Origin of the sequence: Geomonas subterranea (assembly GCF_019063845.1) — a bacterium.
In the GTDB taxonomy this organism is placed as follows: Bacteria; Desulfobacterota; Desulfuromonadia; order Geobacterales; family Geobacteraceae; genus Geomonas; species Geomonas subterranea.
Window position 1 is genome coordinate 286,973 of sequence record NZ_CP077683.1, and the last position, 115,343, is coordinate 402,315.

At 60.3% G+C, this 115,343-nt stretch carries 96 protein-coding genes and 2 pseudogenes (2 of these 98 running past the window's edge); 61 read left to right on the forward strand and 37 right to left on the reverse strand.

Going from position 1 to position 115,343, the window contains the following annotated elements:
• Positions 1-433 carry the 5' end (the start) of a hydrogenase small subunit gene (locus KP001_RS01250; RefSeq protein WP_217287782.1) on the reverse strand. Its footprint begins 755 nt before the window's first position, so the window shows 433 of its 1,188 coding nt (coding positions 1-433); its start codon is at positions 431-433; its stop codon lies off the left edge, out of view.
• 295 nt (positions 434-728) lie between these two features.
• Between KP001_RS01250 and KP001_RS01255 the strand changes: the two genes are divergently transcribed.
• The 5 genes from KP001_RS01255 (at position 729) to KP001_RS01270 (ending at position 12,115) form a co-directional block, all read left to right on the forward strand.
• On the forward strand, positions 729-5,387 hold the full coding sequence (locus KP001_RS01255; protein WP_217287783.1) for a pilus assembly protein: 4,659 nt from the start codon (positions 729-731) through the stop codon (positions 5,385-5,387).
• Positions 5,388-5,391: 4 nt separating this feature from the next.
• Positions 5,392-5,523 (forward strand): hypothetical protein, encoded by a 132-nt coding sequence (locus KP001_RS22160; RefSeq protein WP_275423341.1) that lies wholly within the window; start codon positions 5,392-5,394, stop codon positions 5,521-5,523.
• Complete coding sequence (locus KP001_RS01260; protein ID WP_217287784.1) at positions 5,496-6,437, forward strand: delta-60 repeat domain-containing protein; 942 nt, start codon at positions 5,496-5,498, stop codon at positions 6,435-6,437. Before KP001_RS22160 ends, KP001_RS01260 begins: the two co-directional genes overlap by 28 nt.
• Complete coding sequence (locus KP001_RS01265; protein ID WP_367620609.1) at positions 6,395-10,555, forward strand: MBG domain-containing protein; 4,161 nt, start codon at positions 6,395-6,397, stop codon at positions 10,553-10,555. The genes KP001_RS01260 and KP001_RS01265 overlap by 43 nt, the downstream gene beginning before the upstream one ends.
• Positions 10,556-10,624: 69 nt before the next feature.
• Positions 10,625-12,115 carry a M15 family metallopeptidase gene (locus KP001_RS01270; RefSeq protein ID WP_217287786.1) on the forward strand — a complete coding sequence of 497 codons (1,491 nt, stop codon included), beginning with the start codon at positions 10,625-10,627 and terminating at the stop codon, positions 12,113-12,115.
• A gap of 297 nt (positions 12,116-12,412) precedes the next feature.
• Here KP001_RS01270 and flgM read toward each other — a convergent pair whose 3' ends face one another.
• A complete protein-coding gene (gene flgM, locus KP001_RS01275) occupies positions 12,413-12,697 on the reverse strand; it encodes a flagellar biosynthesis anti-sigma factor FlgM (protein ID WP_217287787.1) in 285 nt (94 codons plus the stop codon).
• A gap of 396 nt (positions 12,698-13,093) precedes the next feature.
• On the opposite strand from flgM, the gene KP001_RS01280 reads away from it, so the two are divergent.
• From KP001_RS01280 to KP001_RS01305, 6 genes and pseudogenes are all read left to right on the forward strand, one after another.
• Positions 13,094-13,291: a hypothetical protein gene (locus KP001_RS01280; RefSeq protein ID WP_217287788.1), complete on the forward strand. Its 198-nt coding sequence runs from the start codon at positions 13,094-13,096 to the stop codon at positions 13,289-13,291.
• 14 nt (positions 13,292-13,305) lie between these two features.
• Positions 13,306-13,677: a rhodanese-like domain-containing protein gene (locus tag KP001_RS01285; protein ID WP_217287789.1), complete on the forward strand. Its 372-nt coding sequence runs from the start codon at positions 13,306-13,308 to the stop codon at positions 13,675-13,677.
• Between the two features lie 259 nt (positions 13,678-13,936).
• Positions 13,937-15,358, forward strand: a complete 1,422-nt coding sequence (locus KP001_RS01290) for an OmpA family protein (RefSeq protein ID WP_217287790.1) — start codon at positions 13,937-13,939, stop codon at positions 15,356-15,358.
• 275 nt (positions 15,359-15,633) lie between these two features.
• Positions 15,634-16,629, forward strand: a complete 996-nt coding sequence (locus tag KP001_RS01295) for an aldo/keto reductase (protein WP_217287791.1) — start codon at positions 15,634-15,636, stop codon at positions 16,627-16,629.
• 231 nt (positions 16,630-16,860) lie between these two features.
• Positions 16,861-18,935: pseudogene (gene tkt / locus KP001_RS01300) on the forward strand (transketolase).
• Between the two features lie 54 nt (positions 18,936-18,989).
• The gene (locus KP001_RS01305) at positions 18,990-19,283 is read left to right on the forward strand and encodes a J domain-containing protein (RefSeq protein ID WP_217287792.1); all 294 of its coding nucleotides are present in this window, start codon (positions 18,990-18,992) and stop codon (positions 19,281-19,283) included.
• Between the two features lie 232 nt (positions 19,284-19,515).
• Here the strand turns inward: KP001_RS01305 and KP001_RS01310 are convergent, their stop codons facing one another.
• From KP001_RS01310 to KP001_RS01340, 7 genes are all read right to left on the reverse strand, one after another.
• A complete protein-coding gene (locus tag KP001_RS01310) occupies positions 19,516-19,977 on the reverse strand; it encodes an SRPBCC family protein (RefSeq protein ID WP_217287793.1) in 462 nt (153 codons plus the stop codon).
• 22 nt (positions 19,978-19,999) lie between these two features.
• On the reverse strand, positions 20,000-20,596 hold the full coding sequence (locus KP001_RS01315; RefSeq protein ID WP_217287794.1) for a chemotaxis protein CheD: 597 nt from the start codon (positions 20,594-20,596) through the stop codon (positions 20,000-20,002).
• Between the two features lie 31 nt (positions 20,597-20,627).
• Complete coding sequence (locus KP001_RS01320; RefSeq protein WP_239027863.1) at positions 20,628-23,156, reverse strand: hybrid sensor histidine kinase/response regulator; 2,529 nt, start codon at positions 23,154-23,156, stop codon at positions 20,628-20,630.
• 223 nt (positions 23,157-23,379) lie between these two features.
• On the reverse strand, positions 23,380-26,343 hold the full coding sequence (locus tag KP001_RS01325) for an NAD-glutamate dehydrogenase domain-containing protein (RefSeq protein ID WP_217287796.1): 2,964 nt from the start codon (positions 26,341-26,343) through the stop codon (positions 23,380-23,382).
• Between the two features lie 205 nt (positions 26,344-26,548).
• Entirely contained in the window at positions 26,549-28,189 is a 1,641-nt protein-coding gene (locus KP001_RS01330; protein ID WP_217287797.1) for an anaerobic C4-dicarboxylate transporter, read from the reverse strand.
• A gap of 1,384 nt (positions 28,190-29,573) precedes the next feature.
• Positions 29,574-30,986: a sigma-54-dependent transcriptional regulator gene (locus KP001_RS01335; protein ID WP_217287798.1), complete on the reverse strand. Its 1,413-nt coding sequence runs from the start codon at positions 30,984-30,986 to the stop codon at positions 29,574-29,576.
• Positions 30,983-32,758: a transporter substrate-binding domain-containing protein gene (locus tag KP001_RS01340; protein ID WP_217287799.1), complete on the reverse strand. Its 1,776-nt coding sequence runs from the start codon at positions 32,756-32,758 to the stop codon at positions 30,983-30,985. The genes KP001_RS01335 and KP001_RS01340 overlap by 4 nt, the downstream gene beginning before the upstream one ends.
• 191 nt (positions 32,759-32,949) lie before the next feature.
• Here KP001_RS01340 and KP001_RS01345 point away from each other — a divergent pair, with 191 nt between their 5' ends.
• Both KP001_RS01345 and KP001_RS01350 read left to right on the forward strand, forming a co-directional pair.
• Positions 32,950-34,848, forward strand: coding sequence for a methyl-accepting chemotaxis protein (locus KP001_RS01345; protein ID WP_217287800.1), 1,899 nt, complete (start codon positions 32,950-32,952; stop codon positions 34,846-34,848).
• A gap of 285 nt (positions 34,849-35,133) precedes the next feature.
• Positions 35,134-35,760, forward strand: coding sequence for a fibronectin type III domain-containing protein (locus KP001_RS01350; protein ID WP_217287801.1), 627 nt, complete (start codon positions 35,134-35,136; stop codon positions 35,758-35,760).
• Between the two features lie 489 nt (positions 35,761-36,249).
• Here KP001_RS01350 and KP001_RS22330 read toward each other — a convergent pair whose 3' ends face one another.
• Positions 36,250-36,807, reverse strand: a complete 558-nt coding sequence (locus tag KP001_RS22330; RefSeq protein ID WP_217287802.1) for a phage integrase N-terminal SAM-like domain-containing protein — start codon at positions 36,805-36,807, stop codon at positions 36,250-36,252.
• Between the two features lie 276 nt (positions 36,808-37,083).
• On the opposite strand from KP001_RS22330, the gene KP001_RS01360 reads away from it, so the two are divergent.
• The 10 genes from KP001_RS01360 (at position 37,084) to KP001_RS01405 (ending at position 45,555) form a co-directional block, all read left to right on the forward strand.
• A complete protein-coding gene (locus KP001_RS01360) occupies positions 37,084-37,644 on the forward strand; it encodes a hypothetical protein (protein WP_217287803.1) in 561 nt (186 codons plus the stop codon).
• A gap of 1,072 nt (positions 37,645-38,716) precedes the next feature.
• Positions 38,717-39,322 (forward strand): hypothetical protein, encoded by a 606-nt coding sequence (locus tag KP001_RS01365; protein ID WP_217287804.1) that lies wholly within the window; start codon positions 38,717-38,719, stop codon positions 39,320-39,322.
• 82 nt (positions 39,323-39,404) lie between these two features.
• The gene (locus KP001_RS01370) at positions 39,405-40,001 is read left to right on the forward strand and encodes a hypothetical protein (protein ID WP_217287805.1); all 597 of its coding nucleotides are present in this window, start codon (positions 39,405-39,407) and stop codon (positions 39,999-40,001) included.
• Positions 40,002-40,079: 78 nt separating this feature from the next.
• A complete protein-coding gene (locus KP001_RS01375) occupies positions 40,080-40,637 on the forward strand; it encodes a hypothetical protein (RefSeq protein ID WP_217287806.1) in 558 nt (185 codons plus the stop codon).
• A 583-nt stretch (positions 40,638-41,220) separates the two neighbouring features.
• The gene (locus tag KP001_RS01380; RefSeq protein WP_217287807.1) at positions 41,221-41,478 is read left to right on the forward strand and encodes a hypothetical protein; all 258 of its coding nucleotides are present in this window, start codon (positions 41,221-41,223) and stop codon (positions 41,476-41,478) included.
• An 811-nt stretch (positions 41,479-42,289) separates the two neighbouring features.
• Entirely contained in the window at positions 42,290-42,679 is a 390-nt protein-coding gene (locus tag KP001_RS01385; protein ID WP_217287808.1) for a hypothetical protein, read from the forward strand.
• 177 nt (positions 42,680-42,856) lie between these two features.
• Positions 42,857-43,216 carry a hypothetical protein gene (locus KP001_RS01390; protein WP_217287809.1) on the forward strand — a complete coding sequence of 120 codons (360 nt, stop codon included), beginning with the start codon at positions 42,857-42,859 and terminating at the stop codon, positions 43,214-43,216.
• Between the two features lie 364 nt (positions 43,217-43,580).
• On the forward strand, positions 43,581-44,015 hold the full coding sequence (locus KP001_RS01395) for a hypothetical protein (protein ID WP_217287810.1): 435 nt from the start codon (positions 43,581-43,583) through the stop codon (positions 44,013-44,015).
• Between the two features lie 532 nt (positions 44,016-44,547).
• On the forward strand, positions 44,548-44,970 hold the full coding sequence (locus KP001_RS01400) for a hypothetical protein (RefSeq protein WP_217287811.1): 423 nt from the start codon (positions 44,548-44,550) through the stop codon (positions 44,968-44,970).
• A gap of 75 nt (positions 44,971-45,045) precedes the next feature.
• Entirely contained in the window at positions 45,046-45,555 is a 510-nt protein-coding gene (locus tag KP001_RS01405; RefSeq protein ID WP_217287812.1) for a hypothetical protein, read from the forward strand.
• A gap of 106 nt (positions 45,556-45,661) precedes the next feature.
• On the opposite strand, the gene KP001_RS01410 is transcribed toward KP001_RS01405, so the two are convergent.
• Positions 45,662-46,012: a hypothetical protein gene (locus KP001_RS01410; RefSeq protein WP_217287813.1), complete on the reverse strand. Its 351-nt coding sequence runs from the start codon at positions 46,010-46,012 to the stop codon at positions 45,662-45,664.
• 242 nt (positions 46,013-46,254) lie between these two features.
• On the opposite strand from KP001_RS01410, the gene KP001_RS01415 reads away from it, so the two are divergent.
• From KP001_RS01415 to KP001_RS01425, 3 genes are all read left to right on the forward strand, one after another.
• Complete coding sequence (locus KP001_RS01415) at positions 46,255-46,731, forward strand: YybH family protein (RefSeq protein ID WP_217287814.1); 477 nt, start codon at positions 46,255-46,257, stop codon at positions 46,729-46,731.
• 419 nt (positions 46,732-47,150) lie between these two features.
• A complete protein-coding gene (locus KP001_RS01420; RefSeq protein WP_217287815.1) occupies positions 47,151-47,966 on the forward strand; it encodes a hypothetical protein in 816 nt (271 codons plus the stop codon).
• Between the two features lie 131 nt (positions 47,967-48,097).
• Positions 48,098-48,844, forward strand: coding sequence for an SAM-dependent methyltransferase (locus tag KP001_RS01425; protein ID WP_217287816.1), 747 nt, complete (start codon positions 48,098-48,100; stop codon positions 48,842-48,844).
• Positions 48,845-48,980: 136 nt separating this feature from the next.
• Here the strand turns inward: KP001_RS01425 and KP001_RS01430 are convergent, their stop codons facing one another.
• The 3 genes from KP001_RS01430 to KP001_RS01440 form a co-directional block, all read right to left on the reverse strand.
• Entirely contained in the window at positions 48,981-49,199 is a 219-nt protein-coding gene (locus KP001_RS01430) for a hypothetical protein (RefSeq protein ID WP_217287817.1), read from the reverse strand.
• Positions 49,183-50,355, reverse strand: a complete 1,173-nt coding sequence (locus KP001_RS01435) for an ABC transporter substrate-binding protein (protein WP_217287818.1) — start codon at positions 50,353-50,355, stop codon at positions 49,183-49,185. Before KP001_RS01435 ends, KP001_RS01430 begins: the two co-directional genes overlap by 17 nt.
• A gap of 140 nt (positions 50,356-50,495) precedes the next feature.
• The gene (locus tag KP001_RS01440) at positions 50,496-52,217 is read right to left on the reverse strand and encodes a PAS domain-containing protein (RefSeq protein WP_217287819.1); all 1,722 of its coding nucleotides are present in this window, start codon (positions 52,215-52,217) and stop codon (positions 50,496-50,498) included.
• 313 nt (positions 52,218-52,530) lie between these two features.
• On the opposite strand from KP001_RS01440, the gene KP001_RS01445 reads away from it, so the two are divergent.
• On the forward strand, positions 52,531-53,577 hold the full coding sequence (locus tag KP001_RS01445; protein ID WP_217287820.1) for an adenosine deaminase: 1,047 nt from the start codon (positions 52,531-52,533) through the stop codon (positions 53,575-53,577).
• Positions 53,578-53,778: 201 nt separating this feature from the next.
• Here KP001_RS01445 and KP001_RS01450 read toward each other — a convergent pair whose 3' ends face one another.
• Positions 53,779-54,144, reverse strand: coding sequence for a DUF3135 domain-containing protein (locus tag KP001_RS01450; RefSeq protein WP_217287821.1), 366 nt, complete (start codon positions 54,142-54,144; stop codon positions 53,779-53,781).
• Positions 54,145-54,555: 411 nt separating this feature from the next.
• Here KP001_RS01450 and KP001_RS01455 point away from each other — a divergent pair, with 411 nt between their 5' ends.
• The 6 genes from KP001_RS01455 (at position 54,556) to KP001_RS01480 (ending at position 60,930) form a co-directional block, all read left to right on the forward strand.
• Entirely contained in the window at positions 54,556-54,999 is a 444-nt protein-coding gene (locus tag KP001_RS01455; protein ID WP_217287822.1) for a phage holin family protein, read from the forward strand.
• Positions 54,921-55,508 (forward strand): hypothetical protein, encoded by a 588-nt coding sequence (locus KP001_RS01460; RefSeq protein WP_217287823.1) that lies wholly within the window; start codon positions 54,921-54,923, stop codon positions 55,506-55,508. Before KP001_RS01455 ends, KP001_RS01460 begins: the two co-directional genes overlap by 79 nt.
• Positions 55,509-55,560: 52 nt before the next feature.
• Positions 55,561-55,836 (forward strand): YtxH domain-containing protein, encoded by a 276-nt coding sequence (locus tag KP001_RS01465; protein ID WP_217287824.1) that lies wholly within the window; start codon positions 55,561-55,563, stop codon positions 55,834-55,836.
• Between the two features lie 234 nt (positions 55,837-56,070).
• A complete protein-coding gene (locus KP001_RS01470; RefSeq protein WP_239027864.1) occupies positions 56,071-57,120 on the forward strand; it encodes a DUF3187 family protein in 1,050 nt (349 codons plus the stop codon).
• Between the two features lie 35 nt (positions 57,121-57,155).
• Positions 57,156-58,346 (forward strand): FIST signal transduction protein, encoded by a 1,191-nt coding sequence (locus KP001_RS01475; protein WP_217287825.1) that lies wholly within the window; start codon positions 57,156-57,158, stop codon positions 58,344-58,346.
• A 19-nt stretch (positions 58,347-58,365) separates the two neighbouring features.
• The gene (locus tag KP001_RS01480) at positions 58,366-60,930 is read left to right on the forward strand and encodes a hybrid sensor histidine kinase/response regulator (protein ID WP_217287826.1); all 2,565 of its coding nucleotides are present in this window, start codon (positions 58,366-58,368) and stop codon (positions 60,928-60,930) included.
• A 6-nt stretch (positions 60,931-60,936) separates the two neighbouring features.
• Here the strand turns inward: KP001_RS01480 and KP001_RS01485 are convergent, their stop codons facing one another.
• Positions 60,937-61,353, reverse strand: coding sequence for a helix-turn-helix domain-containing protein (locus KP001_RS01485; RefSeq protein ID WP_217287827.1), 417 nt, complete (start codon positions 61,351-61,353; stop codon positions 60,937-60,939).
• Between the two features lie 501 nt (positions 61,354-61,854).
• Between KP001_RS01485 and KP001_RS01490 the strand changes: the two genes are divergently transcribed.
• The 20 genes and pseudogenes from KP001_RS01490 (at position 61,855) to KP001_RS01585 (ending at position 85,310) form a co-directional block, all read left to right on the forward strand.
• Complete coding sequence (locus KP001_RS01490; protein ID WP_217287828.1) at positions 61,855-62,208, forward strand: acetyl-CoA hydrolase/transferase C-terminal domain-containing protein; 354 nt, start codon at positions 61,855-61,857, stop codon at positions 62,206-62,208.
• Between the two features lie 23 nt (positions 62,209-62,231).
• Entirely contained in the window at positions 62,232-63,071 is an 840-nt protein-coding gene (locus KP001_RS01495; protein WP_217287829.1) for an IclR family transcriptional regulator, read from the forward strand.
• A 115-nt stretch (positions 63,072-63,186) separates the two neighbouring features.
• A complete protein-coding gene (locus KP001_RS01500; protein ID WP_183346839.1) occupies positions 63,187-63,492 on the forward strand; it encodes a DUF485 domain-containing protein in 306 nt (101 codons plus the stop codon).
• Between the two features lie 33 nt (positions 63,493-63,525).
• On the forward strand, positions 63,526-65,529 hold the full coding sequence (locus KP001_RS01505; protein ID WP_217287830.1) for a solute symporter family protein: 2,004 nt from the start codon (positions 63,526-63,528) through the stop codon (positions 65,527-65,529).
• Between the two features lie 218 nt (positions 65,530-65,747).
• Positions 65,748-66,326 (forward strand): DUF6125 family protein, encoded by a 579-nt coding sequence (locus tag KP001_RS01510; protein WP_217287831.1) that lies wholly within the window; start codon positions 65,748-65,750, stop codon positions 66,324-66,326.
• A gap of 31 nt (positions 66,327-66,357) precedes the next feature.
• Positions 66,358-69,606, forward strand: coding sequence for a fused isobutyryl-CoA mutase/GTPase IcmF (gene icmF / locus KP001_RS01515; protein ID WP_217287832.1), 3,249 nt, complete (start codon positions 66,358-66,360; stop codon positions 69,604-69,606).
• A gap of 115 nt (positions 69,607-69,721) precedes the next feature.
• Positions 69,722-70,255 carry a nitroreductase family protein gene (locus tag KP001_RS01520; protein ID WP_217287833.1) on the forward strand — a complete coding sequence of 178 codons (534 nt, stop codon included), beginning with the start codon at positions 69,722-69,724 and terminating at the stop codon, positions 70,253-70,255.
• The gene (locus KP001_RS01525) at positions 70,249-71,415 is read left to right on the forward strand and encodes a M24 family metallopeptidase (RefSeq protein WP_217287834.1); all 1,167 of its coding nucleotides are present in this window, start codon (positions 70,249-70,251) and stop codon (positions 71,413-71,415) included. The genes KP001_RS01520 and KP001_RS01525 overlap by 7 nt, the downstream gene beginning before the upstream one ends.
• Positions 71,416-71,670: 255 nt before the next feature.
• A complete protein-coding gene (locus tag KP001_RS01530) occupies positions 71,671-72,846 on the forward strand; it encodes a thiolase family protein (protein ID WP_217287835.1) in 1,176 nt (391 codons plus the stop codon).
• Positions 72,847-72,883: 37 nt separating this feature from the next.
• Entirely contained in the window at positions 72,884-73,735 is an 852-nt protein-coding gene (locus KP001_RS01535) for a 3-hydroxybutyryl-CoA dehydrogenase (RefSeq protein WP_217287836.1), read from the forward strand.
• A gap of 18 nt (positions 73,736-73,753) precedes the next feature.
• The gene (locus tag KP001_RS01540) at positions 73,754-74,536 is read left to right on the forward strand and encodes an enoyl-CoA hydratase/isomerase family protein (protein WP_217287837.1); all 783 of its coding nucleotides are present in this window, start codon (positions 73,754-73,756) and stop codon (positions 74,534-74,536) included.
• Between the two features lie 179 nt (positions 74,537-74,715).
• Positions 74,716-75,855: an acyl-CoA dehydrogenase gene (locus tag KP001_RS01545; RefSeq protein ID WP_217287838.1), complete on the forward strand. Its 1,140-nt coding sequence runs from the start codon at positions 74,716-74,718 to the stop codon at positions 75,853-75,855.
• 90 nt (positions 75,856-75,945) lie between these two features.
• The gene (locus KP001_RS01550) at positions 75,946-78,063 is read left to right on the forward strand and encodes a heterodisulfide reductase-related iron-sulfur binding cluster (protein ID WP_217287839.1); all 2,118 of its coding nucleotides are present in this window, start codon (positions 75,946-75,948) and stop codon (positions 78,061-78,063) included.
• 28 nt (positions 78,064-78,091) lie between these two features.
• Positions 78,092-78,868 (forward strand): electron transfer flavoprotein subunit beta/FixA family protein, encoded by a 777-nt coding sequence (locus KP001_RS01555; protein ID WP_217287840.1) that lies wholly within the window; start codon positions 78,092-78,094, stop codon positions 78,866-78,868.
• Between the two features lie 87 nt (positions 78,869-78,955).
• A complete protein-coding gene (locus KP001_RS01560) occupies positions 78,956-79,873 on the forward strand; it encodes an electron transfer flavoprotein subunit alpha/FixB family protein (RefSeq protein ID WP_217287841.1) in 918 nt (305 codons plus the stop codon).
• A 207-nt stretch (positions 79,874-80,080) separates the two neighbouring features.
• The gene (locus tag KP001_RS01565) at positions 80,081-81,238 is read left to right on the forward strand and encodes an acyl-CoA dehydrogenase family protein (protein ID WP_217287842.1); all 1,158 of its coding nucleotides are present in this window, start codon (positions 80,081-80,083) and stop codon (positions 81,236-81,238) included.
• A gap of 320 nt (positions 81,239-81,558) precedes the next feature.
• On the forward strand, positions 81,559-82,524 hold the full coding sequence (locus KP001_RS01570; RefSeq protein WP_217287843.1) for a CoA transferase subunit A: 966 nt from the start codon (positions 81,559-81,561) through the stop codon (positions 82,522-82,524).
• A 1-nt stretch (position 82,525) separates the two neighbouring features.
• Positions 82,526-83,347 (forward strand): CoA-transferase subunit beta, encoded by an 822-nt coding sequence (locus KP001_RS01575; RefSeq protein ID WP_217287844.1) that lies wholly within the window; start codon positions 82,526-82,528, stop codon positions 83,345-83,347.
• A gap of 63 nt (positions 83,348-83,410) precedes the next feature.
• Positions 83,411-83,520 (forward strand): annotated as a pseudogene (locus KP001_RS22165) (electron transfer flavoprotein subunit beta); the annotation flags it as partial.
• Between the two features lie 98 nt (positions 83,521-83,618).
• A complete protein-coding gene (locus KP001_RS01585; RefSeq protein WP_217287845.1) occupies positions 83,619-85,310 on the forward strand; it encodes a GAF domain-containing protein in 1,692 nt (563 codons plus the stop codon).
• A gap of 34 nt (positions 85,311-85,344) precedes the next feature.
• On the opposite strand, the gene KP001_RS01590 is transcribed toward KP001_RS01585, so the two are convergent.
• On the reverse strand, positions 85,345-86,205 hold the full coding sequence (locus KP001_RS01590; RefSeq protein ID WP_217287846.1) for an AraC family transcriptional regulator: 861 nt from the start codon (positions 86,203-86,205) through the stop codon (positions 85,345-85,347).
• Positions 86,206-86,470: 265 nt separating this feature from the next.
• Between KP001_RS01590 and KP001_RS01595 the strand changes: the two genes are divergently transcribed.
• Positions 86,471-86,635 (forward strand): hypothetical protein, encoded by a 165-nt coding sequence (locus tag KP001_RS01595; RefSeq protein ID WP_217287847.1) that lies wholly within the window; start codon positions 86,471-86,473, stop codon positions 86,633-86,635.
• A gap of 102 nt (positions 86,636-86,737) precedes the next feature.
• On the opposite strand, the gene KP001_RS01600 is transcribed toward KP001_RS01595, so the two are convergent.
• Positions 86,738-87,289, reverse strand: coding sequence for an LIC12231 family lipoprotein (locus tag KP001_RS01600; RefSeq protein WP_217287848.1), 552 nt, complete (start codon positions 87,287-87,289; stop codon positions 86,738-86,740).
• Between the two features lie 760 nt (positions 87,290-88,049).
• Here KP001_RS01600 and KP001_RS01605 point away from each other — a divergent pair.
• The 3 genes from KP001_RS01605 to KP001_RS01615 all read left to right on the forward strand — a co-directional run bounded on the left by KP001_RS01605 (position 88,050) and on the right by KP001_RS01615 (position 91,193).
• Positions 88,050-89,183: a potassium channel family protein gene (locus tag KP001_RS01605; protein WP_217287849.1), complete on the forward strand. Its 1,134-nt coding sequence runs from the start codon at positions 88,050-88,052 to the stop codon at positions 89,181-89,183.
• 255 nt (positions 89,184-89,438) lie between these two features.
• Complete coding sequence (locus KP001_RS01610; protein ID WP_217287850.1) at positions 89,439-90,512, forward strand: GTP pyrophosphokinase; 1,074 nt, start codon at positions 89,439-89,441, stop codon at positions 90,510-90,512.
• A 249-nt stretch (positions 90,513-90,761) separates the two neighbouring features.
• On the forward strand, positions 90,762-91,193 hold the full coding sequence (locus KP001_RS01615) for a hypothetical protein (protein ID WP_217287851.1): 432 nt from the start codon (positions 90,762-90,764) through the stop codon (positions 91,191-91,193).
• 597 nt (positions 91,194-91,790) lie between these two features.
• Here the strand turns inward: KP001_RS01615 and KP001_RS01620 are convergent.
• The 19 genes from KP001_RS01620 to KP001_RS01710 form a co-directional block, all read right to left on the reverse strand.
• Complete coding sequence (locus tag KP001_RS01620; RefSeq protein ID WP_217287852.1) at positions 91,791-92,996, reverse strand: hypothetical protein; 1,206 nt, start codon at positions 92,994-92,996, stop codon at positions 91,791-91,793.
• The gene (locus KP001_RS01625) at positions 92,993-93,937 is read right to left on the reverse strand and encodes a DUF2157 domain-containing protein (RefSeq protein ID WP_217287853.1); all 945 of its coding nucleotides are present in this window, start codon (positions 93,935-93,937) and stop codon (positions 92,993-92,995) included. Before KP001_RS01625 ends, KP001_RS01620 begins: the two co-directional genes overlap by 4 nt.
• Positions 93,938-94,143: 206 nt before the next feature.
• Positions 94,144-94,878 carry a hypothetical protein gene (locus KP001_RS01630; RefSeq protein ID WP_217287854.1) on the reverse strand — a complete coding sequence of 245 codons (735 nt, stop codon included), beginning with the start codon at positions 94,876-94,878 and terminating at the stop codon, positions 94,144-94,146.
• A gap of 226 nt (positions 94,879-95,104) precedes the next feature.
• A complete protein-coding gene (locus KP001_RS01635; RefSeq protein WP_217287855.1) occupies positions 95,105-95,668 on the reverse strand; it encodes an ATP/GTP-binding protein in 564 nt (187 codons plus the stop codon).
• The gene (locus tag KP001_RS01640) at positions 95,601-97,082 is read right to left on the reverse strand and encodes a B12-binding domain-containing radical SAM protein (RefSeq protein ID WP_217287856.1); all 1,482 of its coding nucleotides are present in this window, start codon (positions 97,080-97,082) and stop codon (positions 95,601-95,603) included. Before KP001_RS01640 ends, KP001_RS01635 begins: the two co-directional genes overlap by 68 nt.
• The gene (locus KP001_RS01645; protein WP_217287857.1) at positions 97,070-98,791 is read right to left on the reverse strand and encodes an HD domain-containing protein; all 1,722 of its coding nucleotides are present in this window, start codon (positions 98,789-98,791) and stop codon (positions 97,070-97,072) included. The genes KP001_RS01640 and KP001_RS01645 overlap by 13 nt, the downstream gene beginning before the upstream one ends.
• 705 nt (positions 98,792-99,496) lie before the next feature.
• Positions 99,497-100,705 (reverse strand): M48 family metallopeptidase, encoded by a 1,209-nt coding sequence (locus tag KP001_RS22170; protein WP_217287858.1) that lies wholly within the window; start codon positions 100,703-100,705, stop codon positions 99,497-99,499.
• A 482-nt stretch (positions 100,706-101,187) separates the two neighbouring features.
• Entirely contained in the window at positions 101,188-102,390 is a 1,203-nt protein-coding gene (locus KP001_RS01655; RefSeq protein ID WP_217287859.1) for a hypothetical protein, read from the reverse strand.
• 427 nt (positions 102,391-102,817) lie between these two features.
• Entirely contained in the window at positions 102,818-103,240 is a 423-nt protein-coding gene (locus tag KP001_RS01660) for a tetratricopeptide repeat protein (protein ID WP_367620610.1), read from the reverse strand.
• Positions 103,241-103,404: 164 nt separating this feature from the next.
• Positions 103,405-104,262, reverse strand: a complete 858-nt coding sequence (locus tag KP001_RS01665; RefSeq protein WP_217287861.1) for a hypothetical protein — start codon at positions 104,260-104,262, stop codon at positions 103,405-103,407.
• Between the two features lie 12 nt (positions 104,263-104,274).
• Complete coding sequence (locus tag KP001_RS01670; protein ID WP_217287862.1) at positions 104,275-104,682, reverse strand: DUF350 domain-containing protein; 408 nt, start codon at positions 104,680-104,682, stop codon at positions 104,275-104,277.
• 1 nt (position 104,683) lies between these two features.
• Positions 104,684-105,931, reverse strand: a complete 1,248-nt coding sequence (locus tag KP001_RS01675) for a hypothetical protein (protein ID WP_217287863.1) — start codon at positions 105,929-105,931, stop codon at positions 104,684-104,686.
• A 12-nt stretch (positions 105,932-105,943) separates the two neighbouring features.
• The gene (locus tag KP001_RS01680; RefSeq protein WP_217287864.1) at positions 105,944-107,086 is read right to left on the reverse strand and encodes a glutathionylspermidine synthase family protein; all 1,143 of its coding nucleotides are present in this window, start codon (positions 107,084-107,086) and stop codon (positions 105,944-105,946) included.
• 1 nt (position 107,087) lies between these two features.
• A complete protein-coding gene (locus KP001_RS01685; protein WP_217287865.1) occupies positions 107,088-107,681 on the reverse strand; it encodes a hypothetical protein in 594 nt (197 codons plus the stop codon).
• 3 nt (positions 107,682-107,684) lie between these two features.
• Complete coding sequence (locus KP001_RS01690) at positions 107,685-108,749, reverse strand: M48 family metallopeptidase (RefSeq protein ID WP_217287866.1); 1,065 nt, start codon at positions 108,747-108,749, stop codon at positions 107,685-107,687.
• A gap of 3 nt (positions 108,750-108,752) precedes the next feature.
• Complete coding sequence (locus tag KP001_RS01695) at positions 108,753-109,667, reverse strand: cation diffusion facilitator family transporter (RefSeq protein WP_217287867.1); 915 nt, start codon at positions 109,665-109,667, stop codon at positions 108,753-108,755.
• Positions 109,668-109,686: 19 nt separating this feature from the next.
• Positions 109,687-110,268 carry a LemA family protein gene (locus tag KP001_RS01700; RefSeq protein ID WP_217287868.1) on the reverse strand — a complete coding sequence of 194 codons (582 nt, stop codon included), beginning with the start codon at positions 110,266-110,268 and terminating at the stop codon, positions 109,687-109,689.
• A gap of 283 nt (positions 110,269-110,551) precedes the next feature.
• The gene (locus KP001_RS01705; protein ID WP_217287869.1) at positions 110,552-111,112 is read right to left on the reverse strand and encodes a dihydrofolate reductase family protein; all 561 of its coding nucleotides are present in this window, start codon (positions 111,110-111,112) and stop codon (positions 110,552-110,554) included.
• Positions 111,113-111,131: 19 nt separating this feature from the next.
• Positions 111,132-111,524 (reverse strand): hypothetical protein, encoded by a 393-nt coding sequence (locus KP001_RS01710; RefSeq protein WP_217287870.1) that lies wholly within the window; start codon positions 111,522-111,524, stop codon positions 111,132-111,134.
• A gap of 268 nt (positions 111,525-111,792) precedes the next feature.
• Here KP001_RS01710 and KP001_RS01715 point away from each other — a divergent pair, with 268 nt between their 5' ends.
• From KP001_RS01715 to KP001_RS01730, 4 genes are all read left to right on the forward strand, one after another.
• Positions 111,793-112,566, forward strand: a complete 774-nt coding sequence (locus KP001_RS01715; protein ID WP_217287871.1) for an IclR family transcriptional regulator — start codon at positions 111,793-111,795, stop codon at positions 112,564-112,566.
• Positions 112,567-112,639: 73 nt separating this feature from the next.
• A complete protein-coding gene (locus KP001_RS01720; RefSeq protein ID WP_239027865.1) occupies positions 112,640-113,497 on the forward strand; it encodes an AAA family ATPase in 858 nt (285 codons plus the stop codon).
• 4 nt (positions 113,498-113,501) lie between these two features.
• Positions 113,502-114,680 (forward strand): vWA domain-containing protein, encoded by a 1,179-nt coding sequence (locus KP001_RS01725; RefSeq protein WP_217287872.1) that lies wholly within the window; start codon positions 113,502-113,504, stop codon positions 114,678-114,680.
• A 21-nt stretch (positions 114,681-114,701) separates the two neighbouring features.
• Positions 114,702-115,343 carry the 5' portion of a radical SAM protein gene (locus KP001_RS01730; RefSeq protein ID WP_217287873.1) on the forward strand. 477 nt of this gene lie beyond the right edge of the window, so only the first 642 of its 1,119 coding nucleotides appear in the window; its start codon is at positions 114,702-114,704; its stop codon lies off the right edge, out of view.

Below are 115,343 nucleotides of genomic sequence, written 5' to 3' on the forward strand. Positions count from 1 at the left end.
AGTAGGCGCCGCCGGCCCCCAGGGGCACCGAGCCGTTCACCAGGAGGAGGTGGGGTCTCGCGGCGGCCTCCCGCAGCACCTCCTCTGCGGCGTCACCTGAGGGCGCCATCAGCAGCTCGTTGTAATCGAGCGATACCTGTTCCAGGATCAGCCTGTCGATGGGGCTGCTGCCCGAGCGAAGCAGGCTCTCCAGGCAGCCGGTGCATTCCTGCAACTGCAGGTAGATGACGCCGGGGCGCCTGGCGCCGGAAAGCTTTTGCGCCATCTCCTCCGCCAGCGCCGGCGCCCCCCCCGGGAGCGCCGCGGCGGCGGCGAAGCAGGCCGCCATCCTGCCGCAAAAGGTGAGAAACTCCCGCCTGCTGACGCCGCGCCGCGTGAGAAACTCCGCGAAGGTTTCGCCGCGCGACCAACCGCCTTCCATGGGGTCTTTCATAGTCCGTTCTCCGGCTCCGGCTCCGGCTCCACTCCCGGCCGGGAAGAAGGCGGGAAAGAACCGCCGGGCCAATGGGGAGTGGCGTCGCTTCGTTCCAATGAAATCACAAAAAAGATTAACGCTAAGGGAATCGATGTCAATTAGAACCGGGGCGGGTTTGCAGCCCGGAACCCTTTAAAAGGAGGGAGGACTTTTTTTTCGCACCGTCGACGCTATACTTCTCTGATTTGAAAATTCTAATATTACGACCGCGTGAGGCATCTCCGCGCGGGACGTTAATGGGAGAGGTGGCGCGATGGGAAAGGGTCGGGTGCCGGGCGCCCGGGCGTTGGTCCGGGGTGTGTTCTGCTTGTTGGTCGTGGTGGCGCTGCTGTCGCCGTCACGTCAGGCGCGGGGGGAGGAGGCGTCCGCCTCCATGCAGGCCTACTGCAGCGTGCCACCGTTGCCCGGCCTGGGCATCAAGCCAAACCTGCTCCTTTTGATCGACAACTCCGCCAGCATGTACGATCTCGCCTACACCGACCCCGGCACCTTCTGCGTCGACAACACCTTTTACCCCTCAAGAAGCTATCCCGGGTACTTCGAGGAATCCACCTTCTATAGCTACCTCGCCGCGAGCGACAGTTTCGCGGCGGCCTCCGTTACCGGCACGGGCGGCAGCGCCTGCAACCATGTGCGGACCGAGCAGCTGTGCCTCAACGTCACCTCCGGCAGCGTCGACAATTTTCTCGCCACCGGGAAGTTCCTGAACTGGCTCGCCACGAGCAAGCTGGACCTGGAGAAGCTGGCCCTCACCGGCGGGCGCTACGACCCGTCCGGCAAACTGCTCCAGCCGGAGTCCCGCGGCTGCCAGGGGAGGCGGTTCGTCAAGACGGTCCACAACGTCCATCTGGACAGCGACGGCAAGGAGCAACTAGGCGAGGTACTGCCGGTCACCTTCGCGGTGCGCGGTCCGATTCCCTCGGAGAGCGGCTATGTTTCCCAGGGAAACCACGGCGGACCCACGCGCATCGAGATCTATCCGGCGAACTACAACAAGGAGGCGTGCCTGGGGGCGATCAGCACCTGGCAGAACAGAAGGGGGGTGGCCTCGCTGACCAGCGCCGTGGTGCAGTGCATGGGGGCCCGCCTCACGGAAACCGACGGCATCACCCCCACCTCCGCCAAGGTCTACAGCGAGACGCTTGGGTATTGCTACGACTACCAGTCAGGTATCGACATCCTCTACTCCACCATCTCCAACACGCTGCTCAAGGATTGTTACCGGCGCTACAAGGCGTTCTACGAGGAGAACCCGGCGTTCATACTCAGGAACACGGGCGACGACGTCTGCGCGCAGGGGCTGTTTCACAACTTCATGCCACATTCATCGGGCGCCACCAGCATCGGCTACCTCGGGCAGTGTTACATCGGCCCCAACTTCCGGCCGCAGTGCTCCGTGGACCAGACCAAGGACTTCTGCGCGGATATCGAGAAACCCTGGCTTTCCGACCCCTCGACCAGCGTCAGCCAGACCGGGACCAACGCGAGCCTCCCCGGTTTCATCCTCGACGCCGGCATCACCGGTCTCGGCAAGCCGGGGCTCACCGCCCAGGCCCGTATTGCCGTGGCGGAACCCCCCTCCGGCCTGATTCAGACCTTCTCGGCCGACATCAACTTCGGCGCCATGGTCTTCAACGACGACGGCGCCGGCTCGGAATGCGGCGGTACCATTCCCTGCCTTTCGCACTGCAAGGATGGCAATCCCCCCTTCATGCACAAGGAGTGCTATGTCGCCACGGACTGCAACAAAAACGGCCTGGTCGCCTGCGAGGCGGACCCCCGCAGCGACGGCGGCAGGATCATTTCCTATATCAACAGTTCACCGGTCGGAGACCACGGCTCAGGCCTGATCGCGGCCATAGACGGGATTCGCGCCACCTCCTGGACCCCTCTCGCGGAGTCTTTTTACGAGGCGATCGGATACTTCGCGAACCTTGCCCCCCTCAGGCTGCAAACAGCCGACTTCGACGCGGGCCTCCCCCCTTCAAAATACAGCTGCCAGCGAAACAGCGTCGTCATCCTGAGTGACGGCGCCTCCAGCGCGGACCGCGCCCCGGCGATGAACAGCTTCGTGGCGGCGGCGGTCGGCGCATGGGTCAACTCCACGGACGGTATGCCCGCCAGCCGGACCACCGCCAACGGCAGCGCCGCCACGTCGCCTCCCGAAAACCAGGGGAGCTACAACCTGGACGACCTCGCCTGGGTCGCGAGAAACAAGAACATCTTCGATCCGTCGACCCCCATCACCAAACCAAACCAGTACCTGACCACCCACGTCGTCTATACCGGCTCTCCCTGCGGGGAGTACCTGGCCGACGGCAGCTGCGTGACCACCGACGAAGGGGTCCCGGAGAAGATGATGCAGCTCACCGCCGCCAAGGGAGGAGGGAGCATCACCCCGGTCAAGGACGCGGCAGGGGTACGGAACGCGCTGAAGGGGGTGTTCATGCAGGTAAGAGGGGGATCCAACGCCGGCAGCGGCAGTTCCATGCTCGCCACCGGTGAGGGGAACGGGGCCCTCTTCGTGCAGCCCCAGTTCTACCCGGACAAGAGCTTCGACAATGGCGGCAGCTTCGCGACCTGGATCGGCGAGCTGCAGAGCCTTTGGTACTACATCGACCCCTTCATCAACGGGAGCAGCGGAGGCGCCAGCGGCATCAGGGAGGACACCGGGGGGGGCAGGACCCTCGACCTGAAGCAGGACCGGGTGGTCCAGTTCGTGGTCGATCCTTCGCTGCAGGAGGCCCGGGCGAAACTCTCGGTCGACGCGGACGGTGACGGCTCTATCGACACGCCGCAGCCGGAGGGGTATCCCCGGATCAAGGTTCCCGAGGCGGTGCAGAGCCTGTGGCGCGCGGGACGCAAGCTCTGGCGGCGCTCCCCCGGCACCAGGACCCTCTACACCCAGACCGGCGGCACGTCACTCGTCCCGTTCCTGGACACCTCGGTCGCGGCGCACCGGGAACTCCTTCTGGCCCGGGACCAGAAGGAGGCGGACCAGATCGTGGCCTTCGTGAAGGGGGTGGACGACAGCTCCGGCACCAGCGGGGCTCCCACCAGGGACCGCACCGTCGCGGCCTACGGCACCACGGAGAAGGATGTCTGGAAACTCGGTGACATCATCTCCTCGGGGCCGGTACTGCAGTCGGGCGTCCCGCTGGGGAGCTATCACCTCCCCCCTCCGGCCGGTTACGGCGACACATCCTACAGCGCTTTTATCAGGACGTCCTACCCCGGCCGGGGCACCGTGTACGTCGGCGCCAACGACGGGATGCTGCACGCGTTCAGGCTCGGCAGGCTCAAGGTGAGGCCTGAGCCGTCCGACAACTGGCCCGTCACCACGAAGGCGGAGCTCACCACCACATCCGGGGACGAGGACAAGCTCGGGGAGGAACAGTGGGCCTTCGTCCCCAACGGCGCGCTTCCCTATCTCAAGTACCTGAAGGAGCCGCTTTACCCGCATCTGTACTACGTGGACGGCACCAGCACCCTGGTGGACGCGAGCATCGGGGACCCGGGACGCTGCAGCCGCGACGACTACTGGAACTGCGCCAGGGACATGGCCGCCGGGAGCAACTGGCGCACCATCCTGATCGGCGGCATGGGGCTTGGAGGCGCGAGCCGCCCCTTCGGCGCCCCCTGTGCCGACCAGGAGGGTTCCGCCACCTGCGTCAAGGCCCCGGCCGGTGGCGGGGGGCTTTCCTCCTATTTCGCCCTCGACGTCACCGGCCAGACCGGGGATGGCACGGGGAGCGGACCGGGCTTTTTGTGGGAGTTTTCCCACCCGCAGCTGGGGTTCTCCACCTCGGGCGCCGCCATCCTGCGGGTCAAGGCGCGCAGCGTGGACGGGTTCAACAACGTGATCCACGACCCGAACAAGAACGGGCGCTGGTTCGCCGTCTTCGCCTCCGGCCCCACCGGCGCCGTCGACAGGGGCTCGCGCCAGTTCACGGCGGTCTCGGACCAGAACCTGAAGCTCTTCGTGGTCGACCTGAACGCCGTGCCGCCGCTCACCCAGGGGCGCAACTACTGGGTCATCGATACCGGCATAACCAACGCCTTCGGCGGCAGCATGGCTGGCGCCGGGATCGACGCCGACAGGTGGAACGGCTCCTCGGAGGCGAGGGGGATGGGGAACTACGAGGATGACGCCCTCTACGTCGGCTACACGCGGGGGAGCGCCGGGGGAGGGTGGAGCGGCGGTGTGCTGCGGCTTTTCACCAACCAGGACCCCGACCCGTCCACCTGGAAGACGAGCATCGTCATCGACGGCACCGGCCCGGTGACCGGTGCCGTCGGCAAGCTCCAGGACCGGCAGTACAAGCGTCTGTGGCTCTACTTCGGTGCCGGGAGGTACTTCCACAACCAGGACGACCTCGCCGCCGGGCGCGCGCTGTACGGGGTGAGCGAGCCGTGCTACGGCACCGGCGACTCGCTCGCCGACGGGAACTGCAGCAAGACCCCGGTGCGCGTCTCCGAGCTGACCGACGTCACCGACATCGCCCGGGTGGTCCAGCCCAAGGACCAGGGTGACGGCTACAAGGGGTGGCGGATCACCCTGGACGCGGCCTCCGGCGCCCTGGGGAGCGAACGCGCCATAGACAGCCCGAGTTCCCTGACCGGCGGCGCCGTATTCTTCCCGACCTTCAAGCCCTCCCTGGAACCGTGCCTGGACGGGCTCTCCTACCTGTGGGGGGTGCACTACAGCACCGGGGGGGTGCCCCGGTCACTGTCCGCGCAGGCGCTGCTCCCCCTCTCCAACGGCAGCATGGCGAGCCTCGACACGGGCGGCTTCACCGACCGGGACAACCGGCGCAGCCCCCCCCAGCCCGGCAAGGGGATGAAGCCCCGGCTGGTCACCAACAGCGGGCTCAAGCCGTTGAAGAAGATCATCCACATCCAGGAGCGCTGAGACCATGGCATCGAGCACCCCGGTTACGGCAAGGATCGCGTCCCTGGCGGCAGCGGCACTCACGGTGGCGCTGCTTCTTTTGGCACCCCGCGCCCGGCGCGCGGGGAAGTGTGGACGCTGGACGGGTTCAACATAGGCGGCGCCGGCACGGTGGTCATAACCGGCGAGGTACGCGCCATCGCGCAGCAGCGACAGGACGGCAAGATCGTCATCGCAGGAGACTTCACCCTGACCGGCGGCGTCCCCCTCACCACCCGGGGGAACCTGGCCCGGCTGAACCCCGACGGCACCCTGGACCAGGGGTTCGCACCTCCCCCCCTGGACGGCCCGGTGAACGCGCTGCTCCTGCAGCCCAACCCCGCGGGCCCCGGCACCCCGGACCTGGTCATCGTCGGTGGGGGGTTCACCAAGGCGGGGGCGACCGGCCGTAAAGGGCTCGCCAGGCTTTCCGGCGGCGACGGCTCCCTGGACGGCTTCGACCCCGTCAGCAGCGCTTTCGCCGTGACGGTGAACGCCATGGCCCTCCTCCCGGGGGGGGAGAGCATCCTGGTCGGCGGGGAGTTCCGGGAGCTCAAGGGGGGGGTGCCGGCGAGGAACCTCGGCGGGCTCTCCGTGGCCGGCGCCACGAGCGGCCAAGTGAACTGGAGTTACCAGGGGGGGCTCGCGCAGGACGCGGGGAACGTGGCGGTGCACGCCATACAGCTGCAGCAGGGAGCCGTGGTGGTGGGAGGGGAGTTCACCACCCCGTTTTCGGACAACGTAGCCAGGTTCTCCGCGGCGGGGCTCTACGACGGCAGCTTCAGGCCGGTCTCCCCCGCCGGCGCGGTGCGTGCCCTCGCGCTGCAGGAGGACGGCAAGATCCTCATCGGGGGGATTTCGCCGGGGGAGCGCTTCCGGACTACCTGGCGCGGCTCAACCCTGACGGCACTCCCGATCCCTTCGACCCGGGGCTGGACCTCGTCGCCGGCTCCAGGGTCTCTTCCATCTCCGTCCAGCCGGACGGCAGGATCCTCGCGGCCGGGCGCTTCACCGTCGGGGCTCTGCCGGTGAAGCGCAGCAACATGGCGCGCTTCAAGATCGGCGGCACCCTCGACGACGTCGTCTTTCCCCCCACCGACGCGGCGATCCGGGTGCTGGCCCGGCAGTGGGACGGCAAGATCCTCGCCGGGGGCGCCTTCGGCTTCGCCGGGGGGACCGTCCGCACATCGCTTGCCCGCTTCTACCCACACGGCACCCTGGACGCCGACCTGCCGCAGCTCGTGGACGACAGCGGCATGGTGCTCAGGGCCTCGCTGCACGCCGACGGACACGTCACCGTCTCGGGGATGTTCCAGCAGGTGCTGGGGCAGGGGAGGCTTCATTTCGCGAGGTTCACCGGGAACTGGACCCTCGACCCCGACTTCGCGCCGCTCGCCGTCCCCCAGCGCGTCTACAGCATCCTGCCGGTCCCGGGAGAGGGGATGATCCTGGGTGGAAGCTTCCTCTCCATTAACGGTGCGCCGCAGCGCCTGCTGGTAAGGGTGGACGAGGGGGGGGTACCCGCGCCGCCTCTTTTCAACGCCACGGTCAACTCCTACCTCGGCATCGAGACGATTACCGCCACCATTCCCGTCCCCGACGGATCGTTTCCGGAGGACGGCATGACCTACGTGGGGGGGGACACCGGCATCGTCTCCGAATACCAGTACCTGTTCCGAATGAAAAAAGACGGGACCCGCGACGGCTCGTTCGTACCGGCGGCCGAACTCGACGGCTTCGTGACCGCGATGGCGTTGCAGCCGGACGGAAAGCTCCTGGTGGGGACGGACACGGGGCGCATACTGAGGCTGCTGCCGACCGGCTCGCTCGACCCCGACTGGAACGGCGGGGTCCCCTTGCAGATGGAGCTCGCGGTGCACGGGATGGCCCTTCTCCCCGACGGCCGGGTGCTGGTCTCCGGTGACCTCGGCTACCCCTGGCCGACCACCAACCCCGACACCGGTCTCCCGGAGCTCTTGTGGCGCAACCTGCTCCGGCTGGAGAGTGACGGCAGCATCGATGACAGTTTCATCATCCACGCCCGCTACACCTTCGACGAGGGGTACGGCCACGACGTCCTCGGTTTCGCCCTGCAAAGCGACGGCACCATCCTCATCTTCGGTATCTTCGACCGGGTCCGGGACGGCTTCGGCACCGTGCTGAACCGCCAGTACGTTGCGCGCATCCTGTCCGACGGTCACCTCGACGCCGGCTTCGACCTGGGCGTCTTCCCCTTCGACAACGAGACGCCGGCACGCCAGGTCAACAGCATCAACCTGCAGGGGGACGGCAAGTTCCTGCTGGCCGGCGACTTCATCAACGTGAACGGTAAAAGCAAGCTCGGGCGCTACGCCAACGGCTGGAGCTTCGAAGAGCTCTCCGTGTCGGCCGCCGGCGACGCCGTCACCTGGCTCAGGTCCGGGAGTTCGCCGGAACTTTGGGGGGTGAGCTTCGAGTACTGCGACGACCTCGATGCCCCCGTGCCGAACTGGGTGCGCCTGGGATACCCGCTGCGCATACCGGGGGGATGGCGCCTCGGAGGGGTGACCCCGGCGCAGCTCGGGGGGATGAGCCGGAACCGCTACCTGAGGGCCAGGGGGTACGCCGCCGCGGACCAGGGAGGTACCGGTTCACTCGTGGAGTCGGTGCGCCTGTACCACCTCAAGCCGCAAAAGACCACCGTCACGGTCACGGCGCTGCCGCAGCGCAAGGTCTACGGCCAGCCCGACCCGGAGCTGACCTACAGCTTCGCCCCGGCGCTCAACGGCGCTGACAGCTTCAGCGGGGCCCTGTCACGGGTAGCCGGCAGGGACGTGGGCTCCTACGCCATCATGCAGGGGACCCTCGCCCTGGGCCCCGGCTACGACCTGGTCTTCGCGGGGGCGACCCTCACCATCGAGCAGGCCCCGCTCACCGTCACAGCCGACGACCAGACCAAGACCGCGAGCTTCGCCAATCCCCCCCTGACCGCGAGCCTCACCGGGCTCGCCCCCTGGGACACCCCGGCCTCCCTTGGGGGCGCCCCCGAACTCAGCACCGCGGTCGATGCCGCGACGCCCAGGGGGAGCTACCCCATCCACGCGGCCCAGGGGAGCATCACCAGCACCAACTACCGCTACAGTTTCGCCGACGGGATCATGGTGGTTCAGGGGAGGCCCCAGACCATCGCCCTGCAGGCGCCACCGCTGAAGAGCTACGGGGACGCCGACTTCCCCGCCGGCGCGAGCGCCGACAGCGGTCTCGCGGTGAGCTACGCCAGCTCGAAACCCGCCGTGGCCACCGTGGCCGGAGGTGAGGTGCGCATCGCCGGCGCCGGGGAGACCACCCTCACGGCGACGCAGGGGGGGGACGGCATCTGGGATCCGGCTCCGCCGGTAACGGTTCCCCTCACCGTGCTGAAGGCGCCCCTCATGGTGGTGGCGGACGACAAGACGCGGGCCTATCTGACGCCCAATCCGCAGCTCACGGCACATTACCTGGGATTCGTGAAGGGGGAGGGGGTGTCCGTCCTTTCCGGCGCGCCGTCGCTGATCACCGGCGCGACGCCGGAGAGCCCCGTCGGGAGCTACCCCATCATCGCCGGGACCGGCACCCTCCAGGCGGAAAACTACAGCTTTACCCCCCTACAGGGGACCCTCACCGTGTACAAGTCCTGCCAGGAGATCACCTTTCCCGCCATCCCGGAGCGGACCTACGGCGATCCCCCCTTCGGGATCGTCGCCTCCGCCTGCAGCGGCCTGCCGCTCAACTTCAGGAGCTCCAACCCCGATGTCGCCCGCGTCGACGGCGACGTCATCACCATCACCGGCGCGGGAACCGCGGTGATCACCGCAAGCCAGGCGGGAACCGGCGACCTGGAGACGGCGCCCGAGAAGTCGCAGCCCTTCGTCGTGCACCGAAGCGGGCAGCAGGTGAGCTTCTCCTCGCCGGCGCAGAAGGTGGTGGGGGACACCCCCTTCGACCTGGAGGGGAGTGCCACCAGCGGGCTGCCGGTCAGCTATTCGAGCTCCGACGCGGCCGTGGCGACGGTCGCCGGGAGCACGGTCACCGTCGTCGGCGCGGGGACCACGGTGATCAGCGCGCAGCAGGGGGGAAACGGCAACTACCTCCCCGCGCTGCCGGTTCCAAGGACGCTCGTCGTCTCCCAGGAGGGAACCCCGCCACAACTCCACCTCTCCACGCTCAATTCGGGGGCGAGCACCTCCAACCCGGTCATGAACCTCATGGGGGGGGCGCAGGACGCCTCGGGGATCGCCGGGCTCACGGTGGCGGGGAGCGACAGGAGCGCCGACGCGCCCCTCTTCAGCTCCGCGGTCGTCCTCGCCGAGGGGGAGAACTCCATCGGCGTGACGGCGCGGGACGGCGCCGGCAACGTGACCACGCACACCTTCAGCATAACCCTCGACGCGCTGGCGCCGGCCCTGGCTGTGACGGCTCCGGCGGACAACAGCGTCGCCGGCGCGGCCGGGTGCGCCGTCACCGGGACGGTGACCCCGGGCGCCACGGTGACCATGGCGGTGAACGGGGCCGCGCTGCGGCAGCTCCAGGTCGACGCCGGCGCCTTCACAGCGAGCGCGCTCCTCGCCGAGGGGGTGAACACCATCGAACTGAACGCGGAACTGGAGGGGCGGAGCTCGCGGGTCAAGCGGAGCGTCACCTTCACGCCGGGCGCCCCGGCGCTCGCCGTCACCGAACCGGTGCAGGACCTGAGGACGGAGGCGGAGTCGGTCACCATCCGGGGGACGGCGGGGAGCGAGGCGCAGGGGGGGGTGCAGGTCGAGGCGGGGGGGGCGGTATTCACACCCGGGGTCGATGCCGGAACGTTCCAGCAGCAGGTGGCGCTCGCCCTCGGGGAGAACCGGATCACGGTACGGGCCGTTTCCGGCGGCGGGGCGGCCAGCGTGGCCCACAGGAACCTCGTGCGCATCGAGCGGATCAGCGGCGACCTGGACGGCAACGGCAGCGTCGACATCCAGGATGCCATGCTGCTGTTGAGGATCTCGCTGGGAGCCGACCCCGCCAGCGCGGCGGCGCTCGCCCACGGGGACCTGGCCCCGCTGGTGAACGGGGTGCCCCGGCCGGACGGGGTCGTCGACGTGGGGGATCTCCTGGTACTCCTGAGGAGGATCGTGGGGCTTGTGCATCTCTAGGAACTTTTCCTTGCCTTTCGCGCTCCAAAATCGTATAGAAGTCTCTAATCTCACGACCAGGAGCGGCGGATGAAAAGGAATTGGCGATCCAACTTCGGCGGCTGTGCGCTCTTTGCCTTTGCTCTCCTCGCGGGGTGCGCCTCCGGCGGCGACCTGCCGCGGCGCATCGGCGAGAGCCTGGACGGCATCGCCCGGAACTCCGCAAGCGGCCAGTTCCTGTACGTCGATCCCGGCACCCCCGGGCTGCCGCAGCCGCTTCTCTACCCGGTGCGGCGCACCCTTTTGGGGTGGGAGCTCGCCTTCCCCCCGGTCGCGGTCAACCTGGGGAGAAGCGGCGTGGCGCCCCCCTTCGAGAAGCGGGAAGGGGACGGGCGCACCCCGTCGGGGATGTTCCCGCTGCGCACGGCCTTCGGCTATCCGGCCGCCGTCGCCGGCACCTTCCCCTACCGCCAGGTCGACAGTCACGACCTCTGGGTCGACGATCCCCAATCCCCCGACTACAACCGCTGGGTCTCGCGCGGCGAGACCCGGGCCACCTCGTTCGAGGAGCTGCTGCGTCCCGATCCGCTCTACAAGTACGCGCTCGCGCTCGACTACAACAGCGAGCCGGTGGTGCGCGACCTGGGGAGCGCCATCTTCATCCACGTGGAGCGCGGCCCTGACACCGGCACCGCCGGCTGCGTGTCGCTGCCGGAAAAGGAGCTGGTGCAGCTGATCGGCTGGCTCGATCCCGAAAAACGGCCGCAGGTGGTGATCGGGGGCGCCTCCGCCGTGGCGGCCGCCTCCGCCGGCGTCGCCGGACAGCTTCCGGACGACCTCCCGTCCGTACTGAAGGGGAGGCTCTCGGGGGGAGAGCGTCTCCTGGCGCTGCGTCACGGTACCGGGGGATTCTTCGCCGCCGCGGTATCGCTCCCCCCGGAGGTCGGCGGGCTCATGCAGGCGAAAAAATCCTGGCGGCCGGAGTGCCCGGTCCCGCTGGACCAGCTCGCCTACCTGGTCACCTCCTTCTGGGGCTTCGACGGCAAGCCGCACTACGGCGAGCTGGTGGTGCACCGGGCCCTTGCCGCCTTCTTCATGGATTCCCTGCACCACGCCTACAACGGCCGCTTCCCGATCGAGCGGATGGAGCTCATCGACGCCTTCGACGCCGACGATTTCCGCTCCATGGAGGCGAACAACAGCTCCGCCTTCAACTGCCGGGAGGTCCCCGGCAGGCCCGGCGTCTTCTCGAGGCACAGCTACGGCGCCGCCATCGACGTCAACCCGCGCCAGAACCCGTACCTGATGCTTGAGGAGGGGGGGCGGCAGCAGGGCGCCGGGATCACGGGCGCTGCTGCGGCGCGGGAATTCTGCCTGGGCAACCCGTCGCTGTGCCGCGTGCTCCCCGCCGCGTCGTTCGACCACCTCGACCGGCAGGAACAGCGTCCCGGCATGCTGCTGCCGGGTGACCCGCTCCTTACCCCCTTCCGCCAGCGCGGCTTCACCTGGGGGGGGAGCTGGCGTTTCCCGGACTACCAGCACCTCGAATACGACCTGGGGAAGCTTCTGCCGGGCGTCTGACGTCGCGCGCACAGGCTGCGACCCTGAACCTTGAGTTCGAGGAACCGGTAGCCCAGCAGAAGGAGCGGGGGAAAAAAGAGGGCACCGCCTGCCAGGGGGGCAGGAGAAGACGGTCAGTCAAACGGCGAGGTCAGGGAGCACCGATGGAGTTGCGGCAGATCGCGGAGGAGCTTTCCGGCATGGCGGCCTGATTCCGCCGCTGCTGCGGCTTTGCGGCAAAAGAAGGGGAGTCACAACGACAACGGCGCGTCACCTTTCCAGGTGGCGCGCCGTTTGGGTTTCAAGGGGGAGGGATGGTCAGACGCCGCTGCCGGCGGAAAGCATCTTCTCCGCGACCTGCCGGGAATCCACCCGGTACTCTCCCGACTGTATCCGCGCCCTGATGGCGGCCACGCGCCGCGCCTGCTCCTGGTCCAGTTCGCGGGTCGAGATCCGGGAGAGGGACGAGGATAGCTCCACCACGTCCTCCTGTCGCTCGGGGCGGCCACCCGGTTGCTGCGCCCGGGTCCGCGGGGGTGTGTCCATTCTTCCCTCTACGGGAAGGGCAGGTTTGGCCTGCTCTATCTTATCGGTGATGTTCATATCTCCGGCTCTTTTTCCGTTGTTGGTGTGTGTGCAGGAACTATTTGAATGGTAATAGTTTTCTTCCGCAAAGCCCAGTGATATTTATTTCATTATCATCGAGGCGGATGACTGCCCCGAAAAGGGGATGATCTCGATCCCGCCGCACCGCCACAGTCATTGACGTTATCCCTGAGCCCGGCGCCATCGCCGCTCTGCCGTCTCCCCTTCGATCACCTTTCTCTCCGCCTATTCCCTGTCTGTCGCCCGCTTGTCCGGGTGCTCACCAGTCGACTCCTGCTCCAGTCGCGCCAAAAAAACAAACATAGTCGTATTGACATTAAAGGGCGCTAAGTTATTTTTGATGGGTGCCGCCCGCCGGGTAACAGCGAAGTGAACGGCTAAAAGGAGGACACCATGGCCACTGTGCAAACGCAAACCCAGGCTCCGTCCAATGTTCCCGTTCCGGTAGCCAAGCATTCCTTCGGCACCTTCGCCCTGAGTGTCACCCTCTTCATCGTGCTTGTCCTAGCCCTCTTCGTTTACCTCACCCTGAGGAGGAAGGTCAACGGCAGACACGTCGACCAGAAGGCGGGGGACGAGGGAGAAGACTGAACGGGGAGGGGACCATGCGGAGCGACCTGGCGGTATCGACGGAGTGGGTATGGGAGCGGATCAAGGAAGGGGAGCCGCTCTTTTTTATCGAGTTGAGGCATCCGGGCGATGCCGGCCACTTCGCCGTGCTGCGGGTGCGGGGGGGACTGCGTGTCGACTTCGATGACGCGAGGCGGCACCTCCCGGAACTGCCGCGCGACCGCCTGGTGGTGGTCTGTAGTGCCGCGCCCACCGACGAGCCCGCATTTGATTTGGCCGCCTTTCTCAAGGAGAACGGGGTCCGGGCGCGGGCGCTCGTGGGAGGGGTGGCGGGTTATTTCGAGGCGGGGCTCCCGGCGGAGGAGGTCAGGGCCGCCCGGGATATGACCCGCTTGCGCGGCGAGTGAGCCGCAACCTGTGCATCCTTTGCGCAGCGGCTTCCAGAGCGGCTTTTGGTGAGTTGACAGGGAGACGAATGACGTTATATTGGTAAGCGTTAATTTTTCCGGCAGTGCCGAACCGGGCGCCGCCGGAATCGTATCAACGAGTTAGCGGGATCTTTCACGCCGGCTAGGGCCGGGACTGGATGGGCCAGCCAGAGGCCGGCTCGAAAATTTTAGCGGGAGGATCTTCGAGATGATCCTCCTCAACAAGGAGGCTACCACGATGAAAAAGATCACCGGCTTTATCTGCATCATGGTCATGGCCGTGATGGCGCTGGCCGCCACGGCGCACGCCGGAGAACGTGCGGGGGCGTTCTCCATCTCTCCCTTCGCCGGCGGGTACATCTTCGATGATTCGAAGCTGCCCCAGCGCAACTACAGGGAAAACCGGATCACAGGTGGTTTGAGGCTCGGCTACGACTGGACCGACAACTTCGCCACCGAACTTGTGGGGAGCTACCTGAGAGTGGAAGACCAAGCCACCGATCGCGAGAACGGCATGTACTCCTACCACCTGGACCTGATCTGGAACTTCATGCCCAGGTCGGCGTTCGTCCCCTACCTGGCCCTGGGCGGCGGCGGGTACACCATCCGGTATAAGGGGAAGGACCTCCACGACGGTACGGCCAACGGCGGCGCCGGCTTCAAGCTCTTCCTGAACGACGACATCGCCTTCAGGGGCGACGCCCGCCGCATCATCGACTTCCAGAGCGAGCACGTCAAGGAAAACATCGCCAGGAACTGGGAATACAGCATCGGCCTCACCTTCGTCGTGGGCGGGCGGAGCATGAAAACGGCACCCGCCAAGGCTGCGGCAGCGGAACCCGGCGGGGCCGTCACCCAGACCCCGCCGCCGGCACAGCCCGAAGCGCAGCCGCAACCGCAACCGATAGCCGCGGAGCCGAGCCCGGGGCACTACAAGTACTGCGTCACCCTGCAGGGTGAGTTCGACATCGACAAGGCGATCGTGCGCCAGGAACTGCGCGACCAGATCGCCCAGGTCGGCAATTTCATGAAGAAGTACCCGACCACCACCGCCGTGATCGAGGGGCACACCGATAACATCGGGTCCTACAACCACAACATGGATCTCTCCCAGCGCCGCGCCCAGGCTGTTGTCGATGTCCTCGCCGAGCAGTACGGCATCGAGCGTACCCGTCTCGCCGCCAAGGGATACGGCTTCACCCGTCCCATCGCCGACAACTCCACCAATGAAGGTAAGCAGAAGAACCGCCGCATCGAGGCGATCATCGACTGCGCCTTCGACGTGCAGCAGGTCACCCCGCCGGAGCGCCTGTGCATGGCCCTGGTACTGGACTTCGACACGGGGAAATCCGACATCAAGCCGCAGTACCGCGATGAGATCGCCAAGGTGGCCGATTACATGAAACGCTATACCACCACCACCGCCGTCATCGAAGGTCACACCGACAACACCGGCGATGCCGCCCGCAACATGAAGCTCTCCCAGCAGCGCGCCCAGAACGTGGTGGATTACCTCGTGAAGAACTTCGGCATCGAACGCTCCCGTCTCTCCGCCAAGGGGTACGGCTCCACCCGTCCCATCGCCTACAACAACACCGCGGAAGGGCGGCAGCAAAACCGCAGGATCAACGCCATCATCGACTGCGTCGTCAACAAGTAGCCATGACCGGCCAGGGCTCCAGCGCTCACCTCCGGCACCCTGGCCATCGGCACCCCTAACCACCGCCGCCGCGAAAGTAGCCCATATCGAGATATGGGCTATTTTTGTTGCCGCGCCCGCCGGAGAGGGGGAAGGGCCAGAACCCGTTCACGTTCGGTGTAGCGGGAAACGAATTATATCGATGCAGATGAACCATAAACCTGGAGCGTCGAACGCAGAACGTAGAACCTAGAACCTGGCAGTAGTACTCAGAACCTGTCTTGAAGGAGGTTTCCATGCACAAACGTAAGCTGGGGCAACAGGGGCTGGAGGTGTCGGCGCTGGGGCTTGGCTGCCGTAGTTTGACCTACAGTTACGGCAACCAGGACCTGGCCGAGTCGATCCGGGTGCTGCGCCGCGCCATCGAGCTGGGCATAACCTTCTGGGATACCGCAGAGGTCTACGGTCCCTTCTGCAACGAGGAACTCCTGGGACGGCTGCTGAAGGAGATCCCGCGCCAAAAGCTGGTGCTGGCCACCAAGTTCGCCTGGCGCTTCGGCCCGCACGGCAGACAGGTCGGGCTGGACAGCAGCCCGGCGCAGGTACGCCGCTCCATCGAGGGGTCGCTAAAGCGCCTGGGGACGGACTACATCGACCTCTATTACCAGCACCGTCTGGATCCCGCCGTCCCGGTCGAGGAGACGGTGGGCGCCCTGTCGGAACTGGTGCGGCAGGGTAAGGTGCGCTACATAGGCCTCTCCGAGGTGGGACCGCGAATCGTCCGTCGCGCCCATGCCGTGCACCCGCTTTCCGCGGTACAGTCCGAATACTCGCTGTGGGAGCGGGGGGTGGAGGACAAGCTCCTGCCGGTGCTGCGCGAACTCGGTATCGGCTTCGTGGCCTACAGCCCGATGGGACGGGGATTCCTGGCCGGCAAGATCAGGACGCCGGACGACCTGGAACCGTGCGACTGGCGCCGCAAGAACCCGCGCTTTCTCGCCGAGAACCTGCGCCACAACTTCACCCTGGTCTCCATGGTCAACGAGCTCGCCTGTACTCACGACGCGACGCCCGCCCAGGTGGCGCTCGCCTGGCTGCTGCGCCGCGGCAGCGATGTGGTCCCCATCCCGGGGACGAGGCATCTGCGCTACCTGGAGGAGAACGCCCAGGCCGTGGGGCTTAAGCTGTGCGACGACGTCTGGTGCAGCCTCGACAAGTCGGTCTCCGGGTTCCAGGTGGCTGGCGCCCGCTCCCCGGAGGAGGGACTTTCTTTTTGCGACAGTTCAGATTAGGCAGTCCCGATGGTGGCAGGGGCGGGGGGGGAAACTGTATCAGCAACAGCCGGCACAGTCATCGAGTTCCACTCATACAGTTTCTATTTGACCCATCACTTGTTATAGTCATGGCAGGAAGCAGCGGAAAGTTCCTGTCACAGTTTCTACGGAGGCTTCTTGCGTAAAGAAAAGAAGCTTTTGTGAAACAGTGCCGATGCTCCCGGATCTCATGCTTGAAGGAGCAGCGCCATGACCACGCATCCCGTTACCGCCCCCGCCACCGATCTGGACCAGCTCTGCATCAACACCCTGCGCTTTCTGGCCGTGGACGCCATTCAAAAGGCCAACAGCGGCCACCCCGGTATGCCGATGGGGGCCGCTCCCATGGCGTACCAGCTCTGGACCCGATTCCTGAAACACAACCCCGCCGATCCCGGCTGGTTCGACCGGGACCGTTTCGTCCTCTCCGCAGGGCACGGCTCCATGCTGCTCTACTCCCTGCTGCATCTGACCGGTTACGACCTGCCGCTGGAGGAGATCAGGCGCTTTCGCCAGTGGGGAGCCGCACCCCCGGTCACCCCGAGCGCGGCCTCACCCCCGGCGTCGAGGTGAGCACCGGACCTTTGGGGCAGGGGTTCGGCAACGCGGTGGGGATGGCCATGGCCGAGGCGCATCTGGCCGCCCGCTTCAACCGCCCCGGATTCCGCCTCATCGATCATTACACGTACGTGATAGCGGGGGACGGGGACCTGATGGAGGGGGTGGTCTCGGAGGCCGCCTCCCTCGCGGGGCATCTGCGCCTCGGGAAACTCATCTGCCTCTACGACGACAACCGCATCACGCTGGCCGCCTCGACCTCCCTGAGCTTTTCCGAGGACCGCGCTGCGCGGTTCGCCGCCTTCGGCTGGCAGGTCCTCGAGGTCGGCGACGGCAACGACCTGGCGGCGATCGCGGCCGCGATCGAGGAGGCGCGCGCGGAGACGGGGCGTCCCTCGCTCATCATGGTGCGCACCCGCATCGGTTTCGGTTCACCCGGCAAGGAAGACAGCTTCGAGGCGCACGGGGCGCCTCTTGGCGCGGACGAGGTGCTGCGCAGCAAGGAGCGCCTGGGGTGGCCCGCGGAGCCGGAGTTCCTCACACCGCAGCCGGCGCTGGAGCGTTTCCGGGAGGCGCTGGAGCGGGGGGAGTCGGCGCAGCGGGAGTGGGAGGCGTCGCGTGCCCGCTACGCCGTTGCATACCCCGACCTTGCCGCCGGATTCGCGCTTCTCCTCTCCGGGGAGCTGCCCGCGGGGTGGCTGGAGGCGCTGCCGCTGTTTCCCGCCGACGATAAGGGGATGGCCACCCGCGCCGCCTCGGGGAAGGTACTGAACGCGCTGGCGGGGCGCCTGCCGCAGCTCTTTGGCGGCTCGGCGGATTTGAACCCCTCCACCGTCACCGCGCTCGCCGGCCGGGGTGACTTCCAGGGGGACTCGTGGCAGCCGGAGGACCGCCAGGGGGCTGTGGGTGGGGAGTGGGGAGCGGCGGGCGCCAACGTCCACTTCGGCGTGCGCGAGCATGCCATGGCCGCCGCCTTGAACGGCATGGCCGCCCACGGCGGCACCATCCCCTTCGGCGCCACCTTCCTCACCTTCTCGGACTACCTGCGCCCGTCGCTGCGCCTGGCCGCGCTTTCCCGGTTGAAGGTGGTGCACGTCTTCACCCACGATTCGATCGCGGTGGGGGAGGATGGCCCGACCCACCAGCCGGTGGAGCAGCTCGCCTCGCTGCGGGCCATACCGCGCCTCGTCGTGCTGCGCCCCTGCGACGCCAACGAGAGCGCCTTCGCCTGGCGCGCCGCCCTCTCCATCACCAACCGCCCGGTCGTCCTGGTGCTGTCGCGCCAGGCCGTCCCCACCCTGGACCGGGAGCGCTACGCGGCGGCGGACGGGGTGTTGCGCGGTGGGTACGTGCTGGCCGACTTCGAGGGAAGCGGGACCCGCCTCATCCTGATCGCCACCGGGACCGAGGTCTCCCTCGCGCTGAAAGCGCGCCTGCGGCTTCGGGAGGAGGGGCTCGCCGTACGCGTGGTCTCCCTCCCGAGCTGGGAGCTCTTCGACGAGCAGCCCGCCGCGTACCGGGAAGCGGTGCTCCCGCGGGAGGTCCCGCTCAGGCTCGCGCTGGAGGCGGGGAGCACCCTCGGGTGGCACCGCTATGTGGGTGATGCCGGAGAGGTTCTCGGTGTAAAAGATTACGGAGCCTCAGCCCCGGGGGAGCGGGTGCTGGAGGAATACGGGTTCACCGTGGCCAACGTCTGCGGCATCGCCCTGCGTATGGCGGGAAAGTGAAGGGAGGCTCCGGCGCGGCGGGGCCGGGGTGACGGGGGAGCGGGAGAGAAAGGTATGACCTACAAGGAGTTGCAGCTCGCACTGGCGGTATTTGGCCTCGAGGAGCGGGCGAGCCTCAGGCAGATCAAGAGCCGGCACCGGGAACTGGTGAAAAGACATCATCCCGACCTGGGGGCGCCGGCCGAAAACGAGGAGATGAGGAGGGTCAACGCGGCCTACCGGGTGCTGCTCGATTACCTCTCCGACTACCGCTTTTCCTTTGCCGAGGATGAATTCTACGAGCAGAACCCGGACGAGCGTCTCAGGCGCCAGTATTTCGAGGATCCGCTCTGGGGTGGCGGGGGGTAATTTTTAGCATTAGCGTTCGTCAATATAATGTCGAGGCTCCGCAAAATGGCGTGAAAGTGCATAAAAACCGGCTCCCGGACCTAACTCCCTTATGGGAGCGGCTTCGCTGTACACAGTTTCGTGGAAAACGCTGTGGATAAGTTTCGGGATCGGGCCGGTTTCTCTCCGTAGTTCACGGTTTTTTACCCTTTTGCATAAAAAATGGGCACACTCTCCGCTCCTTTGCGACAGCTCAGGGGGGAAAGCCGAGCTCGCGGGCCAGGGCCGTGCGCCGGTACTCGAAGATGCCGCGCACGCGCTTAGCCACGAGCGGAGCGGCGACGCGCCCGAAGGGGCCGAAGGGGAGGACGTAGTGCACCAGGTCGGTCATCAGGGTTCCCCGCGGCGTCTCCCTGAATGTGTGCTGGTGGTGCCACATCCGGTACGGCCCGAAGCGCTGCTCGTCCACGAAGAAGTACGGCTCCCGCATCTGGGTGATCTCGGTTACCCAGTTGACCGCGAGCCCGAGGAAGGGGGTCACGGTGTAGGTGACGATCATCCCGGCGTGCATCTTCTCCGGCAGCTCCGCGGTGATCCTGAAGCCAAGGTCGGGCGGGGTGATGAGCGGCAGGTTGCCCGGGTGCACGAAAAACTCCCAGGCCCGCTCCAGGGATAAGGGGAGCAGCTGCTCCTGCTGCAACAGGTACATTTTCATCTGGGGATGGTTCCTTTCCCGGTCACCAAAGGTCGACTTCCGTGAGGGCGGCCTGCTGCTGCTCGATCGCCTTTTGCCAGCAGTAGCGGTCGCGCTGGGCCAGTTTGCTGCTGCGGCTTGAATCCACCTTCCTGCGGTGCACCGCGAAATCCCCGTTGGAGAAGTGGATCACCCTCCCGAAATCGCCCCCGATGTCCATGGCGTCGATGGGGATCCGTTCCTGTTCCAGGTACTGCAGGATGAACCTGCAGTTGACCTGTCCCACGCAGAAGAAGTTGTCCGTGCTCCCGTCCGGGTTGATCATGGTGGCCCCCCCGAAGACCTTGGCCCTGATCCGGGAGCGGTCGGTCCCCTGGGCCATCATGGCGTTGATCAGCAGGTCCATGGCATGGACGCCGTAGCGTCCCGCCTCGGTGACGTTGAGAGGCAGTTCCCTGGAGTAGCGCGGGTTGCTCAGCATGAAGTGGTTCATCCCGATCAGGCGCCGCACCGGGTCGTACAGGCAGGCGGCGATGCAGGAGCCGAGCAGCGTGGTGATGACGCCGGGCTTGCCGGTGACGTAGAACTCGCCAGGCGCGATGGTGACCCGTTCACCGGTTTGGTACTTCTCTATCTTCATGCCGCCCGCCTGTGCGCCCGCCCCGGTGACATCAACGCCGTTCCGCCAGCACTTCCCTGATCTTCCTGGAGAGCGTCTCCATCCCCAGTGGCTTTTCTATGAAATGCATCCCGTCTTCGATCACCCTGCGCTGGATGACGTTGTCCGAGGTGTGTCCCGACATGAACAGCACCTTGGGCTCGGGGAGGAACTCCCTGATGCGGTCCACCAGCTCCCTCCCGTTCATCTCCGGCATCACGACGTCGGTGAGGATGAGGTCGATCTCGCCGCCGCGCTGCCGGGTGATCTCCAGGGCCTGCAGCGGGTCCTGGGCCTGGATGACCTTGAGTCCCATCTCCTCCAGCAGTTGCGTGGTCAGCCACAGGAGCATCTCCTCGTCCTCGACCAGGAGCACCGTCCCGCTAAGCCGGTCCTCGCTCGCCTGGGTCCCCTGCTGCGCCGGCATGCTCTCCTGCAGACGCGGCAGATAGATCCTGAAGGTCGATCCCTGCCCGGGTTCGCTGTAGACGTTGATGAAACCACCGTTTTGGGTGACGATGCCGTACACCGTCGAGAGACCGAGGCCGGTTCCTTTCCCCTGTGCCTTGGTGGTGAAGAAGGGTTCGAAGATGTGGGCGGCGGTCGCCTTGTCCATGCCGTGCCCGGTGTCGCTCACCGACAGTTGCACGTATTCCCCCGGCCTCGCGTCAGGGTGCAAGTAGGCGTAGTGGCTGGAAATCTCGATGTTGGCGGTCGTGATGGTGAGACTCCCTCCGCCGGGCATGGCGTCCCGCGCGTTGACCGCGAGGTTCATAAGGATCTGGTCCACCTGCGAGGGGGCGATCAGCACGGTCCAAAGTTCCGCTGCCGGCTGGAAGGAGAGCTTCACGTCCTCGCTGATGAGCCGGGTCAGGATCCTGATGGCCTCCTCGATTTGCTGGTTCAACTGCACCGCCTTGGGCGAGATGACCTCCTTGCGGGAGAAGGCGAGCAACTGACGGGTGATGTCGCCTGAGCGCTTGGCCGCGTTGATGATCAGTTCCAGGTATTGCTCCGCCGGTTCCCCCTCTTCGAGCTTTCGTTTGCAGAGCTCGGCGGCGCCGGAGATGACGCTCAGCATGTTGTTGAAGTCGTGGGCAACCCCCCCGGCCAGCCGGCCGATGGACTCCATCTTCTGCGACTGGCGGAACTGTTCCTCCAGGTGCCTGCGTTCCGTGGTGTTGAGAAAGGCCACCACCGCGCCCACCACCTTCCCTTCTTTCACCTGGGGGTAGGACCAGTACTCCACCGGGAAGCTGCTCCCGTCCGAGCGCCAGAACACCTCGTCCTCCACGTGGGTTCCCTTTCCCTGCAGCATGGTGCTGTGGGCGCTGCACTCGTCCTGCGGCATGTGCCGGCCGTCGGGGTAGTTGTAGTGCATGATGTCGTGCATGTTTTTTCCCAACAAGTCGGTGTCGCTTTGGTAGCCGAGCATCCTCAGGCAGGCGCGGTTGCAGAAGGTGCAGTTTCCTTCGACGTCGATGCCGTAGATCGCTTCCCCGGTGGAATCGAGCAGCAGCCGCAGCCGCTCCTCGCTCTCCCTGAGCGCCTCCTCCGCCTGCCACCGTTCGGACACCTCCTCCTCCAAAAGTGTCGCCTGCTCCTGCAGCGATTCCTGGGCGGCCTGGCGCTCGCTGATCTCCTCCTCCAAAAGGGAGGCCTGCTTCTTGATCTCCTCCTCGGCGCGCTTGCGCTCATCGATCTCGAGCTTCAGGTTGTAGAGCGCGTATGAAACCCCCAGGACCAGCAAAATGGAGATCGCCTTCAACAGGTGCAGGCGCCAGTCGGCGCGCCCCTGGTAGCGGGTCACCCGGAGCATCACGCCACTTTCCGGCCCGGTGACCCCCATTTCCAGGGTGAAGTGCGGATCCACGGGCTCGGCCTGGGGCATGGTGGCCAGCAGGCGGCCGTTCTGGTCGCTGAGGCTCAGGTGGTAAAGGCGCGGCTGGGTATGCGCGACGAGTTGCTTGAGGAGTTCCTCGCAGGAATAGACCCCCCCGAAGAGGCCGAGGAAGGTCTCCCCCCTGAACACGGGGACCCATACCTCGAAGGAGGGCCTACCCTGGATGGCCTCGAAGGGGCGGGTGTAGACCGGCTGGCGCCGCTCACGGGCGAGGGCGGAGGCCCGCTTGGGCTCGGGAAGGTTCAGGTGGAGCCCGACGATTTGCCGGTTGGGGGCCAGCGGAGCGACATCGGTGATGAAGAAATCGGCATCGACCCAGGTGATGTTGATCAGTTGGGGGTGCGCCTGCACGTACTGGCCGGCACGCTCCTGGAAAAGCGCCGCGTTGAGCTTGCCTGCGGCCCGGTCCATGGCCAGCAGTCCCAGGTAGCTCGCGTCCCCTTCCAGGGTGAGCTGCAGCGACCCGCTGAAGGTCTTGGCCCTGCCGGCCAGGTCGTTTTGCTTCGCCTTGATGTTGTTCCCTTCGGTGAACCAGACTATCAGCCCGAACACCACCAGGAAGGCGGCAAAAAGGATGGCGCTGGAGCGCAGTGCCGCCGAGCGGTTGCGGTGCGGATATTGGCCCTTGAGGTAAGACACTCTTCCTCCGACAGGATTGGTGGCGATGCGTTCCTCATCGGCAATGTGCCCGAAATGTTGAGCCCCGGTCATTCCGGCCGGGGCAACTTCATGATAATACCAGCAAAGAACTCTTACTCAAACAAATGAGCCCGCCGTTGCCGGCGGGCTCATTTGTTTGTTGGATCAGCGCCTGTCCCTCACCTGCGCCCCTTTCCCGGAGGGGGAGGAAACGAGGATGGTGTCAGGCGGCGAAGTTGCGGTCGATGTGCAGCCTCAGGATGTCCTCGAACTCGGTCTCCTGGTCGCCCCGGTACACCATGGAGGAGCCGAGTTCCGCGGCGAGGATGGCGCAGAGGTACTTCTGCGGGAGGGTGCCGATCCTGCGGCGGTAAAGCGCCTTTTCCGCCACCAGCGCCGGGAGGTGCGCCAGGATAACCCGGCGGAACGGGGCCTGTCCCAGGAGTTCCGGCCTCCCCTGGAAGAACCGGAACAGGCGCGCGTAGTGTCCGTTGATCTCGGTGCTGATGGCGTCGGAGATCTCGGTGCAGGGGAGGGCCGGGTTCTCGCGGTGGCGCTTGAGGATGAGCCTTGCCTCGTCGGCCGCCCGTTTCTCCAGTATGGAGATGACGCCGGCGACGTACTCCTCCTTCTCGGCCAGGAACTCGCTGTCCTTCATGAGGAGGTTGGCGATGATCTCGTAGGAGGAGGAGATCACGCCGCACTTGTTGGCGGAGGCGTCGCGCATGATGATGACGCCCCGTTTTTGCAGCGACATCCGCGCCTGCGGGGTGATGAAGGAGTTGGCCCCCTCGATGATGGCCCGCGCGGAGGGGGTGCCGTCGGGGAGGAAGAAGCGCTCCCAGTTGCCGGCGTCGATCGTCTCCGGGCGGCCGCCGCCGGGGATGAAGAGGTCGGCCTGCGTGGTGAAGACGAGGTCCCCGAACTCGCGCGAGAACTCGTCGATGGAGATCCACTGCTCGCTGAGGGCGCCGCTCCCCATGGTCACCTTGCGGTACAGGGTCTTCAGCCCCTCGGTCCTGCTGCCGCTTCTAAAGAGCATGAAGCCCCCTTCGTGCAGCGCCTGCGGGTTGAAGCCGTCCAGGTCCTCGCGCAACAGGATGCGCCCCAGTTCCTCGTGGCGCGCCCCCTGCGGGTCGAAAAGCGCCGCCGTCCCGTCGAGGATCAGGCGGATCTGCATCCTCGGGTAGCGCTCCAGCATGATGCGCATGGCGTTCCCCGCCACGTCCCCGTTGGGGCCGCCGGTGAACTTCACGCTGAAGGGATCGTTCACCATGTCGATGCCGAGGCCGGCCATGGTGATCTCCGCGAAGCGGACCACGCCGGTGGAGGTGACGCCGAACTCCTTGTGGTTGATCCCCACGTTCTTGCTGGACATGATGCCGATCCCGAGCAGGTAGCCGCGCTCCTTGGAGATGCGGGCGATGCTCTCGATCATGGCGTCATGCATGTTCTCGTCCGGCCCGAGCTCGATCGGCTCGTCCTCGCGGTAGTAGTCCACCACCGCCGGGAGTTTCGCCACGCCGTTTCCGGTCACGAAGATGTCCAAAAAGGCGTTGGCGACGCCGTACTGCAGCTTGTACAGGCGCAGCACCTCCTGGTCGCGCTCCCCGCTTCGCTGCAGGTCCCCCGCGTCGAGGATCAGCACCAGCTTCGATCCCCCCTCGTAGATGTCCTTGTTCTTCAGGTGCTGGGTGTGGGCGAGGACGAAGTTCTCCCGGAAGATGGTGTTGGCGTTGGTGATGAAGTCGTCGCCGTTTCTGGCGATGACGGTGCGCCAGCCGCCGCGGGCGATGTCCGAGAAGCCGATGTGGTAGCCGAAACCGAAGCGGCTGAAGAAGAAGGTGACCCGGAAGGGGAGGGCGGACGGGAGATCCGAGGTGAAGTCGCTGCCCAGCTCGGTCAGGTAGGAGGGGTCGAGCCTGAAGGCGAGCGCCTGCTTCTCGAGGACGTAGAAGTTGGTCTTCAGTGTGTGCTTGATGAAGATGAGGCAGCAGCGGAAGATGGCGCGGCGCACCTCGTCCAGGTAGCGGTGCCCGGTGTTGTAGTCGGCGACCACACGCTCGGTTTCCTCCAGCTTGGCCGCGTAAAGGGGCTCGCGCTCGGCCACGGCCGGATCGAAGCGGACCGAGAAGAGTTCGGCCAACTGCAGGGCGATCTCGGGGTGCGAGAAGAAGGCGCTCTTCACGTCGTCCAGGCCGAAGCGGTCCGGCTGGTTGTGGGCGAGGTTCGTGTGGGTAAAGGCGATGAAGGCGTTGATGAGCGACCCCTCCCTGCCGCTGAAGGTACCCTTGGTGACGAAGTCGCGGTAGGCGATGGAGGTGGTGGCGAGGATCTGGGTGTTGCACAGCTCGTCCTTGAGCCGGCTGAACAGCTCGCTGCCGCGGGAGAGCACCTCGCCGTCGCGGCGGCGCACGTAGAAGGTCCCCAGGAAGTAGGGGTGGTTGCCGTTGGAGATGGTGAGGCAGTAGGCGCGGTTCACGCCGAGGTCCAGGCGGTTGAAGACCTCCATCACCTGGAGCAGGAAGTCGTTTTGCGGCGGGTTGCCGACCGCGAAGTGGATGCGGGATTCACGCCCTCCCTCCATCTCCTCGACGTCCAGGTGGAGCCCCCCGGCCTTCACCCCCTTCTGGTAGAGGTTCAGCACCTGGGCCACCCGCTCGGGCCAGGCCATGCGCACGTACTTCTCGTTGTTGAGCCAGACCATGCGCAGCAGGCGGTCCAGTTCGCCCATGGCGAAGTCGGGGTAGCTCTTGCGGAGTGCCGAAGCGACCCTGGCGCGGATGGCGGTGGGGATCTCCACCGTCCCCCCGTCCAGTATCTCCTTGTTGGTCCTGCGGTCGAACTCGAAGCGCTGGATCTCCAGGGTGCGGTCCGTCCCGGGCAGCGGGCTCTCGGAGTGGGCGATCATGGCGTAGGATATCTCACGCTCCGGGATGCGGCGCAGCGTGTCGTAGAGGGAACCCGGGACGTTGGGGAGCGCCTGGATCAGGCATTTCTCCCGGTCGGAGAGCACCAGTCGGCGGTTTTCGGCGAGGCTTCCCATCTCGCGTTCCAGCATGGCCATCGCCGCGGGCTCGTCCTTCATGGCGATGAAGAAGTACGGGGGGAACTGTTCCATGAGCCAGGCACGGTTGTCGATCGTTGCGGCGCTCAGTCTCTTGAATGCTGCGGTGTTCGTTTTCATTGCTCGTTGCTCCCTGTGAAGGCGGGCGAATGGTTATTCGCCACTTGTGTATTTCCTGTGGTGGTGAGCTGTTGTAGGGGCAAATAATTATTTGCCCAGCACCATTGCCCGATCACTGCCGATGGCGAGAGACGCCGAGGTGACAGATGCGGTAAAGGCGGGCGAATGATCATTCGCCCCTACAGGTTTGTCGTCAGTTTTCTCCCTAGAACATCAGCTTCACCAGCAGGAACCCGATGCCGATGGACGAGAAGGTGGCGACCAGCCCCGGGATCATGAAGCTGTGGTTCAACACGTAGCGCCCGATACCGGTGGTGCCGGTACGGTCGAAGTTGATGGCGGCGACCACGGTCGGGTAGTTGGGGATGAAGAAGTAGCCGTTAACCGCCGGGAACATGGCGATCAGAAACGGCGCCGGGATGCCGAGGCTTATCCCCAGCGGCATGAGCGCCCGGACCGTCGCGGCCTGGCTGTAGAGCAGGATGGAGAGGACGAAGAGCGCGAAGGCGAAGAGCCAGGGGGCGGTGGTGACCATCCCCTTGATGGAGCCGCTCAGAAACTCCATGTTCCCCTGGAAGAAGGTGTCACCCATCCAGGCGATGCCGAAGATGGCGATGACCGCCTGGATGCCGGCGATGAACACGCTCCCCTCGACCACGCGGGAGACCTTCACCTTGCACAAAAGGAGCATGAGCGCCGCGATGGTCAGCATGACGATCTCGATCACATGCGGCATCCCCATCTTCTCCTTGTTCTGGGCGGGGCGCTTGTCGTCGAACTTCACGACGTGGTAGCCAAACGGAGTCTTGATGACCTCGGTGAGGTCGCCCGGCTTTTTCAGCTTGGCGCAGGCCTTCTCGAACTCGGGGATCATCTTACCCTTTGCCTGCCAGCCGAGGTCGCCGCCGGCCGTCGCGGTGGCGTCGATGGAGCACTGTTTGGCGACGTCGGAGAAGTTGCCGCCCGATTTCAACTGGGCGAGCACCTGCTTCGCCTCGGTCTCGCTTTTCACCACGATATGGCTGATCCTGGTGTCGCTTCCCACGCTCCACTCCGGGCGCAGTTGCGGGAAGGAGCCGAAGAGCACCACGAGGATGGTTCCCACCAGGAACAGGGCCACCGCAACCTTGGCGCTCGCCGGCGTGTTTTTGATCGCCTCGTTCACCTTGGCGCTGTCCGCGCCCGCGTTACGCGGAGGAGGAACCACCCCTTCCTGCAGGCGCTTTTGGTATTCCGGATCCTTGTCGAGGTCCTTGCCGAGCTTGTTGGAGACGAAGGCGGCGATGATGACGCCGATCAGGGTGGAGGGGATACAGACCTTCAGGATGTCGATTAGTTCCACGTTGAAGCCGAACTTGGCGGCCGAGCCGCCGAGCAGTCCCAGCAGAGCCACGGTCGCGGCCGCGATGGGGCTAGCCGTGATGGCCTGTTGGGACGCGATCACCGAGATCGACATGGGGCGTTCCGGGCGGACGCCGGTCTCGCGCGCCACCTCGGCGATGACCGGGAGCACCGAGTAGGCCACGTGCCCCGTGCCCGCGAACAGGGTGAAGAAGTAGGTGACCATCGGGCCCAGGAAGGTGATGCGGTCCGGGTTGTTCCTGAGAATTCTTTCCGCGAGGGAGACCAGGTAGTCGAGCCCCCCTGCCGCCTGCAGAACGCCAGCGGCCGTGACCACCGCGGCGATCATCAGCATCACGTCGATGGGGGGCGCGGTCGGCTGCAGGTGGAAGAGGAAGGTGAGGACGGCGAGGCCGAGCCCTCCCATGACGCCCAGGCCGATGCCGCCCAGCCGGGCTCCGACGAAGATAGCTGCCAATACCACTACGAATTCTAGCCAGAACATGATGATTCTCCCCTCTGAGATGGTCGGGCGTTGCATCGCCCACGGCGGTTACATAGCATCGGTGATGCCAGGAAGGGCGCCGGGAAGAAAATAGCGGAGAAACGGCTGGTTGTCGTGGCAACTGGAGGGCGCTGGCCCTCGTGAGGGGTATGCCGCAGGTAATAGGGGGGAAGGTGTAAGCGAGGAATGATGAGCAACTTCGGCCGGTTAGGGCGATGTATGACAATCGGCATACTATGCCCGGGAGCATACCCCTTGTGTTGCGTTGTTCCGGTGAGGCGGGCGAATGGTTATTCGCCCATACAAGGACAGATGTCGCAGACAACCAAAACGCAGGTGGGCTGAGGACCTGTTGGGGGCGAATAATCATTCGCCCCTACATGGACAGATGTCGCAGACGACCAAAAACGCAGGTGGGGAGACGACCTGTTGGGGGCGAATAATCATTCGCCCCTACAAGGACAGATGTCGCAGACAACCAAAACGTAGGTGGGGCGACGACCTGTTGGGGTCGAATAATCATTCGCCCCTACATGGACAGATGCCGCAGACAACCAAAACATAGGTGGGGACGACCTGTTGGGGGCGAATAATCATTCGCCCCTACAAGGACAGATGTCGCAGACAACCAAAACGCAGGTGGGGCGACGACCTGTTGGGGGCGAATAATCATTCGCCCCTACATGGACAGATGCCGCAGACAACCAAAACGTAGGTGGGGACGACCTGTTGGGGGCGAATAATCATTCGCCCCTACAAGGACAGATGTTGCAGACAACCAAAACGCAGGTGGGGCGAGGACCTGTTGGGGGCGAATAATCATTCGCCCCTACAAGGACAGATGTCGCAGACAACCAAAAACGCAGGTGGGGCGAGGACCTGTTGGGGGCGAATAATCATTCGCCCCTACAAGGACAGATGTTGCAGACAACCAAAAAGGTAGGTGGGGCGACGACCAGTTGGGGGCGAATAATCATTCGCCCCTACATGGACAGATGTCGCAGACAACCAAAACATAGGTGGGGACGACCTGTTGGGGGCGAATAATCATTCGCCCCTACAAGGACAGATGTTGCAGACAACCAAAAAGGTAGGTGGGGCGAGGACCTGTTGGGGGCGAATAATCATTCGCCCCTACATGGACAGATGCCGCAGACAACCAAAACGTAGGTGGGGACGACCTGTTGGGGGCGAATAATCATTCGCCCCTACATGGACAGATGTCGCAGACAACCAAAACGTAGGTGGGGACGACCTGTAGGGGCGAATAATCATTCGCCCCCCGAAATGGCCTAACGGTGCCGCTGCAGGCATGCGGGACTGCCCCTCGTCATCTAACTGTTCCCACGCGTACCCTGCGCGAAAACCCCTTTTCATATCGCCCCTAACCCCGCTGCTGCTTCAACCTCTTGCTCAGCGTGGGCTGCGACACCCCCAAAAGCCTGGCCGCGATGGACTGGTTCCCCTCCGCACGCCGTACCGCCTCGGCCACCAGGAGATCGATCGCCTCCGTGAACCCGGGGAGCCGCTCCACGCCGAAGAAAGGGTTCTCCGAAGGCTCCGACGGCTGCTCCGCGGCCGACTGCACCGGGCGCTCGCCGATGGCGCGCACGAACGCCTCCATGGAAAGGACCCCCCCCTGGTGCAGGCTCACCGCGTCGTAGACCATCGCCTTCAACTCGCGCACGTTGCCGGGGAAATCGTAGGTGGAAAGGAGCACGGTGAGCTCTTTCGGGAGGGTCGGCTTCTTCTTGCCGAACTCCCTGGCGGCCAGCTCCAGGAAGTGATCCAATAGCAGCGGCAGGTCCTCCTTCCTCTTCCTCAAGGGGGGGATGTGCAGGTGATGCGCCCGCAGCCGGTAGTAGAGATCCTTTCTGAACTCCCCCGCCGCCTGCCGCGCCGCCAGGTCCTGGTGCGTCGCCACCACCACGCGCGCCCGGATGCGGCGCGGGCGGTCGCTGCCGATCGGGTAGTATTCCCCCTCCTGTAACAGCCGCAGGAGCTTCACCTGGGAGCTCAGGCTCAGGTCCCCGATCTCGTCCAGGAAGAGGGTCCCGTCGGCTGCCTGCTCGATCATCCCCTTTCGCGCCTCGGCCGCGCCGGTATAGGCGCCCTTGACGTGCCCGAACAGGGTGTCCGAAACCATGGCATCGTCGAGCCCCGCCACGTTCACCGCCACCAGCTCCCCCTTGCGCCCCGACAGCCGGTGCAGCGCCGCCACGATGAGCTCCTTACCCACGCCGCTTTCTCCCGTCACGAGGATCGGTTGCGAGGAGAGGGCAACCGCCTCGACGTACTGGAAGATGGATCGCATCCCCTTGTCGCCGGTGACGATGTCGCCAAACGCCTCCGGGTGCTCGAGCCGGTCGTAGAGGAACCGGTTTCTCAGCTCCCGGTTCTCAAGCTGCAGTTCCTTCTCCCGGACCGCCCGCTTCACCCCCTTGACGATGCGCCCCTCCTCCGAGGTCTTCACGTAGTAGTCGAAGGCGCCGCTTCTCATGCAGTTCACCGCGGTCTCCAGCTGGTTCAGCCCGCTCACGATGATCACCGTCACCTCGGGGTGCTCCTCGGCGATCCGCTCCAGGAGCTCTTCGCCGGAGAGATGCGGCATGGTGAGGTCGAGCAGCACCACGCCCACCGTCTGCTCCGCCATCATCTTCAGGGCCTCGCGGCTGTCCGCGCAGGTGAGGATGTTGGTGAGCCCGGCGCGCTCCAGGGTGATGCTCATGGAGTAGAGCCAGTCCGGTTCGTCGTCCACCAGCAGGATGCCAAAGGATGGGTAGAGGGTCGTGTTCATGGTGCGGACTCCTTGTCGGCCACGGTGAAGGTGAGGCGGGCCGTGGTGCCCGCGCCGGGAACGGAGCTGAAGGAAAGTTCGCCGCCGTGCTCCTTGACGATGCCGCTCGACACGGACAGCCCGAGCCCCGTGCCGCCGCTCTCCCGTTTCGTGGTGAAAAAGGGATCGGTGAGGTGCGCCAGGTGCTCCGGCGCGATTCCGGTCCCCTGGTCACGCACCTCCAGGACCACCTGCCTGTGCTCCTGGTCAAACCAGGTGGCCAGCTCGATACCCCGGTCGGGGGAGGGGAGCGCCTGGCAGGCGTTCACCAGGAGGTTCACCACCACCTGCTCGATACGCTGGGCGCTGCCGTTTAGTTTCGGGATACCGTCCCCTAGGCTCACTATGAAATGCTCGGTGCTCTTTTCGATCAGGTTGGCCAGAAGGCGCAGCGCCGCCTGCACCGTCTCGTTCAGGTCGAGCTCCGCCGTCTGCCCCGGTTCCTGCTGGCGTGCGAAATCCTTGAGGTCCTCGACGATCAGCTTCACCCGCCGCGACCCCTCCTGCATCTGCTGCATCAGCTTGGGGAGCGCCTCGCGCATCCGGCGATAGGAGAGCCCCCCGAACTCGAAATCGCCGTTTTTCTCGTAGTACTCCTCCAGGATCGGCTCCGCGTCCCGGAAGGCCTCCATCACCACCGGCAGGTTCAACAGGATCAGGCCGTTGGGGTTGTTGATTTCGTGCGCCACCCCGGAGACCAGGATCCCCAGCGCCGCCATCTTGTCGGCCTGGACCAGCTGCTGTTGCCGGTTTCTCAGCTCCTCCTCGGCATGGCGGCGCTCCTCCACCTCGCGGGTCAGCTCCGCGGTGCGGGCGGCCACTTCGCGGCGCAGGGCGCGCGACCAGAGCACCGAGCCTCCCGCCAGGAGGATGAGCGGCAACACCACGATCGCGCCATACCTGAACACCTCGCTCCAGGAAAGCCCCGGCGGTTCCAGCACGCCAAGCCACCTGTTGTAGATCCTCTGGTACTCCCCGGTGTTCTTCAGGATGGCGAGTCCCTCGTTGAAGCGGGCCAGAAGCGCCGCATTCCCCTTTTTCACCGCGAAGCAGTACTGCTGGGCGGAGACCGGGTCACCCACCGCCTCCAGGTTGGAAAGCCCCAGCTCCCTGATCAGGTAGAGGCCGGGGAGCTTTGCCATGACCGCGTAATCGTGCTTGCCGGAGGCCAGCGAGCGGAGCACGTCGGCGTGGGTCGGAACCGGCACCACCTTGGCGCCGACGCGATTCGCCGCCAGGAACTCCTGCATGATGCCGTCGTTCAGCACCAGGACCTCCTTGCCGCGCAGGTCCGCCAGGGTCGGATGCCTGTTCCCCCCTTTGCGGGCGAAGATGGAGTGGTGCACGATGGTGTGCGGCGGCGAGAAGTCGACGCTTTTGGCGCGCTCATCCGAGTACGACATCCCCTCCAGGAGGTCGACGTCGCCCCTGACCAGGTCCTGGCGCCGTTGCGACCATGCCCCCAGGCGGATGTCCACCTTGAGCCCCATCACGCGGGCCACGGCGCGGGTGAGTTCCACGTTGTAGCCGCTGGGCCTGTCGTCCTTGTCCAGGAATTCGTAGGGAGGGTAGCTCCGGTCGCCGCCGACGATGACCAGCGACGGGGCGGGATCGGCGGCCCGGGCCGCCTGGGCGCAGATGACGGTGCAGAGGGAGAGCGCGGCGGCGAGGAGGAGAAGGTGCAGCTGCCGGTTGCGGCGGTTTTGGCGCTGGGGAGTGCTTGTTGGTGGCATGGATGCAGCTTATCTATCAAATCTGCGGCTTGCAAGACCATCTGATGTCAGTGGCACCATAAGGCGGCGGCTCTTGCATTATTTTTTGCCAATCTGGCGGGGCTGTCCCTTATAGTCCTCAAGCGTGTTGCTCTTGGCGCCGAAACAATATGGATGAAACTTTCCTTCAGTAAGATTGTGAGAGGTGGCTTATGAACCTGAGAAACAAAGTCAACGTGACGGTAGTTATTGCTTTCGCCATAGCGATCGTCGCCCTGATCGTCACCGCCGCCACCAGTTCGCGCAAGATCATGGGAAGCATGGTCAGCGCCTCCCAGCAGACTATTGCCGGCGACAACGCTGCCAGCGTCAACTCGTGGCTGCTGGGCAAGCAGGCCATCATCTCCGCGGGCGCCAAGGAGCTCTCCAGGGAGTCCGGCCAGTCCAGGGAGTACCTCACGGGCCTCATCAAGCTTCTGGCCGGTGCCGGCGGCTTCTCCACCGTATATCCCGGTTACGAGAACGGCCTCTTTGTCTCCTCCGACGGCTGGGTTCCCGACGCCAGCTGGGACCATCGCAAGAGGCCCTGGTACGAGAAGGCAAAGTCTGAGATGAAGGTGTCGCAGACCGAGCCGTACGTGGACGCCCAGACCGGCAAAACCATCATTTCCTTCATCGCGCCGATCACTTCCGGGGGGAGCTTCACCGGCGTGCTCAGCTCCGACATCATGCTCGACGAGGTCATCAAGCAGGTTCTCAACGTGAAGGTCGGCAGCACCGGCTACGCCTTCATCATGGACAAGACCGGAAAGATCCTGGTGCACCCGAAGAAGGAACTGGTGCTCAAGAAGAAGTTCCAGGAAGTCACCAGCGGGCTCGACGACCTGAGCGCCAGGCTCTCGGCCCAGCCCACGGGGAGTTTCGAGTACCGGATGGGGGATGTCGCCAAGACAGCCTCCTACGCGCGCATACCCGCCGCGGACTGGTACCTTTGCGTCACCGCGGACAAGGCCGACGTCTTCGCGCCGGTCAACCGCCAGGTGGAGGCGCTCATGGCCATCGGCGCCATCTTCCTCGCCGCGGGAATCGCAGTGATCTTCTTCATCGTCAGGAGTCTTTTGAGCCCGCTGGGTGTCCTCTGTCACCGCGTGGCGGACCTTGCGGAAGGGGAGGGGGACCTGACCAAGCGGGTCGACGTCGGTCACCGCCGCGACGAGATCGGGCTCTTGGCCGAGAAGCTGAACACCTTCGTCGAGAACATGGGGAGCATCATTTCGCAGATCGCCTCCGCCTCCAGGTCACTCGCCTCCGAGTCCAACGCGCTCACTTCCACCTCCATGTCCATCTCGGTCGGCGCCGAATCCGTGGCCGGGCAGACCGCCACCGTGGCCACCGCCAGCGAGGAGATGGCCGCCACCGCCGCCGACATCGCCAGCAACTGTCACCGTGCCGCCGACAGCGCGCAGCACGCCGCCGATACCACCCAGGAAGGGTTCAAGGTGGTCTCCAGCACGGTGGAGGGTATCCGTCACCGTGGCCGGATGACCAGGCAGAACGCCGACCGGATTTCCTCGCTGGGCGAGCGCTCCGAACAGATCGGTGCCATCGTGGCGACCATCGAGGACATCGCCGACCAGACCAACCTCCTTGCGCTCAATGCCGCCATCGAGGCAGCGCGGGCCGGGGAGCAGGGGCGCGGGTTCGCGGTGGTTGCCGACGAGGTGCGTGCCCTTGCCGAGCGCACCACCCGCGCCACCAAGGAGATCGGCGACATGATCAAGGCGATCCAGCTGGAGACCAGGGACGCCATCACCTCCATGGAGGAAGGAGTGCGCGGCACCGAGCAGGGCGCCGTCGAGGCCGAGCAGTTGGAGGGGGCGTTGAAGAAGATCCTGGAGCAGGTGAACGATGTCACCACCCAGGTGAGCCAGATCGCCACCGCCGCCGAGGAGCAGGGAGCCACCACCGGCGAGATCACCAACAACATCCAGCAGGTGACCGCCGTGGTCCAGGAGACCGCCAGCGGCGCCCAGGACTCCGCCCAGTCCGCCTCCCGGCTCTCCGAGCTCTCCGGCGAGTTGCAGCGCATCGTAGGCAAGTTCAAGCTGTAAGGTCGGCAAGGCGGATCATGCCCGAGCCAAAGTCGACGCGGGGGGTGAGTCTGTGACTCGCTCCCCTTTTTTGGCGCCCGCGGCAAGCTAACCCGCCCCTGCACCGCTTGACTTTTCCCGTCTTCCTTCCACCGTAGGGGCGAATAATCATTCGCCCGGCCTTTGTCTCTCCCTTTGCGCGAAGGGGGGCAGGGGAGGACTCGTCTGGAAAATATCCTCTTGAAATGACCGTTCCGCATGTTACTGTATTGGAGTTTTCTAATTCATCGAGCGGAGGACAAAGACATGGGTAAAAATCGTGACGGCGGGGGGAAGGATGACGAAATCATCCGCGCATCCGACGACCTCCTCACCAGCTTGAGCAAGGATCCCTCCATCATGCAAAGCATCTATGCGCTCTTGCCGAATCAGGAGAAGTTACAAGGGGCCCGTGACCGGCACCGCAGTCTCTTCCACCAGGTTGTGGACGGCGCCCATGACAAGGAGGCGGAACTGGAGGCGGCCCGTAACGACCTCATCGCACAGATGAGCCTGGTCAACGGCATGGCGAATCTCACCGGCAAGCACGACCCGACGATCCCGCAAAAACTGGGACTGGTGCATCAGACTGCCGGTAAGCGCCCTTCGGCCGCGGGTCTCTCGGTGCCGGAGAACTTCAGGATGGCATACGACGGGCGCAGCATCATTGTCCGCGGATCCGCTGTGAAGGGTGCCAGGAGTTACGAGATATGGGTTTGTGAAAGCGACCCCCTCACGGAGGCCAGCTGGAGACACCACGCGACCTCAGGTAAGATCAACCGGATCGAAATAACCGGTCTCACGCCCGGCAGACTCTACTACTTCAGGATCAGGGCTGTGGGTGCCAGTGACACAGGGCCCTGGTCCAACTTCATCAGCATGATGGCGATCTAAAATCTCTACAGTGCCACCACCCCCATCGTCACGAGGCGCCGTGACGGCCGGTGGTGGCACTCCCTCCCAACCTACCACAACGGTTTGCGAGCATTGCCGGTAAACTGGCAAACGTCGAGACGAAATCAGTAAATGTCACAGTAAAATCAGAAAACGTCCCCCTAAAATCAGAAAACGTTCCCCTAAAATCAGAAAACGTCCTCCTAAAATCGGAAAACGTCCCCCTGAAATCGGAAAACGTCCCCCTGAAATCGGAAAACGCGGTGACAAAATCGGAAAACGTGAACTGAACTCCTAAACGGTTGGTGCAACTTCGTCAGCATGACCGCGCTTTAGGCTCCTTTCATCACGCCCCCATCGTCGGACCAAGTTTTTGGGTCTTGTCGCCTTCCTTTCTACGCTGGATCCTCTCTTCAAATCAGCATCATTCATTGCAGCACATGCAGCACCGTTCACTACTTCACCTTAGTACAGCATGAGTTGAGGCGGTTAAAAGTCCAAAGGGCTTTTCGGTGCCTGCAGCGTAAGCACGGGGACGCAGTGGGTGTAGATCATGGTCGTCTTCAGGCTTGCGTGACCGCGTACCGCCAGTACATCGTCCCACTCTGGTGAATCTGATTTAACCTGGTATCCCGCCTCAACGTAGTTTGAGGTGCGAAGCAGTGATCGCGTTGCTGGCAGGCTATGGGCCGGCGCGATGACAGCGGCCTGAGGGGAGGACTCTGGAAAGGTTTCGGCAGGTTGGGGGGTGGGGATAGCGTCAGGAGGCCCGGGGGCGAGGCGCTCCTTTTTCTTTAAGAGGGTAAAGTATATAGAAACAGCATGGGCCGCACGTTGTCGCTGATTCGCTGTCCGGTTTCTCTCCTTCAATTTCTCACAAAACAGCCGCACCCGGTCTGATTTGGACTCAGGTGGAGAATACCTCTCGCAAAAATCAAGATAATATCTTAGCCACTGCAGGTACTCCGCATGCAGCGCAGGTGGGACCCGCGACTGCGTCAGAAGATGCAAGAATGCCGACACCACCGGTTCAGGAATACCATTCATCACTTCGCCTTTGACATGTATAGAGGATCTCTATATATTGCGATGGATTTGTTGTGGCAAATGAAAGTTATTACAGGTGGTGCGTCTTCCCGCTGCAGAGAGGGGAAGGGAGGATGGCCGGTTTTCTGGCCATCCCCCCAATTGGCACGAATTACGACTTTCACAGTGTGCCATATCAGCACCTTACGTCAATGTTGTTTATGTGTGTAAGTTATGTTGCCCCCGGCGTTGGAGGGATGGCGGCAATTTCCCACTAATAAGTAGTTGGAAGATAAAATGACAGATACGATATTCAAAGCCAATATTTTCTGGATTCGAATTGCCAGCGTCATCTTAGTGGCGGGGGCAATTATCGTTTTTATCAGTCCAAACTTTGATTTGATCAAAGCTGTCTTTGCCCTTATTTGCATTGTTGGCGCTGTATTATGTTGGTCAGTTCCATCGCCTCTAATAATTGTCGATGACACAGGAATAAAATTGCTTCAACGAGGTATTTCAGGGAAGGGACATTTTGATTGGGCTGCCAATAAAAATGAATGTTGTGAGTGGGATGCCATATATTCAGTTTCAACATGGCGCTCATCAGTCGATTGCGGTTTGACGACCTTTCTCCATTATTCAACAGACCCGAATAAACATAATATTGATGGCCAGTGGATTATTGATGAAAACTATCAACACGGAGCAATTCAAATAGAAGCAAGGATTTTTAGAGATTATTATAAAATCCTAGAGACTGTAAATCAAAGGGCTGTTAAAGCGACTTATGACAGCAATTCGACGCAGTATGGAACACTGGAGAGGGTGAAGACCCCCGATAAATCTGCCCTTGAGTAATGAAATCGAGCTTCCAACCAGCCGGTTGCACGCGGCCTTGAGGCCGGTGAACCGGGCACCACGTTGGTCAAGAATTGAAGACATGGCAGCAGTAAGGATAGATAGCATGTTCACATCCCTCATCATGACCATCATAGTCGGGAACTTGGCATTTTACCTTACGATGTTCAGATTGAACGCAAAGCATAAGTGTCTTCTCGATCAGTTGCAGTTGGATGGCCGGCTGTATTGTTATTCAATCCCTCAAACAGCCAAACTTATTCAGTTTATTTTACGCAACCTTGTTAATTTAAAGGATGGTTTGTTACTGATTGCTGGTTACACGATGGTAGCCTGTCTGCTGTTAACATTTGTACAAATAATTTATATGGTACTTTGGCACTAACAGCACCTCCACTCACAATCCAGATCGGACGCTGGAAAATACTCGAACCCACCCATATGGGGCGGGCAGATTTAATGGACAAGCACGTGGGATTGCGTAGGTGCCAACCACACGGATAGACGCGGTCTCTGCGGTGAGTAAAGAGTGGAAGGACGCCGGTACAAGTTGAACGCTCCGCCGGTCATCCGCAACCCGTTGATAAATAGAGAAAAAATGCCTTCAATGAAAAGACTCAGCAGCGTTTGCCATAGTATCGCTCATCACGCGGTGAGTGGTCTGTCCTACGTCCACCCACACCTCAGGCAAGCATGCAAGACAGTCGGTCTCGATACCATAACGATTGACTTGATGCGCGAGCAGCCATGCCCGGACCAATTCCTGACTATAAAAACGCTTCGTTTATCATTGAAAGCACTGCAAGAGAGATTAAAAGAGATTGTAAAAGCAGAGGGATTCACGATAAATGACATCGATAGAATTGAGCTGACATTCGAGTTCACTGAAGAATTCCGTGATGACTATTGCAGTAACTGCTATGCGCGTCTTGTATCCAGAAGTGGCAAGGTATATGAGCACGCTGTAAACTACATCGGCAAGAGCATATACCCAACAAGGCCAGTGGACCGGTCGCGATAAACCTGCGCCGGTCACCGACCACGCCGTTGATCATCGAAATGAGGAGAAGGAATGAATGAGTTGAAATTTCGCATAAAAAATGTCGATTCTGAGGACGAGCAAGAGGTAGATGACGCCTTCGATAGATATTCCTCCCACGTCAAATCCCTGAACCTAAACAAAGACTGCGATCTGCTGAAATTTTTTGGCAATGACTTTTTCCACGACGGCGACATTTACGACTTGAAAATCTTTGACGGAAACAGAAACGTAACCTTTAAAGTGGATGCACTAAACATTCGTACCAAAGAAGAAGACTTCCAATATGTAAATACATCATTTGAGTGTATCTTCAAGGATGTCGTTTGGTTAACCATGGAGGGACAACGGATAGATGACCTTAACGATCCGCTGACAGACAGTAATGGTTTGGAGTTTGCGTACAGTGAAATAGATACGCTGACAGAATACATAGAAGATTTCAAAAATAACTACCGTGGTTCAGAAGCGTTTATGGATGATGAGCCTGAGTTTCACTCAATAATCATTAGATTCACTACACCAGCTGGTTTCTTCGGAATGGTATTCAGCAGCGTCTCTGTTGTGCCTTTAGAGCCGTTGGCCTGGCACCTCATACAGGAGAGCGGAAGATATGAGTTGTGTTTGTGGGGCCAGTAAAAACGAGAGGTAAGAGATCAACCAGTCGTAACAGCGGCCATGCCGCTGTACTCTCAGGCGTTGGCTGAAAAGAAGGAAGGTCATGACTATCGGATTACCTGGAACGATAAAGCGCCGAGAGATTCTTACCGCTTCCAAACTGTTGACAGTTGAGGCGGAGGGCATGCCATTGTCAAAGTTTACTAAAGGGCTCATGGTGGGCACATTGACGCTTCTGTACTGCATGTTCATTGGTGGCTCAGTCTACAACATTATTAACCATCGATTTCGGGACACTGATGCATTTATTAAAATATTTGCTGCAGTGTCTGTAATAGCCACAGTTGGTTATGCTGCTGCCACTCTCTTAATTATCAAGAAGAATCGTTCCTCTCTTATTTTTACAGAAGTCGGAATTGCAGGAAATGCATTGATATCAGCGAAGTATGAAGATTTATGCGGTTATGCTTGGGAGTCAAGTAGTGGTTTTCTCACAACTGGACAAGCATCAAAAGAGAAGAAAAAGTCACTTTTTATAACAGCAAATAAAGGATGGTTTCCTGAAGTGAGGTACGCAACACGTTTTGGGACATCAGTATTGGCAAGCTTTGGGTACTATTTTAATTCTGAGCAAATACAGAAGGTTGAAGAGATTATGGCCAGTCGCGGAATAACGCGACTTCAAGACAGAGAGAGATAGCCAACCATGCGCTCAGACCATGACCGGGCGATAAGGCTGCCCGGCAGGTCAAGCGCAGCCCCGTTGGAACAGGAAATAATGAAACCAGACGAAATTCATGTAGCTGGAATGATCTTGTTATTGGTTGCGACCGTAGGCGTGACGGCGAGGTTTGGGCGAAAGACATTGAAAAATGTTTTTTGGAATCGACTACTCATCGCAATTTCGGCAGGTGTAATCACTTTTTTTGCCCTTCCCATGGGCATGATTGTTCAGTTGAAATCGCAAGCATCCAGCAATCCAGCATATCAAAGCCTGCTAACTTCATTGTGTCTTATCATTGTGATCTTGTGTATAGAAAAGAGAATAGTGGCAATAATTAGCTGCCTAGTCATTTTGATCACTGGGTATAAACTTTGTTCACAATACCAATATATCGTGAATCACACTGGCAAATATGCCTATGCTGACCCACTCAGCGGCGAGTTTTTTAACTACCCAAGCTATGATTCCTGGTCAAAAGGGGTGAGTGCACGGCCATTATGGCATACATCCTTTACCGGTATCTACAGTGTAGAAGGGTTAAACAGTAGAAATTCCAACCAAACGGGTGGAGACGGACTCCGCGGGGCAGTAAGAGCCAATAAAAGTCAATAAGAGTTAAGCCGCTCCGCCGCTCACCCTGAAGGCGTTGGTCAAGAATTGAAGACATGGCAGCAGTAAGGATAGATAGCATGTTCACATCCCTCATCATGACCATCATAGTCGGGAACTTGGCATTTTACCTTACGATGTTCAGATTGAACGCAAAGCATAAGTGTCTTCTCGATCAGTTGCAGTTGGATGGCCGGCTGTATTGTTATTCAATCCCTCAAACAGCCAAACTTATTCAGTTTATTTTACGCCACCTTGTTAATTTAAAGGACGGTTTGTTACTGATTGCTGGTTACACGATGGTAGCCTGTCTGCTGTTAACATTTGTACAAATAATTTATATGGTACTTTGGCACTAACAGCACCTCCACTCACAATCCAGATCGGACGCTGGAAAATACTCGAACCCACCCATATCGGGCGGGCAGATTTAATGGACAAGCACGTGGGATTGCGTAGTTGCCAACCACACGGATAGACGCGGTCTCTGCGGTGAGTAAAGAGTGGAAGGACGCCGGTACAAGTTGAACGCTCCGCCGGTCATCCGCAACCCGTTGGATGACTAAAAGATAAATGGGGCTTGTTGATGACCGAGAAAGAGTACTCCTATAGGTTGAGTAGCTTCGTGTTTGATATGGCAATTGTGGCTTTGTTTCCGATCGCAGGATTTTATCTAAGCTATTTTGCATTGACGCATGATCTTGATCCGGCAATTAAAGCCATTGTGGTCACTTTTCACCTGCTGACGTTCCTTCCACCGGTGTTCATATTCATAAAATCAAAACAAAAGATAACAATTCTAGAGAACGGCATCAGGATGAAGGTGTCTGGAGTGATAGATTGATACTGTGGCAGGACGTTACCCGCACCAAATATGATAAAATTGCGACCCCGTTTTCACGCAGTAGATTTTGCCTTCCAAACGATTTGGTCATTGAGTCCAAAAAAACGAAGATTTACATCATGGATTCAATAGAACAGTACGATGAAATACTCAGGATGCTGGCGGAGAAAATCTCACTACCAGCGAAAAGCTAAAACATCCAACAAGGAGGCGGCACACAGACGCTGACGCGCTGGTGCGCCCCACGACGTTGAGCAAGAGAGATGACAAAAGGGATAAGAATGTTTCTTTTTGAAAGAAGTTGCGGGATCGAGATTCGGACGGAGGGTGAGCCTTCAATAGACGCCATAAAAAACGAACTTTACCACTAATTATATCGGTCTGGAGCTTTTGCTGAAAAAACAGATGATGGCATCACTTTTAAACAAGATTTCTTCAGCTCGATGGCACGGAAACCTATTGCTGGGATATCTTTCGGAAGAATCATTATTGAGAGGACTGAAAATGGAATTTCGCTGAAATGCCAGCTGAAACTGAAAAATTACCTCATTGGTTCAATGCTTTGTGTTGCTTGGCTGGCTGGAATTCAATGGTACACGGAGGGGAAATTAGCCTCTGCGATTATATACCTTTCCTTTTGGGCAGTACTATTTGCAGTCATTCATATAATCAGTCATTTTGAGTTTAAGGGCTTTCTGCGTCGAAGTGTAATGACAAGCTCAACCAGCGGCGGCAGCGGTCTCCGCTAGCGCTCCGCCGGTGCGCCTTGAGACGTTGGCCGCGGGGCCGGAGCCTAATAAAAGAGAAGGCCATGAAAATAGACTTCATCGAAAGTGGTTCCCCGGACTGCCCACTTCTCCGGATTTATGGAAATGAACCTGGCTCAGCTGCTCTTCTCATTTCAGTTTTCGATCAGCTCGCCAGTGGACATACCAATGAAGTAGCAATTCACAGTTTGCCAGATATCGAGTCGGTGAACGGCTGTAAGTTATTTGCCCGCTTGCATCATGAAGATATCGGGATAAGGAAGTGCAGCGAGAAGAACACACTAGAATGCTTGCTGTCATCAGAGAGTTGGACAAGAATTTCTGGACTGTTAGAGCCATTTACAGAACCAAAGGCTGACGTCCGATATCAGTGGCTTGATGAAACGTCGGATATTTCCTTGTTGATCAGCAGTAGCGAGTATGGTGAATGGTGAAGGGAATTGAATAGAACCCGTTACCCCCAAGGGGTCAGGGACAATTAATCTGAAGCGGGATTGTAAAGTGCCAACCACACGGGTGGAGACGGACTCCGCGGGCCGGTGTAAGCGGATAAGAGCCTAAGAAAGCAAAGCCGCTCCGCCGCTCACCCGCAGCCCGTTAGGCAGGAACAAATGAAATTTGAAGAGCTATACAATCGCATCATTGAGCTATGGCCCGAGGAAGTTGACATTTCCGACGGTTTTCCATCAGGGGAAAACGGTTACATGTTCCCTACGCTCAGCAGAATAAAAAACCAAATCGAAAACTCAATTGACTTTGAGAACGACCATTGGGGCAACGTCGGGGCGTGGGCCTTTTTCCAGGCATTCCATGAAACTGCTAAAAAGATGAAGACAAAAGGCGAGAAAACCTTAAAGACACGACTAGTCGAGAAGAAACTCATAGACAAGAAAATCCATGCCAACTTGGCACCCGGCAAATGGGATGACGAGTGGGCAGAGTTGCGCGGCGATTATAAAGGATTAGCCTAACCACTCGGCGGCACGCAGGCGCCGACGCGCTGGTGCGCCTCGACACCGTTGGGTGAAGAAAAATAGAAATGAATCCAATCCCTCCAAGATCAATAGTGCGCCTCAAGAAACTGTGGCCCCATGCACGACGGCAAGGTCACGAGAAAGGCGAAATAAGAATTATAGGCTACTACTCGAAGCAGGATGGTCTCGACTGTGTGTGGTTAGTAGGTACGAATGGGGAGTACGATTGGACGACGGATCATGCGTGGCTATATGACAAATTTGAAATTGTTGAATACTCGAACGAAACGGATTTATTCGGAGAGAACAGGGATGAAATTCAAGTACTAACAGAAGAAACCATTGAGAGGCTAAAGAATACATGAGTTGTACACTGAGAGCAGGCGGTTTAAATTTTGATGTCGATTCCTTCCTTGCCACAAGCAGTCTCACGCCGTGTGCGATCTTTCGGCGCGGTGAACCGAAATTCCCTGTTTCAAACCCGAAGGGCCGAATTTGCGAAACCTCTTCCTTCAATGTGGGGGTAAGTGACGCGGAGTTTGGTGATGAGAAGAGCCAGACGCATGATGCGCTGCTGTTTTTGGAAAAGCATGAGAATGAGCTGAAACGCTTAGCTGAATTTCCGGGAAATGAAGGGACCCAACTCGATTTCGCTATTTATGTTGAACCTCCCGTTTTTGCACAAAGCTACTGTCTCCCACCAAACCTACTGCTCCAGATGGGACGTCTAGGCATCGAGTTGTGCATTTCGTGCTATGCGGCACCCGAGGAAGAGTCACACCCAACACCGGCGTAGACACTGACGCGGCAAAACCCGTCGCGCAGGTCACGCCGAGCACCGTTGATAAATAGAGAAAAAATGCCTTCAATGAAAAGACTCAGCAGCGTTTGCCATAGTATCGCTCATCACGCGGTGAGTGGTCTGTCCTACGTCCACCCACACCTCAGGCAAGCATGCAAGACAGTCGGTCTCGATACCATAACGATTGACTTGATGCGCGAGCAGCCATGCCCGGACCAATTCCTGACTATAAAAACGCTTCGTTTATCATTGAAAGCACTGCAAGAGAGATTAAAAGAGATTGTAAAAGCAGAGGGATTCACGATAAATGACATCGATAGAATTGAGCTGACATTCGAGTTCACTGAAGAATTCCGTGATGACTATTGCAGTAACTGCTATGCGCGTCTTGTATCCAGAAGTGGCAAGGTATATGAGCACGCTGTAAACTACATCGGCAAGAGCATATACCCAACAAGGCCAGTGGACCGGTCGCGATAAACCTGCGCCGGTCACCGACCACGCCGTTGGGCAATACTGAGGAATAATGAACAGACGAGAAACTTACTTAATGGGGTTGGCCATGCTCTTCTTCTCTGGAAGCATCGCCCTTTGTGCCGCTTGGATTAGTGGAATCATTAATCCTCTTTTCAAGGACTTCCCCAAAGAACAGATAATAATCAACGTCGTAATTTACTTTACGCCATACCTGGTATTGCTCGGGAACTTACAATCAGGAATGAAGCTGCACAGAATCAAATCAATTGAAAAAGGCCATAAAAATGCCTTTAATGCCTATGTCTCTGGCACTCTTATCTCGTATGCCGTTTACATAGCTGCGTTTGTAGTTCCAGTAAAAAGCTTTGCTGGAGGCGCGGCTATCATTGATGGTATATGGATCTTTTTCTCCATAGCCGTAACTGCTGCATTGATGTGGCCTGCATTCAAATACAAAAATATCGAAATATAGAGCGCCCAACACTCGGCGACACGCCGACCGCTGACGCGGCGGGTGCGCCTCATTCACGTTGTGCGAGAAAAAGAAATGATAGACTGGATTTTGAAAAAATTAATTGCCAAACGAAAAGAGCGGTCTTACCTCGAATATAGAAAAAAGGTTCGACCAAGTATTTCACTGCATAAAAATATCAAAACCCAGGACTTCGTAATAATCGAATGGGCAGCTTGGACTCTGACACACGCACTGCCACGGTCTCAAGGACCTTTGATTAAAGTTTCGCATGCGGTAATGAAATCTAAAGCAAAGGAAATAATTACTAAAAGCCTCAACAACTACGGATTTGATGGCCCTAAGGCTCCAAGCCAAATTGATTCGATGGAAAAGACAGAAAGCCAAAAATTTCACCGCGAACATCTGGAAGTAAACATTCAGTCTAAGAATGACAACACTGTTCAAGTTTGGCCAATGCGGAGACGCAGGAATGATCGATCTATAGCAGTTGGAGAGCCTGAAGATATGTCAGAGATTTCTTTTGATTGCACGGAAGAGGAGTTTTTTCAGGAAATTGAGTTGGCCTTTGAAAGAGCAAAATAGGAATTAGGCACAACACCGGCATAGACGCTGTCGCGGCAGGATAAACCCCTGCCGCGCAGATCATGCCGAGCCCCGTTGGCGTCACCCGGACACCAGGCCCTTACGCTCATGCATCGATCGGTTTGTTAATTTCGTAGCTGTTGTCGCGGAAGGACTGTTTGAGTGAGGAAAGCTGCTCTTCTGTCATTTCAGCCAGGATTTCGCGCATGTTGGTCTTCGTCACACCCGGCGCACATATCGCCTCTTTGATCCGGTCTTGCAGCGATTGGGGAAGCGCTGACCCGGCAACGATGCGCCCGATATCGCCGGAATCGCAGAGCAGGCGTTGCCGTGCCTCGCAGTTTCTAGTGATGAAAAAGTTGCTGCCATCCTTATACACGAGAAAGTTGTTGCTGCCACAGCCGCCTGCTATCAGTGCCAAGACAGTAATGACAATACCCGAACCTGACCAGCGCATGGTTTACCTCCATATCGAGCTGAACGTTTGCGGTTGCATGTTACCGACTGTACGTCGGTTACACACCTTGTCAACGAGCTGGCTCATCGCACGATCGAGAAGCTAAAAGGTCTGCCCTTGAAAATGGGAAATTAATGACGTCCCAACCAACCGGTTTGACGCCGCCAGCCAAAGAATGCCGGGCTTGCGGGTCAACCGGGCGCCCCGTTGGGGGAATAGATCTGAGGGGATCTGGAGGACATATGCTGAGACTGGAGCAGACAGCGGTGACGGGGCGGGAGGATAAACAGGGGTTGCCACCCCATTTAGCTGCCTTGTCAACGTTTTACGCGGCACTCAACGGGCGCAACCTTGAGTTGATGGCCTCCAACTGGCTGCAGAGCAATGAGGCGGCGATGGATAACCCACTCGGGGGTATAAAGCGGGGATGGGAGGAAATCAAGTCCGTCTACCAACGGCTTTTCGCTAGCCCGTCAGAGTACTGGTTCGAATTCTATGATTTCACCCTGCACCTGGACGGTAATGTTTTCTACGTGGTGGGGCGGGAGCGGGGAGAGTTCAAGACCGTCGGCACCGTCCTCTCCATGGCGATCCGGACCACCAGGATCTTCACTCACCGCGATGGCCGATGGCAGCAGGTTCACCACCACGGATCGATTGATGACCCGGATCTGCTGGCACGGTACCAGGCGGCAGTGAGACCGGGTATTGATAAATGAATAACTGACTGAGGACGGGCAAAAGGGCAAAAGGGGACAGGCTACTTTTCTGGAGTTGGAGCATCAGCAGAGAACGGTAGAGCCCAACCAGACGGCGGACACCGCCGGTCAAGGCCGCCCCCGTTGGCGAAGAAGAGATATGGACATCTTTCTTGTAGCAGCAATTACAATATCGGAGATCATCACGGGGTGTTGCCTGTATCACCTCTGGAAAAGCAGGGACAGGTGGCTAGCGAAATTTTTTTGGTCCCTGTTACTTCTTATCCCAGTGATTGGTCCTGCATTTTACGGCTCCATGCATAATCCGCCTCCTCCGCAACCAGATGATTTAAAAGCCCCTTTTTCAGATGAGAGTTATTGGGAGAATACCGATGCACGTGAGCCCACAGGTAGCCATGAACACCATGACGAGGCGGACCATGGCTAAACCAGAGAGAGGACCGGTCCCAACCAAGTGGGTGGACCGGTCTTTTATGCCAGCTGTTATTGCGTTAATGCTTTTTATCCAGGTTTTACTGCTATCCAGCCATTGGGTCGAAGCCCAGGAAAACAATGCCTTTAAGAACTACAGAAAGGTCGGTTTGAACGACCATCTCTTGCTTTTGGATCCTCAGTTAGTTTTCAAGAAAGTCCAGACGGATCCCGCAATTGAAGAGGCTGATAGTTCTGAATTTGGAGATGAATTCATCAGTGTCCAATGCGGCCGAAGAACGTTGGTCATCGGCTTTAGCAACGGGCCAAGTGAAGATCCGAATTATGAAATCATAGCTCGCAAGGATAAAAAGGTCGTACGCCGGAATATAGGAGCAACCAGTTTAGCGGTCTCATCATCTTGTCAGATATACGCTGCAGGTCATACCGACAACAGTTTCGATATGCATAGAAAATTTGTCATCACAGACACAGCTATCAACGAGGTGAGGCAACCCTTTTACTTGGTCGACAAAGTGTGTCCTACCAGCACCGCAGCGACATTAACAACAGAACCATGTGGCAAAGGAAGTGTTGTTGCAACGCTGCCAAAGGGGGCAGAGGTTCGCGTATTACTCTCGGAATGGTTCCTTACCGATGAGTACGACGATAAGCATAGCAATTGCAAATCAGGCGACGGGACTAAGGAAAGTTATCTGGTGAGTACTCCATTTGGCCTTGTCGGTTGGGTTGACACAACAAAGGGAACCATTTGGGGAACCCCGGGCATGCCGCTTTCCTGCATTGTTTATAATGGTGATTGACTGGGCAGGGTGTGACGTCAGGAACAGGCGTAAAGAGAAGGGTGCCAACAAGGCTTGTGATCCGCCGGTGCGTCCCCGCGCGGTCAGGGGCGTAATCCAATCTATTCCCACTTGAAAGGAATTTTCCCACCATGGACATCCCACGGATATTCAACATCACTGAGAGTGCCCACCGCATCCACAACCCGATCACACCCGAAAAGCTCGCCACTCTCGGTGCAGCACTACGTCTGGAAGCGGGGGCTCGAGTGCTCGACCTCGGCAGCGGTTCGGGGGAGATGCTGTGCACCTGGGCACGCGATCACGGCGTCACCGGCACCGGCATCGACATGAGCCAGTTGTTCACCGAGCACGCGAAACTTCGTGCCGTGGAACTCGGCGTTGCCGGTCAAGTCACGTTCATCCATGGCGATGCTGCCGGATATGTCTCTGACGAGAAGGTCAGTGTGGCAGCCTGTGTCGGTGCCACCTGGATCGCGGGTGGTGTCGCCGGCACCATCGAGCTTCTGGCCCGGAGCCTGCGCACGGGAGGGATCATCCTCATCGGTGAGCCCTACTGGCGGCAGTTACCGCCAACGGAAGATGTTGCCAGGGGGTGCCTTGCCCACTCAATCTCCGACTTCCTCTTGCTTCCAGAACTTCTTGCGTCTTTCGGCAACCTTGGCTACGACGTCGTTGAAATGGTTCTGGCTGACCAGGACGGCTGGGACAGGTACGAGGCGGCCAAGTGGCTCACCATGCGCCGATGGCTTGAAGCCAATCCCGACGACGAGTTAGTGAAAGAGGTGCGAGCCCAACTGACCTCGGAGCCCGAGCGCTACGCCGCTTACACGCGTGAATACCTGGGCTGGGGTGTGTTTGCGCTGATGCCGCGGTGATGTGCGTTGTCGCACCGTCAAGGAAAAGGGGACAGGCTAGTTTTTCCACAGGCGGATCCGGATGATAAGGGGGCGGTAACCGTAAGGATGATACCTATGAATTCAAGAGTCAGAGTTGGGAACAGCAGGTCCTCTTTTACTTCGCTCTCTTGTCGGAGAAATTGTCGTCGAAGCAACTCGGGCAGATGCCGTGACTGAACTGGGCCTCGGTATGCTGGGATATGTAGGACTCCATCTGTTGCCAGCTCTTTTCGTCCTTTCTTACCTTCTTGCAGTACATGCACACCGGAATGATCCCTTCCAGCACCTTTGACACCTTTGACAGGGCCTGCTCGAGTTCATGGTTGCGCTGCATCTGCGGCGTCCCTGTGGATCTTCAGGTTCTTGCGGCTGTTGATCAGCTTGATGAAACTCGTGGCAAGGGCCAGCAAAAGCAGCACGGATATGGCCGACAGTATCTCCAGCCGGTGGCTCCAGAGGTAACCCGGCGGCTCGTTGATCACGATGCTGTCCGCCGGAAGCTTCCCCTTCGTGATGCCGAAGCGTCTCAACTCGTTGTAATCGAACTTGTCCTTGTTCGGGCTCGGGCTGACCAGGGGAAGGGTGTCCGTGGGCTCCCCCCTGAGCACCCGCACGGCCAGCGCCGCGGCCGCGGCACCGTGCTCGCGAAGGTTCAGTAGCCGCCCCCCCACGATGCCTTTGCCCAGGTTGAATTCCCAGCCGCCGTACACGGGGACGGGGCTCACGTCGGAAATCCTGCGCAGTGCCTCGTTGCTGCTGAACCGTTCGCCGCTTCCGTCCTGCACGAAGGAAGCGAAATAGACGATGACGCTTCCCTTTTTCAGCTGCTTTACCCGGCTGGTCAGCTCCTCAAGGCGCAGCCCCGCCCAGTCGGGGAAGAGGGCTTTCCCCTGAAACTGCGCCGCTGCCTGCCGGAACTCCCGGTTGTTGAGCTGACCGGTAACGGAATCATCCCGGATGACCACGACATTGCCGGTACCGGGATGGAGGGTGAAGATGAGGTCGAGAGTGTCCTTGAAGCTGGGACGCTCGTCGATGCCGATGATGCCGTGCTTGCCGGAGAGCCTGGAGCGGTCAAACGAGTTGGTGCCGCAAAAGACCAGCGGGGTGGCGCCGAAAAGTTCGCCCCTGTGGGCCTCGATGATGTTGAAGGCATAATCGTCGGTGGAGAGGATCAGGTCGAAGTGGCGTTGCTGGTACTTGAACCTGAGCAGATCTACGACCCTCGCGTCGAATTCCTTGCCGCTGTAGTTCTTGGAATCGAGATACTCGACCTGTATGTCGGTTTCCGGCAGCGCCTTGAGCAGTGTCTCTTTGATGCCTTGGACGGCGTCATCGGACCCCTCGTAGCCGGAGTGGTAGGAGTTGAGGATCAGGACCTTGTTGTGGTGTAAGGGGACGGCCCAGGCGGCGCCACCGCCTGAAGCCAAGAGGCAGGCGCATACCAGCGCGTAAAGGTACAGCCAGCGTTGCAATGAAATCCTGGTCATGCGCGTTCTCCGTACTTCGGGCAGGCGGGGCTTCTCTTCGCACGCCAAGGGGGAGGCCGCAACGGCCCCTGTGGACCGTATCGGCAGTATGCACCTGCACTTGAGAAGATCGGGGCATAACACCTGCTGTACCGCCCTTGTTACCCCTTGTGCCGCGGAGCCGGCAGCGTGAAGTAAAAGCAGGCACCCTTGCCAACCTCGCCCTCCGCCCGCAACTGGCCGCCGTGCCGGTCGACGATCCTCGACACCGTGGCGAGCCCGACCCCGGTGCCGGGGAAGTCGCTGGAGCGCTGCAGGCGCTGGAACGGCTTGAAGATCGTTGCCGCCTCGCTCATGTCGAAGCCGACGCCGTTGTCGCGTACGAAATACTCGCGCTGTCCGTCGCGCGCCACCTCTCCGAACTCGATGCGGGGATGCTCGTTCCTGGAGGTGTACTTCCAGGCGTTGCCGAGCAGGTTCTGCAAAAGGACCCGCGCGAGGTGCGGGTCGCACCAGGCCGTCATCTCCACGGGGCGGTTCCACTGGCACGGGCGTTCCAGGTCGCAGACGCGCAGTTCAGCCATGATCTCGTCGGCCAGCCCCGCCAGGTCCACCTCCACGCAGCTAAGCTCCGTGCTCGTCACCTGGAACAGCACCAGCATCGCCTCGATGAACTCTTCCATGTTCTCGCAGCCGGCATGAATGGCGTGCAGCAGGCTCTGCCCTGTTTCGTCCAGTTGATCACGGTAGATGTCGGCCAGGGCCTGTCCCGCTCCATAGACGGTGGTGAGCGGGGTGCGCAGGTCGTGCGACAGCGAATAGCTGAAGGCCTCCAGTTCCCGGTTCTTGGCCTGCAGGTCGAGAGTCTGCTGGCGCAGGCTGCCGTTTAGCTTGCGGATCGCCTCCTCGGCTTCCTTGCGCTGCGAGATGTCGCGCACGACGCAGATGATGCCCCCGTCCTCCAGAAGCGTGAGGGAGATCTCCTGGGGGAACAGGGTGCCGTCCTTCTTGAGGCCGGTCGCCTCGCCGCGCCACCCGTGTCCCTTTTGGAACTCGCTGTATATGAGCGGCTCCAGGCGCCGGCGTTCCTCGTCGGTGTACAGGAGCCGCCAGGTGCTGCCGACCAGCTCTTCATGGCAGGGATAGCCATAGATGGCGGCATGTGCTTTGTTCAGGTAGAGGTACTCGCCGTCGGCGTTCAAAAGGGCGATGCCGTCCATGGATGCCTCTATGGCTGCGGACTGCCGCTTCAGGATGTTTTCCTTGTTCTTGCGCTCGGTGATGTCGCGCACCAGTTCGATGGTCGCGATGATGGCGCCGGTGGCATCCTTGAGCGGTGCCGCCGCCGTTTCGAGGTGACGGGTCACCCCGTTGAAGACATGCGTCTTCTCCTGCCGGTGCGGCGTACCGTCCTGGTAACACTCGCTGACGACGCAGCCGGGGCAGACGCTATCCCTGTCGTGGTAGGCAGCGTAGCAGTGCTCCCCCAGATGTTCTCCCTTGAACTCCCTGGCCACAGGGTTCTGGTACAGGATCCTGAATTCCGGGTCCTGGACGGTTACCGCGTCGGGGACACTGGCGAGGACTGCTTCCGTTCTGGCTTTTTCCAGAGCCAGTTTTGCCACGGTATCTGTGAGCCGAGCGGTCGCTTCTTCCTCTCCGCGGGACTTGCGCCGGGCACAGGTCATGAAGATCAGCAGGAAAAAGATGGTCTGTAAACGGTAGGTCAGTTCCTGTGCCCGGGGGTGCAGGAGCTGCTGAACAAAACTGCCATCTGAAAAGACGACCGCGTCCAGAAAGCTGTCGAGCACCCAGGATGCAAGTATCAGGATGCTCGCGGTGCCGATGAAATACGGGCAGCCGTTGCGGATCCGCGATGACATAAAATCTCCTTCTGAAACAGTTGTGACCGGGGATGGAATGCCAGGTTCAGATCAACTCGGGTCGCGGGCACGATCGATCTGGGCTTGGCGGCACATCGTATACCGGTTCATATATCATGTTAAACTCAATGGCCATAGCACTTTTTGCCGATGGGGCAGGCAAAGATGCCTTTCTTCACTTGCCAGTTCCACTGGATTGAGCTTTTATAGGTGTGCCGCACCGGCCGGGACGCCGCGACCCGCGGCCATCGCCGCGGGCCGGCGCCGTCGGGCGCCGTCGGGCGCCGAAATCTTCAAAAAAACGGAGCATATCATGAACCTCGCATCCATCCCGCGGCAGGAACTGCCGGACATCCTGCGCCGCATGCCCAAGGCGGAACTGCATATCCATATAGAAGGGTCACTGGAACCGGAACTGATCTTCGCCATGGCGCGGCGCAACGGCATCGAACTGCCGTACCCGTCGGTCGAGGCCCTGCGCGCCGCCTATGCCTTCACGGACCTGCAGAGTTTTCTCGACATCTACTATGCCGGCGCGGGCGTGCTGATAACGGAAGAGGATTTCTTCGACATGGCCTGGAGCTACCTGGTAAGGGCCAGGGAGGAGAACGTGATCCACTCGGAGATCTTCTTCGATCCCCAGACCCACACGGCCAGGGGGGTCCCCTTCGCCGCGGTCATCAACGGGCTGGACCGGGCCGTTCGGCGTGGGCGCGAGGAGCTGGGGCTCTCCGCGTCCCTCATCCTCTGCTTCTTGCGCCACCTGAGCGAAGCGGACGCTCTTGCCACCCTGGAACAGGCCTTGCCGTTTCGGGACAAATTCATCGGTGTGGGGTTGGACAGCGGTGAACGCGGCAACCCGCCAGAAAAGTTCGCCGCCGTTTTCGGCCGCTGCCGGGAACTGGGGCTGCACCTCGTGGCGCACGCCGGGGAGGAGGGGCCGGCGCGGTACATATCGGACGCGCTGGACCTGTTGAAGGCGGAAAGGATCGACCACGGGGTGCGTTGCCTGGAAGACCCGGCGCTGGTCGCACGTCTGGCCGCGGAGGGGGTCGCGCTGACGGTGTGCCCGCTGTCGAACGTGAAACTGAAGGTGTTTCCGGAACTGTGCCGGCACAACATCGGCGAACTGCTCGCCCGGGGGATCGTCGCCACCATAAACTCCGACGATCCAGCCTACTTCGGGGGATATCTCAACGAGAACTTCACGGCGATTTTCGAGGCGCTCCCGGAACTTGGGGCGGGGGAGGCGTACCGTTTGGCGCGCAACAGCTTCGAGGCCAGCTTCGTCCCTGAGGAGACGCGGAAAGGGTGGATTGAAGGGCTCGACTCCTTCTTCGCCGGTTGTTGTGCCAGGTGAGCCAAGCTGTGACGGCATGGGGCTACGTGCCGGTGGAGGCTGTCGCAAAGGGGGGGACATGACAGCGGGTAAGTCTTTAAAGGGACAGAACCGCTTTCCGGTCTTCTCCGGAGAACCAGATGAAAGAGCCGTAGGGCCGGCATTGCCGGGCCCTACGGCTCCTTTTCGTTATGCCGCGGATGCCGCGCTGCACCTGCACCGTTAAACCCTGCGCAGCTTGACGTTCTCCTCTTCCTTACCCAGTATCTGCTGCTTCTTGCCGATCGCGCGCAGCAGGGAGTTGCAGTTATCCACCAGTTGCTCCAGCTGTCCTCCCTTTCCGTAGACCTGGGTGTAGAAGATGTTTTCCATGATGTGCATCCTGCCGAGGTTGCTGCTCGCCCGGCGCATCTGCATGGTCATCGACCACTGCATCTGTTGCAGCTTCAATGTTTTCTCCGGTGTCCTCGCGGCGCATGCCCTCTTTAAAGCCTCGTCCGCCAGTTCGTCGAACAGGGCGGGATCCTCCTTATATAGTTCCCGCAACTCATCCGGGGTATAGGATGTAAATTCTTTTTTGGTACTCATGACACGCTCCTTCTCCTTGCATAACAATAAAAGTTGTGACAGAGGTGGTGATTGAGTTTTTCTAATTGTGTACTAAACCCGCAAATTTTTCCAGCAAATTGTGTATACGGCGGGAGGGGTGGGACAGTAACACAATCCGGCCGGATTTTCCAATGCTCATCACCATATCCTCCAATGCTCATCACCATATCCGCCCTCCATGCCCCCCCGACTGCCGACGGCAGGCTGCAGGGCGGACCGGCTCACGGCGTCACGGAGGGCGGGGCAGCGTTTGATCTGCCTCCCGGATTTCTTCGCGCTGCCGTGTTCGCGCCAATAACCTTGCAATTAGGAGCGAGATTTCTTAACATTAAGCTGTGTAAATATTGATTCGAGCCTAGCAGTTCAACGAACGGCGAAAAGGAGGCTGCCATGGCGGATAAAGGTGAAAGGAGTATTGGCGAACTGGTGTCCGAGTTGACCGGGGAGGTGCGTCTGCTTTTCCGGCAGGAACTGGACCTTTTCACGGCGGAGATGAAAGAGAAGGTGGTTGCGCTGGCTAAGGATGCCGCCGCCATCGGGGTAGGCGGGGTTCTTCTCTACACGGGTCTCCTGGTGCTCGTTGCTGCTGTTGTTCTGGGCCTTGCTACGGTGATGCCCGCGTGGGGTGCTGCGCTCCTGGTGGCTTTCGGGTTGATCGCAACCGGAGCGGTGCTGGTCCTTAAGGGCGGCAAGAACGCTAAGGAGATGGATGCGAAGCCCGAGCAGACGGTTGGGGCTTTGAAGGAGACGGTACAATGGGCGAAAACGTTAAAGTTGACGAGCAGTCGCCGGAGAGGATTCGCGAACAAATCCGGCATACGGAAAGCGATATAACGCAAACGGTACAGACCCTCGAGCAGAGACTATCCCTGCGGTCCTTGAAGCGCCGCGGGCTGCGGAAGGCGGAGCTGTTCGGCTGGCAGGGTATCGCCAAAGCGCTCGAAATGGCCCAGAGGACCTCGGTGCAGGTTGCACTGGTGGGAGGGAGCGCGCTGCTGATGCTGTTTGCGAACAGGCGGGTGCGCGACAAAGTTGCCTTTAGCCGGAAACCGGTCGTGGAGGTGCATCCTGGCCAGGCGGCGGCGCGCGCGGCCGGGGCGAGTGCGCTCTGGCTGTTGGTGCGAAAACTTGGTCTCGGTAAAGACGCGCCCCGCGCGAAACATCCGGTGTCGGGACTGGCCCTGGCGGCTACCGTCGCCAAGGCTTTCCTGAGCGGCAAGCGGGCCTCGGAGAAAAGCGGCAGCACCCGTGAGGGGAAGAAGGTGGCGTGGCGCGGGGTGGCAACGAGTATCGGAGCGGCTCTCGGGAATTACTGGTACACCCACAAGACCCGCAGGGCCTAAAGATTCGCAGGGCCTAAAGACCCACAGGGCCTAAAGAGCAAAGGAGGATGTCATGAGAAGACATGCAAGCACCACGGCTGAGGTAGTCAGCTTCTCCGCGGGGGCATTGGTAGGCGCCGGGCTGGCCCTGCTGTACGCCCCGAAGACCGGGAGCGAGATGAGGGAGAAAGTATCCGACGTGACCGGGGATGCTATATCCAGGATGAAGGGGCTCACCACCGAGGTTCAGGACAAGCTGAACAAAAACCTGCGCAAAGGGCGCGAGTACGCAGAGGAAAAGGTGTCGGAGTTATCATCAAATATTGAGGAAAGGGAACAGTATCACTAATGCCGGTGTTCGGCCGGCTGTTCACCGAAGCGGGCTGTCCGGCAACGGACAGCCTTTTTTAAATTGCGCGCGCGGAGCATGAAGGAGACAGGTGCAAAGCAGGTTGACGGGGAAGCTTGCCTGTGACACAGTAGCTGCCGGCCTGAAGCCGGTGCTTCGCATTGTTTGCATTACGACGAACGTCATGTACCATCTGTTGAACCTGTGCCATCTCTACCTCTTAAGCGGGTCTCTATGACAAGTTCATCCTTTTTCATGTCCAGCGAGCTGTCGCTAAAGTCAATGTTGTTAGCCGCCGTGGTACTGCTGGCATCATGGTGCCGTCCCTGCCATGCCGAGCCGCTGGAGATCACCCCCTTTCATACCTTCAACCAGAGCCCTCTGGTCCAGATATACGGGCTGCCCGCCGCGGAAAGCGCCGTCGTGCAGCCGGCGGGAAAGGGGTGGACGCTGCTTGCCGTCGATGTCGCCAACAGTTACCTGAAGCGGGAAACGGCGCGCGAGGAGCTCTTTTTGGACGGCGAAGGGGAGCGGATCACCCTGGCGCTCCGCTACGGCGTCGCCAGCAGGATGGAACTGGGGATGGATCTTCCCCTGGTCGCCTATAACGGGGGGGTCTTCGACGGTTTCATCGAGGACTGGCACGAGTTCTTCGGGCTTCCCCAAGGGCAGAGGCCAGGCGCTCCCAAGGGGGGGCTCGGCTTCGCGTACGCGAGGGACGGCCGGCAGCGCCTGGAAATGGATGAGGCCGGCCTGCGGGTCGGCGACCTGAGGTTCACCGGGGGATGGCAGCTCTACAACGATGGCGGCGACAACCCGGTCGCGCTGGCACTGCGGGGGAGCCTCAAGGTCCCCACCGGGAGCAGCTCCCGCCTGACCGGAAGCGGCGGCACCGACATGGCCTTGTGGCTTACCGGCAGCAGCGACTACGCCCTGCCAGGAAAATGGGGGCACGCCACGATCTTCGCGGCGGGCGGCGGCCTGGCCACGTCGGACGGGCAGGTGCTGAAAGAGCAGCGCCGTAACCTGGTCGGCTTTGGTACCCTTGGCTTTGGCTGGTCCCCGGCCGACAGCTTCGCCTTGAAGGCGCAACTCTCCGGACACAGCGCCTTCTATAGGGACAGCGAATTCTCCGAGCTCAGCTCCGGGGCGATGCAGGCTGTTTTCGGAGGAACCGTCGCGTTCTCGCCGCGCACCACCCTGGACATCGCGCTCTCCGAGGACGTCACCGTCGGGGCCTCGCCGGACGTGGCGCTGCACCTGGGGATGGGACACCGGTTCTGATTTTTTCGCCTTTACCCCCGCGGCAGGAGGATGTGATGGGTACGTCGGTAGGAATAGGGTTCAGCATGCGCAAGAACCCGGTCGAGGCTGGGCACGAGGCGGCCCGGACCGCACTGGAACGGGCGGGTGTCGGCAAGCCCGACTTCGTGATGGTTTTCGCCACAGTGGGGTACCATCAGCAGAGGCTGATCGCCGCCATCCGGGAGGTGACTTCCGGGGCACCGCTGTGCGGCTGCTCGGGGGAAGGGATCATCGCGCAGGAGGACGTGGCCGAAACGAACTTCGCCGTCGGCGTCATGGTGATCGCCTCGGACGAGCTGCGCTTCGGGATAGCCTCCATATCGGGAATAGAGGAGCGGGGCGATCTTGCCGGCGAGCGCCTCGCCGCGAAGATCGCGCCCTTGGTGGCTTCGGACAGCCGCGCTTTCTTCCTTCTGGCCGACGGCCTCCGTTTCGACTTCGATCCTTTTGTCTCGGCCTTCGAGGGGGTCCTTTCCCCTTCGGCGCGCCTGCCGATCTTCGGGGGGCTCGCCGCGGACAACTGGGCCTCCCGCAAGACCTACCAGTACCACGACGACCAAGTCCTCAGTGACGGGGCCTGCTGCGTGGTCATGTCGGGTAAGGGGCAGGTCGCCTGGGGGATCAACCACGGCTGCGTCCCGGTCGGCACCAAGCGGACCATAACGCGCAGCAAGGGGAACATCATTTACGAGATCGACGGCGTGCCGGCCCTCGAGGTCCTCAAGGAGTATCTGGACGAGGAGTGGTCCATCAAGTGGAACAAGGCGACCCTGAACCTCTGCCTGGGGTTCAAGACGCCGGAACACCTGCGCCAGGGGTACGAGGAGTACTTCGTCCGCTACATAACGGACAAGGACGAGCGGGAAGGGTCCGTGACCATCCAGTCCGACGTCGCGGAGGGGACCGAGCTCTGGATCGTGCGCCGCGACAAGGAGCTGATGATGAACGGCCTGCGCTCCATACCGCGCCAGATCAAGGAACAGCTTTGCGGCGACACGCCGAAGTTCGTGCTGCAGTTTGAATGCATGGGGCGGGGGAGGGTCGTCTTCAAGGAGCAGGAGCGCATGGACCTGGTCAAGTCCCTGCAGCGTGACCTCGGGGAGCGGGTCCCCTGGCTTGGGTTCTACACCTACGGCGAGATCGGGCCGATCAGGACGTACAACTGTTTCCACAACTTCACCTCGGTCGTCACCGTGGTGTACTGAAGCCCAAAGATTGCAGCGTATGAACGAATCCGCAAAAGACACGCCGCCGGCAGCCGAGCTGGAGAAGCTGCGCCGGGAGAACGAGATCCTGTCGGAGCAGGTGAAGAGGCTGGTCAAGGCCGAGAGCAGGCTCTACGACTACCAGGAGAAGCTCGACGCCCAGGTCAAGGAGTACAGCGAGCTGTACGACCTGAGCCGCAGGCTCTCCACCTGCTCCGACCTCCCGGCCATCTTCGAGTTCGCCGCCGGGTACGTCATCAACAGCCTCAACTACGAGCGGGTGCTCTTCTTCCAGAAATCCGACGACGGTGCCGCGTACGCGGTCTGCGCCTGGGACGGCTTTTACGACCCCGAGGAGGAGAGCGCGGTTTCATCCCTCAGCATCCCTCGCAAGGCCCCCTTCCTGTCCCCGCTCTTTTCCGGTGAGAGCTACCGCGTCTGCACGGAGGGGTCGCGGCAGCACGCACTCTCCGAGTACCGCGCCAGGCTCCTGATGAACGAGTACCTCCTCTGTCCGCTGGGGAACCCCTCCGACCCCCCGGTCCTGATCGCGGTGGGGAACTCCGCGGAGAACGCCGAGTTCAACCGCCGTGTCAGCGGCGGCGAGGAGGCGCTGTTCGGCATCGGCAACCTGGTGGGGCTCCTCTCGTCGGCGATCGAGAACCTGATCCACTATGCCGGCATGAAGAAGGCGCTGGAGCAGGAGCGGCTCGCGGAGGCGAAGTACCGCGGCATCTTTGAAAACGCCATGGAGGGGATCTTCCAGACCACCCCCGAGGGGAAGTTTCTCAGCTGCAATTTCGCCACCGCCGCCATCCTCGGGTACCAGACGCCGGAAGAGGTGCTGGAAAACGTGGTGGACATCGGGCCGCAACTCTACGTCGATCCCACGCGGCGCGATGAGCTGTACGGGATGATGAACCAGCGGCAAAACGTGAAGAATTTCGAGGTGGAGTTCTACCGCAACGACGGCAGCAGGATCTGGGTCAATCTCAGCACGCGCCCCACCTTCGACGAAAGCGGCTCGCTCGCCCACATCGACGGCATCATGCAGGACATCACCGAGCGCAAGCGGGACGAGGACGCCCTGCGCAAGCTCTCCCAGGTGGTCGAGCAAAGTCCCGTCTCCATCGTCATCACCGACACCTCCGGCCGGATCGAGTTCGTGAACCCGAAGTTCGTGCAGTTGACGGGGTACACGCAGGAGGAGGTCACCGGCAGGAATCCGAGGTTCCTGAAGTCGGGGAAATCCGACCCGGAGGAGTCCAAGAGACTGTGGCAGACCATCTCCAGCGGCAAGGTGTGGGAAGGGGAGTTCCTCAACAAGAAGAAAAACGGGGAGCTTTTTTCCGAGCACGCCACCGTCTCCCCCATAAGGGACAGAAACGGCGTCATCACCCACTTTTTGGCGGTCAAGGAGGACATCACCGAGCGCAAGCTTCTTGAAGCGCAGCTGTTCCAGTCGCAGAAGATGGAGTCGATCGGGCGGCTTGCGGGGGGGGTGGCCCATGACTTCAACAACATGCTGAGCGTCATCCTGGGCTGCGCCCAGCTGGCACTGCGCGACGCCCAGGAGGGGAGTCCGCTGTGGCAGGATCTCGACCAGATCATCCACGCCGCCAAGCGCTCCAGCGACATCACCAGGCAGCTGCTCGCTTTCTCGCGCAACGAGGTGATCGCGCCGCGGGAGGTGAACCTGAACGATCACTTCGCCGAGATGCAGAAAACGCTGGGACGGCTCATCGGCGAGGACATCAAGATGACCTTCCAGCCCGCTCCGGAGCTGTGGCCGGTCAACGCCGACACGACGCAGCTGGACCAGATCCTGGTCAACCTCGCGGTCAACGCACGGGACGCCATGGAGAACGGGGGAGTCCTCACCGTGGCGACCTCCAACGTCACCGTGGACCAAAGTTACAGCCAGTACCACCTGGACGCCTCTCCGGGGGAGTACGTCCAGCTTTCGGTGGGCGACACCGGGTGCGGCATGGACCGCGACACCCTCGATCGCATCTTCGAACCTTTTTTCACGACCAAGGAGGTGGGGAAGGGGACGGGGCTGGGGCTTGCTACCGTGTACGGCATCGTGCGGCAGCATAACGGTTTCATCAACGTCTACAGCGAGCCGGGGCAGGGGACCATCTTCCAGATCAACTTCCCCAGGTTCGCGGGAGCCGGCGCGGGCGGGGAGAGTGCGGCAGCAGAGGGGGGGCTCTCCGGCTCAGGGACCGTGCTGCTGGTCGAGGACGATGCCCTGGTGCGCAAGATGACGCTGCGGGCCCTGAGGGACCTGGGTTACACCGTGATCCATGCGTCGGGTGCCGACGAGGCCATCGCCATCTGCAGGGACGGCGGGACGCACATCGACGTGATCCTGACCGACGTGGTCATGCCGGGGATGAACGGCAAGGAGATGGTTGACGCCATCGAGGCCTTTCGCCCCGGCCTGAAGGTGCTCTTCATGTCGGGGTACACCAGGGACCTCGTGGCCCAGCGCGGGGTGGTGGACGAGGGGCGGCATTTCATCCAGAAGCCGTTCGACCTGCAGTCGCTGGGCAGGAAACTGAAGGAAACACTGCGGTAAACTTACTCACGGCTCCTTTTCGTTAAAGAGCGCGAACTGCTTCATCATCTTCTGCCGATACCCCACGATGTCTTGTCTTAGCAACGCCAGTTGCGCCATCTTTTCATCCACCTTGGCGACATGAAGGTCCAGGATCTCGATGAGCCGCGGGATCATCTTCTCGGTCTGCTTGGCATCCCCATAGGCCGCGTAAAGATCCTGCATCTCCTTGATGGTCAGCCCCAACTCTTTGAGCCTGATGATGAACTTTATCCTTCTGACATAGTAGGGTGTGTACCCCCTGGTGGCGCCGTCCTGCCGCTCCACCGATTCAACGATCCCCACCTCTTCCCAGTAACGCAGAGTCCTCGTTGTCAGTCCCAAATCCTTCGCCAGGTCGCTGATCGAGACGATGGTCTCGCCTTCCTTCTGCACATTCGCCATTTGCTTCACCTTTACGTAAATTGGGACATTTTCAGCGAAGCACCGGCTTTTGTCAACCAATACTCTGGGCCGGGAGAACGCGCCGGAACGGGCGCAGAGAATTCAATAAACACTTTAGTATAATTCTGTTTTATTTATGGTTGACATTAACGTAAACCACTGATATTTTTTTAGCGCGACCTGGGGTCTCCTTGTGTAAGTCGCTATAAAAACGCAAATTACCTCATATTTTTACCGCAACTAAAAAAGTAGCAACGCTGCGTATTTACCCCTTGCGGTAAGTACACTGACAAATTGTTGGTTGAGCTTGGTGCGGATCATAATGCGGTAGTGCCCAGTAAGGGGGTTGGTTAACCGGCTGTCGACTCATTTTAACCGATGAATAATAACTTTGTTTTGTAGAATCTGGTACCGTAAAATCACCAGTGATTTCAGATTATTATAACAATAAGCCCTCTAAGTGTGAGTCTTGGAGTGATTCGTTAAATAACGCAGGTTGAAATGACCGAGCTGCACAAGAGGATCAGATGGTCGACATGGTGCGCCAAGGGGACCACGCAGGTGATGCCGGTGGGATCGGTCTTCGAGGGGCCCGAGCACGACCTGGACGTCCCGGTAACCGAGCAGGGGCTCGCGGACCTGCGGGGGCTCTCCCCCCGGGAACGCGCGAAGACCATCATCAACAACTGCATCCATCCCGACTACAAGCCCCTGATGCAGGAGTACTACGATAGGGCCAAGCGGGAGTGCTGCGAGCTCAACGTGGGGCACGAACCGCACCTGCTCTTCAAGGTGTTCAAGATGCAGCAGCACCTCGTGGGAAAAGGGACCATGAAGATCAACAAATGGAATTAGGTTCGCATCGTGAGGGTGGACGGATGGAAACGGAGAAAGGTGAGCTTTCGCGTGACGAGTTGCAGAAGGCGGTCGAGCTCCTCGAGATAGTGGCGGCCCGGAGCAAGGGATGCTCCCTGTCGGCGCTGGCGCGCCAGGCGGCGATCACCCCCTACCGGGTGCGGCTCCTCCTGGCGCTTTTGGAGGACAAGGGGCTGGTGCAGTGCGCGGTTCAAAGCGGGAAGTACGACGAAAGCCGCGCCCGGAAGCTCGCCAGGAGCCTGCTGCAAAACGCCCGCAGCAGCAGGGTCCTCGGCCCTCTGGTCCGGGCGGTGCTGTCGGAGCACGACGACGACCTGAAGGTGACCATACTGAAGGATGCCCGGCCGGTCCTGGAAGCGCTGGCCCGGCGGCACAACGAGGCGATCTTCATGGCGATCCCCAAGGGTGATGAAGTGCTGCTGCTAGACATGGTGGATCCCCTGCAGCAGGGGAGGGGTGAGCCCTTAGTCGGGAGGCGCTTCCCCTTTTTCGCCAACGCCGCCGGCAAGGTGATGCGGGCCATCGATTCGTGGGACCTGTTGGAGCAGATCGGGCGGAGGTGGCGCGGCGGCCGGGGCGGTTGCCCGGACCTGGCTGCCTTGAGGGTCGAACTGGAGCAGATCAGGGAGAACGGGGTCGCCGTGGAGTGCAGCGGCATGGGGGAGGGAGTGGTCACCGTGGCGGTGGCGGTGAGGGACTACGCCGGCAAGGTGGTGGGCGCGCTGATGCTGTTCGGTCCGTCGTTTAGGCTCCTTGGCGACAGGCTGGAGCAGGAGATCATCCCCTCCCTGCGTCTGAGCGCCGAACTCCTCTCCGCCAGGTTCGGCTACGCCCCTCCTTGAAACACGCAAGCCTCTCCTGGAGCTATTGGCCCCCCTGGCGCAGGCGGGGGGATTGGGAAGGAAGCGGCGGCGCCGCTTTCAGACGCTGGCAACCCTAACAGAAGGAGTGACGGCCATGTCGGAAAAACAGCAATGGGAAGCAATCGCCAACCACAGCAAGTTCATCGAGCTAAAGCGCAGGAAACGGAACTTCCTCTTCAGCTGGTGGATCATCTCGACCATCTACTACCTCCTGCTCCCGGTCATCTCGGGGTACTTCCCCGAGGCCTTCAGGGTCAAGGTGATCGGCCCCATCAATTTCGGCTACCTCTTCATCCTGTCCCAGTTCGTCATGGCCATCGGGGTGGCGATCTACTACGCCCATGTCGCCAACAAGACCTTCGACCGGCTCACCAAGCAACTCTTGGAAGCGCTGCAATAGATACGTCCATCAATTAAAGAGGGGGGACCAGGTATGAAAAAGAGGATCGCCGCTTTAACCGTAGCACTGTCACTATCGATGTTCGGCGCGGCCGCCGTGTGCGCCCAGGCGCCCGCCAGCGCCGCCGCACCTCAGGCTGCCACCGCCGCCGCTCCTCAGGCCACCGCTCCAGCCACCGCCGCACCTGCCCAGGCCGCGGCTCCCTCGGCTAACGCCGCCGCCAAGGCCGTGGCCGCGCCGGCCAAGGGGGGCGCGGCACCGGCCAAAATCACCCCCAACCGCGGCATCACCATCGGCATGTTCGCGCTCATCATCGCGGTCACCATGGGCGTGGTGGTCTGGGCGGCCAAGAAAACGCAGACCGCGTCGGACTTCTACACCGCCGGCGGGGGGATAACCGGCTTCCAGAACGGCTGGGCCATCGCCGGCGACTACATGTCCGCCGCCTCGTTCCTGGGGATGTCCGGCCTCATCTCGCTCTACGGCATCGACGGCTTCATGTACGCGGTGGGACCGATGTTCTCCTTCATCGCCATCCTCCTGGTCATCGCCGAGCCCTGCCGCAACGCCGGCAAGTACACATTAGGCGACATCCTCTGCTTCAGGAGTTCGCCCAAGGTGGTGCGCGGCGTCGCCGCGCTGTCGACCGTGACCGTCTCCATCTTCTACCTGATCGCCCAGATGGTGGGTGCGGGCAAACTGATGCAGATGCTGCTGAACATCCCGTACCGCGTCTCCGTCATCGGCGTCGGCGCGCTGATGGTGGCCTACGTGGTCTTCGGCGGCATGAAGGCGACCACATGGGTGCAGATCATCAAGGCCTCGCTGCTGATGGGCGCAACCACCGTCCTGTGCCTGCTGGTCGCCATCAAGGCGGGCTTCAACCCGGTCCGCTTCTTCACCGACGTGGTCAGTAACGGCGCCATCCAGGAGCACGTGCGGATGAACGTGTTGAAGGACGTGATCGCCAAACCCGGGGTCGACTACGGCCAGCGGTTCCTGGAGCCGGGCCTCTTCCTGAAGAACCCCCTGGACCAGATCTCCCTGGGCCTCGCCTGGGCGCTGGGCGCCGCCGGGCTCCCCCACATCCTGATGCGCTTTTTCACCGTCCCCAGCGCGAAGGATGCCAGGAAGTCCATCATCGTGGCCCTGTTCCTCAATTCCAGCTTCTTCTTCATGATCAGCGTGATCGGCTTCGGCGCCGCGCTCTACCTCACCCCGCAGGCGATCTCCGCCGTGGACAAGGGGGGGAACATGGCGACCCTGCTTCTCGCCCAGCACATGGGCGGCGGCGCGGGGAGCCTCGGCGGCGACATCTTCCTCGCCTTCATCTGCGCGGTCGCCTTCGCCACCATCCTCGCCGTGGTCTCCGGCCTGGTGCTCGCCGCCTCCGCGGCCATCGCCCACGACGTCTACGTCAACATCATCAAGGACGGCAAGGCGGATCAGCAACTGCAGGTGAAGGTGGCCCGCATCACCTCGCTGTTCGTGGGGAGCTCGGCCATCGTGATGGGTCTCATGGCGGAGAAGGAGAACGTGGTGGCCCTGGTGGCGCTGGCCTTCGCGGTCGCCGCTTCCGGCAACTTCCCGGTCATCATGTTGTCCCTGTTCTGGCGCAAGTTCAACACGGCGGGGATCGTTTCCGGCCTGGTGGTAGGCACCATCTCCGCCCTGACACTGGTCATGGTCTCGCCGGTAATGACCTATCCGAAAAAGATCGCTGCCGACGCCAAGAAGGTGGTGGAAACCCTTGAGAAGAAGCAGGCCGGCGGCGCGGTGCTGGCCGAGAAGGAAGTGCAGGCCCTGGAGAAATCGCGGACGGAGTACGTGAAGAACAAGGACGGCAAGTCCATGGTCGGCCTGGACGCCCCGATCTTCCCGCTCAAGAACCCGGGTATCGTCTCGGTCCCGCTCGGCTTCCTGGCCGCCGTCTTTGGCTGTCTCCTGTTCCGGGAGCGCCGTGCCGAGGAGATGTTCGACGAGATCGACGTGCGCCAGAATACCGGCATCGGCATCACCAGCGCCGCCGATCATTAGCCGTTTGCCAAACCTGCCCCCCTCCCGGCCTCCCCCTCCCGGTGGAGGGGGCGTCCACCAAAGCGTTCCCTCCCTCTTCCAAGGGGAGGGGGCGTCCACCACAGCGTTCCCTCCCCGGAGGGGGAGGGACAGGGAGGGGGAAGGATTCGCTTGCATGCGACCTGTGTAATGGAACCGCCGCGACTGGCGCCGAGCAAACTCATCAAGGAGGTGCAACCGTGACACACGTTAACAACCTGCAGGAGATCGCGGCCGTTTCGCAGCCGGCGGGGGACGAGGGGATCCAACTCCTCTACTCGCTCAGCAAGGAGGAGCTGGTGAGGATCATCGTCGACGACGCCAAGAACTGGCTCGCCCATGACGGGGTCTGGTTCCAGTCGCTGGAGCAAAAATACGGCATGGACGTCGCGGTGGACATCGACACCGACGCCTGGCGGCTCTTCACGGTCATCGAGGCCAAGCGGATCATGGAGCGGCTCTCCATTAAGCCCGGCGGCGGCATCCCGGCCCTGGTGGAGTGCCTGAAGCACCGCTTCTACGCCCGGCTCAACCTCCAGGAATCCGTCGAGGTGAGCGAGACCCGGGCCGTGTTCCGGATGCTCGACTGCCGGGTGCAATCCGCCCGAAAGCGCAAGGGGCTCCCGGACCATCCATGCAAGTCGGTGGGAATCGTCGAATACTCCGAGTTCGCCCGGACCATCGACCCCCGCATCGTAACCCGCTGCCTCGCCTGCCCTCCAGATCCGCACCCCGAAGAATTCTGGTGCGCCTGGGAGTTCACCTTGAAAGCCGATTAGCAGTACAGACCACCTCGCAAGGAGAAACGACATGCACATAGCCGCTGCGGAGCCTTATCGCTCCAGACACAAGATCCGTTTCGTCACGGCGACCAGTCTCTTCGACGGGCACGATGCCGCCACCAACATCATCAGGCGGATGCTCCAGTCCTCGGGCGCGGAGGTGATCCACCTGGGACACAACCGCTCCGTGGACGCCATCGTCACCGCCGCCATCCAGGAGGACGCACAGGGGATCGCGGTGAGCTGCTACCAGGGGGGGCATGTCCCGTTCTTCAAGTACATCTGCGACCTGCTCCGGGAGCGCGGCGCCGACCACATCAGGGTGTTCGGGGGGGGGGGCGGGGTCATCGTCCCGGAGGAGATCCGCGAGATCGAGGAGTACGGCGTCAGCAAGATCTTCTCCCCCGAGGACGGCAGGCGCATGGGGCTGCAGGGGATGATCAACCACATGATGGCGCTGTGCGACTTCACGCCTGAGCGCGACACGGAGCGGGAGATCGAGCGGCTCAAGGAGCGGGATATCCGCGCCGTCAACACGCTGATCACCCTGGCCGAGCAGGCGGTCCACGACCAGAACGAAGGGTACGGGGCGGTTCGGAACCGGATCAGGAGCATGGCTCGCGACGTACCGGTGGTCGGGATCACGGGGACCGGCGGGGCGGGGAAAAGCTCGCTCACCGACGAACTGGTGCGCCGCTTTGTCAGGGACTTCCCGGAGAAGAGCGTGGCGATCCTGGCGGTGGACCCCTCGCGGCAGCGCACCGGCGGCGCGCTCCTGGGCGACCGGATCAGGATGAATTCCATCAACAGCGACCGGATCTACATGCGCTCCCTGGCCACCCGCGATTCCCGTTCGGAGCTCTCGGCGGCGATACGGGATGCCCTTGACGTCGTGCGCGCCTCGGGCTTCGACCTGGTCATCGTGGAGACCTCCGGGATCGGGCAGGGGGATGCGGGGGTGGTCGAAATTTGCGATGTGTCGCTCTACGTCATGACCTGCGAGTTCGGAGCACCGACCCAGCTCGAGAAGATCGACATGCTGGACTTCGCCGACCTGGTGGCGCTCAACAAGTTCGAGCGCAAGGGGGCCGAGGACGCGCTGCGCAACGTGCGCAAGCAGTACCGCCGCAACCGGAACCTCTTCGAGATCCCCGATGCTGAACTCCCGGTCTACGGCACCATCGCCTCGCAGTTCAACGACCCCGGCACCAACGTGCTGTACCGTGCCCTCTTGGACCGGGTCAACGAGAAGAAGGAGAGCGGATGGCAGTCGCGCCTGCAGATCGCCGAGCGAGAGAGCCTGAAGCAGTACATCATCCCGCCGGACCGGGTGCACTACCTGGGCGAGATCGTCCAGGCCGTGCGCGGCTACCGCAAGGGAGTGGAGGAGCAGGCGGCCGTGGCGCGGACCCTGTTTCAGCTCTCCGGGGCCAGGAGGGAGGTGAAGGGCGAGGGGACCATCGCCGAACTGGAGCAACTGATCGGTTCTTTCTCCGCCAGGCTGCAGGAAGAGCCGCGCCGCATCATCGACGGCTGGAAGGGGCTCAAGGAGTGCTACCGCCAGGACGCCCAGGTGACCAAGGTACGCGACAAGGAGATCCGCACCGAACTCTACACCACGTCCCTCTCCGGGACGAAGATCCCCAAGGTCTGTCTCCCGGACTACGAGGACTGGGGGGAGATCGTCAAGTGGTCCATGAAGGAGAACCTCCCCGGCTTCTTCCCATTCACGGCTGGCGTCTTCCCCTTCAAGCGCGCGGAGGAGGATCCCAAGCGTCAGTTCGCCGGGGAGGGGACCCCGGAGCGGACCAACAGGCGCTTCCATTACCTGTGCCAGGACGATGGCGCCAAGCGCCTTTCCACCGCCTTCGACAGCGTCACCCTCTACGGCGAGGACCCGGATTACCCCCCCGACATCTACGGCAAGGTGGGGGAGAGCGGGGTTTCCATCTGCACCGTCGAGGACATGGAGAAGCTCTACGCCGGCTTCGACCTCTGCGCCCCCTCGACCAGCGTTTCCATCACCATCAATGGGCCGGCGCCGATCATGCTCGCCTTCTTCTTCAACGCGGCCATCAGGCAGCAGCTGGAGCAGTTCAAAAACGCGCATGGGCGCGAGCCGTCGCCGGCGGAGTACGCTGAGCTGAAAGCCCGCACCCTGCAGACCGTGCGCGGCACCGTCCAGGCCGACATCCTCAAGGAGGACCAGGGGCAGAACACCTGCATCTTCTCCACGGAATTCGCGCTCAGGATGATGGGGGACATCCAGCAGTACTTCATCGAGCAGCAGGTGCGTAACTACTACTCGGTCTCCATCAGCGGCTACCACATCGCAGAGGCCGGGGCGAACCCGATCTCGCAGCTCGCTTTCACCCTGTCCAACGGCTTCACCTACGTCGAGTACTACCTCTCGCGCGGCATGAAGATCGACGATTTCGCCCCGAACCTCTCCTACTTCTTCAGTAACGGCCTCGACCCGGAGTACACGGTGATCGGCCGGGTGGCGCGGCGCATCTGGGCGGTGGTGATGCGGGAGAAGTACGGCGCCAACGACCGCAGCCAGAAGCTCAAGTACCACATCCAGACCAGCGGCCGTTCCCTGCACGCCCAGGAGATGGATTTCAACGACATCCGCACCACGCTGCAGGCCCTGATGGCCCTCTACGACAACTGCAACTCGCTGCACACCAACGCCTACGACGAGGCGGTCACCACCCCCTCCGAGGAGTCGGTGCGCCGGGCCATGGCGGTGCAGATGATCATCACCAAGGAACTCGGGCTCGCCAGGAACGAGAATCCCCTCCAAGGCGCCTTCATCATCGATGAACTCACCGACCTGGTGGAGGAGGCGGTCCTCGCAGAATTCGAGAGAATAGACCAGCGCGGCGGCGTGCTGGGCGCCATGGAAACCCAGTACCAGCGCAGCAAGATCCAGGATGAGTCCATGCTCTACGAGGCGCGGAAGCATTCCGGCGAACTCCCCATCATCGGCGTCAACACCTTCCTGAACCCGCACGCGGGCGAAGAGGGATACCAGATCCCCGGGGAGTTGGCCCGCGCCACCGTGGAGGAGAAGGAGCAGCAGATCAGGAACCTGCGTGCCTTCCAGGAGCGCCACAAGGATGAGGCGCCCCTCGCCCTGAAGCGGCTCCAGGAAACCGCGGTGGCGGGCGGCAACATCTTCGCCGAGCTGATGGAAACGGTGCGGTGCGCATCGCTGGGGCAGATCACCCGGGCGCTCTACGAGGTAGGCGGCGAGTACCGACGCAACATGTAGCCAGGCGCAGCTGGTCCATACCGCCGGGACCCGACAAGAGTGCCGCCCCGCGTCCCCTCCCCGGAGGGGGAGGGACAGGGAGGGGGCTTTGCGCTGCAGACGACGAGGAGGATTCATGGATGTGTTCCAAGCGATAAACGACAGAAGAAGCATCAGGAAGTATCAAGACACCCCGGTCGAGTGGGACAAGGTGAGCCAGGTGCTCGATGCTGGGCGGCTGGCACCTTCCTGGAAGAACATGCAGTGCTGGCGCTTCCTGGTCCTGTCCGCCGCCGGTAAGCGGAACGCGCTTTTGGACGCCTTCCCCGATGACAACCCGGGCAAGAAGGCACTGGCACAGGCGCCGGTGACCATCGTGGTCTGTGCCGACCCGGTCCAGTCCGGTGTCGAGAACGGCATCGAGTACTATGTCGCCGACACCGCCATCGCCTTCGAGCACATCTGCCTTGCGGCCCACGGGCTGGGGCTCGGCACCTGCTGGATGGGGCTCTTCGACGAACCGACCCTGAAGGAGTCGCTGGGCATTCCGGCAGGGATACGGGTGGTCGGGGTGACGCCCTTGGGCTACCCGGATCAGGAACCCAAGGCGCGGCCGCGCAAGGAGCTGGCGGAGATCGCCTATCACAACGACTGGGGGAAGGCATGCTGACCAGGACCGAATCGGAGCAAAGGATAGCCAGGCTGCAGGAAGGGCTGAAGGAGAAAGGGGTGGATGCCGCCCTCTTTATCTATCCTATTGATATCTATTATTTTTCCGGCACGCGCCAGAATTCGGTGCTCTTCGTTCCCGCCGAAGGAAAGCCGCGCCTGATGGTGCGCAAGAGCTACTTCCGCGCCCAAGGGGAGAGCGTCATCGACGATACGCGCCCCTTTCCTTCCAGCAAGGAGTTCCCCTCCCTGTTTCCGCCCCAGGTGAAGCGGATCGGCTTCACCTTCGACGTGGCGCCGGTGCAGCAATACCAGTACTACGCCAGGCTCCTGCCCGGGGTGGAGTTCGTCGACATCTCCTCCCTGAACCGGGAGCTGCGCAGCGTGAAGTCGAAACTGGAACTGGAGCGGATGCGCGAAAGCGGGGCGCGGCTTTGCGGCGTGTTCAAAGAAATCCCCGGTTTCCTGAAGGAGGGGATGCGCGAGCTCGACCTCGCCGCCGAGTTCGAATACCGGCTGAGGAAGGCGGGGGGCGAAGGGTACGTCCGGATGCGCGCCTACAACCAGGAGCTGTTCCAGGGGCTCGCTGTCAGCTCCAGCGCCAGCAATCCCGGTTTCTTCGACGGCGCGGTCACCGGCCGGGGGCTCTCCAACGCCTCTCCCCACGGCGCCTCGACCGACACCATCCAGGCGAACGTGCCGGTGCTGGTGGACTACACCGGGGTCTTCAACGGCTACATCGTCGACATGACCCGCATGTTCGTGGTGGGGAGACTGGAGCCCGAGCTGGAGCGCGCCTTCGCCACCTCGCTGCAGATCCAGCAGCACCTGGCCGAGAACCTGAAGCCCGGCGCGGTGTGCGAGGAGCTTTTCGCCCAGGCCGCCGAGATTGCCGGGAGCGCTGGGCTGGCGCGCAACTTCATGGGCGCGCCCGGCGAGAATGCCAAGTTCGTGGGGCATGGCGTGGGGCTCGAGCTGGACGAGTTCCCGGTTCTGGCACAGGGGTTCAGGTCGCCGCTGCAGGAGGGGCAGACCGTCGCCATCGAGCCCAAGTTCGTTCTTCCCGGTCTCGGCGCGGTCGGAATTGAAAATACGTTTGCCGTGGCCCTGGACGGCGGGGTGAAGCTGACCGATCTGGCGGACAATATCGTCTGTGTGTAAACACGAAAAACAATTTTTGTTTTAATGTGGGGCTCGTGAAAACGAGCCCCTTTTTTGCGGCATCAGCTTGTTAAGCTAGCGCTATTAAGGTGTTACCGGTTGTAGTGTCCTGTCTGTTCCGCGTCCCGCTGCGGTAGATCCATTACTGTGTTAAAATTATTTCGCTTGTTTATAATCATGTTATACTTTTGCTTGACTTTAACGTAAACGACAGATAAAGTTCTACACAACACAAACAACCGCGGGAGGGAAACCATGCAAGACGTCTTCGTTGTGGAATCACTGAGAACCCCATTTGGCTCCTTTGGCGGCTCCCTCTCAGAGGTGGAGGCGCCCGTATTGGGGGGCAGCGTGATAAAGGCGCTCCTGGAGCGAGCCGACCTCAACCCGGCCCAGGTCGACGAAGTCATCGCGGGGCAGGTGCTCGCCGCCGGGGTGGGGCAGGCTCCCGCCCGCCAGGCCATGCGCTACGCGGGCATCCCCGACTCCGCCCACGCGATGACCATCAACAAGGTGTGTGGCAGCGGTTTGAAGTCGATCATGCTCGGCGCAGGCTCCATCATGCTGGGCGATTCCGAAGTGGTCATCGCCGGGGGGATGGAGAACATGTCGCTCGCCCCTTTCGTGCTGAAGAAGGCCCGCTACGGCTACCGCATGGGGCACGGTGAGCTCATCGATCTGATGATCTACGATGGCCTGCAGGATCCTTATTCCGGACGGCACATGGGTGACATTGCCGAGGAAGCCGCTCACCGCCACGCACTCTCCCGCGAGACCCAGGATCAGTTCGCCGTCCGCTCCTACACAAGGGCACAGGAGGCGGTCCGGGGCGGCATCTTCAAGGACGAGATCGTGCCGGTGCTGAAAAAGGGGCGCGGCGGAGAGGTGACGGTGGCCGAGGACGAGGAGCCCTTCAAGGTCGACTTCGGCAAGCTCCCCACCCTGAAGCCGGTCTTCAAAAAGGACGGTACCATCACGGCGGCCAACGCCTCGACCATTAACGACGGCGCGGCGTTTTCCCTGCTGGCCGGCGCCGACGCGGTGAAGCGCCTGAACCTGAAGCCCCGCGCGCGCATCGTCGCCCACGCCACCTGCAGCCTCCACCCCGAGCGCTACACCGAGGCCCCGGTAGGCGCCATCGAGGTTGCCTGTGCCAAGGCCGGGTTGAAGACCTCCGACATCGACCTCTTCGAGATAAACGAGGCCTTCGCCATTGTCGCCATGATCGCCATCAAGGAGCTCGGCCTGGACCCGGAGAAGGTGAACGTGAACGGCGGCGCCTGCGCCATCGGCCATCCCATCGGCGCCAGCGGCGGCAGGTTGACCGCGACGCTCGTGCGCGAGCTGCACCGGCGCCAGGCCCGCTACGGGCTCGCCACCCTTTGCATCGGCGGAGGCGAGGCGGTCGCGGTAGTATTCGAGAGGATCTGACCCGCACTTAGAATCCACGTTTTGATAGGAGGTTGACATGTTCAAGGTAGTAGGCGTCATAGGGGCCGGCCAGATGGGGAGTGGCATCGCCCATGTCTTCGCCCAGCATGCGTACCAGGTTCTGCTCTACGACATCTCCCAGGCTCAATTGGACAAGGCGCTCAAGTCCATCGAACAGAACCTGGAGCGCCAGGCGAGGAAGGGGGTCATCTTCACCACCAGCATCGAGGGGATCATGGCGCGCATCACCGCCACCAAGGATCTCAAGGACTTCGCACCCTGCGACCTGGTGGTAGAGGCGGCGACCGAGAACGAGAACCTCAAGTTCGAGCTCTTCAAAAAGCTGGACGAGATCGTGGCGCAAGACGCCATCCTCGCCTCCAACACCTCCTCCATCTCCATCACCCGCATCGCGGCCTGCACCAGACGGCCGGACAAGGTGATCGGCATGCACTTCATGAACCCGGTGCCGATCATGGCGCTGGTGGAGGTGATCCGGGGCCTGGGCACCAGCGAGGAGACCTTCCAGGCCATCGGCGCCCTGGTCGCGCGGCTCGGCAAGGAGATGGCGGTAGCCAAGGACTATCCCGGCTTCATCGTCAACCGGGTGCTGATCCCGATGATCAACGAGGCAATTTTCGCGCTCTACGAGGGGATCGCCACGGCGGAGGATATCGACAAGGGGATGAAACTCGGCACCAACCAGCCCATGGGACCGCTGGTCCTCGCCGATTTCATCGGCCTCGACACCGTGCTCGCCATCTGCAACGTCCTGCACGACGGTTTCAAGGATCCCAAGTACCGCCCCTGTCCGCTCCTGGTGAACATGGTCAACGCCGGGTATCTCGGCAAGAAGTCGGGCAAGGGGTTCTACGACTATCAGGGCTAGGCCCGGGGAGCGATCATCATGGAAAACCAGAACATCCTTTGCGAGATCGCCGAGGGAGTGGCGACCGTTACGGTGAACCGCCCGGCGAGCCTGAACGCGCTGAACAGCCAGGTGCTCAAAGAGCTGGAGTGTACCCTCTACAAGCTGGAGCAGGACCCCGCCGTGAGAGTCGTCATCCTCACCGGGGCCGGAGAAAAGGCGTTCGTCGCCGGCGCCGACATCAAGGAGATGGCGGACATGAGCTCCTTCGAGGGGCACCGTTTCGCCCTCCAGGGGCAGCGGGTCATGCTTTTCATGGAGAAGATGACTAAACCCGTCATCGCCGCGGTAAATGGATACGCCCTGGGGGGCGGCCTGGAGTTGGCTCTCGCCTGCGACGTCATCTACGCCTCCGACAACGCCAAGCTCGGCTTCCCCGAGGTCACCCTGGGGATCATCCCCGGCTTCGGCGGCACCCAGAACCTCTCCCGCCTCATCGGCCCCAACCGGGCCAAGGAGCTGATCTATAGCGGCCGGATGATCAACGCGCAGAAGGCGCTCGCCTGGGGCGTGGTCAACGAGGTCGTCGCGCAGGCGGAACTTGCGGCGAAGGCCCTGGAGCTGGCGCGGGAGATCGCGAAGAATGGCAGCCTCGGTGTCGGCTACGCCAAGAACGCCATCGTCAACGGCCTCAACATGACCAAGGAGGACGGTTTCCGCTACGAGAGTTCCCTCTTCGGCGTCCTCTTCGCCACCGAGGATCAGAAAGAAGGGATGGGGGCGTTCGTCGAGAAGCGCAAGGCGCAGTTCCGAGGCAAATAGTGTCCGACGCCAAATCCCTCTCCCTTTGGGAGAGGGTGGCCGGAGGCCGGGTGAGGGCGCTGCTGATTGCAGGGCAATTGCTGGGTCGCGATCCCTCACCCCCGCCCCTCTCCCAGAGGGAGAGGGGGAATAACCGTTACGAGTCGTTCTCTAAACAGGTAACCAAAAGGGAGGATGCGATGGATTTTGAACTGAGCCAGGACCACAAGGTATTGAGGGATTCGGTGCGCGAGTTCGTGGAGAAGGAGATCAAGCCGATCGCGATGAAGATCGACGAGGAGCACATGATCCCGGACGCGCTGGTCAACAAGATGGCGGAGATGGGCTTCCTGGGGAGCTACTTTCCCGAGGAGTACGAGGGGGCCGGCCTCGACATGCTCTCCTACGCCATCGTGGTCGAGGAAGTCTCCAAGGCGTGCGGCTCCAGCGGCGTGCTCATCTCGGCCCACACCTCGCTGGCCTGCGGCCCGATCTACACCTTCGGCACCGAGGCCCAGAAGAAGAAGTGGCTCCCGGCGCTCAACACAGGCAAGGTGATCGGCTGTTTCCTCCTCACCGAGCCCGATGCCGGCAGCGACGCCGGGGCCATTTCCACCACCTACCGGCGCGAGGGGGACGAGTTCGTCATCAACGGCTCCAAGATCTTCATCACCAACGGCGGTTACCGCGGCACCGGCGTCCTCTTCGCCACCTCCGACAAGAGCCTCAAGCACAGGGGCGTCTCCGCCTTCATCATCGACCTCAACTCCCCCGGGGTCGAAATCCTCAAGAACGAGAAAAAGCTCGGCATCCGCGGCAGCTACACCACCGCCTTCGCGCTGGACAGCGTGCGCATCCCGGCGGAGAACCTCCTGGGGCAGGAAGGGCAGGGGTTCAAGATTGCCATGGACACCTTGAACGGCGGGCGCATCGGCATCGCCTCCCAGGCGCTCGGCATCGCCGAAGGCGCCTTCGAGCGGGCGCTCGCGTACTCCAAGGAGCGCAAGCAGTTCGACCACCCCATCTGCGAGCTGCAGGCGGTCCAGTTCAAGCTGGCGGACATGTACACCCGCATCGAGACCAGCAAGCTGATGACCTACAAGGCCGCCTGCCTCAAGGACGCCAAGAAGAACTACACGGTGGAGTCGGCCATGTGCAAGATGCTCGCTTCCGAGGCAGCCACCTACGTTACCAAGGAGGCGATCCAGATCCACGGCGGCTACGGCTTCATCTGCGACTACGAGGTGGAGCGCATGTTCCGCGACGCCAAGATCACCGAGATTTACGAGGGAACCAACGAGGTGCAGCGGGTGGTCATCTCGAAGATGCTGCTCTCGTAAGGCCTTCACTCCTCCCCCCGGAGGGGGAGGCGGGGAGGGGGGAAGCTGGCAGCGGCGCAATCCGCATCAGTTAACACGCAGGAGTGAATCATGGAAGCTACCAGGGAAATCTATTGGAACGTAGGGCACGGCGTGGTGCTCCCGATGTACCTGCTCACCCTCATGGCCTTCGCCGCCTGTGCCTACGGGTGCTGGAAGCGGATCGAGGTCTACCGGCAGGGGAGGCCCCTGAACCGCCTGGACAACCTCCGTGAACGGATCGCGCTGATGGCCACCAACCTGTTCGGCCAGATCAGGGTGCTGCGCGTCGCCGGCCCCGGGATTCCGCATGCGCTGTTCTTCTGGGGCTTCGTCGTCCTCTTCATCGGGACCCTCCTGGTCATGGCCCAGGCCGACGTCTCGCAGCCGCTCTTCGGCGTCAGGATTCTCACCGGCGGCTTCTACAAGGCCTACTCGCTGGTGCTGGACCTCGCTGGCCTGGCCGCGCTGGTCACCCTGTTCGGCCTGGCGCTCAGGCGCTTTGTGGCGCGGCCGGAGGGGCTCAAGATCACCCGCGACGACTACCTGATGCACGGCCTTTTATCCGCCATCATCGTCACCGGTTTCTTCGCCGAAGGGGTGCGCATGGCCGCCACGGAGCTGCGTCAGAACCCGGACCTGGCCCGTTTCTCGCCCATAGGGCTCATGGTTGCAGGCCAGTTCGCCGCGCTCGACCTCCAGTCCCTCAAGGAGCTGCACCGGCTCTGGTGGTGGTGCCATTTTCTGCTGGTCACCGGTTTCATCGCCGCCATCCCCTGGACCAAGTTCCGTCACCTGATCACCACCCCCGCCAACTACCTCTTCGTCGATCTCAGGCCGAAGGGGAGCATCGGCACCATCGACCTCGAAGCCGAAGGGGTGGAGCATTTCGGGGTGGACAAGGTCGCCGACCTCACCTGGAAGGACATCTTCGACGCCGATGCCTGCACCAGCTGCAAGAGGTGCCAGGACCGCTGTCCCGCCTTCAACACGGAGAAACCGCTCTCGCCGATGCAGGTGGTGCAGCAGATAGGGGAGGCCGCGTGCACGGCGCCGCAGGCGGACCTGATCGAGACGGTGGGACGGGACGCCCTCTGGGCCTGCACCACCTGCCGCTCCTGCCAGGAGATCTGCCCGGCACAGGTGGAACACGTCAACAAGGTGATCGAGATGAGACGCAACCTGGTCCTCATGCAGGGGGAGTTCCCCGGCGAGGAGGTCATGGTCGCGGCCAACAACGTCGAGGTGAACGGCAACCCCTTCGGCATGGCCTACGCCGAGCGCGGCAAGTGGTCCGACGGCCTCCCCGTGCGGCACCTCTCCGAGGGGGAGGAGGCGGACATCCTCTACTTCGTGGGGTGCTACGCCTCCTTCGACAAGAGAAACCAGGAGGTCGCCAAAAGCTTCGTGAAGATCTGCAACGCGGCGGGGGTGAGCGTCGGCATCCTGGGCAAGGAGGAGCGCTGCTGCGGCGAGCCGCTGCGCAAGCTGGGCAACGAGTACCTCTACCAGATGACCGCGCAGGAGAACATTGAGCAGATCAAGGGATACGGGGTCAAGAAGATCGTCACCACCTGCCCGCACTGTCTCAACACCCTGGGGCGCGACTACCGCGACCTGGGGCTCGACCTCGAGGTCGAACACTACACCGTCTTCATCGACCGCCTGATCGGGGAAGGGGCGCTCGCCCTCGCTCCGCACCAGTTCGACTACACCTACCACGACTCCTGCTACCTCGGGCGCTACCAGGGAATAATGGAGCAGCCGCGCAACGTGCTGCAAGTCGCCGGGGGCAGGATCAACGAGATGCAGAGGTCCGGGCTGGAGAGCTTCTGCTGCGGCGCCGGCGGCGGCCGGATCCTCGCCGAGGAAAAGCTGGGGAGCCGGATCAACGTGCAGCGGGTCCGGATGGCCGAGGCGACCGGGGCGCCGCTCATCGTCTCCAACTGTCCCTTCTGCCTGACCATGTTCGAGGACGGCATCAAGACCGGCGACTGCGAAGGAAAGCTGGCGGTGCGGGACCTGGCCGAGGTGGTGGCGGAACGGCTGGCGACGCCGCTCGAGTTGGGCAAGGCGGGACCGGAACTGAGCATGGCCGCCGTTACCGCCCTGGCCGAGGTGGCCGGGAGAATCGAGCCGGCGTCACCTGAAGAACAGCGGTTGGCGGCTGCGGAAGGCGTGTCTGCATGACGCCGCAAAGAATCCATAGGAGGAAGCTATGAAGATACTGGTATGCATCAAACAGGTGCCGGACATGGAGTCCCGCTTCAGGCCCAACGGCGAAAAGACCTGGTACGACGAGAGCGATCTCGCCTTCCGCATGAACGAATACGACGAGTACGCGGTGGAGCAGGCGGTCCAGCTCAAGGAGCAACTGGGCGGTGAGCCCGAGATCACGGTCCTCTCCATCGGCCCCGAGCGGACGGTGGAGGCGATCAAGAAGGCCCTCGCCATGGGGGGGGACCGCGCCGTCCATATCCGGGACGACAGGCACTACCAGAAAGATCCCTGGCAGATCGCCTCGATGATCGCGAGCTACGCCAAGGGGGAAGGGTTCGACCTGATCTTCACCGGGATGCAGTCCCAGGACCGGGGTTCGGCACAGGTCGGCGTCATCGTGGCGGAGCTTCTCGGCCTCTCCTGCGCCACCACCCTGGTTGGCTTCAGCTATGACGGCGGCACCATCACCGTCAAGAGAGAGCTGGAAGGGGGGATCAAGGGAGTGGCGAAGCTGAAGCTCCCGGCGCTGGTCACCTGCCAGTTGGGGCTCAACACCCCGCGCTACCCGACGCTTCCCAACATCATGAAGGCGAAGAAGAAGGAGATCGCCTCCCTGACGCCGGCCGAACTCTCCGGCGAAGCGGAACTGACCGCCACCGCGGCGATCTACCCTCCCGCCAAGAAAGGGGGCGGCCTCGTACTGGAAGGGGAGATAGGTGTTCAGGTGGACCGGCTGATGGGGATCCTGAAGGAAAAGACCGCGGTGCTCAGATAGCGCAAAGATCAAGTTCCCCCGCCCCTTGCGGGAGGGGGAGCCGATGACGGGAACCACGAAACCGAGAACGCTGCTACGGAGGGATCAATGAAAGCGTTACTGATAGGGGAATACCGGCAGGGGAAGCTCCTCGACACCACCTACGAACTCAAGGCCTTCGCCGATCGCCTCGGCGCCGACAGCGTCATGCTGCTGGTCGGTAGCGAAGCCGAACTCCCCAAATACGACGGAAGGCTCTACCTGGCCGATGCCGGCGCGTATGGCGAATACAACCCGGACCTGCACAAGCAGCTGGTGCTGCAGGCGGTCGAGAAGGAGAAACCCGACTGCGTCGTCTTTGTCCATTCATCCTACGGCTGGGACCTCGCCCCGCGCGTGGCCGTCGCCCTGAAGGCCGGGCAGGTCTCGGAAATCGTGGCGCTCAACGAGGGGGCGTACGAGGTGAATGCCTGCAACGCGAAGCTGCGCCGGACCGTGACCCCCAGAAGCGGCCGTTGCGTCCTCACCATCCAGGCGGGTGCCTTCAGCCCTTCCGGCGAGCCGCAGGGTACGCCGCAACTGGAACGGTTGGAGCTGTCGGGCGCTCCCTCCGGTATCGACTTCGTGGGTTACGAGGCCGCCGAGCAGAAAGGGGTCGACCTCAGTAAGGCTGAGGTCATCGTCAGCGCCGGCCGCGGCGTGGGCAAGAAGGACAACGTCCCGGTCATCGCCGCCCTGGCCGATGCCCTTGGGGGCGAACTCGGCGCGAGCCGTCCGGTGGTCGACGCCGGCTGGGTCGATCACAGCCACCAGGTGGGGACCACCGGGCAGACGGTGAGCCCCAAGCTCTACGTCGCCTGCGGCATCAGCGGCGCCATTCAGCACCTGGCGGGAATGAAGAAGGCCGACTTCATCGTGGCCATCAACAAGGACAAGGATGCCCCGATCGGGGAGATCGCCGACGTCCTGGTGGTGGCGGACGTGATGCAGTTCGTCCCCGCCTTCACCGCCAGGTGCGCGAGATGAACCAGTAACCATCCTTATTGAAAGGATCTTCCGCCAGTTCCCTCTCCCTTCGGGAGAGGGTGCCCGAAGGGCGGGTGAGGGCGCTGCCGGCTGCCGTTATGTCGCCTTTGGCAACTCCCTCACCCTGACCCTCTCCCGGGGGGAGAGGGGATGTGGACGTGTGTGGCGGAAGAACCTGCCAAAGCAGGTAACCAAGGGGAGACACCGATGTTTCTCGAACTTACCGAAGAACAGAAGCTGATTCAGGAAACCGCCCGCAACTTCGCCCGCTCCGAGCTGGAACCGCTTGCGGCCAAGCTGGACCGGGAGGGGGACCGCCCCGCGTTCCTCGCCAACCTGAAGAAGCTGGCTGAGCTGGGTTTCATGGGGTTGAACGTCCAGGAGGAGTACGGCGGTTCCGAGGCCGGGGTGGTTGCCTTCAGCGTCGCCATGACCGAGATCGCCCGCGCCTGCGCCTCCACCGCGGTCACCGTCTCGGTCAACAACATGGTCTGCGAGGTGATCCAGGCGATCGGCTCGCCGGAGCAGAAGCAAAAGTACATCCCGCGCATCTGCTCCGGCGCCTACGCCGCAGGGAGCTTCGCCCTCACCGAGACCGGTGCCGGCTCGGACCCCGCCGGCATGACCACCACCGCACTCCTGGACGGTGACAGCTGGGTGCTGAACGGCTCCAAGATATTCATCACCAGCGCGCCCTACGCCGGCGTCTTCGTGGTCTGGGCCGTGACCGACAGGGAGGCCCCCAAAGGGAAGGGGATCAGCTGCTTTCTCGTGGAGCAGGGGACGCCGGGCCTCGTGATCGGCAAGCAGGAGGAGAAGACCGGCCAGCACGCCTCGGCCACCAACGAACTGGTCTTCGAGAACTGCCGCATCCCGAAGGACGCCCTGATGGGGAAGCTTAACGACGGATTCCGGATCGCCGTCGCCGAGCTGGGCGGCGGGAGGATCGGCATCGGCTCCCTGGCGCTCGGCATCGGTCTCGCCGCCATGGACTACGCCACCAGGTACAGCACGGAGAGGGTGCAGTTCGGGCAGAAGATAAGCGCTTTCCAGGCCACCCAGTGGAAGATCGCCGACAGCTACACCGAACTGGAGGCGGCGCGCCTGCTGCTCATGAATGCTGCCTTCCGCAAGGAGAGCGGCCGTCCCTTCGCCAAGGAGGCGTCCATGGCCAAGCTCTTCGCCACCGAGGCCGCCAACCGCGCCTGCTACAACGCGGTGCAGATGCTGGGGGGCTACGGCTACACCGCCGATTTCCCGGTGGAGCGCTACGCCCGCGACGTCAGGATCACCTCCATCTACGAGGGGACCAGCGAAATCCAGCGGGTCATCATCGCCCGGGAGATCCTGAAAAACATCAGCTAGCAAGGCTGCCTGATAGTCCCATCTCCCAGGGGGCAGGGGTGAGGGGTTCCTTGCACGCCGCGTCACTCGTACGTCCTGTAGGGGCGAATAATTATTCGCCCAGCCGCCGCTGCCCCGCCCCCCGGCCTTGGCAAGCGAGGCGGAGGTGCGATCAAGGGGGGCGAATGATTATTCGCCCCTACACGTGGACCGCATTTATCAGGTGCATTGGCCGTAGGGGCAAAAAATGTTTACCCCTCGCCCTCCGGGGCGGGGGGCAGCCACGAAGCGTAGTCCTCCCGCAAGGGGAGGGTAGATGGTCACAGTTCAAGGAGGGACGCATGAGTAGCGGCAAGCGGATCACGTTGCAGCAGGCGGCCGAGATCGTGAAAAACGGCTCCAGCCTGACCTTTTCCGGCTTCACCATCTGGCGGCGCCCCTTTGCGCTCGTCTACGAGCTGATCAGGCAGCGGAGGAAGGGACTCCACCTCATCGAGGTGAACGGCGGGCCGCAGACCGAGTTCCTGGTGGGCGCGGGGTGCGTCGACATCTGGGAGTCGTGCTGGGTCGGCCACGAGCTCTACGGCAAGTACGGCGCCAACCTCTCCAGGAAGGTCGGCAACAAGGAGATCCTGGTCGAGGATTACAGCCACGCGGAGATGATGTTCCGCTTCAGCGCCGCGGCCTCGGGCGCCCCCTACGCCGTGACCCAGACCTCGCTCGGCACCGACATTCACAACCCGGCCTACGACACGCTGGGCAACGCCGGGCTCCGGGACGGCAGGCGCATTCCAAAGCACAAGTACCGCTTCACCGAGGATCCCTTCTTCGGCGCCGGCGCCCAGGTCATGGTCCCCGCGGCCAAGGTGGACATCGCCATCCTCTGCGTCCAGCAGGTGGGGGAGGAGGGGACGGTGCGGGTGAACGGCCAGTTCTACTCCGACCCCGAGGTGGCCAGGGCGGCCGACGTCACCATCGTCATGGCGGAAGAAATCGTCCCGGAAGAGTACCTGCGCCGGGAAAGCGACCTGAACACCATCACGAGCTTCGAAGTGGACCACATCCTCGAGGTCCCCTTCGGCGCCCACCCCACCGGCATGTTCGGCCGCTACGACGTGGACGGCGCCTTCCTCAAGGATTTCTACGCCAGGACCAGGACCCAGGAAGGGTTCGACGACTTCGCCAAGGAATGGATCTACGGCCTGGACCACCTGGGCTACCTCGAGAAACTCGGCTGGCCGAAGATGCTGAACCTGAAGGCGAACACCGCCCTCAAGTACAGCACCGGCGTGAAAAGGGGGCAGTGACATGGACAAAGAGTTCGCGAAACCGGAAGAATACGGACTGGCCGACCTCCTCTGCTGCGCCGCCTCCCGCGAGGTGCAGGACAACGAGATCGTCTTCGCCGGCACGGGGCTCCCCATGGTGGCCATCATGCTGGCGCAAAAGACCCACGCGCCGAACCTCAAGCTGATCTTCGAAGCGGGGACGCTGGACGGCCGCCCCCCCGAGATCCCCACCTCGGTCGGCGATGCCCGCTGCGAGATGGGCGCCTCGCGCTCCTCGGGCCTGCACGACGCCTTCAGCATCGCACAACGCGGCTATGTCGACCTGGGCTTTCTGGGAGGGGCCGAGGTGGACCAGTACGGCAACGTGAACACCACCTGCATCGGCGACTACCTGAACCCCGAGCTGCGCCTGACGGGCAGCGGCGGCAACCCCGACATCAACTCCTTTGCCAGGCGCACCGTCTTCATCATGGTGCACGAGAAGCGCCGCTTCACCGAGCAGGTGAGCTACATCACCAGCCCCGGGTGGCGGGTGCGCAAGTGGCCGGGAGGCGAGACGGTGCACCGGCGCGAGCTCTACGGCGCGGCTTACCGCGGCGGCCCCTCGGCGGTGATCTCCACGCTCGGGGTGTTCCGCTTCGACGACGAGAGCGGCCGGATCTACCTCGACACCTGCCATGCCGGCAACTCTCCCGAGCAGGTCCGGGACATGTGCCAGTTTGACCTCGACATCACGCGGGTGAGCGGCGAGACCCTCCCCCCCACCAGGGAGGAACTGCACTTCATCCACGAGGTGCTCGATCCGGGACAGATCTTCATTCCCAAGGTAAAACCGGTGTAACGCAAAACTATTTCCTCATAGGCGATGATCTTCCATTAGTCCCCTCTCCCAGATGGAGAGGGGATGTGGACGCAGATCGACCCGGTGACCAACCCCTTGTGCGCGAGGGAATCCCCTTCATCGTCAACCCGTACGACGCCCACGCCCTGGAGGAGCCCCTCAGGCTGAAGGAGCTGGCGGCTCGATAACATTAAAATTCTTTTTTATCCTGTCTTAACGTGGTAGCCTGTCCCGGTTGCGCAGCACTCGGCCAAAGCCGGAAGGGACCACAATGGGAGACGACCCAGCCAAATACCACGCCCTGTTCGACCAGATGGCCCAGGGGGCGTTCTTTCAGTCGGCGGATGGCACGCTGACCGATGTCAATCCCGCTGCGCTGGAGATGTTCGGCCTGACCCGTGACGAGTTCCTGGGGCGGACCTCTATGAACCCCGACTGGCGCGTCATAGCGGAGGACGGCTCCGACCTTCCTCCCGAGCGGCACCCTTCCATGGCTGCCCTCGGCAGCGGCCGCCCCGTCCGCGATTTCATCGCGGGTGTGTTCAACCCGCGAAAAAGATGTATCTGCTGGTTCAATCTCAACGCCCTTCCCATGTTCAGGCCCGGCGACTCCTCACCGCACCAGGTCTTCGTGACCATGCATGACATCTCCAGCCATAAGCGGATCAACGACATCCACCTCTCCCGCATCCGCCTGATCCAATGCGCCGGTGTCCACCCTCTCGATGAACTGATGGTGCAAGCGCTGGACGAGGTGGAAAAGCTGACCGGCAGCGCCATCGGCTTTTACCACCTCTTCGACGCCGCCACCGGTTCCGTAGCGCTTAAGGCTTGGTCCACCAGCACCTTGGAGCGGTTCTGCGGCATCGACGACCGGGATCAGCACTACAGCGTGGAGCAGGCGGGCGTCTGGGCCGATTGCCTGCGCTCAGGCAAGGCCACCATCTACAACGACTACAACATCATTCCCCACCGGAAAGGTTTTCCGCCCGGGCACACCCCGGTCCGGCGCATCCTGGTGGTGCCGGTGCAAAGAAACGGGGAGGTGGTCGCCATCCTGGGGGTGGGAAACAAGCCCTCCGACTACACCGAGACTGACGTCCATACCGTCACTCTCTTCGCCGACCTCACCTGGGACGTGGCCCAGCAAAAGCAGATGCAGGACAGGCTGCTCGCCAAGACGGGCGAACTGAAAGAGGCCAACGAGCTTCTCGAACAGCGGGTGAACCAGCGCACGGCCGACCTCCAGGCCGCCATCCGGGAGCGCGAGTCCTTCAGCTACTCCGTATCGCACGATCTGCGGGCGCCCTTGCGGCACATCAGCAGCTACAGCTCCATCCTCATCGAGGAGTACGGCCCGGCTCTCCCCTACGAGGCCCGCACGTACCTGGACCGGATGCGGGGTGCCGCGAACCAGATGGGCGCGCTCATCGACCACCTGCTGGAGCTCTCCAAGGTGGCGAGGGCCGTCATAAGTCCCGAGCCGATCGACTTGAGCGCCGCTGCGGCCGGCATCCTGCAGATGCTGCAGGAAACCGAGCCGCACCGGATGGTCTACCAGGAGATCCAGCCGGGACTGACCACACAGGGGGACGTCCACCTGGTCAACCAGCTCCTGGGCAACCTGTTGGGGAACGCCTGGAAGTACACCTTGAAGACCCCCTTCCCCAGGATCGCGGTGGGCAAGACCACGGCCGCCGGCGAGGAGGTCTTCTTCGTGACCGACAACGGCGCCGGCTTCGACATGAGCTACCAGTCCAAGCTGTTCAAGCCCTTCGAGCGTCTGCACGGTTCCGAGTTCGACGGGGTGGGGATAGGGCTTGCGACGTCGCACCAGATAGTCGAGCGGCACGGCGGCAGGATCTGGGGCGAAGGGACGGTGGGCAGGGGCGCTACCTTCTACTTCACCCTGGGGGGACGATGTGAGCACGAGGTAACAGCAGCAGGGGACGTGGCTCGTTAAACCGCGTCCCCTGGTCTGTTAATGGGAGTGCAAATTATTTGAGCGGCAGGTAGATGTCGGTGACCAACTCGTGCTCGGCCACGTCCGGCATCAGGTTCAGGTAGTGGAAAAAGAGCGGGAAATCCCTCAATTCCTCTCCGCTTTTGGGGAACCAGTCGCGGTAGAGCGGATAGACGCTATCGCCGATCCGGTCGTGGGAGCCCAGGTGCCGCACCACGGCGCAGCGGCCGCCCGGGATCACGCCGTTTAACACCCCCTGCTGGTTCTCCGGCACCTCCTGTGAAACCTCGCCGCAGATATCGAAACGGAACTGCTCCGGCTCCACGTTCGCGGGATCGTCGTAGACTATGCCGAAGGTTCGCGACTCCTTTACCGGCGACAACCCGCTTTGCTTGCGCCACTCGATGAACTTCAGCGCCGAATCGTCCAGCTTTTCCGGCGCGCCCCGGTGGGCCAGGACCGCAATCCGCGTCTCGGTGAACTCCATTGTTTTCACGTCCATATCTCCTCTCCTTTCATTGGGCGGCAGCCGGAAGCGTTCCTTCCAAGGCTGCCATCTGGGTGATTTCCTGAACTGAGAGGGGGACTGTCCGAATATCTGCCGGAAGGCGCGGGCAAACGCTTCCGGGCTTTCGAATCCTGCGTCGAGTGCGATGTCGATGATGCGCTCGTCGCGGCGGTAGACAAGCCGGTAGGAGGCGTGCTTCAGCCGCAGTTGCCGGATGTAGGCGAGGACCCCGGTGCCGGTGTAGAGCGAGAATTGCCGGTGGAAGTGGAACTTGGAGAAATGCGCCACCCGGCTCAGCCGCTCGACCGTCAACGGTTCGTCCAGGTGCCGCTCGATGTAACGCAACACCCTGTCGAACCTCTCCGCGTATGCCTGTGCTTTATCCATGTTGATGCCCCTCTCGATTCGCCGCTCATCCTACGTGATCTTCGAGAGAGATTCCTGACCGAAATTGCTCAAATCGCGGCGCCAGTTTGCCTTCAGGTAGGATTGAGCATCGGTGGATGCGGTGCCAGGTCTTGAAAAATCACTTTTCATATACAAGCATGTGCAATTTGGGCCAAGTACCGGAAGAACCTTGTTTCATATTTCACCTCAATTTCCTTATAATCAAAGGGGATGCAGCGTGTCCCTTATGAAAAGGAGCACAGAGATGAAAACGAAAATCCGGTACCTGGTTGCACTCGTGGTGTTACCGGCACTGCTGTCGGCCTGCATTGTCGTGCCGGTGGACGGTTATTACGGGCACCCCCACGGATATTATTACGACGGCTATGATGGCCATTATGGTCGCGGCCCGTATGGCGGGCGCAGGTAGAAAGTACGGACCACCTCCAAGGTAAGGCTGCCGGTGGTCCATGAGGCCTGTGGCAATGAGCCGGCACCGACAGCGAGACCTTGCGGCAGTTGTCAATAGTGCCTAGTTCGGCTTCAGGTACGATTGAGCGTCGTACGAGAACTGGCGGGCGGTCGCGTCAAAGGCCTCGTCTTCGCTGTAGGTAAAGGCGTTGACCCAGGCAAACGGCAGGAGACCAAGCCATAGCGCACCCTTTCTCGTGATGTCATACCTGTACGTGTCCTTCATCTGACCATCGACGTAGACGTTGTACTGGACGATGTAGCCGTCCCTCGTGCTCCAGACCGGCAACAACGTCAGGGTGGAAACAGAGAGGTATCCGAAAGCGAACGCTGGAATCGTCATCGGTTTCCACTTTGTCTGGACATCGAGGAACAGCCCTTTCTCCGGCTTCTCATCGACTTGCACCATTTTCCTGCACAAGCTGGCATCCCTGAACACGTTCTGAAGCGTGCTGTACCCGCCTACATCCAGGATGTTGAAACTCCCGATGTTGTAATACATGACATCGCAGGTCCCGTTGTTCATCTTCCGGTCCAGTGCAGCCGCTGGAAAATCACGGTAGGTAACGCAACCGGAAAGTATCAAGCACAGTATCAAAAGAGCGGGTTTCATGTTTTCTCCTGTCACTCCATCCAGGTCTGCATCGCGTCTGCAATTTAAATTAAAGGCATCTACCGATCAAGTTCTTTCTGCGACCTTTCCGGGCTCCATCCATGACTCACTCATCCGGATGCCGACAGGGGGTGTTGACTTAGAGCGCGTTAACGGTACGGTAGCTGACGTGCCACCCCGCCACTAACGGCTGTGCCATCGTAAGGGAGATGCCGTGATGGATGATCTAGCTAAAAAAGGATAGAAAAGCTGACAGATAAGGGAATTGCCCATCTGGAAGCAGGCAGATACAGGCGCCGTCATAATGTTAACTGTCATTCACAAATGTTTCCATTCAACCAGTTTCCGTGCGGCAGTCGGATCCCGTGGAGCGCGAATCCGCTACGAATAGTTGCGTCGGGGGCACTCCCGGAGCCAACTGGGATTTCCCCAGCTGCGCCACCCAGTACGGCGCCAGCTCACAATGCGCGGATCCGGTAACCGGATCTGCACCCTCCAGAACGATCGCGTCATCCCTGGAAGGGAGCGCTGTCACCTTCATGGAAGGCGAAATCCGGCTATGATACGAAAACCGCTTAGCCACGGAGAAAATCTGAGAAAATCTGAGAACGGCACGACACTTTGAGGGGGAAACCCCTCTTTTTTGTTTTTGATTTCCGCTTTTCTCAGAAGTCATCAGATTTTCTCCGTGGCCAATGGTTCTAGGTTATACTGCTATGAGAGTGAACGGCAGCGCGGACTGTGGGGTGAGAGGAAGGATATGGCGATTGTGGCGATGATTCTCGGGGCTCTGCTGGTGCTCCTGGTGCTGTGGGAGGGATTCGAGACCATCATCCTGCCGCGCCGGGTGACGCGACGCTTCCGCATCACGCGGGTCTTCTACCGCAGCAGCTGGCGTCCCTGGACCTGGCTCATCTACAACTTCGTTCCGGCCCGGCGTCGGGAAACCTGGCTGAGCTACTTCGGACCGCTGTCGCTGCTGCTTCTTTTGAGCCTCTGGGCGGCCGTGCTCATCGTCGGTTTCGCGCTCATCCACTGGGGGGGATCCTGGCTTTTCTACCGCGACGGCGGCACCGCCCTCATAAGTGACATCTACCTGAGCGGCACCACCTTCTTCACCCTCGGCATCGGCGACGTGGTGCCTAAAACGAGCCTGGGACGCCTGCTGGTGGTAATCGAATCGGGGATGGGATTCGCGTTCCTGGCCCTGATAATCAGCTACCTGCCGGCCCTGAACCAGTCGTTTGCCCGGCGCGAAGTGAGCATCTCCCTGCTCGACGCCCGGGCCGGTTCGCCTCCCACCGCTTCGGAGATGCTGCGCAGACACGGCCACCAGGGAGGCGCGGAATCGCTTCGCGAACTGCTGCACGAGTGGGAGCGCTGGTCCGCGGAATTTCTCGAAGGGCATCTTTCCTACCCCGTACTCGCCTATTTCCGTTCCCAACACGACAACCAGTCCTGGCTGGCCGGGCTCACCGCGATCCTGGACACCTGCGCCCTGATCATGGCGGGGGTCGAGGGGAGCTGCAACCGCCAGGCGGAGCTCACCTTCGCCATGTCGCGCCACGCGGTAGTCGATCTCGCGCTCGTGTTCAGGACCCAGCCCCGGCAACTGAGCTCCGACCGGCTCCCGTCGGCGAAGCTGGACGAGATCTGCGACATCCTGCGCCGCAGCGGCCACAAGCTGAAGGAGCGGGCCGTCCTGGAACAGAACCTTGCCGAACTCCGCCTCATGTACGAGCCCTACGTGGTTGCGCTCTCCCGGCACTTCAAGGTCAGTCTTCCCCCGTGGGTGGCGCGGGAAAACGGGGTGGACAACTGGCAGGCCAGCTTCTGGAAGCCCCCGTCGAAGCGCCACAAAGCCCCTGAGGAGATTGAGGAAAGGCATTTCTGAGCCGTTGAGTGAAGTGTCCCCGTCGCTTCCTTTTTCCCTGAGGTGGCTCCCCGAATTCTCCGCCGGTAGTTTTAATTCTCGCCAGCGTTTTCCCATTTCCAGGACCTCCCCCCGATCCCTTCAGAGCGAATTCCCTTTTTGAAAGGGCCCGCCTGTGCTATTGAAAAAAACGGAAAGATTCGTGAGCAGGAGCGAATGCGCACTGGCCACGGAGGAACACCGGCTGTGCGGCTTGAGGCAAAAGGAATTTGAATTATGGCATCCCATGATTTTGAGCGGGAAAAAGCACTTTTCAGGAAATACTACGAGACTAACGAGAAGCGGTTGATTGCGGCGAAGGACTCCTTTGTCGACATCGTCAGGAGCCTGGTCAGCCAGACTGGAGCGGGGGCGACCATCAAGGTCGAGGGGCGCGTCAAGGACAAAGAGGAGTGCATCAAAAAGTTCCAGCGCAAATACCAGGGGAAACTCGAGGCCGACGAGCAACCCTACCAAATCAGGGACTTCATCTCGGACCTGATAGGCGTGCGAATCGTCTGCCTCTATGAAGACGAGGTCCCGATGGTGTCGGAACTGCTGCAGCGCAACTTCAAGATCCTGAACGTCACCGACAAGACTTCCGCCGTGGAGAGCACGGAAGACTCCTTCGGCTACAAGGGGCTGCACATGGACCTGGCCCTGGACCCTGAGGCGGTTTATCCCGCCAGGAACCTGCCGCCGGCTGATCTCTGCTTCGAGGTGCAGATTCGTTCCCTGATCCAGGACGCGTGGAGCATGCTGGACCACAAGATCAAGTACAAGAAGTCGATCCCGGTGGATCTGAAGCGCAGGATCAACGTGCTCGCCGCCCTTTTCGAGCTTGCGGACCGCGAATTTAAAGAGATCAGGAACGCGACCTCCGACCTGATGCAGCAGGCGACGGTGACGCAGATTGAACCGGAAGCGCCGGGTCAGGCAGTTACCGCAGGCTCGAGGACGGTGAACGCCTTTAACTTCGTGCCCATTGCGGGGCACTTTTTCCGGGACTTTGTCTTTGACGACGAGAAGGTTGATGATTTTGTCCAGGACATATTGGAACAAAACAGCACCCTGCAAAAGGCCGAACTGCACAGGTGTCTGAACGAGAATCTGAAGGTCGTCAGGGAGTACCGCGACCATGTGCTCGCGGAAAACCCGGAGAGGACCTTCAGTGCCTACACCTCGATCAGGCACTGTCTCTATCTCTACGATCAGGAGAAGTTTTCACGCATCCTGTCGAGAAGGAACAGGGAGCGTTTCGCCGTATGGTTGAAGGCCAATCAGCCCCCCCCTGTAACAGCGCAGCCCTGATCCGCTGTTTCTGCTCCGACACCTTTTACCCCTCCCAGAATGACAACTCTTTCCGGCAGACCACGGCAGCCGCCATTGGGCCAAAAGCTGGACGGTTTTCAGCGCCCTCAGGGGCGATTGGAGTATTTAACAGCTCCAGCTTGCATTGCGTCAGCCACGTTGTATGCTCAACGAAGTTTCATTGGTGGTAGTTAACTAATCAGAAGAAGGGCCAGGGCTTTCGCTGAAGCGAAGCAAGGGAGGTGCGACGTGGGTTATCGGATTATACGGAACTACCGGAACATGCCCCCAACGAAGTTTCACGTCTTTGTGCAGAGGGTGGCAGCTGCGCTGGCTGACAAGACCAGGTTTCCCGATTCATTTTGGGAAGGGAGATTGGCGCTGCTCCAGGCGTTTCTGGCTGCAGTGGTCAAACACGATGCGGTGTATAACGAGTCCATCATGGGGAACAGGCTGTTGATTATGGAACGCGACGTACTCCAGGCGCAGCTCGTCATTTACCTCGACCAAATTGTTTTGCACCTCGAAATGGCCGCCATTTCGAGACCTGACGTGTACAGCGCCTCAGGATTTGACCTGAGCAAGGACAGAAGGGGACGCGGCCGGGGCAAGGCTGTAAATGCAGCACTCGGTGCAGCTCAGAGCGAGCCGGGAGAAGGGGAGGGCGGTACTTCATCTTGATGCCCGGCTCTCCGACGCAAAATAGCATTATCCCGCCTCTTTGCCAGGGGGTGTCCCTCGACACCCTCTATTTCATTCATCTTCCGCCAGTTTCCCTTCATTCCTGACAGCCCGTACGTCGTCGTCCGCGTCCAGCCCTTCTTTCCTGCCCCCGTTAATTCATAAATCGTCATTCAGATCTTGATAATCGCCATTTAAACTTAATCAAAGGAGAGTTGTACGATGTTAATCATGATTTACATGAGGTAAATCGTGATTGTTATCGTGTGAACGTTGATGCACGTCCCGTCAGGCAAGATAGATAAGTTGTAAATCTCCATTTAGTTGTTACAAATCTTGATCAATGAATTACAAATGGACGTGAGCAGGTTATATATCAACGTTTACGTGATACAAATCGTGATGCACGTGAACAAAATTAAGCTGAAAGCGAACTAAACGAAGATACACAAGAACTAAATAGAGGTGCTTGAGCCCAATCTTGATTTGCAGAGGGATTAAGGGGACGGAGTTGATCTGTTGACTATTCGTGCCGTTTTCTGCTCTCAGTCAACTAATCAACTCCGTCCCCTTTGCTTCCTTGCTTCCTGCGGATCACTAATAGCTGCCGGATGCGCCGCCTCCTCCGAAGGTACCACCGCCCGGTTGAAATCCTTTAGCCTGTGGCACATTGGCCGCCGGGGTGAGGGGCTGGATCGCCGCCAACGCCTCGGCATCGAGACCGTAGAGGCGCGGTTCAAGAAGCGGTTCGGCGGTAAAGGCGCCCCGGCAGCGCTTCGAACCGGCGCGCAGCCAGCGCAGCAGGCCGAACGCGAGACCCGCCAACAACAGTCCCGCTGCCGTCAACTCCTCGGCAAGATGCCCGAAATGTATGTAGTACTTGAGGGTGATGATCGACAGGATAGAGGAGACGACGCCGAACCAGAGGAGGGCCCGGTCGCGGCGGCCGATCCCCATCGCCAGGGCCGCCACCGGCAGGATGGCGGTAAGTAGCGCGCAGAGGGGATCGCTCCAGGGTAGCTGCCATTCTCCCGGAATCCAGCCGAGCCATTCCCGCCAGAGGAGGCGATGGGCAAAGAGGTTCACGTCGAGGTAGATTCCCGTCCAGGCCGCGAGGCGCATGCTCTCCAAAGACCATACGTATCCCCGGGGCAGGCTGTTTCGGCCAGTAAGCCGCAGCTGCGCCCAGATTGCCGCTGCGCCGAGCAGCAGCAAGAGGACGAGCCGGGACAGTCCCGGTGACTGCCAGAGGAGAACGTCCGCGAGATGGAAGGGAAGACCGGCGAGGGCGAGCATCGCCCCGAACGCGGCCAGGGCGTACCCGTAGCGGACCGTCAGCATGACCGCTCCGGCCAGGATGATGACGTGTGCCGCCAGCCAAGCCAGGCGCTCCGCGCTGTGCCCCCAGTGGTGAGCGGGGATGGCAACCGCCAGGGCAAGCATGCCGACCGCCAGCAGCAGCAGCGCCTCCTCGGCGCCGCAGCGGTAGAGGCGGCGGCCGGCAATGAGTTCGTGATCAGCGACCCAGGCGCAGAGCGGGGCGAAGATCAGGCACAATACGGTGAAGCCGTCTTCCTTGACATTGAACATAACAGCCGGCAGCGCCACCAGAGCCGCCACTACGACTGTGGTGAACAAGGCGAGGAGGATGCGGATAAAGACGTTCACCCGCACCAGTTCCGGCCGATAGCGCTCCGCCACCGCAGCGGCCTGCTCAGGGGTGATGATCCCGGCCTCCTGCCAGCGCCGCGCCTCCTCCACCACCGCCACCCGGCGCTCGCCTTTCTCATAGAGGCGTATCATTCGGCACTCCGAAAGCGGCGATGCAAGGCCACCAGGGCAGTCAGCAACGACGCCGCGCTGACCAGGAAGTAGAGTATGACCCCTTCACTGCTCCAGTGACCGCGATTGAACATGAAGCTGGTGATGCCGAGATAGCCATAAAGGACGGCGTACAGGAGAAAGGCGAAGCTGCGTTCCCGCAGGGCATAGAGGGCGCTGCCGCAGCCGGCCAGCAGCAGGCCGGCAAGATAGGCCAGACCGGTGGCGCGGGAGCCGATCCCGGCGACCAAGGCGGCGAGGAGTACGTTGACCCCGAGGTGCAGGTGGACGGGGAGGAAGTGGCGTTTCCAGCCGAGCCGGTTCTGTATTGCCCCCGCCGCCACAACCAGGGCTCCGAAGAAGAGGGCGTTGTCGCGAAGGGCGCCATCCCAAAGTCCTGCGCCGAGCAGGCTCGTCTTGACGCCGAGCCAGGCGCCGAGGGTGGAGAGGGCCAGGGATAGGACCAGGCGGTTGTCAAAATAGTGGGCGCAGAGGAGATACGTCAGGGCTGAGACCAGCAGCCACCAGTTCCAGTATTGGGCGAGGAGTTGGTAGCGGAGTTCCAGATAGCCCTGTAGCGTTCCGAGGAGGAGGCAGCCGAGCAGGAGGACATAGTCGTAAGCCGCGTCGGGGGGCGCTAGTTTTTCCCGAGAGAAGCCTCCGCCGTGGCGCAGGCAGTAGGCAAAACAACCCGCGCACCCCAGGGTAATGGCCGCGAGCAGGGTCAGGTGGCCGATGGAGGCAAAATGTTTGGCGACAAGCAGACCGAGTCCGGTGGTCAGGATCAGGATGCCGCCATAGAGAAGCAGCCGCAGTTCCCAATGCACCGAAAATAGCTCCCGATCGAAGATCCGGCGCAGCAGCGCCGCCTGCTCCCGGCTCAGGATTTCGCTACTCTCAAGATCATCCAGTGCCTCTTGCACCTTGCCTCCCTTCGTAACGTACTATCTATAACTCGTAGAATCCATCACACCGTTCGAGCCTGATCCTCCTACGACTGCACGTAGGATTAAGGGGACGGAGTTGATCTGTTGACTATTCCTGCCGTTTTCTGCTCTCAGTCAACTAATCAACTCCGTCCCCCTTGCTTCCCAGGAAACTTTGGAAGCCCAATGATTACATGAGTGTCCTATTTCATCCTCTCGATTATGCCCATTTCGTCAGTTCTGATAACTTGAATGGTTTTGCTGGGAGGGAAATTGATTATTGCAAATTTTTCATATACCCTCAGCACATTACAGTAAATAGGTTTCTGGTTATATTTCATAGTTACGAATCCTATATTTTTAGGTTTAGACACATCTTCGTTAGCTCGCTGCTGTCCAAAAAATGAAAAAATCATAGTGCCGAGTAGTAAAGCAAATGACATCAAGTATACATAGTTATTTTTTTTAGAATCTTTAAGCTTGTAAACAACCATCAGAACAAATGAACACAAACCCCCTAGTCCCCATGGAGCATCTGTTGCGCCATGATATGGTTGCTTTATATAAATAGCGCTGAGTAAAACCGATCCTATCAGTATGATTAAGTATATTGCGTATCTGACTACAACCGCGCCACTGCCAATTTTATTTATAAAGTATCTGATCAGCAAAATGACACATAGGATAATTATTCCCAAAAACATTGGCCCCAATAATAGTGGCAACCAAATCAAAGTGTTATTGAAATAATCTACAAATGAAAATGGCGGACAGACACTTTCAATCTTCAACGTTTCCAGATAGCTTCTCTCAAACATATATGAGCATATAGTTATCAAGCCTGTAAGCATGCCGAAATTATGTGCAATATATTTCAGCGGTGCTTTTTCAAAGTGTGTAATATTCACATCTGAATCTGACGGATTTGATTCGTTCATTACATTTTCCATTTATGTTTATTGGTACGCCAAGTGCGTAAGACACTCAGGGCTTATGTGTGATGAGAAGGGGGTGACGCGTAAGAAGGCTGGGGGAAGGCTCGGGGCTTGCCATGTTGCAAGGTGATGACAGAGATTGCAACTTCGCGAGCCTGACCCCAGCCTCCCAAATCTCAAAATATCAAGAACGTCCCCCGATGCCCCGTGGGGCTGACCCCTCTGACCCTTAAGTACCAATCTCCTGTAATGTGCCAATTACCGCATCGCACCTTTCCGATATATCAATGGCATTGAGGCACACCACACGGTGGCCCCAATCATGAAGGAGTTGACATATTCGAGAATTGATCCGTTGATGGAAGATCTTATGCTCAGAACGATAACCGTCACTTTCAAAAGGAATTAAGCCATAAGGAAAGTAGACGTGAAGGTCATACCGATTCGCTTCCTGGCGGCAAATTTCAACGAAAGCTTCCACCTCGCTTGCTGGCAACCCTGCAGCATCTCTTTCAAGCCAATATGCTGCTAAATCAATGAAAGATCGATCAGTGAAGTACCCGTCCCGTCCGTCTTCAAGTGCGAGTTTGCGTTCAAGGTAAGCATATTGAAAACTTCTGAGTTCTTCTGGTTGCATTCGGTCCATGCTTCCGAACCCCCTCTCGGCTAGAAGCCGTCGTGCATCGACTGTAATGAAAGCCGGCAGCAGAATGCAAAATCGTGGGTCAGTTTGGAGTCTTAATGCTAGAGTAGTCTTCCCCGTGCTGCTCGATCCTGTGAATGCAACTTTCACGAAAGTCTCCGTTTTTATATTTTAAGGGCAATTTTTTATTCGTGAGGCCTGCACTGCTTAGAACAAGTCGTGCTTCATCTGCAACGGCAGGCGGTAAGGACGCAAGGGACTCAGGAGTAAAATACCTCTGATGAAATTCATAAAAAAGCTCTTTCAGCTCATTTTTAGTCAGAAATTGGGACGGCATGACTGGTTCGCCATGAGTGGACTCCGCGAGTTCTGCAAGATGTGACGGCGAAATCAGACCGAGTGCAAGCGCTTCGTCGCAAAGAGGGGTGCCTGGATAGGGAACCATAAACGAGATGTGCGGAACGTGGGGGCCGAGTTGTTGCAACCGCGAAGCAAAATCCATCGAAGCGTTGACAGTTTCCCTAGTTTCTAGTGGAGCTCCAATAATCCAGTTTGTTCGTACTACATCGGCAGCAATGAGTGCAGTCACAACAGCCCGCTCACACACGTTAGTCTCGAACCCTTTTCGGTAAGTTTCTAGTATCGCGGGACTGCCACTTTCGATGCCAAGCCAAAGGCAACGGCAGCCTGCCCTTTTCAATAGAGGTGCGATTTTTTCACAACGCACGAGACTGTCGGGACGGACATTAGCGTCGAACTTTATTTTTAGTCCACGTTCAATAATCCCCTCAAGAAGGCATGCTAGATGGCTAGGTGAAGCTGCAAAATCGTCATCGGTGAAAAAGAAAGAGGAGAACCCTTTCGCACTGAAGTGTGCAATCGTCTCGACTACTTGAGCTACGGGTCGAAATGAAATCTGTTGCCGATCACGCGAGGCTAGGCAGTAGCTGCATCGTCCAGGGCAGCCACGCGAAAACTCTATGAGCATCCTATCGCCTTGATAGAGGTCTAGATTGTGAGCCAGCACTTCGAGTGGCCAAGGTTGTGCAGTTTGCAAATTGAATGCGTGAGGAAGGGTGGGAGCCTTCTTTCCTGGTACCCAAACATTTGGAAGTTCTGCCAGAGCCGACACTATCTCCATTCGGTTAGCGCCAGCCGCGAGCGCCTGCGCCAAAACGGCGATGGCAGACTCCCCGTCACCACGCACCATGGCATCAGCATTTGCTCCAGCGTTTAATGCCGATTGCCAGCTGTGGGTGACATACTTACCACCGAGAACAATCAAGACCTCAGGCATTTCGGTACGAATTACCTTCATCAACTCTAAGGCGGATGGAAAAGTAGGTGAGCAAACCGATATGCCAACTGCGTCTGGTTTACTCAAAACTAAGTATTCTACAACGTCCGCAGCATCCCATCCTAAAGACTCCGCGTCAACAACATCCACACGGACGTCTTTAATGGCCTGTACTTCGGCAGCAAGAGAGAGAAGCCCGGAGGGGACGCGACGTCTAGGCACCGCCCGCGTCTTGAACAAAGGAAGGATAAGCGTTAATTTTCGCATGAGAAAAACCTGTTGATATTCTGGACTGTTGCATCGATAGCCGCGTCTGCTGACTCTTTTGTCGGATATGTTTGCCAGATGGTGGCACCCGATCCTAGTTGGTGCTCGGAGTAAGAGACGAAGTATTTGATCGGCACAGCACCTTCCAGCCGACTGAACCTGCTGAGGTAAAGGATCCTTTCCGAACCGTCCGAGACTGGGAGCCGACAAATCGCATATGGTGTTGCGAACTCGTTCTGATCCCAAGGGAGGATACCCTGCTGTTCGATCGCAAGGTGAGCAAGGTCGTAAATGAAACGGCCCGGCATGGATTGGCAGTCCTGCAGAATAAGTACGCGGTCTCTGCGGTCAACAGCTGGCATTCGCCCTGCGAGCACACTCGTCCAGCCTTTCTCACTCGTGATGAAGGAATCAAGACTCCCGGATGCAACCCTGTTTATAAGCGACACGTAAGCATCGTTATCCGCCCGGGATTCAAAAAGTTCAAGTAACTCCAACCGGAGCCCACGTGCTGCAAGGAACTCTTTTCGACTGAAACTCCCACTAGACGTAAGCCAGTCATCGGCGTTGCATAATCCGGCAATTTTTGACCACTGAGCTGCGTGTTCTGCCAGTGCGTCGCCAGCAAAAAGTAAGCGTGCATCGCCGACCACAACGTCGACACCCTCATTTAAAAGAGCTGCAACTCTCTCAGATGTCTGCTCCAGCGGCGTGGCATAGACCCAGCGGCACTCTGGATTCTGCCGCACAATTTTCAGGAACTGCTGGATATTTTCCTCTGGAATATCCAATCCGAGAATAGCAATGAGCTTAAACTTCGAAAGGTCCAAATGCGGAACCGTCTTTTCCCAAAATTTCGGAGGAGAACCTGTGCGCTCCTTGTCGCAAATGACAGTAGTTGAGAAGCCAGCCATATCGAGGGCGCTCTTAGACATGCCGGCCTGTATGATGCCATGGGCATTACAATAGGAAAACACAGCTGCACCTCGCACTGTATTGAAAATGTGACCGGCGGAGGGACGTCTTCTGACAGGAATTAACTTTATTGGCCATGTGATCGGTGTGCCCAGCAGTTCGTCAACCAGTCGCTCTAGTTGCAGCCCCGCATGTGTCATTTGATCGACTAGAAGCTGCACTTCAGTTCCCATCTGGCTTGCATACAGCCTGACACCGAGGATACTTCGGACGCTAAGATGGTGCGGTGCTTGTGTTTGGTGGACGTGTGCGATAACAGGTTCCTGTTTTAAATAGTCCTCGGCCCGCCGATAATCTAGGTCCAATGCGTCCGCTAGACGCAAAAGTGACGCCAGAACGCCTGTGCGTATTCCACTCTCAGAATGAACCGCGTCAGCATCATAATCTCGTCGATGCCATTCGCATAAAGTGGATACTATTTCAGCTTCGACAGTAGTGAAAGGTAGCTTGGTTTCCTCAGCAAGCGCACGAACGAGCTCGGCGGAAACCACATGATGGTTTTCTCTGTCCTTTGCCATACCGATGTCATGTAGGAGCGCTGCGGCACAAACGAGGTCTCGCTCGTACACCGAGAGCGGAAGTAACGCGCACAAGCGACCAATGATCGCGTGAACGCGTTGTGCGTGCAGTGGGCCATGATCATTCATGCCTTTAGAAAGGGCGAGTGCTTTAGCACTAACCATGTAAGGAAGGCTTGCCACAAAGACTGCGCGTTCCTGAGATTGGTCGTACATTTCTAAGCTCCGGTCGTAACTATGTTTGTGGGGATTAAGGGGACGGAGTTGATCTGTTGACTATTCCTGCCGTTTTCTGCTCTCAGTCAACTAATCAACTCCGTCCCCCTTGCTTACAGCTTAGAAAAGAGGTGAACATTCTATAATCCGTCAGCCAACTGAATAAGCTGCTCTTTTACATTTGCGCGGCAGCTCCTTCCAACCTTCGCTGCACTACTGCATATCCCAGTTGCCATGCCTCAGGGACTGACAAGATAAACGCGTCAGGATGTTGCGATACCCAAGCCCTGAGGGGACGTTGTTAAGATTTTGATATTTGAGCAGTGTGGGCCAACAGGAACGCTTGAATGTTCACCCAGGCATCGAGGAAATTACAAAAATCAAAATATCAACAACGTCCCCCCTTGTCACCCCCTTGTCCGAAACGCTTGAATGTTCACCCAGGCATCAAGGGAATTACAAAAAACAAAATATCAACAACGTCCCCCCTGTCATACACCTCGATCAGGCACTGTCTCTATCTCTACGACCATGAGAAGTTCCCACGCATCCTGTCGAGAAGGAACAGGGAGCGTTTCGTCGCATGGTTGAAGGCCAACCAGCTGGCGTCCGAAACATAGCGGCCATGATCGCCTGTTTCTGATCCGTGGCCCCTTTGCGCTGGTTTTGGCGTGGTTTGCGTCCCACTTGGAGCTGCTAGACGATTCACGGCTGACTTGGTGCTATTCCACTTGGAGCGGGCACGTTCATCTTCATCGATCTCATTTGCGCGTTTTGGGCCTTTGCCCGGTACGCCGCGAACTGAGGTATGGCTATGGCGGCCAGAATGCCTATGATCGCGACCGTCACGAGGACGCCGCCGGCCGAGCCGCCTACGCCCATGCGGGGCATGAACATGGCGAAGAACCAAGCGAAAGAATTACGCGGGGGCGGGGCGACGAAAGGATTATTGACCCGGGCTGCACGCTTGACGAGCCAGGGGTAGTCGGAAATGAGCTCGTGCAGCGACATCCAGAAGCCCCTGCTTTGCTCGGTCTGATCAAGGTACGCGTCGATGTTCACCTCGGCCCAGAGCTTCTCGCCGGCGGAGAGGGCGATGAGCCCTTTCAGCGCGCTTTCGGTGCTGTCGCAGCAGGCCCTGCCGAATTGGTCACAGGTGTACTCGCGGGCGCGGGAGTAGGCGGCTCCTATCAGCGGGAACAGGCTTGCGGGCCAAAGAAACGGCGCCCATTGCAGGTGCTTCTGTTTGATGTGACCCAGTTCGTGGCCGATGTAGAAGTTGATGGAGTCGGGGCGGTCGGCCAGGGCGTGGATGACGTTCGAGTAGAGCACCACGAAGTTCCGGCCCAGGAACCTGGTGGCGAAGGCGTTGAGGAAGCCGCTGCCGTTGATCAGGTACGCCTCGGGCTGGTCGCTCAGGCCGAGCGTCTTGCAGCAGTGGAGATACCGGTTGTAAAGGTCGGGGAACTGGGTCGGCGAGAGCTTGATGCCGTTTCCTTTGAGGTGCGCTATGAGTGCGGACTGCCCGATTACGAGTGCGAGCGCGAACGCGGGGAGGAGGGCTAGAAACACCCCCTGCGTCATGAGCATGAGGCCGAGCCAGTAGACTACCGCGACTAGCGCCTGGATCTTGAACAGGGTGTTTTCACGGGGGTAGATGAGGGCGCCGACGTTGACGGGGCGGACGATGCCCGGGACTCTCGCTGCGCTTTCGTCCTGTGGCGCGCATTTGGCGTAGACCACGTGGCACTTCGGGCAGGAAGCGGCATCGAAGACGCTGTCGGACCCTTGCCTTTGGTAGCCGCACTTGGGGCACTTCGGGAGCTGTGTGTTTGTTGCGGATCCTTCCGCCATAAAGGCCGTCACGTCGTCCATCGCACCGGCCTGCAGCGCCGCGGCATCCCTTGAGAACACGAAGTTGGTTTTGCACCGGGGGCAACTGGTAACGGTTCCGTTGGGAGGACATTTGTCAAAGGGGACGGATTTACTCAGTCCGCACGAAGGACAGGTGACAGCGACCATGGGGGAAGACATTGCAAAGATCCTTTCATTTCACTGAAGCGGACAAAGAAAAAGCCTTTGATTACCAAAGGCCTGTCATTGTTGTTGAAGGTGTATACTAATACAAATAATCCACTGAATCAAAGTAAATTGATCCTTAGGACTACTGCTCCGGCAGAGTTTGCTTAGGACTTCAACCACCTCTTTCGCACGAAGACCCGGTTCTTTTCAGTCGTTATGGTAAGCCTAAATAATGGATTAAGGGGAATAAGGGGACGGAGTTGATCTATTGACTATTCCTGCCGTTTTCTGCTCTCAGTCAACTAATCAACTCCGTCCCTCTTGCTTCACGCCCCATTGATTGGTGTCGGTCCCGCTCGTGCTCCAGGTTCAGTTCAACCCTTCTTGCCAGACATGAGTGTAATCACGCCTTTCAAAAAATTTGTTTCCTGATTCCCTTTTTCCAATTCAACTGTAGATTCGCCTTTTGCAAGCTTAAAATTACGCTCTGTGTTTATTGCGGTATCTATTGACTTGTTGATAGATTCTTTGTTACCAAGTTTTAGTGCCATTTCTATACCAATCAACTTCAAGTCTATATTTGTGATTTCATTTTGAAAGTATTTTATATCATCAATACTGGACTTGTATATTCGCATAAAAAAGAAGGCAAAAAGTTCAATTATAAAAATGATTGAAATCCTACTAGAAATGGATGAAGCGAGCCAATAGCCATCTTTCCCGTTATGCTCATCACGTTTGATTTCAGTACTTGATGTGATCTTTTCTTTTGGTATGTTTGAAGAACTACGTGTTGTAGTAGGTTTAGTACTAGACGAAATGTTGGAGTACGGGATAGCTCTATCATGGGAATACATTGTTGGAGATTCCGAAATTATTAATGTTAATAATATACCAATACCTCCGACGGCGGTTGCGCCACCTATTATTAGATTGATACGTCCTCTTCGTTCTAGATCGTTTAATTCAGATTGCAACCGTTCTTTCACTGCCTTCATGTGAGACCTGATAAATGCAGATAAATCATCCCCTTTGATTTTCGCTTCTACTTTATTTTCAAGTGAAGTTATATATTCGGCTAGAGTTTCATCTTTTAGATTATTCAAAATTTCTGAGGCTAATTTTGCCTTGTCTTGGTCGTTTAGTGCTGGTGGTAACGCTTTCAGTTTCAGTTTAATTTTTTCAATATCTTGATCATAATTATTTGTTGTTATTTTGTTTTCAATGTACTGTTCTTGTAATTTATCCAATGACGTAAATAATATACTTAACTCATCTTTGTCGATTGTCTTTTCTTTAGTATTGAATCCGTATTTTAAGTAATAGTTTACAAATAATATCAGACCTGAAAATGTAACTGTAAAACCAGAGACTATAGAATATAACCTGTCTTTTCTTATCTCGCTAATTGATTTGTAAGTATCTGTAGAGGTGAAAAGGTAAGTGACATCCTGGTAGAAAGCCATTATGCAGATACCCAATAAAATAAATGCTATTGAAGATGTCAAAATAATTGTTTTAGAGTTCCGCCTTTTGTAAAAAGCGTCTGATATTTTTTCTTCTGTTTCATTTTTCAAAATCTTATCTCCTGTGTTGCCTCTGGTTGGCATAATTTTGGGCTTTATCTTGTTGCATTTAATTCTGCTGTACCACGATGCTGATCCTCTTTTTATCCCAAGATCAGTTTCTCTGGGTGCCGGCTATGCACCAACGGGCGCGGCCTTGACCGGCGGCGTCAGCCGTCCGCGTTGTAGGTCGTGGTTGGGATCTGCCGTCTCAATTGACTTCGATTACGCCTAATTACGTTCCCTTTCAGGATGTTATCAACTTGTCAAAAACGGTCCCATTGTCACATATTCGGCGTGAAGATACTGGGGGGATACTGCGGGACAAGCGATGAACATCTGCGATATATCACCCGGTCAATTTTCTGCGGTCATATCGCATGATCAAGTTGTCGACTTATCGATAGCCGGTCCCATTGCTCTTCCCGACCACTTCAACTCAGGCCAAGCGCTCTCGTATCTCAGTCGCACGCTCCGCAGCTTTGAGGGCGTCGTCGCTACACCCCATCCGCGAATATATCGCACCGAGGCTGCTGAGGCACCCGGCCCGTTTCGGCTGAAAGACATCGGGGGCGGCGCGGGTCAAACGCTCGTAGATTTCGTTCGCACTCTTCACAGACCGAAGGGCTTCGTCGAAACGCTCAATGGTCGCGTACATTATCCCTAGATTGTAAAGAGCCATGGCTAGATCCGGCTCGTAGGCGTCGGGGATGGCAAGGGCCTGATTCTCACGTATTTGGGCCGTGCGTTCAACTACCTTTATGCCTTCGTCTATCCGTCCAACCTCCAGCAGCATTCCTCCCAGGTCGTTCAGGCTGATAGCGAGGAGCGACTCGTAGACATCAGCGTCGATACTGGTCAGACGCTCATGTCATGAGGGATGTTGTTAAAATTTTGATATTTGAGCAGTGTGGCCAGCAGGAACGCTTGAATGTTCACCCAAGCATCGAGGGAAAATAAAAATATCAACAACGTCCCCCCCCTGTCCGTCCCTCTTGTATCCTGATTCTCGGGAGTTATTGCTCCCTATGCCTTCACTTCCAAAAATGCTTTCCCCTTTGTGCTCAACTTTGGTCGCCCTTTGTGCATGGAGACCAGGTCCAGCTTTACCAGTGCTCGAACAACATCGGCTGCTGATCTCCTCTCCAGATCGTGTAGAAGAGCTACCACACCTGAAGAATCTTGTACCGCCAACCGCTGCATCAACGTGATCGACGCCGTGATCTCTGATTCACCCATTCGGGCCCAAAGCCAACGGCTGCCGAAGATGGAGCCGTAGGATTCCAGGATCAGATGGGACACGGAGACGACAAAGCCAAGACCGATATGAGCACGATCGATATCGTCCTCTAAAGTGAGTGGGTTATCGACCAGTACCGGGCCAAAGGTCCAGCCGAGATAGTAGTCGTCATGGGGTTCGTAGGCGTGCCCGATGCAGCCGAGCATTGCGAGTGCCAGCAGGAGGTAAAGCGTCCAAAACCACGCCGGATGGCTCGCGGATAGTTGGGTGAAATAGCAGAGGGAGAGAAGGGCGCAGAATAAGCCGCCACCTATAAGCAACCACATGCTGTCATCACTTTTTTGCTGGTATGCCTCTTTCGGGCGGAGGAAGTAGGACGCGGCCATGAAACCGAGGCTGAGGTTTGCCCCGGTAATAAGAGATGCTCTGTACCCAAGGTGGTCGATGACCGGCAGGTCGACTAGCGCCAGCGCGAACAACAGGGTGAGAAGGAAGACCACCACTGCTACCGGTGTCAGCAGCACCGTCAAGGCAGCAAACACCAAGGCATCATGTCGCGCGCCATAGTAAGCTTCCCGCAGCCGAGACCTAAGGGTTGGAAGTATCTTCTGCTGTTCGTTCAGGTTAGTCTCCAGAAGGGACATTTTTACCCCTCATCAGTACGTCATACACGCCGCGTTCAGTACGCCCGCCACGCTGGAGAAGGCGGCGAGGAGAAGGGCGGAGGGGACTTTGCCGGCTTTTATGTCGTCGACGACGAACCCCAGCAGCTTGCGCAGAACGGAGAACACGAATAGCTGCACCATGGTGGCCATCAGGGCCCAGGCGGCCATGTCGGCCAGGTTCACGCTGTGCGCTATGACTATGGCTACCGGGATGGCGAAACCGATTAAGGCTCCGGTGAGACTTACCGCCGCAGCCATATTCCCCTCGCGGATCAGCCCGATCTCGTCATAGGGCGTGAACCGGATGTAGATCCAGGAAAAGAGGGCCAGGTAAACCATGGAGAGGACCAGGTAGATACCGTAGTTGATGATGATGCTGTGATTGAGCGCGAAGGCCATCCTAGATCCCTCCTTGTTGCGGGGTACGCTGGTTGTAAACCTGGCTCCAGGTCTGTGCCAGCCACACCGGTATCTTTACTTGGTCGGTGGAGGCGTTTTTCTCTTTCAGCACGAAGGACTGGGCGGCGGTCAGCGGGTAGAGCACGCCCAGATCTTCCTTGGCGATGGTTGCGGCGCGTTCGACGGTCCGCCCCTTGAACCGGAACTGGAAGGTAACTTTCAACGCCTCCGAGCATTCCTCGAGGTAGATCTCGCCGTGGCTATCGTAATAGGGGTAGGGGGCCTGGGCTATGGCGGGCAGTCCCAGCGCGGTGGCAACTTCATCGTTCACCCGTGACTGCAAAATCGACCCGGACGACCTGGTTTCGGCGATGGTGGCGCCGGTGCTGCTCCTGATGGTGTCGAAGACGTCCCTGCTCACCTCGACGGTCGACTCGGTGCTCGATACGGGGGGCGAATCCTTGCTGTTGTCCCAGGTGTAGCGAACCAGGGTCGCGAGATAGGCGGGACGGCTGTCGAGCACGTGCACCACCCACTCATCGGACTGGACCGCCTTCTCCCCGGTAAGCCTCTGCACCAGCCAGCGCAGCCGCTCGGCGCTTTTTTCGGCGGTCCGGGAATTGAGGTACAGTTCGCTGAAGGAGAGGGCGCCTCCCTCCTTTGCCCCTGCCAGTTCCTGCTTGATGCTCGCGACGAGGGTGCGGTCGCCTCCCTCCCGCAAGCTCTTCGGGTCTCCCAGGAGCGCTTCCGCCCGGCGCAACAGGTACTTGCTCTCGGACAGCTCCTTGTGCAGGCGCTCCTTCATGCCGGCACGGTCGATCGACGCGACCTGGATGTCCTCCATGTGCTCGGACAACCCCGCCATCTCCTCTTTCACTGTGTCGGCCACGTCCTGGCATGCGTCGAGGTCTTTCGCCCCTTCCTCGCACACCGTTTTCCTGGCCTCGTTGATCCTTGCCACACCCACGGAGATGGCCTGGCCCCATTTCTCACGGTCGGCCAACGGCTTTATCTCGGCCCACTCCTTCTTGGAGGAGAGGGCGGCGTACTCGCTCTGACACTGGGCGACCCCGGCTAGCGCCCCGGCACAGAACTGCCTGAGCTTCTCGTTGCGCTCCTGCCTTTCGTTGTAGAGGTTGGCGAGGTACACGCCGCCTATCGCGATACCTATCCCGATCACGCTGGCCATGACCCCGAAGTTGGAGAGCAGGCCGAACGAGTCGGTTTTCTTTTTCTTTGCCTTTGCCATGGAGACTCCGGGCTACCTGATGATATGGCCGATGAACTGCGACCGGTCGGAGTGGATGCGGGGATCCCTGCGGAAGCCGAGCCCGGCCGGGCGCCCCGCGAAGAACACGCCTGCCTGGTACTTGTTGCCTTTGCCATCGACTGCGAACTGCGCCAGTTCCTGCCAGATCGACTGCTGCGCACCGTACCCGCCGTCGGCGCCCGCTATGGCGCCGGTCCCCAGGAGGAGCTCGACGTTCTTCCCTTCGCGCCCCAGCACCGGTTTCCTGGCGCAGGGGGCGGGCAGGGGGGCGAGCGAGGTTTTCAAAAGGTACGGATGGTCTGGGTACTTCTTGTAGAGCTTGGCGAGGAAGCACTTGTGCTGGAACAGCAGGGTGTAGGGCGGGTTGATCACCATGGTCGATCCCGATTTCATCGACTGCCCCAACAGGTCGAGCAGTTCCGGCTCCTCGAACGCGATCGACTCCCACGGGATCAGCTTGTAGAGATAGGGCCAGCGGACCTCGGCGGGATCGGTGGTGAAGACCCCGTCGGGAGCGAAGGTGACGGCGTCGACGTCCTCGAAGTCGCAGTCAAACCCCGCGTCGTTGGCGGCCTTTTCCATGAGGCGGCAGGTCCAGTAGTCCTCGGAGGAGTCAAAGCAGGTGGTGAGGAGCCGCCGCTCGAGCTGCGGATTGAGCGATGCCAGCTTGTCGAACTGGTCCCGCAGCGCCTCGAAAAGATCGTTTGCCTGCGCCGTCTCGTCGAAGCCGTTCAGTTTCGCCTGCAGCCACTGGACCACCGCCGTTTCCAGGACCAGGGTCGCGGTGTCGGCGTTGAATTCGATCAGCTTGATCGGCACGCCGTCCATTCCGCCGGCGAAATCGAAGCGGCCGTAGATGTGCCAGTAACGATCCTCTTCCCAGCTCTCCCAGATCTGTGAATTCATCTCGAGCGGGAAGCCGAACTCGGGGAGAAGGTTGTTGGACATGATATACTCGGCCGTGTCCACGAACATCTCGTACAGCTCTTCCGCCGCGTCGAGATAGGCATCCACCTCCGGTTCGCTCAATTCGACCATCTCGCCGGCACACTGGTATTCCTGATCGAACCAGTCGAACCCGGCGCTGGCCAAGTCGCCCGAACAGATCGGTTTGGCCTCCACGAGCCTCACCATGCTAGGCGCCTCCCCTGCCGCCGCCGGAGAAAAACCCGGACCGGCCGCCGGATACGGAGGAGACCTTGCCGCCCGACATCGCGGAGGCAACGTGGTTCGCCGCAACCTTCGACTGCAGCGCCGCCCCCCGGTTGGCGAAACGCGCCGGGCTCACGTGGTCGTAGGAACCGGTGCGCCCCTGCCGGTAGGAGTAGAGCGTGTTGTTGTAGTAGTGGTTCAGCCAGGAGTTGTAATGGTAATGGCCGCCGGAAGAGCCGTCGAAGGCGGGACCCTTTTCGTACTCCTGCCGCATGGTCTCGTCATCGAGGATGTCCCTCGTGCCGTCGCAGCGGTCGATGATGGTGCTGCTGACGTTGGCCGGTTCCTGGCTCACGATGACCAGCCGCCCGTTTCTCCCCCCTTTGCCGAACGAGGGGATGCCGTGCCCGTTGTCGCAGACCTCCTTCAGGTGGATCTTCACTCCCACGCGGTTGGCCAGTTCCTGCGGGCTTTTGCCGTCCGACCAGTCCCCCGACGTTCCCGCCTGCGCGTTCAGTACGCCCATGGCCAGGACGGCCAATGCGAACGGGACCTCGGTCCTTGGTTTCCATTTCATTGCTTAACCTCCAGACGGCGCCAAGGCCATGCCCCTGCCGATGAGGCGCAGGCGCGCGATCCGTTGCGACATGGGCGGGTGGGTCGAGAACAGGCTTTCTTCCTCGGAGAGATCGGCCGCGGTGGGGCTCGCTATGCACAGGTGGGCGCTGGCCTGGCTGATGCTGTGCGTCGCTCCGGCAGCCCCGGATATCTTCTCCAGGGCCGAGATGAGGGCCTGCGGGTTGCGGGTGAACTGCGCCGCCGAGGCATCGGCTAAGTATTCACGCTCCTTGCTGACCATGAGCGCCATGATGCGGGTGGCCAGGGGGGCGAGGAGCACGGTCAGGAGCCAGATCACGAAGATGATGCTCCCGATGCGGCTGTCATCGTCCCCGCTGCGGTCGCTGCCGCCGTGGTAGCGGCAGCGCGCCACGAATTCGGCGATCAGCGCCGATATGCCTACGAGGACGGTGAGCGTCGTCATCAGGCGCACGTCCTGGTTCTTGATGTGGGCGATCTCGTGAGCCACCACCCCCTGCAGTTCCTCGCGGGTCAGGGAGAGAAGGAGCCCCTCGGTCGCGGCGACGTGGAAATCTCCCGGCTTCAGGCCGACGGCCATGGCGTTCGGGTCGCGGTCGGGGATGATCCAGACCGACGGCATGGGCATGCCGGCGGCGATGGACATCTCTTCCACCACGTTGTGGAAGACCCGCCCCGGCCCCTTGGTGTCGCTGTCAACCGGCGTGGCGCGGACGGCTTTCAGCACCGTGGTGGCGGCGCTGGAGAGTTCCCACCAGGCGAGGCTGGCGCCGAGAAGCCCGATCACGATGGTGAACACGGGGCGGAACGGCTTGGACTTTTTCTCGTAGGGACGGATCGCTCCCGGCGGGAGTTCCGCTTCCTGGTAGGAACCCGGACTCGTCTCCCGGTAGACCGTGGCGGGGACGGGACGGGTATGGGCGCGGGCCTTGAAGTAGAGCGCCAAGTCGAGTCCCAGACCAAGCCACAGGAAGAAGGCGACGAAGAGGGCCACGACCCACGTGGTCTTCTTCCTGTTCTTTTCCTGCAGCTCGAAGAAGGTCGCCACTAGCTACCCCTCGCTGGGCGCAACTACAGCCGCAGGCTGGATGAAGATGTGCTTCAGCTGCGGGACCGTCTTCTGCACTTTCTCCCTCAGTTCGGCTATGGTCTTTTCCACCTCGTGGTCGTGCAGCTCCTGCTTGAAGTCGACGTCGATGCAGAGCAGGGAATCGGCCGCGCCGAGCTGCATGGAGCGGATGGCGCCCACCGCCAGCACGTGCTCGTGACCGTTGATGATGCGGCGCGCATAGCGGAGCTGGACCGGGTCGATCGCCTCCCCGATCATCAGCTTCCTCATCTCGTTGGCCAGGAACAGCGCCATGACGAAAAGGAGAGCGCCGATGCAGAGGGAGGAGGCCGCATCGTAGATGGGATTTCCCGTCAGGGAGACGAGGGAGGTTCCGACAAGGGCGAACACCAACCCCAACAGGGCCCCGGAGTCCTCCACGAAGACCACCACCGTGCCGCTGTCCTTGGAGTCGACGACGCCCTGCAGCAGTTCCGAGGAGGAATGTTTCCCCATGCTGCGGCGGGCGATCCACCAGGACTGACCTTCGAGCACGATGGAGCCGATCAGGATGGCGTAGTTGAGCGAGAGGTGTTGCAGCGGTTCGGGGTGCTGCAGCTTGTGAAACCCTTCCATGAGCGAGTAGACGCCGCCCAGGACAAAGAGCAGCATGGCCACGATGAAGCTCCAGAAGTACTCTTCCTTGCCGTGGCCGAAGGGATGGGTGTCGGTGGGGGGTATCTTGCTCCGTTTCATGCCGAAAAGGAGCAGGACCTGGTTGCCGGTGTCGGCAAGGGAGTGCACCGCTTCCGCCATCATGCCGGCGCTGTGGGTAGTGAGGGCGGCGAAGAGCTTGAACACGAAGATGACGAGGTTGTTCCTGAAGGCAACCTTTACTGCCTTTTCTCCTGAAGCCATGGATTTCCTTTTCTGAAGGTTACTTGAAAGAGAGGTTCACCTTGGGGACCTCGCGGTCGGCCTGCTCGCTGATCTCCCAGAGCGTTGCGGGAGCGGCCTTGGCCATGCCGGCGAACAGGACGTTGGGGAACTGCTGCTGGGCGACGTTGTAGCTGGTGGCGGTGTCGTTGTAGGCCTGGCGGGCGAAACCTACCCTGTTCTCGGTGGAGGTTAGCTCTTCCTGAAATTGGGCGACGTTCCCGGTGGCCTTCAGCTCCGGGTAGGCTTCGACGATCGCAGAAAAGCGGGACAGGGCGGCGCTGAGGGCGCCCTCGGCTGCGGCGATCTCGGCGACGTTGCCGGGACCCGCGCCGGTGCAGACGCTGACGGCCTTGTTGCGGGCGGCGATCACTGCCTCGAGGGTCTCACGCTCGAACTGCATGGCGCCGCGCACGGCCTCCACCAGGTTGGGGATCAGGTCGTGCCGTCTCTTGAGCTGCACGTCGATCTGCTTCCAGCTGTTATTGGTCTGTTCCTTGAGGTTGATGAGGCTGTTGTACGAAGAAATGGCGATGAAAACGGTGATAACGGCGATGACGCCGATGACGATCGCAGCGGTCATTATGATTTTCCTCCAGGGGGAGTTGTTCATTAAACGTCGGCAAATTAGCGGCGACTATATACGTATTCCTCAATGATGTCAACGCTGGGGCACCGTTGTCCTTGTTCGAGCTGAACTCTAAAGAGAGTGAATTTGATAGGGATAGGAGCAGTTTTGTGACAGAGCCGGATGTGCCTGTGAGTGTGGTGAGGTAAAAGGAAAGGATCCGTAGGTAACAAGAAAGACCGACGTGAGGGGGCGCAGCCGGGGAGGGGAGGCTATAACTGCAGCTTCCCCTCCGGCCTCATGGGACATACTTCGGCACCTGGTACCGCAACTCGGCGAGGCCCGAGCCGAACTGCTGCACGGATAGCAACGTCAAAGGGGGGGTGACTAAGCGACGCGGGAAGAGCGGCTTACCTTTTCCCAAGGTGACCGAACCGACTTGCACGATTATCTCGTCCAGCAGCCCGGCATCGTAGAATTGACCGGCTAAATCACCTCCACCTACAATCCAGATGTTCTTCGAGCCGGCCGCTTTGATCATTTCGGCATGAACAGGCCGGACGTCGCCGTGGACGAAATGGATGTTGGCTCCCTTGACGGTCGGGAGCGCCCTGCTGGAAAATATCCAGACTGGCTGAGTGTACGGCCACGCTGACCCCGTCTCGAGGGCCACCTTGTCGGCATGGTGCAGCATCCATTCGTAGGTTGCTGAACCCATCGCCACTGCGCCGACCTCAGCGATAAATGCGGGATAGCTGGTGTCGTCCACATTGCCTAACGGGAAAAGCCAATCCAACGAATCATCTTCTGTGGCAATGAATCCGTCGAGACTGGCCGCCGCGTAGTACAGTGTCTTCATGATGGATACACCCTCGAAGTTACGGCTTTTCCGGACTAGCCGAACTCTCCTGATTTCCCAGCCGCTCGCACAGCTCCTTGAAGGCCTGGGTATCCATCTTCAGCTCGACCGGTTTGCCGTTGTCCTGGTAACCGATGGTGACGAGGCCGCCGACTATCTCGTGCTCCATCTCGGCGAAGAGGACTCCCTTCGGGTTGATCAGGAGATTCCCGGAGCGGATGAAACCCCTCTTCTCGAGTTCCTGGGCCATCGCCTCCTGCTCGGTCTTGTGCACCTTCTTGAACAGTTGCTTGCGCACGGCGCTGCCGTCGAACCAGACGTCGATGAGGCGCGTGTCGTCGCCGACGAGCGGGTTTTCAGCCGGAGTGGTGAGCTGGGCGGCGAGGATTTTGTCGGTGTTGATGTAACGCATGGCGGGCTCCTTGGATAAGGGGGGATTCGGTCACAAAGCAGGTCTCTTCTACGATGCCACAAGCAGGCAGTGAAGCCGCAATCTAATGTAAACCCTGTCACTGTTCAAGCTATTTCTGGGGAGGCTCGTGGCTCAGGGGGGGCTTGCCAACAGGCTTTCATCATACGGGAATTGACACGCCTTTTCCTTTGTGGTATTGAGGTACCATATTACTAATATGGTGCTGGCGGTCCTGCCGCTGTGGGGGGAAGTACAGGGGACGTGAGTCATGAAAAAGGGCGGGGAAAAGACGAACTATAACCGAAGCGTCAGCCGGGCTCTGGACGTTCTGGAGCAGTTCCTCGGGGATGACCATGAGGTCGGCTTGACCGAATTGAGCCGGCGCCTCAAGTTGCCCAAAAACAACGTATTCCGGTTGCTGGCCACGTTGGAACTGCGCGGTTACCTCGGCAAGGACTCGGTGACCGAGCGCTACCAGCTCGGGTTCAAAACGGTGGAACTCTCCCAGAACGCCTTCAGGCAGCGAGGGCTGGGACGGTCGCGGGCGGTGATGGAGCGGCTTGTGCGTGAATGTAACGAGACCGCGTGCGTCTCCATCATGGCCGACTACAGGGTGATCAATCTCGACGCCGTGCAGTGCGATCACAACCTGCGCGTCATACCTGCTCTTGGTGTGCATTTGCCCGCATATTGCACCGCGCCGGGTAAATCGCTCATGGCCCATTTCGCCGAGGAGGCCATCGTCAAATACGCCTCCACGAACAAGTTCGAAAAGCATACCCCACATACCATCGTTGATCCAGAAAGCTGGAAGCACCAACTGCGGGTGATCGCCCAACAGGGGTACGCGATGGAGATGGAGGAATTGAACATGGGGGTGACCAGCGTCGGGGCGCCCATCCGCGACTACACCTCGCGCGTCATAGGTGCTCTCAGCATCCTGGGGCCTTCGCAGCGCTTTCCGCTGGAACGGATGGAGCATGAGTTGGTGCCGTTGCTGAAGCAGGGTGCGGCCGATATTTCCGCCAGGTTCGGCTATTAAACGAGGAGCGTCACAAGGTCTTCGACCGGCAACGCATGACTGCCGATAACGTCACTAGGGATGGGGCACAAAAATGACTGACATAAAATTCGCGGGAACCGACTCCTACATAGCGACGGATGACCTGAAGCTGGCTGTCAACTCCGCGATGGTGCTGGGGAGGCCGCTGCTGGTGAAGGGTGAGCCGGGAACGGGCAAGACCATGCTTGCGGAGGAGGTGGCCCGTGCTCTGGACAAGCCGCTGTTCCAGTGGCACATCAAGTCGAGCACCAAGGCCCAGCAGGGGCTCTACGAGTACGACGCGGTCTCGCGCCTGCGCGACTCGCAGCTTGGCGACGCTCGTGTGCATGAGATAGGAAACTACATCGTGAAGGGGAAGCTCTGGGAGGCGTTCAAATCGGAACGGCAGGCGGTGCTTTTGATCGACGAGGTGGACAAGGCGGACATCGAGTTCCCCAACGACCTGCTGCGCGAACTGGACCGGATGGAGTTCTACGTCTACGAGACGAAGGAACTGGTGCAGGCGAGGCACCGCCCGGTGATCATCATCACGAGCAACAACGAGAAGGAGCTGCCGGACGCCTTCCTGCGCCGCTGCTTCTTCCATTACATCCGCTTCCCGGACCGGGAGACGCTGGAGAGCATCGTCTCGGTGCACTACCCCGGCCTGAACCGGGCACTGGTGACCGAGGCCCTGGGGGTGTTTCTGGGTGTCAGGGAAATGCCGGGGATGAAGAAGAAGCCTTCCACCTCCGAGCTCCTCGACTGGCTGAAGATCCTGGCGGCGGAAGGGGTGTCGCCTCAGGCACTGCAGGCTGCGGCCAGGGAGAGGGTGATGCCGCCCCTGCACGGCGCCCTGCTGAAAAACGAACAGGACCTGCAGCTGTTCCAGACGCAGCCCCGGCGCACCGGTTCAGGCTTCAGGGCCTGAAGACGTGCTGATCGACTTCTTCCTGGGGCTGAAGCGGGCCGGGGTGCCGGTCACGCTGTACGAATTCCTGACGCTGCTCGAGGCGCTGGAGAAACGGCTGGCCTTTGGCAGCGCCGAGGAATTCTACTTCCTCGCGCGCCTCATCCTGGTGAAGGATGAAGTCAACTACGACAAGTTCGATCGCGTCTTCATGGAGTTTTTCCAGGGAGCCACCCTCGGGGAAGGCGGGCTTTTCGCCGGGATCCCGGAGGAGTGGCTGCGCAAGATCAAGGAGAAGTTCCTGTCCGAGGAGCAAAAGCGCCAGATCCAGGCGCTGGGGGGGCTGGACAAGCTCCTGGAGACGCTGAAACAGCGCCTTGCCGAGCAGAAGGAGCGTCACCAGGGGGGCAGCAAGTGGATCGGCACCGGCGGCACCTCCCCCTTCGGCGCCTACGGCTACCACCCCGAGGGGATCCGGATAGGCCAGCCGGAGTCGCGCCACCGGCGGGCGGTCAAGGTCTGGGACAGGCGTGAGTTTCGCAACCTGGACGGCTCGGCGGAGCTCGGCACCCGCAACATGAAGATGGCCCTGCGCCGGGTGCGCCACTTCGCCCGCGAGGGCGCACAGGAGGAGCTCGACCTTCCGGGCACCATCCGGGCCACCGCAAACAACGCCGGGTACCTGGATCTGCGCATGGTCCCGGAGCGGCACAACAAGGTGAAGGTGCTTTTGTTGCTGGACGTGGGAGGATCGATGGACCCGCACGTGGAAGACTGCGAGCAGCTCTTCTGCGCGGCCCGCAGCGAATTCAAGCACCTGGAGCATTTCTACTTTCACAACTGCGTCTACGAGAAGGTGTGGCGCGACAACCGGCGCCGTCACCACCATCATCTCCCCACCTTCGACCTGATCCACCACTTCGGCCCGGACTGGAAGCTGATCCTGGTCGGGGACGCCACCATGGGACCCTACGAAATCGAGTGGCGGGGGGGGAGCGTGGAGCACGACAACGCGGAGGCGGGGTCGGTGTGGCTGTCCCGGCTGCTGGCCCAGTACCCGCGCGCCGTCTGGCTGAACCCCGTGTCCCAGCGCGAGTGGGAGTTCAGCAGCTCGGTCCGCATCATCCGCCGGATGATGGGGGACCGCATGTTTCCCCTGACGGTGGACGGGGTAGGGCAGGCAGTCGAGTTGCTGAACAGGTAACGCCCCCTTCAGGAGGTTCCCATGGCACCATACGCCGGGTTCGAGCAGGGCCCGATCCGCCCCCCCAGCGAGGCCGACAGCCTCTTGATCCGGGTGAACCGGAACTGTCCCTGGAACCGCTGCACCTTCTGCTCCCTCTACAAGAAGCGGAAGTTCTCCATCCGGCCGGCCGAGGACGTCATCCGTGACATCGACACCATCCACCATCTGATCAAAAAGATCGCCGCGGGTGCGCCACCGCAATCCCTGTCGGGGGAGCAGCAGGAAGTGCTTGCCGCCTGGAACTGGTACGGCTCCGGAATGGAGTCGGTATTCCTGCAGGATGCGGACAGTTTCACCTGCCGGCCGGAAAACCTGCTGCGGATCCTCCACCACCTGCGGGAGAGGTTTCCCGGGGTGAAGAGGATCACCTGTTATGCCCGCTCCGCGAGCCTCGCCCGTACCCCGGATGGCGCGCTTAAGGAACTCGCCGCGGCCGGGCTGAACCGGATTCACGTGGGGATGGAGACCGGCTCCGAGACGCTGCTCAAGCTGGTGCGCAAGGGGGTAGGGAAGGAGGAGCAGGTCGCGGCGGGGCTCAAGGTGAAGGGGGCGGGGATCGAACTATCGGAGTATTTCCTGGCCGGTCTGGGGGGGACGGAGCTTTCGCGCGAGCACGCCGAG

Bases quoted from the DNA above. Each gene is read 5' to 3' on its own strand.
- KP001_RS01255 (WP_217287783.1), top strand. From the start codon at position 729: ATGGGAAAGGGTCGGGTGCCGGGCGCCCGGGCGTTGGTCCGGGGTGTG.
- KP001_RS22160 (WP_275423341.1), top strand. From the start codon at position 5,392: ATGGCATCGAGCACCCCGGTTACGGCAAGGATCGCGTCCCTGGCGGCA.
- KP001_RS01270 (WP_217287786.1), top strand. From the start codon at position 10,625: ATGAAAAGGAATTGGCGATCCAACTTCGGCGGCTGTGCGCTCTTTGCC.
- flgM (WP_217287787.1), bottom strand. From the start codon at position 12,697: ATGAACATCACCGATAAGATAGAGCAGGCCAAACCTGCCCTTCCCGTA.
- KP001_RS01280 (WP_217287788.1), top strand. From the start codon at position 13,094: ATGGCCACTGTGCAAACGCAAACCCAGGCTCCGTCCAATGTTCCCGTT.
- KP001_RS01285 (WP_217287789.1), top strand. From the start codon at position 13,306: ATGCGGAGCGACCTGGCGGTATCGACGGAGTGGGTATGGGAGCGGATC.
- KP001_RS01290 (WP_217287790.1), top strand. From the start codon at position 13,937: ATGAAAAAGATCACCGGCTTTATCTGCATCATGGTCATGGCCGTGATG.
- KP001_RS01295 (WP_217287791.1), top strand. From the start codon at position 15,634: ATGCACAAACGTAAGCTGGGGCAACAGGGGCTGGAGGTGTCGGCGCTG.
- KP001_RS01305 (WP_217287792.1), top strand. From the start codon at position 18,990: ATGACCTACAAGGAGTTGCAGCTCGCACTGGCGGTATTTGGCCTCGAG.
- KP001_RS01310 (WP_217287793.1), bottom strand. From the start codon at position 19,977: ATGAAAATGTACCTGTTGCAGCAGGAGCAGCTGCTCCCCTTATCCCTG.
- KP001_RS01315 (WP_217287794.1), bottom strand. From the start codon at position 20,596: ATGAAGATAGAGAAGTACCAAACCGGTGAACGGGTCACCATCGCGCCT.
- KP001_RS01325 (WP_217287796.1), bottom strand. From the start codon at position 26,343: ATGAAAACGAACACCGCAGCATTCAAGAGACTGAGCGCCGCAACGATC.
- KP001_RS01330 (WP_217287797.1), bottom strand. From the start codon at position 28,189: ATGTTCTGGCTAGAATTCGTAGTGGTATTGGCAGCTATCTTCGTCGGA.
- KP001_RS01335 (WP_217287798.1), bottom strand. From the start codon at position 30,986: ATGAACACGACCCTCTACCCATCCTTTGGCATCCTGCTGGTGGACGAC.
- KP001_RS01340 (WP_217287799.1), bottom strand. From the start codon at position 32,758: ATGCCACCAACAAGCACTCCCCAGCGCCAAAACCGCCGCAACCGGCAG.
- KP001_RS01345 (WP_217287800.1), top strand. From the start codon at position 32,950: ATGAACCTGAGAAACAAAGTCAACGTGACGGTAGTTATTGCTTTCGCC.
- KP001_RS01350 (WP_217287801.1), top strand. From the start codon at position 35,134: ATGGGTAAAAATCGTGACGGCGGGGGGAAGGATGACGAAATCATCCGC.
- KP001_RS22330 (WP_217287802.1), bottom strand. From the start codon at position 36,807: ATGAATGGTATTCCTGAACCGGTGGTGTCGGCATTCTTGCATCTTCTG.
- KP001_RS01360 (WP_217287803.1), top strand. From the start codon at position 37,084: ATGACAGATACGATATTCAAAGCCAATATTTTCTGGATTCGAATTGCC.
- KP001_RS01365 (WP_217287804.1), top strand. From the start codon at position 38,717: ATGAATGAGTTGAAATTTCGCATAAAAAATGTCGATTCTGAGGACGAG.
- KP001_RS01370 (WP_217287805.1), top strand. From the start codon at position 39,405: ATGACTATCGGATTACCTGGAACGATAAAGCGCCGAGAGATTCTTACC.
- KP001_RS01375 (WP_217287806.1), top strand. From the start codon at position 40,080: ATGAAACCAGACGAAATTCATGTAGCTGGAATGATCTTGTTATTGGTT.
- KP001_RS01380 (WP_217287807.1), top strand. From the start codon at position 41,221: ATGACCGAGAAAGAGTACTCCTATAGGTTGAGTAGCTTCGTGTTTGAT.
- KP001_RS01385 (WP_217287808.1), top strand. From the start codon at position 42,290: ATGAAAATAGACTTCATCGAAAGTGGTTCCCCGGACTGCCCACTTCTC.
- KP001_RS01390 (WP_217287809.1), top strand. From the start codon at position 42,857: ATGAAATTTGAAGAGCTATACAATCGCATCATTGAGCTATGGCCCGAG.
- KP001_RS01395 (WP_217287810.1), top strand. From the start codon at position 43,581: ATGAGTTGTACACTGAGAGCAGGCGGTTTAAATTTTGATGTCGATTCC.
- KP001_RS01400 (WP_217287811.1), top strand. From the start codon at position 44,548: ATGAACAGACGAGAAACTTACTTAATGGGGTTGGCCATGCTCTTCTTC.
- KP001_RS01405 (WP_217287812.1), top strand. From the start codon at position 45,046: ATGATAGACTGGATTTTGAAAAAATTAATTGCCAAACGAAAAGAGCGG.
- KP001_RS01410 (WP_217287813.1), bottom strand. From the start codon at position 46,012: ATGCGCTGGTCAGGTTCGGGTATTGTCATTACTGTCTTGGCACTGATA.
- KP001_RS01415 (WP_217287814.1), top strand. From the start codon at position 46,255: ATGCTGAGACTGGAGCAGACAGCGGTGACGGGGCGGGAGGATAAACAG.
- KP001_RS01420 (WP_217287815.1), top strand. From the start codon at position 47,151: ATGGCTAAACCAGAGAGAGGACCGGTCCCAACCAAGTGGGTGGACCGG.
- KP001_RS01425 (WP_217287816.1), top strand. From the start codon at position 48,098: ATGGACATCCCACGGATATTCAACATCACTGAGAGTGCCCACCGCATC.
- KP001_RS01430 (WP_217287817.1), bottom strand. From the start codon at position 49,199: ATGCAGCGCAACCATGAACTCGAGCAGGCCCTGTCAAAGGTGTCAAAG.
- KP001_RS01435 (WP_217287818.1), bottom strand. From the start codon at position 50,355: ATGACCAGGATTTCATTGCAACGCTGGCTGTACCTTTACGCGCTGGTA.
- KP001_RS01440 (WP_217287819.1), bottom strand. From the start codon at position 52,217: ATGTCATCGCGGATCCGCAACGGCTGCCCGTATTTCATCGGCACCGCG.
- KP001_RS01445 (WP_217287820.1), top strand. From the start codon at position 52,531: ATGAACCTCGCATCCATCCCGCGGCAGGAACTGCCGGACATCCTGCGC.
- KP001_RS01450 (WP_217287821.1), bottom strand. From the start codon at position 54,144: ATGAGTACCAAAAAAGAATTTACATCCTATACCCCGGATGAGTTGCGG.
- KP001_RS01455 (WP_217287822.1), top strand. From the start codon at position 54,556: ATGGCGGATAAAGGTGAAAGGAGTATTGGCGAACTGGTGTCCGAGTTG.
- KP001_RS01460 (WP_217287823.1), top strand. From the start codon at position 54,921: ATGGGCGAAAACGTTAAAGTTGACGAGCAGTCGCCGGAGAGGATTCGC.
- KP001_RS01465 (WP_217287824.1), top strand. From the start codon at position 55,561: ATGAGAAGACATGCAAGCACCACGGCTGAGGTAGTCAGCTTCTCCGCG.
- KP001_RS01470 (WP_239027864.1), top strand. From the start codon at position 56,071: ATGACAAGTTCATCCTTTTTCATGTCCAGCGAGCTGTCGCTAAAGTCA.
- KP001_RS01475 (WP_217287825.1), top strand. From the start codon at position 57,156: ATGGGTACGTCGGTAGGAATAGGGTTCAGCATGCGCAAGAACCCGGTC.
- KP001_RS01480 (WP_217287826.1), top strand. From the start codon at position 58,366: ATGAACGAATCCGCAAAAGACACGCCGCCGGCAGCCGAGCTGGAGAAG.
- KP001_RS01485 (WP_217287827.1), bottom strand. From the start codon at position 61,353: ATGGCGAATGTGCAGAAGGAAGGCGAGACCATCGTCTCGATCAGCGAC.
- KP001_RS01490 (WP_217287828.1), top strand. From the start codon at position 61,855: ATGACCGAGCTGCACAAGAGGATCAGATGGTCGACATGGTGCGCCAAG.
- KP001_RS01495 (WP_217287829.1), top strand. From the start codon at position 62,232: ATGGAAACGGAGAAAGGTGAGCTTTCGCGTGACGAGTTGCAGAAGGCG.
- KP001_RS01500 (WP_183346839.1), top strand. From the start codon at position 63,187: ATGTCGGAAAAACAGCAATGGGAAGCAATCGCCAACCACAGCAAGTTC.
- KP001_RS01505 (WP_217287830.1), top strand. From the start codon at position 63,526: ATGAAAAAGAGGATCGCCGCTTTAACCGTAGCACTGTCACTATCGATG.
- icmF (WP_217287832.1), top strand. From the start codon at position 66,358: ATGCACATAGCCGCTGCGGAGCCTTATCGCTCCAGACACAAGATCCGT.
- KP001_RS01520 (WP_217287833.1), top strand. From the start codon at position 69,722: ATGGATGTGTTCCAAGCGATAAACGACAGAAGAAGCATCAGGAAGTAT.
- KP001_RS01525 (WP_217287834.1), top strand. From the start codon at position 70,249: ATGCTGACCAGGACCGAATCGGAGCAAAGGATAGCCAGGCTGCAGGAA.
- KP001_RS01530 (WP_217287835.1), top strand. From the start codon at position 71,671: ATGCAAGACGTCTTCGTTGTGGAATCACTGAGAACCCCATTTGGCTCC.
- KP001_RS01535 (WP_217287836.1), top strand. From the start codon at position 72,884: ATGTTCAAGGTAGTAGGCGTCATAGGGGCCGGCCAGATGGGGAGTGGC.
- KP001_RS01540 (WP_217287837.1), top strand. From the start codon at position 73,754: ATGGAAAACCAGAACATCCTTTGCGAGATCGCCGAGGGAGTGGCGACC.
- KP001_RS01545 (WP_217287838.1), top strand. From the start codon at position 74,716: ATGGATTTTGAACTGAGCCAGGACCACAAGGTATTGAGGGATTCGGTG.
- KP001_RS01550 (WP_217287839.1), top strand. From the start codon at position 75,946: ATGGAAGCTACCAGGGAAATCTATTGGAACGTAGGGCACGGCGTGGTG.
- KP001_RS01555 (WP_217287840.1), top strand. From the start codon at position 78,092: ATGAAGATACTGGTATGCATCAAACAGGTGCCGGACATGGAGTCCCGC.
- KP001_RS01560 (WP_217287841.1), top strand. From the start codon at position 78,956: ATGAAAGCGTTACTGATAGGGGAATACCGGCAGGGGAAGCTCCTCGAC.
- KP001_RS01565 (WP_217287842.1), top strand. From the start codon at position 80,081: ATGTTTCTCGAACTTACCGAAGAACAGAAGCTGATTCAGGAAACCGCC.
- KP001_RS01570 (WP_217287843.1), top strand. From the start codon at position 81,559: ATGAGTAGCGGCAAGCGGATCACGTTGCAGCAGGCGGCCGAGATCGTG.
- KP001_RS01575 (WP_217287844.1), top strand. From the start codon at position 82,526: ATGGACAAAGAGTTCGCGAAACCGGAAGAATACGGACTGGCCGACCTC.
- KP001_RS01585 (WP_217287845.1), top strand. From the start codon at position 83,619: ATGGGAGACGACCCAGCCAAATACCACGCCCTGTTCGACCAGATGGCC.
- KP001_RS01590 (WP_217287846.1), bottom strand. From the start codon at position 86,205: ATGGATAAAGCACAGGCATACGCGGAGAGGTTCGACAGGGTGTTGCGT.
- KP001_RS01595 (WP_217287847.1), top strand. From the start codon at position 86,471: ATGAAAACGAAAATCCGGTACCTGGTTGCACTCGTGGTGTTACCGGCA.
- KP001_RS01600 (WP_217287848.1), bottom strand. From the start codon at position 87,289: ATGAAACCCGCTCTTTTGATACTGTGCTTGATACTTTCCGGTTGCGTT.
- KP001_RS01605 (WP_217287849.1), top strand. From the start codon at position 88,050: ATGGCGATTGTGGCGATGATTCTCGGGGCTCTGCTGGTGCTCCTGGTG.
- KP001_RS01610 (WP_217287850.1), top strand. From the start codon at position 89,439: ATGGCATCCCATGATTTTGAGCGGGAAAAAGCACTTTTCAGGAAATAC.
- KP001_RS01620 (WP_217287852.1), bottom strand. From the start codon at position 92,996: ATGATACGCCTCTATGAGAAAGGCGAGCGCCGGGTGGCGGTGGTGGAG.
- KP001_RS01630 (WP_217287854.1), bottom strand. From the start codon at position 94,878: ATGAACGAATCAAATCCGTCAGATTCAGATGTGAATATTACACACTTT.
- KP001_RS01640 (WP_217287856.1), bottom strand. From the start codon at position 97,082: ATGCGAAAATTAACGCTTATCCTTCCTTTGTTCAAGACGCGGGCGGTG.
- KP001_RS01645 (WP_217287857.1), bottom strand. From the start codon at position 98,791: ATGTACGACCAATCTCAGGAACGCGCAGTCTTTGTGGCAAGCCTTCCT.
- KP001_RS01665 (WP_217287861.1), bottom strand. From the start codon at position 104,262: ATGTCCCTTCTGGAGACTAACCTGAACGAACAGCAGAAGATACTTCCA.
- KP001_RS01670 (WP_217287862.1), bottom strand. From the start codon at position 104,682: ATGGCCTTCGCGCTCAATCACAGCATCATCATCAACTACGGTATCTAC.
- KP001_RS01675 (WP_217287863.1), bottom strand. From the start codon at position 105,931: ATGGCAAAGGCAAAGAAAAAGAAAACCGACTCGTTCGGCCTGCTCTCC.
- KP001_RS01680 (WP_217287864.1), bottom strand. From the start codon at position 107,086: ATGGTGAGGCTCGTGGAGGCCAAACCGATCTGTTCGGGCGACTTGGCC.
- KP001_RS01685 (WP_217287865.1), bottom strand. From the start codon at position 107,681: ATGAAATGGAAACCAAGGACCGAGGTCCCGTTCGCATTGGCCGTCCTG.
- KP001_RS01695 (WP_217287867.1), bottom strand. From the start codon at position 109,667: ATGGCTTCAGGAGAAAAGGCAGTAAAGGTTGCCTTCAGGAACAACCTC.
- KP001_RS01700 (WP_217287868.1), bottom strand. From the start codon at position 110,268: ATGACCGCTGCGATCGTCATCGGCGTCATCGCCGTTATCACCGTTTTC.
- KP001_RS01705 (WP_217287869.1), bottom strand. From the start codon at position 111,112: ATGAAGACACTGTACTACGCGGCGGCCAGTCTCGACGGATTCATTGCC.
- KP001_RS01710 (WP_217287870.1), bottom strand. From the start codon at position 111,524: ATGCGTTACATCAACACCGACAAAATCCTCGCCGCCCAGCTCACCACT.
- KP001_RS01715 (WP_217287871.1), top strand. From the start codon at position 111,793: ATGAAAAAGGGCGGGGAAAAGACGAACTATAACCGAAGCGTCAGCCGG.
- KP001_RS01720 (WP_239027865.1), top strand. From the start codon at position 112,640: ATGACTGACATAAAATTCGCGGGAACCGACTCCTACATAGCGACGGAT.